The 115028-nt window shown below is 61.9% G+C and carries 105 protein-coding genes and 6 tRNA genes (1 of these 111 running past the window's edge); 66 read left to right on the top strand and 45 right to left on the bottom strand.

All coding sequences use genetic code 11. From position 1 onward, the window contains the following. From QP324_RS03380 to QP324_RS03350, 7 genes are all read left to right on the top strand, one after another. Positions 1-1253: the 3' portion of an OPT family oligopeptide transporter gene (locus QP324_RS03380; RefSeq protein ID WP_284814474.1), read on the top strand. It extends 718 nt beyond the left edge of the window; 1253 of the gene's 1971 nt are visible here — the last part of the coding sequence; the start codon falls outside the window, past its left edge; it ends in the stop codon at positions 1251-1253. A 232-nt stretch (positions 1254-1485) separates the two neighbouring features. Beyond that, positions 1486-3132 (top strand): chaperonin GroEL, encoded by a 1647-nt coding sequence (gene groL / locus QP324_RS03375; protein WP_284814473.1) that lies wholly within the window; start codon positions 1486-1488, stop codon positions 3130-3132. Positions 3133-3806: 674 nt separating this feature from the next. After that, complete coding sequence (locus QP324_RS03370; RefSeq protein WP_225746395.1) at positions 3807-3980, top strand: hypothetical protein; 174 nt, start codon at positions 3807-3809, stop codon at positions 3978-3980. 35 nt (positions 3981-4015) lie between these two features. Then, the gene (locus QP324_RS03365) at positions 4016-4150 is read left to right on the top strand and encodes a hypothetical protein (protein ID WP_255632127.1); all 135 of its coding nucleotides are present in this window, start codon (positions 4016-4018) and stop codon (positions 4148-4150) included. A 154-nt stretch (positions 4151-4304) separates the two neighbouring features. Then, entirely contained in the window at positions 4305-5204 is a 900-nt protein-coding gene (ppk2, locus tag QP324_RS03360) for a polyphosphate kinase 2 (RefSeq protein WP_023019951.1), read from the top strand. Positions 5205-5479: 275 nt separating this feature from the next. Then, complete coding sequence (locus tag QP324_RS03355) at positions 5480-6622, top strand: alpha/beta hydrolase (RefSeq protein WP_269946892.1); 1143 nt, start codon at positions 5480-5482, stop codon at positions 6620-6622. A gap of 115 nt (positions 6623-6737) precedes the next feature. Beyond that, on the top strand, positions 6738-8378 hold the full coding sequence (locus tag QP324_RS03350; RefSeq protein WP_284814472.1) for a metallophosphoesterase: 1641 nt from the start codon (positions 6738-6740) through the stop codon (positions 8376-8378). A 22-nt stretch (positions 8379-8400) separates the two neighbouring features. Here QP324_RS03350 and QP324_RS03345 read toward each other — a convergent pair whose 3' ends face one another. From QP324_RS03345 to QP324_RS03325, 5 genes are all read right to left on the bottom strand, one after another. Then, the gene (locus QP324_RS03345; RefSeq protein ID WP_284814471.1) at positions 8401-12324 is read right to left on the bottom strand and encodes a Pls/PosA family non-ribosomal peptide synthetase; all 3924 of its coding nucleotides are present in this window, start codon (positions 12322-12324) and stop codon (positions 8401-8403) included. Continuing rightward, complete coding sequence (locus tag QP324_RS03340) at positions 12325-12783, bottom strand: MarR family winged helix-turn-helix transcriptional regulator (RefSeq protein WP_284814469.1); 459 nt, start codon at positions 12781-12783, stop codon at positions 12325-12327. It lies immediately after the preceding gene. Positions 12784-12820: 37 nt separating this feature from the next. Continuing rightward, positions 12821-13117 (bottom strand): rhodanese-like domain-containing protein, encoded by a 297-nt coding sequence (locus QP324_RS03335; RefSeq protein ID WP_005325643.1) that lies wholly within the window; start codon positions 13115-13117, stop codon positions 12821-12823. A gap of 53 nt (positions 13118-13170) precedes the next feature. Continuing rightward, on the bottom strand, positions 13171-13992 hold the full coding sequence (locus QP324_RS03330) for an endonuclease domain-containing protein (RefSeq protein WP_284814467.1): 822 nt from the start codon (positions 13990-13992) through the stop codon (positions 13171-13173). A 252-nt stretch (positions 13993-14244) separates the two neighbouring features. After that, on the bottom strand, positions 14245-14718 hold the full coding sequence (locus tag QP324_RS03325) for an inorganic diphosphatase (RefSeq protein ID WP_005329894.1): 474 nt from the start codon (positions 14716-14718) through the stop codon (positions 14245-14247). A gap of 82 nt (positions 14719-14800) precedes the next feature. Between QP324_RS03325 and dacB the strand changes: the two genes are divergently transcribed. From dacB to QP324_RS03260, 13 genes are read left to right on the top strand one after another with little or no spacing between them, the layout of a single operon-like run. Continuing rightward, positions 14801-16087 (top strand): D-alanyl-D-alanine carboxypeptidase/D-alanyl-D-alanine-endopeptidase, encoded by a 1287-nt coding sequence (gene dacB, locus QP324_RS03320; RefSeq protein ID WP_284814465.1) that lies wholly within the window; start codon positions 14801-14803, stop codon positions 16085-16087. Next, complete coding sequence (gene tilS, locus QP324_RS03315) at positions 16077-17027, top strand: tRNA lysidine(34) synthetase TilS (protein WP_284814462.1); 951 nt, start codon at positions 16077-16079, stop codon at positions 17025-17027. Before dacB ends, tilS begins: the two co-directional genes overlap by 11 nt. A gap of 12 nt (positions 17028-17039) precedes the next feature. Continuing rightward, a complete protein-coding gene (hpt, locus tag QP324_RS03310; protein WP_179386998.1) occupies positions 17040-17627 on the top strand; it encodes a hypoxanthine phosphoribosyltransferase in 588 nt (195 codons plus the stop codon). A gap of 12 nt (positions 17628-17639) precedes the next feature. Further along, on the top strand, positions 17640-19988 hold the full coding sequence (ftsH, locus tag QP324_RS03305) for an ATP-dependent zinc metalloprotease FtsH (RefSeq protein WP_284814459.1): 2349 nt from the start codon (positions 17640-17642) through the stop codon (positions 19986-19988). After that, a complete protein-coding gene (gene folE / locus QP324_RS03300; RefSeq protein ID WP_005325658.1) occupies positions 19988-20581 on the top strand; it encodes a GTP cyclohydrolase I FolE in 594 nt (197 codons plus the stop codon). Before ftsH ends, folE begins: the two co-directional genes overlap by 1 nt. 40 nt (positions 20582-20621) lie before the next feature. After that, complete coding sequence (gene folP, locus QP324_RS03295) at positions 20622-21584, top strand: dihydropteroate synthase (protein ID WP_239278246.1); 963 nt, start codon at positions 20622-20624, stop codon at positions 21582-21584. A 3-nt stretch (positions 21585-21587) separates the two neighbouring features. Next, positions 21588-21968 carry a dihydroneopterin aldolase gene (folB, locus tag QP324_RS03290; RefSeq protein WP_198492081.1) on the top strand — a complete coding sequence of 127 codons (381 nt, stop codon included), beginning with the start codon at positions 21588-21590 and terminating at the stop codon, positions 21966-21968. Then, positions 21968-22453, top strand: a complete 486-nt coding sequence (gene folK / locus QP324_RS03285; protein ID WP_239278245.1) for a 2-amino-4-hydroxy-6-hydroxymethyldihydropteridine diphosphokinase — start codon at positions 21968-21970, stop codon at positions 22451-22453. Before folB ends, folK begins: the two co-directional genes overlap by 1 nt. Further along, positions 22450-22923 carry a DUF3180 domain-containing protein gene (locus QP324_RS03280; RefSeq protein ID WP_284814456.1) on the top strand — a complete coding sequence of 158 codons (474 nt, stop codon included), beginning with the start codon at positions 22450-22452 and terminating at the stop codon, positions 22921-22923. The genes folK and QP324_RS03280 overlap by 4 nt, the downstream gene beginning before the upstream one ends. Before the next feature lie 5 nt (positions 22924-22928). Continuing rightward, positions 22929-23969 carry a DUF6779 domain-containing protein gene (locus QP324_RS03275; protein WP_284814455.1) on the top strand — a complete coding sequence of 347 codons (1041 nt, stop codon included), beginning with the start codon at positions 22929-22931 and terminating at the stop codon, positions 23967-23969. Next, a complete protein-coding gene (locus QP324_RS03270; protein ID WP_284814453.1) occupies positions 23970-24644 on the top strand; it encodes a hypothetical protein in 675 nt (224 codons plus the stop codon). After that, positions 24641-25543 (top strand): pantoate--beta-alanine ligase, encoded by a 903-nt coding sequence (locus QP324_RS03265; protein ID WP_284814451.1) that lies wholly within the window; start codon positions 24641-24643, stop codon positions 25541-25543. The genes QP324_RS03270 and QP324_RS03265 overlap by 4 nt, the downstream gene beginning before the upstream one ends. Next, positions 25543-26163, top strand: coding sequence for a GNAT family N-acetyltransferase (locus QP324_RS03260; protein ID WP_284814449.1), 621 nt, complete (start codon positions 25543-25545; stop codon positions 26161-26163). Before QP324_RS03265 ends, QP324_RS03260 begins: the two co-directional genes overlap by 1 nt. 12 nt (positions 26164-26175) lie before the next feature. Here QP324_RS03260 and QP324_RS03255 read toward each other — a convergent pair whose 3' ends face one another. The 6 genes from QP324_RS03255 to QP324_RS03230 form a co-directional block, all read right to left on the bottom strand. Further along, positions 26176-27477, bottom strand: coding sequence for an aminopeptidase C (locus QP324_RS03255; RefSeq protein WP_284814447.1), 1302 nt, complete (start codon positions 27475-27477; stop codon positions 26176-26178). 13 nt (positions 27478-27490) lie between these two features. Then, positions 27491-28789: an aminopeptidase C gene (locus QP324_RS03250; protein ID WP_284814445.1), complete on the bottom strand. Its 1299-nt coding sequence runs from the start codon at positions 28787-28789 to the stop codon at positions 27491-27493. A gap of 49 nt (positions 28790-28838) precedes the next feature. After that, the gene (locus QP324_RS03245) at positions 28839-29780 is read right to left on the bottom strand and encodes an ArsA family ATPase (RefSeq protein ID WP_225746409.1); all 942 of its coding nucleotides are present in this window, start codon (positions 29778-29780) and stop codon (positions 28839-28841) included. Beyond that, positions 29771-30028, bottom strand: a complete 258-nt coding sequence (locus QP324_RS03240; RefSeq protein WP_198492073.1) for a cory-CC-star protein — start codon at positions 30026-30028, stop codon at positions 29771-29773. The genes QP324_RS03245 and QP324_RS03240 overlap by 10 nt, the downstream gene beginning before the upstream one ends. Further along, complete coding sequence (locus tag QP324_RS03235; protein ID WP_284814443.1) at positions 30012-31724, bottom strand: carbon starvation protein A; 1713 nt, start codon at positions 31722-31724, stop codon at positions 30012-30014. The genes QP324_RS03240 and QP324_RS03235 overlap by 17 nt, the downstream gene beginning before the upstream one ends. 225 nt (positions 31725-31949) lie before the next feature. Next, positions 31950-34052: a PhoX family phosphatase gene (locus tag QP324_RS03230; protein WP_284814442.1), complete on the bottom strand. Its 2103-nt coding sequence runs from the start codon at positions 34050-34052 to the stop codon at positions 31950-31952. Positions 34053-34241: 189 nt separating this feature from the next. Here QP324_RS03230 and lysS point away from each other — a divergent pair, with 189 nt between their 5' ends. Further along, entirely contained in the window at positions 34242-35819 is a 1578-nt protein-coding gene (gene lysS / locus QP324_RS03225; RefSeq protein WP_225746412.1) for a lysine--tRNA ligase, read from the top strand. A gap of 62 nt (positions 35820-35881) precedes the next feature. Here the strand turns inward: lysS and crtI are convergent, their stop codons facing one another. The 3 genes from crtI to QP324_RS03210 form a co-directional block, all read right to left on the bottom strand. Continuing rightward, the gene (crtI, locus tag QP324_RS03220; RefSeq protein ID WP_284814440.1) at positions 35882-37411 is read right to left on the bottom strand and encodes a phytoene desaturase family protein; all 1530 of its coding nucleotides are present in this window, start codon (positions 37409-37411) and stop codon (positions 35882-35884) included. Positions 37412-37421: 10 nt separating this feature from the next. Then, positions 37422-38297, bottom strand: a complete 876-nt coding sequence (locus QP324_RS03215; protein WP_284814438.1) for a squalene/phytoene synthase family protein — start codon at positions 38295-38297, stop codon at positions 37422-37424. A gap of 389 nt (positions 38298-38686) precedes the next feature. Further along, positions 38687-40123 (bottom strand): GuaB1 family IMP dehydrogenase-related protein, encoded by a 1437-nt coding sequence (locus QP324_RS03210; protein WP_284814436.1) that lies wholly within the window; start codon positions 40121-40123, stop codon positions 38687-38689. A gap of 112 nt (positions 40124-40235) precedes the next feature. On the opposite strand from QP324_RS03210, the gene QP324_RS03205 reads away from it, so the two are divergent. Beyond that, on the top strand, positions 40236-41657 hold the full coding sequence (locus QP324_RS03205) for an MDR family MFS transporter (RefSeq protein WP_284814435.1): 1422 nt from the start codon (positions 40236-40238) through the stop codon (positions 41655-41657). A gap of 55 nt (positions 41658-41712) precedes the next feature. On the opposite strand, the gene QP324_RS03200 is transcribed toward QP324_RS03205, so the two are convergent. Beyond that, positions 41713-42912, bottom strand: coding sequence for a serine/threonine protein kinase (locus QP324_RS03200; RefSeq protein ID WP_284814433.1), 1200 nt, complete (start codon positions 42910-42912; stop codon positions 41713-41715). A gap of 216 nt (positions 42913-43128) precedes the next feature. Between QP324_RS03200 and QP324_RS03195 the strand changes: the two genes are divergently transcribed. Next, positions 43129-45897 carry an ATP-dependent Clp protease ATP-binding subunit gene (locus tag QP324_RS03195; protein WP_284814431.1) on the top strand — a complete coding sequence of 923 codons (2769 nt, stop codon included), beginning with the start codon at positions 43129-43131 and terminating at the stop codon, positions 45895-45897. Between the two features lie 89 nt (positions 45898-45986). On the opposite strand, the gene QP324_RS03190 is transcribed toward QP324_RS03195, so the two are convergent. Continuing rightward, positions 45987-47183, bottom strand: coding sequence for a lipase family protein (locus tag QP324_RS03190; protein WP_284814429.1), 1197 nt, complete (start codon positions 47181-47183; stop codon positions 45987-45989). Positions 47184-47256: 73 nt separating this feature from the next. Between QP324_RS03190 and QP324_RS03185 the strand changes: the two genes are divergently transcribed. Continuing rightward, positions 47257-47427: a DUF4236 domain-containing protein gene (locus QP324_RS03185; protein WP_080970400.1), complete on the top strand. Its 171-nt coding sequence runs from the start codon at positions 47257-47259 to the stop codon at positions 47425-47427. A gap of 56 nt (positions 47428-47483) precedes the next feature. Here QP324_RS03185 and QP324_RS03180 read toward each other — a convergent pair whose 3' ends face one another. Continuing rightward, complete coding sequence (locus QP324_RS03180; protein WP_284814428.1) at positions 47484-48344, bottom strand: A/G-specific adenine glycosylase; 861 nt, start codon at positions 48342-48344, stop codon at positions 47484-47486. 35 nt (positions 48345-48379) lie between these two features. On the opposite strand from QP324_RS03180, the gene QP324_RS03175 reads away from it, so the two are divergent. Next, positions 48380-48994 (top strand): carbonic anhydrase, encoded by a 615-nt coding sequence (locus QP324_RS03175; protein WP_284814426.1) that lies wholly within the window; start codon positions 48380-48382, stop codon positions 48992-48994. Positions 48995-49058: 64 nt separating this feature from the next. Next, positions 49059-49763 (top strand): hypothetical protein, encoded by a 705-nt coding sequence (locus QP324_RS03170; protein WP_284767002.1) that lies wholly within the window; start codon positions 49059-49061, stop codon positions 49761-49763. Between the two features lie 3 nt (positions 49764-49766). Here the strand turns inward: QP324_RS03170 and radA are convergent, their stop codons facing one another. Beyond that, a complete protein-coding gene (gene radA, locus QP324_RS03165) occupies positions 49767-51137 on the bottom strand; it encodes a DNA repair protein RadA (protein WP_284787331.1) in 1371 nt (456 codons plus the stop codon). Between the two features lie 73 nt (positions 51138-51210). Beyond that, positions 51211-51798, bottom strand: a complete 588-nt coding sequence (locus QP324_RS03160; RefSeq protein WP_284814424.1) for a hypothetical protein — start codon at positions 51796-51798, stop codon at positions 51211-51213. 192 nt (positions 51799-51990) lie between these two features. On the opposite strand from QP324_RS03160, the gene QP324_RS03155 reads away from it, so the two are divergent. The 5 genes from QP324_RS03155 to rlmB are packed head-to-tail and all read left to right on the top strand — an operon-like array spanning position 51991 to position 56174. Further along, a complete protein-coding gene (locus QP324_RS03155) occupies positions 51991-52575 on the top strand; it encodes a CarD family transcriptional regulator (protein WP_005325718.1) in 585 nt (194 codons plus the stop codon). Continuing rightward, the gene (ispD, locus tag QP324_RS03150) at positions 52547-53296 is read left to right on the top strand and encodes a 2-C-methyl-D-erythritol 4-phosphate cytidylyltransferase (protein ID WP_284814423.1); all 750 of its coding nucleotides are present in this window, start codon (positions 52547-52549) and stop codon (positions 53294-53296) included. Before QP324_RS03155 ends, ispD begins: the two co-directional genes overlap by 29 nt. Beyond that, entirely contained in the window at positions 53289-53771 is a 483-nt protein-coding gene (ispF, locus tag QP324_RS03145; protein ID WP_284814421.1) for a 2-C-methyl-D-erythritol 2,4-cyclodiphosphate synthase, read from the top strand. Before ispD ends, ispF begins: the two co-directional genes overlap by 8 nt. A 44-nt stretch (positions 53772-53815) precedes the next feature. Then, the gene (cysS, locus tag QP324_RS03140) at positions 53816-55204 is read left to right on the top strand and encodes a cysteine--tRNA ligase (RefSeq protein WP_284814418.1); all 1389 of its coding nucleotides are present in this window, start codon (positions 53816-53818) and stop codon (positions 55202-55204) included. Positions 55205-55226: 22 nt separating this feature from the next. Continuing rightward, entirely contained in the window at positions 55227-56174 is a 948-nt protein-coding gene (gene rlmB, locus QP324_RS03135) for a 23S rRNA (guanosine(2251)-2'-O)-methyltransferase RlmB (protein WP_049377351.1), read from the top strand. Between the two features lie 15 nt (positions 56175-56189). On the opposite strand, the gene QP324_RS03130 is transcribed toward rlmB, so the two are convergent. The 5 genes from QP324_RS03130 to QP324_RS03110 form a co-directional block, all read right to left on the bottom strand. Next, entirely contained in the window at positions 56190-57200 is a 1011-nt protein-coding gene (locus tag QP324_RS03130; RefSeq protein ID WP_284814416.1) for an HNH endonuclease signature motif containing protein, read from the bottom strand. A gap of 63 nt (positions 57201-57263) precedes the next feature. Continuing rightward, the gene (locus QP324_RS03125) at positions 57264-58100 is read right to left on the bottom strand and encodes a PHB depolymerase family esterase (RefSeq protein ID WP_284814415.1); all 837 of its coding nucleotides are present in this window, start codon (positions 58098-58100) and stop codon (positions 57264-57266) included. 11 nt (positions 58101-58111) lie between these two features. Further along, complete coding sequence (locus QP324_RS03120) at positions 58112-59026, bottom strand: metal ABC transporter permease (RefSeq protein ID WP_284814413.1); 915 nt, start codon at positions 59024-59026, stop codon at positions 58112-58114. Further along, entirely contained in the window at positions 59004-59705 is a 702-nt protein-coding gene (locus tag QP324_RS03115) for a metal ABC transporter ATP-binding protein (protein WP_284766994.1), read from the bottom strand. Before QP324_RS03115 ends, QP324_RS03120 begins: the two co-directional genes overlap by 23 nt. Next, the gene (locus QP324_RS03110; RefSeq protein ID WP_239278215.1) at positions 59705-60670 is read right to left on the bottom strand and encodes a metal ABC transporter solute-binding protein, Zn/Mn family; all 966 of its coding nucleotides are present in this window, start codon (positions 60668-60670) and stop codon (positions 59705-59707) included. The genes QP324_RS03115 and QP324_RS03110 overlap by 1 nt, the downstream gene beginning before the upstream one ends. A gap of 80 nt (positions 60671-60750) precedes the next feature. On the opposite strand from QP324_RS03110, the gene QP324_RS03105 reads away from it, so the two are divergent. Further along, positions 60751-61848: a LacI family DNA-binding transcriptional regulator gene (locus QP324_RS03105; RefSeq protein ID WP_284814410.1), complete on the top strand. Its 1098-nt coding sequence runs from the start codon at positions 60751-60753 to the stop codon at positions 61846-61848. Here the strand turns inward: QP324_RS03105 and otsB are convergent. The 5 genes from otsB to QP324_RS03080 form a co-directional block, all read right to left on the bottom strand. Continuing rightward, entirely contained in the window at positions 61845-62627 is a 783-nt protein-coding gene (otsB, locus tag QP324_RS03100; protein ID WP_284814408.1) for a trehalose-phosphatase, read from the bottom strand. The two genes, QP324_RS03105 and otsB, sit on opposite strands and share 4 nt — an antisense overlap. 18 nt (positions 62628-62645) lie before the next feature. Then, entirely contained in the window at positions 62646-63167 is a 522-nt protein-coding gene (locus QP324_RS03095; protein ID WP_284814406.1) for an META domain-containing protein, read from the bottom strand. Beyond that, entirely contained in the window at positions 63164-64606 is a 1443-nt protein-coding gene (locus QP324_RS03090; protein WP_284814404.1) for a trehalose-6-phosphate synthase, read from the bottom strand. Before QP324_RS03090 ends, QP324_RS03095 begins: the two co-directional genes overlap by 4 nt. Positions 64607-64620: 14 nt before the next feature. Further along, positions 64621-64992, bottom strand: coding sequence for a hypothetical protein (locus QP324_RS03085; protein WP_005325749.1), 372 nt, complete (start codon positions 64990-64992; stop codon positions 64621-64623). Between the two features lie 86 nt (positions 64993-65078). Then, the gene (locus tag QP324_RS03080) at positions 65079-66815 is read right to left on the bottom strand and encodes a threonine/serine exporter ThrE family protein (protein ID WP_284814401.1); all 1737 of its coding nucleotides are present in this window, start codon (positions 66813-66815) and stop codon (positions 65079-65081) included. Positions 66816-66965: 150 nt separating this feature from the next. Here QP324_RS03080 and QP324_RS03075 point away from each other — a divergent pair. Next, positions 66966-67038: transfer RNA gene (locus tag QP324_RS03075), tRNA-Thr, on the top strand. Between the two features lie 28 nt (positions 67039-67066). On the opposite strand, the gene QP324_RS03070 is transcribed toward QP324_RS03075, so the two are convergent. Further along, on the bottom strand, positions 67067-67621 hold the full coding sequence (locus QP324_RS03070) for a TetR/AcrR family transcriptional regulator (RefSeq protein ID WP_225746437.1): 555 nt from the start codon (positions 67619-67621) through the stop codon (positions 67067-67069). Continuing rightward, entirely contained in the window at positions 67587-69098 is a 1512-nt protein-coding gene (locus QP324_RS03065; protein ID WP_284814398.1) for an MFS transporter, read from the bottom strand. The genes QP324_RS03070 and QP324_RS03065 overlap by 35 nt, the downstream gene beginning before the upstream one ends. 172 nt (positions 69099-69270) lie before the next feature. On the opposite strand from QP324_RS03065, the gene QP324_RS03060 reads away from it, so the two are divergent. The 3 genes from QP324_RS03060 to QP324_RS03050 all read left to right on the top strand — a co-directional run bounded on the left by QP324_RS03060 (position 69271) and on the right by QP324_RS03050 (position 73425). Further along, on the top strand, positions 69271-71016 hold the full coding sequence (locus tag QP324_RS03060) for a pyruvate dehydrogenase (protein ID WP_284814396.1): 1746 nt from the start codon (positions 69271-69273) through the stop codon (positions 71014-71016). A gap of 186 nt (positions 71017-71202) precedes the next feature. Then, complete coding sequence (locus QP324_RS03055; RefSeq protein WP_005325775.1) at positions 71203-71907, top strand: response regulator transcription factor; 705 nt, start codon at positions 71203-71205, stop codon at positions 71905-71907. Positions 71908-71919: 12 nt separating this feature from the next. Then, positions 71920-73425 carry a cell wall metabolism sensor histidine kinase WalK gene (locus tag QP324_RS03050; RefSeq protein ID WP_284814498.1) on the top strand — a complete coding sequence of 502 codons (1506 nt, stop codon included), beginning with the start codon at positions 71920-71922 and terminating at the stop codon, positions 73423-73425. Here QP324_RS03050 and QP324_RS03045 read toward each other — a convergent pair. Next, complete coding sequence (locus QP324_RS03045; protein WP_005325778.1) at positions 73422-73850, bottom strand: HIT family protein; 429 nt, start codon at positions 73848-73850, stop codon at positions 73422-73424. The genes QP324_RS03050 and QP324_RS03045 overlap by 4 nt on opposite strands. Before the next feature lie 35 nt (positions 73851-73885). Between QP324_RS03045 and purD the strand changes: the two genes are divergently transcribed. The 5 genes from purD to QP324_RS03020 all read left to right on the top strand — a co-directional run bounded on the left by purD (position 73886) and on the right by QP324_RS03020 (position 80571). Beyond that, positions 73886-75160 carry a phosphoribosylamine--glycine ligase gene (gene purD, locus QP324_RS03040; RefSeq protein ID WP_284814393.1) on the top strand — a complete coding sequence of 425 codons (1275 nt, stop codon included), beginning with the start codon at positions 73886-73888 and terminating at the stop codon, positions 75158-75160. 41 nt (positions 75161-75201) lie between these two features. Then, positions 75202-76632 carry an adenylosuccinate lyase gene (purB, locus tag QP324_RS03035; protein ID WP_284814391.1) on the top strand — a complete coding sequence of 477 codons (1431 nt, stop codon included), beginning with the start codon at positions 75202-75204 and terminating at the stop codon, positions 76630-76632. A 142-nt stretch (positions 76633-76774) separates the two neighbouring features. Continuing rightward, complete coding sequence (locus tag QP324_RS03030; RefSeq protein WP_284814389.1) at positions 76775-77668, top strand: phosphoribosylaminoimidazolesuccinocarboxamide synthase; 894 nt, start codon at positions 76775-76777, stop codon at positions 77666-77668. Between the two features lie 39 nt (positions 77669-77707). Continuing rightward, positions 77708-79831 carry a S9 family peptidase gene (locus QP324_RS03025; RefSeq protein WP_284814385.1) on the top strand — a complete coding sequence of 708 codons (2124 nt, stop codon included), beginning with the start codon at positions 77708-77710 and terminating at the stop codon, positions 79829-79831. A gap of 56 nt (positions 79832-79887) precedes the next feature. Then, the gene (locus QP324_RS03020) at positions 79888-80571 is read left to right on the top strand and encodes a DUF2334 domain-containing protein (protein WP_284787377.1); all 684 of its coding nucleotides are present in this window, start codon (positions 79888-79890) and stop codon (positions 80569-80571) included. A gap of 177 nt (positions 80572-80748) precedes the next feature. Here QP324_RS03020 and QP324_RS03015 read toward each other — a convergent pair whose 3' ends face one another. Further along, complete coding sequence (locus tag QP324_RS03015) at positions 80749-81324, bottom strand: TetR/AcrR family transcriptional regulator (RefSeq protein WP_284814384.1); 576 nt, start codon at positions 81322-81324, stop codon at positions 80749-80751. Between the two features lie 295 nt (positions 81325-81619). Here QP324_RS03015 and QP324_RS03010 point away from each other — a divergent pair, with 295 nt between their 5' ends. Further along, complete coding sequence (locus QP324_RS03010) at positions 81620-82402, top strand: ABC transporter permease (RefSeq protein ID WP_284814382.1); 783 nt, start codon at positions 81620-81622, stop codon at positions 82400-82402. Positions 82403-82536: 134 nt separating this feature from the next. Here the strand turns inward: QP324_RS03010 and QP324_RS03005 are convergent, their stop codons facing one another. Continuing rightward, positions 82537-85302 (bottom strand): ExeM/NucH family extracellular endonuclease, encoded by a 2766-nt coding sequence (locus QP324_RS03005; protein WP_284814381.1) that lies wholly within the window; start codon positions 85300-85302, stop codon positions 82537-82539. 232 nt (positions 85303-85534) lie between these two features. Here QP324_RS03005 and purS point away from each other — a divergent pair, with 232 nt between their 5' ends. The 4 genes from purS (at position 85535) to QP324_RS02985 (ending at position 89718) form a co-directional block, all read left to right on the top strand. Then, on the top strand, positions 85535-85777 hold the full coding sequence (purS, locus tag QP324_RS03000; RefSeq protein ID WP_150850979.1) for a phosphoribosylformylglycinamidine synthase subunit PurS: 243 nt from the start codon (positions 85535-85537) through the stop codon (positions 85775-85777). Beyond that, complete coding sequence (purQ, locus tag QP324_RS02995; protein WP_005325791.1) at positions 85778-86461, top strand: phosphoribosylformylglycinamidine synthase subunit PurQ; 684 nt, start codon at positions 85778-85780, stop codon at positions 86459-86461. Between the two features lie 13 nt (positions 86462-86474). Beyond that, positions 86475-88784, top strand: coding sequence for a phosphoribosylformylglycinamidine synthase subunit PurL (gene purL / locus QP324_RS02990; RefSeq protein WP_284814379.1), 2310 nt, complete (start codon positions 86475-86477; stop codon positions 88782-88784). 271 nt (positions 88785-89055) lie between these two features. Further along, positions 89056-89718: a hemolysin III family protein gene (locus tag QP324_RS02985; RefSeq protein WP_284814497.1), complete on the top strand. Its 663-nt coding sequence runs from the start codon at positions 89056-89058 to the stop codon at positions 89716-89718. On the opposite strand, the gene QP324_RS02980 is transcribed toward QP324_RS02985, so the two are convergent. Then, the gene (locus tag QP324_RS02980) at positions 89715-90869 is read right to left on the bottom strand and encodes an asparaginase (RefSeq protein ID WP_284814378.1); all 1155 of its coding nucleotides are present in this window, start codon (positions 90867-90869) and stop codon (positions 89715-89717) included. The two genes, QP324_RS02985 and QP324_RS02980, sit on opposite strands and share 4 nt — an antisense overlap. Positions 90870-91005: 136 nt before the next feature. Further along, complete coding sequence (locus QP324_RS02975) at positions 91006-92016, bottom strand: acyl-CoA thioesterase (RefSeq protein ID WP_284814376.1); 1011 nt, start codon at positions 92014-92016, stop codon at positions 91006-91008. 33 nt (positions 92017-92049) lie between these two features. Here QP324_RS02975 and QP324_RS02970 point away from each other — a divergent pair, with 33 nt between their 5' ends. The 3 genes from QP324_RS02970 to purM are packed head-to-tail and all read left to right on the top strand — an operon-like array spanning position 92050 to position 95032. Then, the gene (locus QP324_RS02970; RefSeq protein ID WP_284814374.1) at positions 92050-92454 is read left to right on the top strand and encodes a sterol carrier family protein; all 405 of its coding nucleotides are present in this window, start codon (positions 92050-92052) and stop codon (positions 92452-92454) included. 10 nt (positions 92455-92464) lie between these two features. Next, positions 92465-93961 carry an amidophosphoribosyltransferase gene (gene purF / locus QP324_RS02965; RefSeq protein ID WP_049360063.1) on the top strand — a complete coding sequence of 499 codons (1497 nt, stop codon included), beginning with the start codon at positions 92465-92467 and terminating at the stop codon, positions 93959-93961. 18 nt (positions 93962-93979) lie between these two features. Next, positions 93980-95032 (top strand): phosphoribosylformylglycinamidine cyclo-ligase, encoded by a 1053-nt coding sequence (gene purM, locus QP324_RS02960; RefSeq protein WP_284814371.1) that lies wholly within the window; start codon positions 93980-93982, stop codon positions 95030-95032. Between the two features lie 90 nt (positions 95033-95122). On the opposite strand, the gene QP324_RS02955 is transcribed toward purM, so the two are convergent. Next, positions 95123-95320 (bottom strand): DUF3073 domain-containing protein, encoded by a 198-nt coding sequence (locus QP324_RS02955; protein WP_193387586.1) that lies wholly within the window; start codon positions 95318-95320, stop codon positions 95123-95125. Between the two features lie 140 nt (positions 95321-95460). Continuing rightward, positions 95461-96525, bottom strand: a complete 1065-nt coding sequence (locus tag QP324_RS02950) for a folate-binding protein YgfZ (protein ID WP_284814370.1) — start codon at positions 96523-96525, stop codon at positions 95461-95463. 30 nt (positions 96526-96555) lie between these two features. Here QP324_RS02950 and QP324_RS02945 point away from each other — a divergent pair, with 30 nt between their 5' ends. After that, a complete protein-coding gene (locus tag QP324_RS02945; RefSeq protein ID WP_284814368.1) occupies positions 96556-97419 on the top strand; it encodes an aminodeoxychorismate lyase in 864 nt (287 codons plus the stop codon). Here QP324_RS02945 and QP324_RS02940 read toward each other — a convergent pair. Beyond that, the gene (locus QP324_RS02940) at positions 97416-98111 is read right to left on the bottom strand and encodes an FABP family protein (protein WP_284814367.1); all 696 of its coding nucleotides are present in this window, start codon (positions 98109-98111) and stop codon (positions 97416-97418) included. The two genes, QP324_RS02945 and QP324_RS02940, sit on opposite strands and share 4 nt — an antisense overlap. Positions 98112-98164: 53 nt before the next feature. Between QP324_RS02940 and QP324_RS02935 the strand changes: the two genes are divergently transcribed. After that, entirely contained in the window at positions 98165-99202 is a 1038-nt protein-coding gene (locus QP324_RS02935; protein ID WP_284769291.1) for a diacylglycerol kinase family protein, read from the top strand. On the opposite strand, the gene QP324_RS02930 is transcribed toward QP324_RS02935, so the two are convergent. Then, positions 99186-100013 carry a DUF2993 domain-containing protein gene (locus QP324_RS02930; RefSeq protein ID WP_284767172.1) on the bottom strand — a complete coding sequence of 276 codons (828 nt, stop codon included), beginning with the start codon at positions 100011-100013 and terminating at the stop codon, positions 99186-99188. The genes QP324_RS02935 and QP324_RS02930 overlap by 17 nt on opposite strands. Before the next feature lie 33 nt (positions 100014-100046). Here QP324_RS02930 and mshD point away from each other — a divergent pair, with 33 nt between their 5' ends. From mshD to pstB, 5 genes are all read left to right on the top strand, one after another. Further along, positions 100047-100964: a mycothiol synthase gene (gene mshD / locus QP324_RS02925; RefSeq protein ID WP_284814365.1), complete on the top strand. Its 918-nt coding sequence runs from the start codon at positions 100047-100049 to the stop codon at positions 100962-100964. A gap of 214 nt (positions 100965-101178) precedes the next feature. Beyond that, positions 101179-102282, top strand: a complete 1104-nt coding sequence (gene pstS / locus QP324_RS02920; protein WP_284814364.1) for a phosphate ABC transporter substrate-binding protein PstS — start codon at positions 101179-101181, stop codon at positions 102280-102282. 122 nt (positions 102283-102404) lie between these two features. Further along, the gene (gene pstC, locus QP324_RS02915) at positions 102405-103451 is read left to right on the top strand and encodes a phosphate ABC transporter permease subunit PstC (protein WP_284814362.1); all 1047 of its coding nucleotides are present in this window, start codon (positions 102405-102407) and stop codon (positions 103449-103451) included. A 14-nt stretch (positions 103452-103465) separates the two neighbouring features. Next, the gene (gene pstA, locus QP324_RS02910) at positions 103466-104380 is read left to right on the top strand and encodes a phosphate ABC transporter permease PstA (protein WP_239273290.1); all 915 of its coding nucleotides are present in this window, start codon (positions 103466-103468) and stop codon (positions 104378-104380) included. A 51-nt stretch (positions 104381-104431) separates the two neighbouring features. Continuing rightward, entirely contained in the window at positions 104432-105205 is a 774-nt protein-coding gene (gene pstB / locus QP324_RS02905) for a phosphate ABC transporter ATP-binding protein PstB (RefSeq protein ID WP_023019857.1), read from the top strand. 72 nt (positions 105206-105277) lie between these two features. Here pstB and phoU read toward each other — a convergent pair whose 3' ends face one another. Both phoU and dusB read right to left on the bottom strand, forming a co-directional pair. Continuing rightward, entirely contained in the window at positions 105278-106006 is a 729-nt protein-coding gene (gene phoU, locus QP324_RS02900) for a phosphate signaling complex protein PhoU (protein ID WP_239278187.1), read from the bottom strand. Between the two features lie 101 nt (positions 106007-106107). Next, a complete protein-coding gene (dusB, locus tag QP324_RS02895) occupies positions 106108-107253 on the bottom strand; it encodes a tRNA dihydrouridine synthase DusB (RefSeq protein WP_284814360.1) in 1146 nt (381 codons plus the stop codon). A 191-nt stretch (positions 107254-107444) separates the two neighbouring features. Here dusB and QP324_RS02890 point away from each other — a divergent pair, with 191 nt between their 5' ends. Both QP324_RS02890 and QP324_RS02885 read left to right on the top strand, forming a co-directional pair. Beyond that, entirely contained in the window at positions 107445-108947 is a 1503-nt protein-coding gene (locus QP324_RS02890) for an acetyl-CoA hydrolase/transferase family protein (protein ID WP_239278185.1), read from the top strand. 109 nt (positions 108948-109056) lie between these two features. Next, positions 109057-109129 (top strand) — tRNA-Lys (locus QP324_RS02885). A gap of 31 nt (positions 109130-109160) precedes the next feature. Here the strand turns inward: QP324_RS02885 and QP324_RS02880 are convergent. Further along, complete coding sequence (locus QP324_RS02880; RefSeq protein ID WP_005325826.1) at positions 109161-109493, bottom strand: metal-sensitive transcriptional regulator; 333 nt, start codon at positions 109491-109493, stop codon at positions 109161-109163. 82 nt (positions 109494-109575) lie between these two features. Here QP324_RS02880 and QP324_RS02875 point away from each other — a divergent pair. The 6 genes from QP324_RS02875 to QP324_RS02850 all read left to right on the top strand — a co-directional run bounded on the left by QP324_RS02875 (position 109576) and on the right by QP324_RS02850 (position 110724). Then, positions 109576-109651: transfer RNA gene (locus QP324_RS02875), tRNA-Glu, on the top strand. Positions 109652-109686: 35 nt separating this feature from the next. Then, positions 109687-109760: transfer RNA gene (locus QP324_RS02870), tRNA-Asp, on the top strand. A 58-nt stretch (positions 109761-109818) separates the two neighbouring features. Beyond that, positions 109819-110133 (top strand): DUF4288 domain-containing protein, encoded by a 315-nt coding sequence (locus QP324_RS02865; RefSeq protein WP_284814356.1) that lies wholly within the window; start codon positions 109819-109821, stop codon positions 110131-110133. 85 nt (positions 110134-110218) lie between these two features. Next, positions 110219-110292 (top strand) — tRNA-Asp (locus QP324_RS02860). Between the two features lie 19 nt (positions 110293-110311). Next, positions 110312-110384: transfer RNA gene (locus tag QP324_RS02855), tRNA-Phe, on the top strand. Between the two features lie 49 nt (positions 110385-110433). Then, positions 110434-110724 carry a GNAT family N-acetyltransferase gene (locus QP324_RS02850; RefSeq protein WP_284814354.1) on the top strand — a complete coding sequence of 97 codons (291 nt, stop codon included), beginning with the start codon at positions 110434-110436 and terminating at the stop codon, positions 110722-110724. A 40-nt stretch (positions 110725-110764) separates the two neighbouring features. On the opposite strand, the gene epsC is transcribed toward QP324_RS02850, so the two are convergent. Continuing rightward, a complete protein-coding gene (gene epsC, locus QP324_RS02845) occupies positions 110765-111328 on the bottom strand; it encodes a serine O-acetyltransferase EpsC (protein WP_034668818.1) in 564 nt (187 codons plus the stop codon). A gap of 70 nt (positions 111329-111398) precedes the next feature. Beyond that, positions 111399-112334 carry a cysteine synthase A gene (gene cysK / locus QP324_RS02840; protein ID WP_239193344.1) on the bottom strand — a complete coding sequence of 312 codons (936 nt, stop codon included), beginning with the start codon at positions 112332-112334 and terminating at the stop codon, positions 111399-111401. Positions 112335-112598: 264 nt separating this feature from the next. Between cysK and ramA the strand changes: the two genes are divergently transcribed. After that, the gene (gene ramA / locus QP324_RS02835; protein ID WP_005325834.1) at positions 112599-113438 is read left to right on the top strand and encodes an acetate metabolism transcriptional regulator RamA; all 840 of its coding nucleotides are present in this window, start codon (positions 112599-112601) and stop codon (positions 113436-113438) included. A 21-nt stretch (positions 113439-113459) separates the two neighbouring features. Further along, positions 113460-114728, top strand: coding sequence for a UDP-N-acetylglucosamine 1-carboxyvinyltransferase (gene murA / locus QP324_RS02830; protein WP_239278180.1), 1269 nt, complete (start codon positions 113460-113462; stop codon positions 114726-114728). Positions 114729-115028 lie beyond the last annotated feature (300 nt).

The following is a 115028-nucleotide window of genomic DNA, read 5'->3' as shown; positions in this document are numbered from 1 at the left end:
TTTTGCTGCCCATTTTCACCACCGGCGATATTACGGGCGCCACCGCGCTTGCCGACGTCGTCGATACCACCTTCTCCGATGACATCCGCTTCATCGGCGTAGGCACCATGGCCATTGCCGCCATGTGGACCCTGCTGAAGATTGCCGCTCCCATTGCAGTGGGCATCCGTCAGTCTCTAGCCTCCTCGCGCGCCCGCAAGTCCGGCTCCGTCGTCGATGTCACCGAGCGCGATATTCCTTTCCCTTATGTCGCCACCACCATCGTGGCGTTCATGGTGCCTATCGCGTTGCTGTTGTGGGACTTTGTGCGCGGTACTGATATTCACGACCACATGGCCGTGCTCATTACCGTCTCCGTCCTCTTTACTCTGCTGGTGGGCCTGATTATCGCCTCCGTGTGTGGCTACATGGCCGGCCTGATTGGTGCGTCTAACTCGCCAATTTCCTCCATTGGCATCATCGCCGTGCTCGCTGCCTCGCTGCTCATCGCGGCCGTCACCCGCGGCACCACTGCGGATCCTTTGTCTTTGGTGGCCTACACGCTCTTCACCGCGGCCATCGTTTTTGGCATTGCCACCATTTCTAATGACAACCTGCAGGACCTCAAGACCGGTCAGCTCGTTGGCGCCACCCCGTGGAAGCAGCAGGTCGCCCTCATTATCGGCGTGGTCTTTGGTTCCTTGGTCATCCCGCCGATTCTGCAGGTTATGCTCAATGGCTTCGGCTTCCAAGGGATGGAAGGCGCGGGCGAAGACGCCCTGGCAGCCCCGCAGGCCGCCCTGATGTCTTCCGTTGCCTCCGGCATCTTCGATAGCTCGCTGGACTGGAACCTCATCTTTATCGGCATGGCCATCGGCGCTGTCTTAATTATTGTTGACGAATTGCTGCGCAAATTTACCGATAAATACTCGCTCTCGCCGCTGGCGGTAGGCATGGGAATGTACCTGCCAGCCGCGCTGACCATCGTCATTCCAATTGGCGCCATCTTGGGCACTTTCTATGACAAGTGGGCCGCTAAGCAGTCCCGCCCGGAATTTGCTAAGCGCATGGGCACCCTCTTGGCCACCGGCCTTATCGTGGGCGAGTCCCTCTTTGGTGTGGTCAATGCCGGCATCATTGCCGCTGCCGGCGGCGATAGCCCGCTAGAGATCTTCGAGGGCGGCACGTCTGCCACCATTGTCGGCGTGCTTCTCTTTATCGTCGCGCTGACGTTCATCTACCGCTGGACCAAGCGCACGGTGAAAAGCGCTTAGTTCCTGATCCATTCCTTAATATAATGGCGTCCCTTCGCGGGGCGCCATTTTTTCTTGCAGTCACGGTGGGAGAGTGTCAGAATGGTCGTTAGCACTCGCGCAGTATGAGTGCTAGATAAATCTACATCGTTGTGGTTGAGGTTGGTTCACACTCACCAGCCATGCCGTCGCGGGCGTCCGCAGCGAGAAAGACGTGAGTGTCGTCCTCAATAAACCAAGGAGCACAAACACAATGGCAAAGATTATCGCTTTTGATGAAGAGGCCCGCCGCGGCCTTGAGCGCGGCCTGAACACGCTTGCCGACGCCGTCAAGGTCACCCTCGGCCCCAAGGGCCGCAACGTCGTCCTAGAAAAGTCCTGGGGCGCTCCGACCATTACCAATGACGGTGTTTCCATCGCTCGCGAAATTGAGCTCGAGGATGCTTACGAGAAGATCGGCGCCGAGCTGGTCAAGGAAGTTGCCAAGAAGACCGATGACGTCGCTGGCGACGGCACCACCACCGCAACCGTGCTGGCACAGGCACTGGTACGCGAAGGCCTGCGCAATGTGGCCGCAGGTTCCAACCCAATGGGCATCAAGCGCGGCATCGAGACCGCTACCAAGAAGGTCGTCGACTCCCTGCTGTCTTCCGCTAAGGAAGTGGAAACCCAGGAGCAGATTGCCACCACCGCTGGCATCTCCGCTGCTGACCCGGCCATCGGCGAGAAGATCGCTGAGGCTATGTACACCGTGGGCAACGGCTCCGTAAACAAGGACTCCGTTATCACCGTGGAAGAGTCCAATACCTTCGGTGTTGACCTCGAGGTAACTGAGGGTATGCGCTTTGATAAGGGCTATATCTCCGGCTACTTCGCTACCGATATGGAGCGTCAGGAGGCAGTCCTGGAGGATCCGTACATCCTGCTGGTTTCCTCCAAGATCTCCAACATCAAGGACCTGGTTCCGCTGCTGGAGAAGGTTATGCAGTCCGGCAAGCCGCTGCTCATCATCGCTGAGGACGTTGAGGGCGAGGCCCTGTCCACCCTCGTTGTGAACAAGATCCGCGGCACCTTCAAGTCCGTTGCGGTTAAGGCCCCGGGCTTCGGCGACCGCCGCAAGGCCACCCTGCAGGACATGGCCATCCTCACCGGCGGCCAGGTCATCTCCGAGGAGGTCGGCCTCTCCCTCGAGACCGCCGAGCTCGAGTACCTGGGCCAGGCACGCAAGGTTGTCGTCACCAAGGACGAGACCACCATCGTTCAGGGTGCTGGTTCCCAGGAGCAGATCGACGGCCGCATCAAGCAGATCCGTGCCGAGATCGAAAGCTCTGACTCCGATTACGACCGCGAGAAGCTGCAGGAGCGCTTGGCTAAGCTCTCCGGCGGCGTTGCCGTCCTCAAGGTCGGTGCCGCTACCGAGGTTGAGCTCAAGGAGCGCAAGCACCGCATCGAGGATGCAGTCCGCAATGCAAAGGCGGCCGTGGAAGAAGGAATCGTTGCCGGCGGCGGCGTAGCCCTCCTGCAGGCCGCTTCCGTCCTGGATTCCCTGGATGACCTCAAGGGCGATGAGGCTACCGGCGTCAAGATTGTCCGCGAGGCCCTGTCCGCACCGCTGAAGCAGATCGCGCACAACGCTGGTCTGGAGCCGGGCGTTGTGGCAGACAAGGTTGCCTCCCTGCCAGCAGGCGAAGGCCTGAACGCTGCTACCGGCGAGTACGTCAACCTCATGGAGGCTGGCATCAATGACCCGGTCAAGGTCACCCGCTCCGCACTGCAGAACGCTGCATCCATCGCAGCTCTGTTCCTGACCACCGAGGCTGTCGTTGCCGACAAGCCTGAGCCGGCCGGCGCCAATAACAGCATGCCGGACGCTGACGCCATGGGCGGCATGGGCTTCTAAACACCCCAAAACGCCCATAGGCCGCCCACAACAACGGGCCTAGCGAAAATAAGCTTGAGCGCCCCGTTTCTGTGCTTTAGAGCGCATGAAACGGGGCGCTTCGGCGTGTCTGCAGCACTTTGCTTAACCAATGCGATATGCGGGCGCTGCGTCTTCACGGATAGAATTTCCGAAATCGCTCGTCATAGACGGTTTCGATTTGGACCGTAGCGCAAAGAAAACTCAGGCAATCCGCTGTGGAAAATGGCGTGCCAATCGCCGCCCCAGCTTTTAACACGCGAACCATGCGCCCCATTGACCCCGTATAGGGGTAACTGAAGGGGCGCAATCTAAAAAAGTTTTTCGCTCTCAGAGAGCGGGTTTTGCGCCTACCTATCGTTCGTTACACCGGAAAGCGTTACAGTGTTAAGTCTTATTTAGTCCAACTATTTAAAGCGTGACATAAAAGCCCATTTCAGCAGGCTTTCAATTAAGATAAAAAGTTTCTAATGACTGCTATAAGTCATAAACTTATCCTTATCAAGTTGCCTGCGTGTAGGGACATCTATGCAAATTTGACTTGATTTCGTTCAAACTTGTGCCAAAATATCTCTTGTGACGCCCACTGAGGGTGTCTGCAAACTGCAAACCCCTCCGGGGCAAGATAGCTTCGGATCTATTTTAGGAGTTCAAACATGGATCTCTCCACCATCCAGATGCACCTGGACAACTTCGTTAACACCTGGGAAGGCTGGCACAAGGTTGTCGAGGGTCTGTCCAACTGGGTTGGCATTGCTAATGCTTTCGACTCTTTCAAGACCTCCCTTGAGGTAGTCGACGCAGCCCTTCCGGCACTCAGCTCCAACTAATTCAACCAGCTCTAATTTTCTAAGGAGACACTAAAATGGAGAACCTTTCCTCTACCCTGAACTTTGCTTTCGACATCTTCGGTGGCCTGTTCAATGCTGCTTACACCCTCATTGAGCCGCTGACCGAGGTTGCTAAGGGTGCTTCCCAGCTGATCGGCATGTTCGCATAAGAACATCCTTCAGTTCTGAGCTTTAAAGCTTACTGAAGTAAGAAGGCCTACCGTTTCGGTAGGCCTTCTTTTTGTTTTGTTTGCTGTTTCGAGAGAAGGGGTAACTGCGAAAGTTTAGCGCGCTTGCCGTCTACATTCGGGTTACACTAAATGCATGGCTGATATTAAAGACGACGACCTTCCCGAGATTGACCTGGCAAAAACTGACGGCTACGTCGTCGACGGAACCGACGAGGATGATCCTTCGCTGATCATGCCGGATGGTTCCCCGGTTCAGACTTGGCGTGAAAATTACCCCTACGATGAGCGTATGACTCGCGATGAGTACGAGTCCGTTAAGCGCGCGCTGCAGATTGAATTGCTGAAGTGGCAGAACTGGACCAAGGAAACTGGCCAGCGCCACATTATTATCTTTGAAGGGCGCGACGCAGCCGGTAAGGGTGGCACTATTAAGCGCTTTAACGAGCATCTGAACCCGCGCGGTGCCCGCACCGTGGCACTGGAAAAGCCGTCGCCGCGTGAGTCCACCTCGTGGTACTTCCAGCGCTATATCGAGCATTTCCCGGCCGGTGGCGAAATCGTCTTCTTTGACCGCTCTTGGTACAACCGCTCCGGCGTGGAGCGAGTTATGGGCTTTTGTACCGAAAGCCAGCACGCGGAGTTCCTTCGCGAGGTTCCGATGCTGGAGAATATGATTCTCGGCTCGGGTATCTCTTTGACCAAGCTGTGGTTCTCGGTTACCCGTAAGGAGCAGCGCACCCGCTTCGCTATTCGCCAGATTGACCCAGTGCGCCAGTGGAAGTTGTCCCCGATGGACTTGGCCTCGCTGGATAAGTGGGATGACTACACCCGTGCGAAGGAAGAGCAGTTCCGTTACACCGATACGGAAGAATCGCCGTGGATTACCATTAAGTCCAATGACAAGAAGCGTGCCCGTATTAATGCGATGCGCTATGTCCTGTCCAAGTTCGAGTACACGAACAAGGACCACGAGCTGGTAGGCGAGGTTGACGAGAACATTGTTAAGCGTGGTCGCGACCAGATTGGTGACTAGGCTTGAGCTGAATTAGTTAACCCGTAGGCGGGAAACTCGGAAACTCCGAGTTTCCCGCTTTTTGTATTAGGAGGAATAGTGGGGGTGGATTTGGGAAATAGTTTCGGCAGGATTTGTTCTTTCTAAAAGTCTGTTTCCGTGCGGTTATGTTACGGAACCGTAGGTGACATTATTGAAAGTTATTTGTGCTCTATGCCGTCGCGTATTTAGCATCACTGTTATCTCAATCTCATCTGGGAAAACAATATGAGCTACAACACCAAGAGGAGACGGTGATGATAAAGAAGCATATAACCGCTTGCTTGACGGCGGCTGCTGTCATGGCGGCACCAGTGGCGGTATCCGGAACGCTTACAGTAAGCGCGGGCGCCCAGGAGGCGCCGGCGCCAGCGGCAGACCAGAAACCAGATGTATTGGGACGCCCGACCGTCTCTGACAAGCAGGTTTCTGATGAGGACGGCTACTTCGATAGTCAGCGCGGTCAGGGTGTAAAGATCTACTATCGGAAGCAGAAGGTGGCAAACCCCCGCGGCGCAGTGGTTTTGGCGCACGGTGTATCGGAGCACTCGGGGCGTTACGATTACGTCGCCAAGCGCTTGCTCGATGCAGGCTACAACGTCTACCGCGTTGACCACCGCGGCCACGGAAAATCCGCCGGCGGCAGCGTACCAATGGGGCATATCGATAATTTCCAGTACATCCTCGATGATTTCGACCGTGTTGTAGACATGGCGAAGGAAGAAAATCAGGGAGTAAAGACCTTCCTGCTGGGCCACTCGATGGGTGCACTGACCGTGGAAGCCTATGGGATTCGCGAGCCGGGCAAGGCAGATGGCATCATCACCAATGGTGGTGGCGCACCGCTGAACCTTTCGGGCAAGAACGTGGCCGGAAAGAATATCACTCCGGATGATATTTCTGAGACCCAGAAGAAGCTGGATCCCACCATCTTTGAGCGCCTACCGCTCGCTCAGCTGACTAGCTTCAATGCGCGCTACGCGCAAAACCTAATTCCGCACCGCACTGAGATCGGTGCACAGTCGCCGGAGTGGAGCAAGGGCATTCAGCTGTCTAATCCATTTACGGATGGTATCTCCACCAGCCAAGCGGTGAAGGACGAGTATGCCTCTAGCCCGCTCATCGCGCAGAAGACCAGCGCTGGAACCGCCCTGCAGCTGGCGGCGATTGCGAACTATGACGCCGTCAATGCGGACCTCTTTAGCGCACCGACGCTTATCATGCACGGCACCAAGGATGGCATCGTTCCGCCATACTTTTCGCAGGATTGGTATAACTCCATCTCTTCCAAGGACGTGGAGTACGTGACCTGGGAGGGGCAGAAGCACGAGGTCTTTAATGAGCCGGCTGCCGACCAGGCCCTCGATACGGTGGTTGATTGGCTGGACCGCCACGCCTAACCGGAAGGTTCGCTAGAGCGAACAGCTACTAAAACTCTTGGCGGGCTCGTGGTGCTTGCCAAGAGTTTACGTATATGTAACCCCCTCGTTGCCCAGGTCAGATAGAAATAAAGTTATGAAAAATAAACTTTGTGCTTTCTCATCTGTCCTGGCCCTTACCGGAGTCCTGGGTGCGCCCATGGCGGCGGCTCAGTCTTCGCTTCCTGGATCCTCCTTCGGCTCATCTTTGGGGTCGTCGCTTGGCTCTTCTTATGGCTCTTCCCTGGGATCCTCTGAAGGGGAGGCCGCGCAACCGAAAGAAGGCGAAGGCGTCGGCTCGCGAGTGCTGTGGAAAGAAAGCTTCGATGAGGTAGATACCCCGGCATGGTTTACCCACCGCGCGCCGGAGGGGTGGAAGACCGACGTGCAGGGCGTGGACTCGGGCGAGGCCCGTTGGAAGGGGTGGACCTTTGGCGATATACGCCACTGGACCTGGGCGGCCGGTACCGACATGCGCCACTACTTCACCCAGGCGCATGACACCTTCGCCATCATTGACAATAATCAGCAGCGTTTGGCCGAGGGCGATTCTATGACCGCCGGACTGAAGAGCCCGGCCATCTCGGTGGCGGGGCAGGACCGAGTGAATGTGGAATTCGATCAGCATTACCGCCAGGGCAAGGAAGGACAGAACGCGACGGTGAAGGTCGCCTTCGATGGTGGGGAAGCCCAGGAAATCGCCGCCTTTGAAAAGGATGTCTTCTCCAAGCACGAGTCCATCGGCGTGGACGTGCCGGCTGGCGCGAAAAATATGCAGGTTAGCTTCAGCTACAACAACGGCAATGATGACTGGTGGTGGGCGGTGGACAACGTGGGCGTCGTCAAGCCGCTGGGTGAGCTCAAAGGTTCGCCGCAGGCTATCGTGGACGTGCTTTCCGACGTCCAAGGCGACCCCCAAGACTACAAAGACGCGGTCCGCCAGTTGAATGGCATGGAGGACAAGGCCGGGGCGCTGGTGCTTAACGGCGACCTCGTGGACGATGGCTCGCAGGAGCAGTGGGACGATTTCCTGGCCGCGCACAGCGAGGAGCCGCACGATTCGGGCAAGGAATTGTGGACCATCGGCAACCACGAAATGTACGGCAAGGAAGGATCTGAGACCTACCTGGAGCGCTTCCTCAAATACTCCGGCCAGGATAAGCCGTGGAAGGAAGAGGTAGTTGACGGGGTGCCACTGATTTCGGTGAATACCGAGTTCTATTCCGATATCCTGCGCCACGGCAAGGAGCCGTTCCAGCGCATCAGCAAAGAGCAGCTCGATTGGCTAGATGAGCGTCTGGCCTATTGGGATGCTAAGGGCACGCCGGCGCTGGTCTTTAGCCATCCGCTGCTACCGCAGACGGTATCGATGTCCCATTCGGCGTGGTACCAGAATGATTTCGAGGACCTTGAAGCGCTATCCAACGTGGTCAATAAGTACAACAACATCGTGTGGTTTAGTAGCCACAGCCACTCCTCGCTGCGCCAGAATAACTGGTGGGGAACCCGCCGCTACGACGGCACGGGCGAGGCCGGCCGCACCGGCTTCCCGGTAGTCAATACCGGTGCCATCCTCAATGAGTACCTGCCAGATGGCGATAATGACGAGAAAATCGTCAAAGAAAAGGAAGAGGCCTCCACCGGACTGCGGGTCAAGGTCTTTGCTGACCGCGTCCGAGTGGAGGCCTGGGACTTCAAATCCGGCGAAATGATTAAGTATCAGGACTTCGCCCGGTAGGGCGAAGGTGCCTGCCGGTGGCCTATCGCTTCCACGGCTCGATGGGGTTGCCCTGCCACACGGCGTTGGTGGGAACGCGGTCGCCGCGCATGACCAGCGAGCCGGGGCCTACGGTGGAGGCCTTACCAATCAGCGAGGCCGGCAGCGCCACCGAATGGGAAGCCAGCGTAGATCCGGCCTCGACGGTGACGGTATCCAGGCTCATCACGCGGTCCTGGAAAAGGTGGGTTTGCACCACCGTGCCAGGGCCCACGGTCGCGGCCTCACCGATGCGGATGAGGTCCGTTTCCGGGAACCAGTAGGAATCGATCCACGCACCACGGCCGATTTCCACGCCGAGGGCGCGCAGGCCCAGGTTGATCTCGCCGGAACCATAGGTGTGCTGGAAGAACCATGGCGCGGCAACGACCTCCACGAAGGTATCCTGCAGCTCGTTGAGCCAGACAAAGGCGGACCACAGCGGGTGATCGGCCGCGCGGTGTTTGCCCACGCAAATCCACTTCACGGCAACGGTAACGGCCATGGCTACGGCACCCATGCCCATGAGCACGAGGCCGGAGAGGAGCCAGGTGAGGGGGAAGCCGAGGGCGTCGAGAAGCGAGTAGTACACGCTAAGGGTCGCGGCGAGCAGCATGGCAGAAAACATCGGTGCCAAAAGGCGCATGGTTTCCACCACGCCGCGGCCGGCCTTAACGGCAAAGCCCGGGTTATAGGTCAGCGCCTCGCCCGAGTTGGCGGGGGAGTCCACCTCCACGGTCACGCGGCGCATGCGCTCTGGCGGCGCACCCCACCAGTTGGCGCCGGCCTTCGTCTTCTTCGGGGTAGAAGAAAGCACGGCAACCAGCGAGTTCTTGGAAAGCTTGCGGCCGGGCGCGGTGATGCCGGAGTTGCCCACGAAGGAGCGCTTGCCCACCTTGGTCTCGCCGGTGCGCATCCAGCCGCCGCCGAGCTCGTAGCCGCCGATCATGGTGTCATCGGCCAAGAAGGCGCCCTCTTTGACCTCGGTGAGCTTGGGGATCATCACCGCGGTGGAGATTTCCACATTCGCGCCAATGTCCGCGCCAAGCGAGCGCAGCCACGCCGGGGTTAGCTGCGAGGCATACACCGGGAAGAGCTTGGTGCGCGCCTCGTCCATGAGGCGCTCGATGGCCCACAGGCGCCAGCCCTTGGCCGAGCGCACGGGTGCGACGCCCGGGCTAATACCCAGCGAGAGAATGCGCACGCCCAGCCAGGTCTGCAGCATATAGGTGCCAAAGGCCGCCAGCGCGCCGACGGGCGCGAAGAAGATCGCACCGACGAAGCTATCGCCGCCCGTGGAATGCACGAGGGCCAAGACGATGGCCGCGCCTACCGCCAGCGCTACAACCGGCTGGATGGCCAGCAGGACGGAGGTGGCGTCATAAATAGCCACCCACCACGGCCGGCGCTTGGGCGTATGGGACGGGAAGCGGTGCTTGGAACGACCCACCTTTTGGGCAGGCGAGCCGGACCAACGCTGTCCGTCCTTGATCTTCTTGCGGCCGGTGACGGTGGAGCCGGCCTCCACGTGGGCATACTTGCCCACCACGGTGCCAGGCAGCAGCGTGGAGCGTGCGCCCACGCGGGCGCCTTCCTTGACGTCGATGGCACCGACATGCAGGATATCGCCGTCCAGCCAGTAACCGGAGAGGTCCACTTCGGGCTCGATGGCGGCGTGCTTGCCCAAGGTGAGCAGGCCGGTCACCGGCGGCAGGGAGTGCAGGTCCACGCCGCGCTTGACCTTGACGCCGAGCGCGCGGGCGTAGTTATTCACGCGCGTGGCACCGGCCAGGGAGCTCGCGCCGGAGGCATTAGCCCAGCGCTCGGCCGCCCAGATGCGCAGGTGCGTCGAACCGCCGCGCGGGTAATCGCCCGGCTTAATGCCGGCCGTAATAAGACGCGCGCCGTAGCCGCCGAGGGGGATGCGTCCGACTGGGGTGACAAAGACGATGAGCATGGCGATGACCAGCCACCACGGATAGGCCGCGGCCCACTCGAAGCCCAGCGATGCCGCCACGGTGGAACCCAGCATGAGCCAGGCCAGCCAGCTGGATGCTGCCAGCGTCATGATGGGGATCTGAATCAGGGTCTGGGCGAGGCGGGTGCCGAAGCCGACCTTGGTGACCTCGCGCATGGGGACATCGGCAGCCGCGGGGCGCGGTTCGGCTCCCGCAATGAGCTCGGCCAGCGAGCCCAAGCGCGGGTGGTCGTAGAGGTCGCGCACGGCCACGGTGGGGTAGCGCTCCCTGATATGGCCCACGAGGGTCGCGGCCGCCAGCGAGGTGCCGCCGAGCGAGAAAAAGTCGGCGTTCTCGTCTTCCACGGACACGCCGAGGGTTTCTACCCACAGCTCCGCGAGCCACTTCTCGGTCTCGGTCAGCGTGGTCGATTCCACGCCCACTCCGGGCAGCGGCCACGGCAGGGCCTTCTTATCTACCTTGCCGGAGGTGCGCACCGGCAGTTCTTCCATCACGCAGATGCGCGGGACGAGTGCGGCCGGCATGGTATCGGCCAGGCGGGCGTGCGCGGCCTCGTGATCGAAGCCCTTGGCCTCATCCTCGAGGGAGACATAGCCCACCAGGACGGACTCGCCGCCGGGGGTCTTTTGCACGGCCACGGCCGAGTTATAGACGTTATCCAGGGCCGCAACGTTGGCTTCGACTTCGCCGAGCTCGATGCGGCGCCCGCCAATTTTCACCTGGTCATCCACGCGGCCGACGAAGTACAGCCCGTCCTCCTCCAGGCGCACGTGGTCACCGGTGCGATACGCACGCTGCCAGCCCATCGACTCCAGCGGGGCGTACTTCTCCGCGTCCTTGGCCGGATCCAGGTAGGACGCCAGTCCCACGCCGCCGATCACCAGCTCGCCGACGCCGCCTAATTCCACAGGGATGCCCTGCTTATCGACGACCACCAGGTCCCACCCATTCAACGGCAAGCCAATGGACACCGGCCGTCCGGGCAGCATTTGCTGCGCACAGGCGACAACGGTGGCCTCAGTAGGGCCGTAGGTATTCCACATCTCGCGGTCCTCGGTGGCCAGGCGGTCCACCAGCTCCTGCGAGCAGGCTTCGCCGCCGACGATGAGCAGGCGGATATTATCCAGCGCCTCGGCTGGCCACAGGCCTGCCAAGGTAGGCACGGTGGACACAACGGTGATATCGCGGCGGATGAGCCACGGGCCCAAGTCCATGCCGGAGCGCACCAGAGATCGCGGCGCCGGGACCAAACAGCCGCCGTGGCCCCAGGCCAGCCACATTTCCTCACAGGAGGCATCGAAGGCGACGGACAGCCCGGCGAGCACACGATCCTCCGGGCCGAGCGGCCCGTGCGGGTGATTGACCAAAAAGAGGCTGGCCTCGGCGTCCACGAAGGCGGCCGCGGAGCGGTGGCTCACGGCCACGCCCTTCGGCTTGCCGGTGGAACCGGAGGTGAAGATGATCCACGCGGTGTCTTCTGGGCGCGGGGCATTGGGGTTCTCGGCCGGCTCCTCGGCGGACCTGTCGGGGGCGTATGGGCGCGCGGAATCGCGCAGGAAGCGGAAGCCTTCATCTGTAAAGACGCCATCGATATCGGCCTCGCCGAAGACCATCTCGGCGCGCTCGTCTGGGTCGTCGGCGTCGACAGGCACGTAGGCCGCGCCCGCCGCCAGGGTCGCCAAAATGGCGAGGTAGAGCTCGCGCTTGCCGGAGGTCATCCGGATGCCGATGCGATCGCCCCGGCGCACGCCATTGGCGTGCAGCTCGGTGGCCCACAGCTCGACCTCGTGGATGAGCTCGGAGTAGGTGATGATTTCGCCGTCGTCCAGCGCGGCGGCATCTGGGTGCATCTCCGCGGTGGTGGTGATGATGTCCCACAGCGTGCGCGGCCGCGGTGCCGCGCTACCTAGAAGGTACTGCTGCGGGACGAGCGATTCGGGGCCCGCCATTTATGCCTCTTCTTCGTCCGCGGCGATGATGGACTTGGCCAACTTTCTCAGGTGCTTGAGCTGCTTATTGGTGGACTCATCCAAGGCCTCGTCCTCGGCGGTGGCAACAAGCTCCGCCAGGTCCTTGTGGACCTTCGTGCCCTTCTTGGTGGACGCGACAATCTGGCGGCGGCGATCCTTCGGATCGCGCTCGCGCTTGGCCCAGCCGCGGTCCTCGAGGGCATCGATAAGACGCACCATGTCAGAAGCATCAATGGCCAGGGTCTCGGAGAGGTAGGACTGCGACGCGGCATCCGCGTCCACCAGGCAGGTAAGGACCCAGTACTCGCGCAGCGTCGTCTGCTTGGTCTGCAGGGCGGCCTCGACGCCATCGCGGGTGCGGCGGCGGAGGCGCTCCAGCTGGAACGACGGGGATTCGAGCAGGGCAGTTGGGATTACAGAATTATTCGTGGAAGCCATACCATCATAATAATCCCAAAAGATTGGTTAAGGCCAATTAATCCGTTTCAATGGGAAGCCCGGCAGCCTTCCACTTATCCGTGCCGCCATCGACGTTAATGGTGTCCCAGCCCAGCGCATGCTCCAGATACTGGCAGACCTGCATGCTGCGGCCGCCTGCGTGGCAGATGACGTAGATATCCTTGTCCGGATCGATTTCCTGGATGCGACCCGTAATCTCGCTCATTGGGATATGGGTCGCGCCCTTCGCGCGCTCCACCGCCCACTCGTCATTCTCGCGGACATCAATGAGCTGTGCGCCTTCTGGTACTTCAGTTGGTTGAACGTTTTTCATGCCTCATACCCTAGTCACGCATAGGACCTTGTGCTGCTCCGCGTGCCGCAGTGCTAGCGCTGGAACCGCCAGTAGTGGTGCCACTGCCACGGTGGCTGCACAATGTTGTCTTTACCGTGGACTATTGCGAGGACTTGGCCAACAGCTATGTCGAGGTGGTGCTCGATTGTGGCGGCGGTGAAGTGGAGGGGTTTGTAGCCTCTTTGGACGGCGTCGTTCAGCTTTTGGCGGTCAATTTCGAACCGCTGCCGGTTCTCGCCCTGATGGTAGGCGTAGCCGTCGACTTCGATGGCTAGCTTGTGTTCCTCCAAGAGTAAGTCCCAGCGGTAAGGTCCAATGTATCTGTTGTTGTGCACGGTGACATGGGGCCGAAGCGCGCGGGTGAGGTTGCGCTCGGGGACGCTATCAGCGCCGAGGATGGTGTTTTCCAGGATGCGTCGGGTGTGCTGCGGGAAGCGCTGAAAATCAAGCATGTGGCCCTCCATCTGCGAGGCGCCGTACTGGCCGGCAAAGCAGGCCTCGAGGAAGGCGACGGCGTCTTCCTCCGCCATGATTTCTGTGGCCTGCAGCGGATTGCACACGTTAATGCCATTGAGCTGGCCCAGCGCCTTCGGACGGGCGCGGCGGCTGCGGAAGTATGGGCTGGAGGCCATCGTTCCCGCGCGCAGGAAATGGAGTGGGAAACTTAAAGCGTGGCCGAGGTAGTGGTGGGCGCACGAGTAGCCGTCGAGCGCCGAATCGGGCCAGCGGCGGGAGACGATTTCCGCGAGTTCGCGCGGCGAGGGCTTGCCTTCGGTATAGAGTCCGTGGCAGATTTTCACGGCTTGGTTGTCGATAGCGCGGCGCGCGGCCGTGCGCGTGGTGAAGATTCTCATGCGCCCACCCCTAGGCGTTCATTTCGATCATTTAGGTCCCCCGAGGCCGGTGGTTTCGGCCTGCTATGTGATCGAATTGTACTTCGGGGACGGGAAGGTGTCGCGGGGAGGGCCTTGCGGATGCGAAGAAGGGCAAAAAGAGGCGAAAAAGGGACAAAAAGGGGCGTTTCGATCAAATACGGCCTTTGAAACCGCCGCTTTCGCGGTGCTATTTGATCGAAACGCCCTAAGGGCAGCCCGGAGCAGAAGCGCTTACTTGAAGCGAGCCTTAGCCTCGTCGAGGATCTTCTCTGCCTCGGCCTTGTCGCCCCAGCCGGAGCCGGTGACTTCCTTGTTCGGCTCCAGGTCCTTGTAGTGGACGAAGAAGTGCTCGATTTCGTCCTTGATGTGCTGCTCCACATCGTTGATGTCCTGGTAGCGCTCCCAGCGTGGGTCGTCGATGACGGCGAGCAGCTTGTCGTCGCCGCCGGCCTCGTCGGTCATCTTGAAGACGCCGACGATGCGGGCCTCAACGACTACGCCCGGGAAGACCGGCTCCGGCAGGATGACCAGGGCGTCGAGCGGGTCGCCGTCCTCGCCCAGGGTGTGGTCGATGAAGCCGTAGTCAGCCGGGTAAGCCATCGGGGTGAACAGGTAACGGTCGAGGTAGACCTTGCCGGACTCGTGGTCAACCTCGTACTTGTTGCGGGAGCCCTTCGGGATTTCAATGGTTACTTCAACGCTCACAGCGATGTCCTCCATGGGGGATTGGGTATCAATTACTGCCCATAGTCTAGCGCGTTGCGGATTCGCGCTAGGGTTAAAGGCAATGAAAGCAAAGCATGTTTGGTGGTCAGCGACCGCGCTCGTGGTAGCAGCAGCGGTCGGAGGTACGGCTGCGCTGGGCGTTACCCTCCAGCGCGAGTACGGCGATCTTTCGCACGGGGAGGCGCAGGCGGTTGAGGCTCCTGAGGAGCCGTTGAGCGCAGCACAGCCGGGCGAGGCGAACCTGGATGCGCTGAGCGCGAAGCTGGATGAGCTCGCGAAGAATAAGGACCTTGCCACTTTCGGCGGCGAGGTGATCGATACCGAAACCGGTGACGTGGTGTGGCAGCGAGACGCGGATAAGCGGCTTACCCCGGCCTCGTCCACGAAGGTCCTCACCACTGCGGCGGCGACGCTGGCGCTGGATGAGAATGAGAAAATCACCACCAAGGTCTACCGTGGGTCGAACGAAAAGAACGTGGTCATTAAAGCCGCGGGCGATGTGTGGATGACGCACGAACAGCTCGATGATTTAGCCGAGCAGATTTCGAAAAACGTCGAGCAGGTCGATGGCGTCTACATCGATACCTCCGTGTGGTCCGGCGAGGCGCAGGCCCCGGGCTGGGATCCGGAGAACGTGGACGGCGGCTTCGTAGCGCCAATGGAACCGGCCATGCTCTACGGTGGTCGCCTGGGCGCGACGACGGGGGACGTGCCGAGGAGTCATGAGCCGGCTTTGGACGTCGCTAAGCAGCTAGGCGATCGCCTCGGCGCGGGCAAGGTAGGCATGGGCTCTGTGGCGGAGAACGCGCAGGAAGTGGCGAGCGTGGATTCGCCGCCGCTCGCGGACCGCGCCCGAGAAATGGTGCGCCATTCCGATAACGTCATGGCCGAGGCCATTGCGCGTGAGCTGGCGGTTTCCCGTGGCAAGGAAGCCAGCTTTGAAGGCGATACGCAGGCCACGCTGGATGTCCTGCGGGAAGAGGGCTTCGACGTCGAGGGTGTCGACATAAAGGATAATTCCGGGCTCTCGGTGGACAATCGCCTCACGGCCGGTCTGCTGACGCAGCTCATTAATGGCGCGGTCAAGGATCCGCGCTTGCGCCCGCTGGTGTCCTACCTGCCGGTGGCCGGCGGCGATGGCACGCTGTACGAGCGCTACGGCGATTCCGCGGCCAAGGGCTATGTGCGCGCTAAAACGGGCACGCTGACTGGGGTCTCGGCTTTGGCCGGCACCGCGCAGGGCAATTCCGGGCGCGTATATGCCTTTGCGTTCATTGTTAATGACGGCGATATTTTGTCCGCCCGCAAGGCTCAAGACGCATTGGCTTCTGCACTGCATGAGTTCTAATAAGCCCTTTTGGCCGCGGGTTTCGCCGCACTTTCTAGCGTGTCGACGCGGCGTGCGCGCTGCTGGCCTTGACCATGCAGTGGCGGTGGGGCTGTCCGGAGGAGCGGATTCGCTGGCTCTCATGGCGGCGCTCGTGGCGGAAGGGCACGAGGTGCTCGCGCTGTGCGTGGACCACGGGTTGCAGGGCGGATCGCGGGCGCAGGCCGAGCGCGCGGCCGAACAGGCCCGAACGCTGGGCGCGCGGGCGCGGGTGCTCAGCGTTGAGGCGGGCGCTGCGCCGGGGGCAGAGTCGATGGAGGCGGCCGCGCGTGCGGCGCGGTATCGGGCACTGGCCGCCGCGAGCGCGGGCGAAGGTTTAGAGGTGTCCGTGGCGCATACGGCCGATGACCAAGCGGAAACACTGCTGCTCGGCGCGCTGCGCGGGCGAGTGACCGGCATGAGCGAGCGCAGCGAGGTCGAAGGCGCACGCGTGGTGCGGCCGCTGCTGAACGTGCGCCGGGCCGATACCGAGGGCGCTTGCGCGGAGTTGGGCCTTTCGGCGTGGCGGGATCCGCAGAACGCGGACACGAATTTCCGCCGCGTGGCGCTGCGCCGCGAGGTCATTCCGCAGTTGAACCGCATCATCGGCGGGGATGCAGTGCCGGCGCTGGCGCAAGCAGCGGGCGATGCGGCGCTTGACGACGCCACCCTGCGCACCCCACCCACCACCGACTGCGCCGAGCTGGCGGCGATGGCGGAACCGCGGCGCCGGCGGGCGATCGCGGCGTGGCTGGTCAGCGAGGGGGTAGAGGTAACAAGGAGGGGAGTGGGGGACGTCGGCAAGCTGTGCACCCACTGGCACGGGCAAGGCCCGGTGGCCGTGCGATCGGCGCGGCAGGTGGGGCAGAGGTTGGAAGTAGCCCGTATAGGTGGCAAACTGGCACTATTGTCTGGTCATTAAAGGAGCGCACACGTGCACGACAAGAAAGACTTCGCCGTTCCCGCAAACCGCTACGGTGACGATGTAGAAGCAATCCTCATTGGAGAAGAGGAACTGCAAAGCCGCGTCCAAGAACTCGCGGATATGGTCTCAGAAAAGTATGCCGACTCTGAGCAAGACCTCCTGTTGGTCTGCGTGCTCAAGGGCGCCGCATTCTTCCTCACGGACTTTGCGCGCAAGCTATCCATCCCCTCCGAGCTGGAGTTTATGGCCGTATCCTCCTACGGCGCCTCCACCTCCTCTTCCGGCGTGGTGCGCATTTTGAAGGATTTGGACCGCGATATTGCCGGGCGCAACGTGCTCATCGTGGAAGACATCATCGATTCCGGCCTCACCCTGTCGTGGCTCATCCGCAACCTGGAAGGCCGCAACCCTGCCTCGCTGAATGTGGTCACCCTGCTGCGCAAGCCCGAAGTAGTCAAGGCTGATATTGATCTGCTGGATGTGGGATTTGATATCCCGAATGAATTCGTCATCGGCTATGGCTTGGACTATGCGGAACGCTACCGCGATCTCCCCTACGTGGGCACCCTCCACCCCGATGTCTATACCACCAACTAAAATCGCGCAGTAATGAAAAACAACAAGATTCTTCGCTACGGCGGGATAGCGGCGCTTATCCTTATCGCGCTGTACGCCTTTACCTTCTTTAGCAACGATGCCCGCGGCTACGTGCAAGCGGATACCTCGGTTGCGCTGACCCAGCTCAAAGACAAAAACGTCGATGAGGTGGAAATTGATGACCGCGAGCAGCGCCTGCGCATCAAGCTCAAGGATGAAATCACGGTAGACGAGCGCGACGGTGTGCAGGAAATCGTGGCCAAGTACCCGGCCCGCGCCTCTGAGCAGGTCTTTAACGCCGTCAAGGATTCCGGCGCCGAGAAGTACCAGACCAATGTCACGCAGGAATCCTTCTTGGGCTCCATGCTCAGCATGCTGCTGCCGATGATCATCCTCTTCGGCGTGCTCTTCTGGCTCATGTCTCGCATGCAGCAGGGTGCTGGCGGAATGTTTGGCATCGGCGGTTCCAAGGCCAAGGAACTGACCAAGGATATGCCGACCAATACCTTTGCGGACGTGGCCGGTGCGGACGAGGCCGTAGACGAGCTGCAGGAGATCAAGGACTTCCTGGAAGACCCCACCCGCTACCACGACCTAGGCGCCAAGATCCCGCGCGGCGTGCTGCTCTACGGCCCTCCGGGTACCGGTAAAACCTTGCTGGCCCGCGCCGTGGCTGGCGAGGCCGGCGTGCCGTTCTATTCCATCTCCGGTTCTGACTTTGTGGAGATGTTCGTCGGCGTGGGTGCCTCCCGCGTGCGCGACCTGTTCAAGCAGGCGAAGGAAAATAGCCCCTGCATCATCTTCGTGGACGAGATTGACGCCGTGGGCCGCCAGCGCGGTTCCGGCACCGGCGGCGGCCACGATGAGCGCGAGCAGACCCTCAACCAGCTCCTGGTAGAAATGGACGGCTTTGGTGACCGCGAAGGCGTAATCCTCATCGCCGCCACGAACCGCCCGGACATCCTGGATCCGGCGCTGCTGCGCCCAGGCCGCTTCGACCGCCAGATTCCGGTCACCAACCCGGACTTGGCCGGCCGCGAGCAGATCCTGCGCGTGCACGCGAAGAATAAGCCGCTGGCAGAAGAGGTCGACGTAGCGCAGCTGGCCAAGCGCACCGCCGGCATGTCCGGCGCGGACCTGGCCAATGTGCTCAACGAGGCCGCATTGCTTACCGCCCGCATCGGCGGCAACGTCATTACCTATGACGCCTTGGAAGAGGCTACCGACCGCGTCGTGGGCGGCCCGCGCCGCCAGGGCAAGATCATCTCCGAGCACGAGAAGAAGGTCACCGCTTACCACGAGGGCGGACACACGCTTTCTGCGTGGGCGCTCAAGGACATCGAGCGGGTCTACAAGGTCACCATTCTGGCCCGCGGCCGCACCGGCGGCCACGCCATGACCTCCCAGGAAGACGACAAGGGCATGTACACCCGCGACGAGCTCTTCTCCCGTTTGGTCTTTGCCATGGGTGGCCGCGCGGCCGAAGAGCTGGTCTTCGGTGCGCCGACCACCGGTGCGTCTTCCGATATTGAAAACGCCACCAAGATTGCTCGTTCCATGCTCACCGAGTACGGTTTCTCGCCGGACCTGGGCACCGTAAAGTACGGCAAGGAACAGGGCGATCCCTTCAGCCAGATGGGTGGCGGCGGCTCCATCGATTACTCCGATGAAGTTGCCTCCAAGATTGATGAGCAGATGCGCTACCTGCTCGAGCGCGCGCACGAGCAGGCCTATGACATCTTGCGCAATAACCGTCATTACCTGGACAAACTGGCCGAGGCCCTGTTGGAGAAGGAAACCCTGCGCCGCCCTGACCTGGAGCGCATCTTCGACGGCATCGAGCCGCGCGAGGCCTTCGACGTCTTCCCAGGCGAGGACGATCGCTTCCCGCGCCAGATTGGCTACGCCCCAGTGAAGACCCCGGTCGAGCTGGCGAAGGAGCGCGGCGAGGAGCTGCCTAAGCGCATGACGCTTCTCGATGCCTCCCGTGCCGCCCGCGAGCGCCGCCTCGCCGGCGAAGAGCCGAAGGGCGAGGTGGGCTTCAACTTTGGCCAGCACGCCGGCGATTACGTCGACCCGGACACCGCCCGCGAGCTGGGCAGCGGCCCCGCTAAGGAATCTGCGGACGCCACGCCGGCCCAGCCGACCCAGCAGTCCCGCGACGGCCAGTCTGCTGAGTCTTCCGAGCCTGCGGCCCGTCCGGCCGCACGCCCCGCTACCGGTGGCGGAAAGCACCACAAGCCGGATGCCGGCGCGGATGCTGATGCCGAGACCAGCCAGTGGTTTACCCCCGGCTGGGACGAAAAGGATCGCCGCAAGAACCCCTATGCGCGCGAGGACGACAAGCAAGAAGATAACTAATGCCTGATAATCACATTCCCGCTCGCGCCGCCTTTGACCAAGACCGAGCGGAGGCAGCGGTGCGTGAGCTGCTCCTTGCGGTAGGGGAGGACCCTGACCGCGAGGGCTTGCGCGAAACCCCTGCCCGCGTGGCCCGCGCCTACCGCGAGGTCTTCGCCGGCCTGCACGAGGACCCAACCGAGGTTCTGCACAAGACCTTCGCTGAGGACCACCAAGAATTGGTTCTGGTGCGCGATATCCCCATTTATTCCACCTGCGAGCACCACCTAGTGCCGTTCTACGGGGTGGCGCATATTGGCTACATCCCGGGCAAAGACGGCCACGTCACCGGTTTGAGCAAGCTCGCCCGCCTGGCGGATATGTATGCTAAGCGCCCCCAGGTCCAAGAGCGCCTCACCCAGCAGGTAGCGGACGCCTTGGTGGAGGTCCTCGGTGCGCAGTCCGTCATCGTGGTCATTGAGTGCGAGCACCTGTGCATGGCCATGCGCGGCATCCGCAAGCCGGGTGCGACGACGACCACCTCCGCGGTGCGCGGCGGCTTCAAAAACAATGCCGCCTCCCGCGCCGAGGTGCTCAGCCTGATTCGCAGCTAAGTCCACCCCGGTTCACCACGAAAGCGAGAAGGAGCACGCCATGCAGCAGGCAACCTCGGTCTCAGATCTGACCATCGCCAACCGCACGCTGGTGATGGGCATCGTCAACGTCACGGAGGATTCCTTCTCCGATGGCGGTAAGTGGTTGGACGTCGATGCCGCCATCAACCACGCCCGCGAACTCGTGGCGCAGGGCGCGGACATGATTGACGTCGGTGGTGAGTCCACCCGGCCGGGCGCGGTGCGGGTAGAAGCGGACGTCGAAAAGCGCCGCGTGGTTCCCGTCATTAAGGCGCTGAGCGAGCTGGGCATCCGCACCTCCGTGGATACGATGCGCGCCTCGGTGGCCCGTGCGGCCGCAGCGGCCGGCGTGGACATGATTAATGACGTCTCCGGTGGCCTAGCTGATCCGGAGATGTATCGCGCGATGGCCGAGGCCGGTGTGCCCGTCTGTTTGATGCACTGGCGCACGCTGCAGGAAGGCGCCTTTGGATCCGCAGCCGGTAGCGCCGACCACGGCGGCGATGTGGTGCGCGATGTGCATGAGACCCTCGAGCGCCTGGCAAATAACGCGCTGGAGGCCGGCGTGCGCCGCGATAATATCGTGCTCGATCCGGGCTTAGGCTTCGCCAAAACCCCGCAGGATAATTGGGCGCTGCTCAAGGCCCTGCCGGAGTTCCTCGACGCCGAATTCCCCATGCTGGTGGGCGCTTCCCGCAAGCGCTTCCTCGCCGCCATCCGGGAGGACCGTGGCGTGGAGTCCAGCCCACTGCTGGCCGATCCCGCGACTGCGGCCGTGACCGCCATTTCCGCCCAGATGGGCGCGTGGGGTGTGCGCGTGCACGAGGTCGCCGTCTCGCGCGACGCCGTCGATGTTGCGGCTGCGTGGAATGCCGGCAACGGCTACGCGGGCGGGGCCAATGCTAGCGGCAGCTATAGCAATGGCGCCGATGGCAACGGCACCATGAAATCCACCGCCCTACCGCGCAACCCAAAGGAGTAAAACATGGCAGACCGCATCGAGCTCACCGGCCTAGAATGCTTTGGCTACCACGGCGTTTTTGAGGAAGAAAAGCGCACCGGCCAGCCCTTCATCGTGGATATCACCTGCTGGTCCGAGTTCGCCGAGGCCGCCGCCACCGATGATCTGACCAAGACCATCAATTACGCCGAGCTTGCCGACGTCGCCGCCAAAATCATCGAAGGCCCCGCCCGCGACCTCATCGAGACCGTCGCCAGTGAGGTGGCCGATACCATCATGGAGACCTTCGAGGGCCTGCATGCCGTGGAGGTCACCCTGCACAAGCCGAAGGCGCCGATTCCGCGCACTTTTGCCGACGTCGCCGTGGTCGCCCGTCGCTCCCGCAAGCACGCGAGGACCCTCTAATGCGTGCGGTGCTGTCTATCGGCTCCAATATGGATGACCGCGTGGAGCTTTTGCGCACGGTATTCGACGAGTTCGCCGACGAGATCGTCGCCGCCTCGCCCGTCTATGCCACCCCGCCGTGGGGCGTGACTGACCAAGACGAATTCCTCAACGCGGTGCTCATCGTGGACGTCGAGGAGACTCCGAAGGAACTGCTGCGCCGCGGGCAGAAGCTCGAAGAGGCCGCCGAGCGCGTCCGCGTGCGCCACTGGGGACCGCGCACGCTGGACGTGGATATCGTCGATATTGAAGGTTTTACTTCCGATGACCCGGAGCTTATCGTCCCGCATCCTTATGCCCACGAGCGCGCCTTCGTGCTGATTCCGTGGTTGGCGGCCGATGCTGGTGCTAGGTTGAGTGGGGAGGGCGTCGCCAAGCGGGTAGCAGCACTCGACCCGAAAGAGCGCGCCGAGATTCGCCGGCTGGGCATGATGGAGGAGCTATGACACAGACCTCGCTGGGTGCCCTCATCGGCACCGGGGTCTTTTTCGCCGCCGCAGCGGCCATCCTCACCACGCGCTTTTATGGCTCCATGCTGCAAATCCCGGTAACGGTCTCGGCCACCCTGTGGCTCATGGCCGTCATCTGTGTGGCGCTGACCTGGAAGGTGGACCAAGCCACCGAGGACGAGCATGGCATTGGCCTGGATAATTCGCAGCTCAACCCCATGACCATCACGCAGTTCATGCTGGTAGGAAAGGCCTCGGCATGGACGGGTGCCATCGTGGGTGGCATTTATGCCGGCATTGCCGTCTACGTCATCCCCAACGCCGGTACGCTCACCGCGGCGTCCGATGACCTCGTGGGTGTCATTGCCTCCGCGCTTGGGGGCCTCGCGATGGCCGCCGCTGGCCTGCGGCTAGAGCGACACTGCGAGACCCCGCCCCCACCAGATGGAGTACAAGCGGTACATTAGTGAGCATGACTGAGCCGCGCTCTTCTTCAAGCAAAACTCCCGCCAAGACGACCAAGCCGGACTTGGGCCAGATCGGGCTCATTGTTCTCGTGGTGCTGGCCGTTGTAGCCAGCATCGTCATGCTGATTTCCGGCTCTGCCGCCGCGCTCAAGATCGCCCTCATTGCAGCACTGTGGGCCGCCGTGCTCGGCTTCTTCCTGGTCATGCGCTACCGCCGCCAGGCCGAGGAGTCCGTGACCAAGCTGGAGCTGCAGGAGCGCGCTCACCGCGCCGAGCTTAAGCAGGTCCGCGCAGCCGATGGCCAGCCGCTGCCAGACCAGGAGCTGCTGGATGAGATCCGCACCGAGCTGGCTGCCATCCGCAAGCAGATTGAGGATCTTTCCGGCCAGGACTTCACCTATGAACCGGCCGCCCTGCACGCCGAGGCGCGCCGCATCATGCAGCTCGAGGCCCAGACCGCGGCCGCTGCTCGCCCTGGCTCTGAGGAAGGCAATGTGGACTTCACCCAGTCCTCCTCCGGCGCCCCGTCCGCCGATGCCATCGCCGGCCGATTGGGCAATCAGCCGTCCGCGGCGCACACCGAGGCCAACCCGCTCAATGACATCATCAGCGAAAAGACCCGTGCGCAGCGCACCTCCGGTAAGACTTCTGGTGCCTCCACCTTCAACACTGGTGGCTTCCAAGCCGTGCGCTGGGATACCGGCGGCGATGATTCCCTGAAGAACGCCCGCACGTCCGCGGCCAGCGAGCACCACGGCAGCCACCGCAAGCCAGAGGCTGCCATCAAGGCCGATGATGAGACCCAGGACATTCCGCAGCAGGCGGCGCCGCAGCGCGACGAGCGCGCGGAGTATCCAGGCTCGGGTCAACATGTGGCTCCGGAATCGGCCGAACCAGTACGCCAGAAGGCAGCCCGCCCGCATCACCGTGCGGCTGAACCTCAGCCAGAGGAGCAGACACGCGGACGCCGTCGCAGCGACGATAAGCGCGAAGGCGCGGTATCCGTGGCCGAGCTGCTGGCCCAAGCGAAGAAGAAGGATAAATAAATGCGCCCGCCACGCATGCGGGTAGCCCTCTTCGGCCGGAGCCTGGCCGGCTTTACCTTGGCCAATGCCATGGAACGCGCCGGCCATGAGGTGCAGATGCTCTCGGACCCGGCCGAACTTGCCTCTTTTGAGGCCCTCATCATCGCCGTGGGCGATGCCCGCTTAGAAGCTACCGTGGAACTTCTTGAACCCCACGTCCACCACGGGCTTATCGTGTTCCACACCTGCCTCTCGCGCGGTGTCCAAGTGCTAGATCCGCTAGAAACCCGCGGGTGTGTCGTTGCGGCACTCGCCCCATTTGCACATATGCGCTGGGCCGTGACCACCCTAGACGAGCTGGGCGAGACTGTAGTGGAGCTCAATATCACCGAGTTCCGCGGCGAAGCCGTCGCGCTTTCCGATGCCGAACGTCCTTCCTTTGCCGCCCGTGCCTACTACGCCGAGATGCTGCGTCGCTTGCACATCTCTGCGGCGGTCGATGCTCGTTTCTTCCCCTCTGCAGAGGAAAAGCCCATGGTGGGTGAGGACATGGACACCGAAGAAATCATCGCCGCCTACCGCGGTGCCACCGACCCCGGCCTGCGCCGCAGCTACGTGGAGGTTGCCCGCCGCCTAGGTGAGGTAGACGGCCGCGAGGAGCTGGAAATGTGGGCCCTACAAGAGGAGAGCCGATGAGCCTAGAGCTGGGAAATGCCACCGTCATCAGTGAGATTGAGCGCATCCGCATGGTTGGCAGCGCCTTTCATAAGACTGGCCGTCCGGTGGCCTTCGTACCGCTGACCAACGGCGTGCACGCCGGCCATATCGCGCTGGTGCGCGCGGCCAAGCACATTCGCGGCGCGGTTACCGTCGTGGCCCTGCAGTCCCCGCACGAGGAGGATCTTGAGCTCCTGCGTGCCGAGGGCGTGGACATCGTGTGGGATTACTCGCCAGAGACCTTATGGCCGCATGGCCGCCGCATCGCCGTAGCTCCGGCCGACGCCGCGAGCGCCCTCGAGCCGGACCTCAGCGAAGATCTCTCGCTGTACCTTGCGCTCATTCTGGCGCTTTCGCCTACCGACGTCCTCCTCGGCGAAAAGGACTACGAGCTCCTCCTCGCCATCCACCACGCGGTTCAGGACTTCCACCTGGGTGTCCGCGTGCAGGGCGTGCCCGCCGTACGCATGCCCGATGGCGTGGTGATGAGCCTGCGCAATACTAATGTCCCGGCCGGATCCCGTGACCAAGCTGCGGCCCTTTCCGCCGCGCTGACCGCCGGCGCACATGCCGCCGAAGCCGGTGCGGAGAAGGTCCGCGAGGTTGCCACGGAAGTCCTGCGCGCAGCAGGCGTTGAACCCGATTACCTTGAGGTGTGCGGTCGCGACCTCGGCATGCCTCCCGAGGAGGGGGATGCCCGCTTGCTCGTTGCCGCGACAATCGGCGGCGTCCGCCTCATCGATAATGTGGGCCTGCCGCTGGGCATCGGCTTTAATAATATTGAAGAACACGAAGCCAAGGCCGAGCTCGAGCGCGAGCAACAACGCGCGCTACAGCGCGCGCAGGGTACCGCTTCTCAGCAGCCTTCGGAGGACTAATGACCGATATTCAGATCCGCGACCTCGACCCGCGCGATGAGCCCCAAGCGATTTCCTTCGCTATCGAGGGCATGCACCTGCACTGGTTTGTAAAGAACCCGCGCTTTGAGCGCGCCTATGGCCGCTACTTTTGGGATTTAGAGCGCGCCAAGGCCACCGATATCCTGGCCGCCTACGATGGCGACCGCTTCCTCGGCGTGCTTTTAGCCTCCATGAAAGGCAAGCCCGCCTTGCCGTATCCGTGGTGGCGCAAGGCCTATGTCCGCGCGGTGGAAATCTTTAATAACCTGCGCCCGGGCGGGCACCGCGATGATTACGATGCCGCCAATCAGGACATGCTGCTCAAGTACTTGGGTAAGCACCCCATTGATGGCGAAATCGGCTTCCTCGTCGCGGATCCCAATTCCGGCGTGAGCGGCGTAGGAACGGCGCTGCTCGAGGCCTTCGAAGCCCGTCATGAGGGAAAGAACGTCTACTTGTTTACCGATGACGGCTGCACTTATCAGTTCTATGACAGCCGCGGTTTCACTAAGGTGGGCGAGCGCACCATCGCGGTCAACGAGGACCGCGACTTGGTGTGCATGTTTTATGTGCGGCGCCTTGGCACGCCGCAGGCTTAGCGTGCCGCAGGCTTAACGCGCCAACGCGCCCATCGGATCCCAGGCCGGCAGGGTAGTGACGGACTCGGACTGCAACGCCGCTTGGTATTGTTCTGGCAGGCGGGAGGGGTGCACGGCGATTTCGAAGACGAACTCGTCGAACCAGTCATCGGCCATGGTCCAAAAGCCCTTATCGGCCTTCTTCGGGCCCCAGGAATTCTCCACACGCCAGCGATTGACGGTGCCGTCGTCTGCGATATCGGCGCCGGTAAAGACCATCGCGTGGGTCATGAGGGACTCGTGCAAGCGCAAACGCTGCGCCTTGTCCAGATCCATCTCCACGCCGTAGAAGGCCTCATAATCGTGCAGGTGCTTGGCCCATACGCCGTGCTCATCATCGGATTGCTGGTCGGTATCGCAGCCGAACCAGACCGGCTGGCCGTCTTCGATGGAGGCACGCGCGGCATCGCGCAGCACCTCCACAGGCGCGTTCAAATAGGTCACGCGCTTTCCAGCCACGTTGCCCAGATACTCCACGGTGTAGAGCTCGCCGTAGGCGTTGCGCGGGTCGTTGACCACGCACACGTACTCGCTTAGATCCGCCGGCAGGTATTCCCGGGCAAACTCCTGTGGGGTATAGGTACCAGCGCGGTGGAACTCATCGTCCTTATCGCGGTACTGCCACACAAAGTCCTCGGGTGGCAGGCCAAGGTTGGCGGTGAGGATACGGTAGACGTCGGCAAGCGCCTGCTCATGCGCGCCCTCTTCGCCGCGGCGGATGCGGTGGGCGGCGCGGCGCAGCACGGTTTGCAGATTGTGGTTAAGCATCGCCGTGGCCTCGGAAGACGCGGTCTCCGGCATGGCGTATTGCGGCACCACGCCGTACTTTTCCACTAGGGCGACGAACATGGACCATTGGCCGCCGTCATCGATGGGATCATCCATGAGCTTGGTCACCGTGCGGTCCGTAATCTCGCGGTCCTTGAGCTCAGCCATGGCGGTGAGGAACCAATTGGCCTTTTCCAGCTTGTCAAAGAAGTAAATATAGGTCTGGGAGAGCTCAAAGTCCTTGAGCTTGGCCTTGTCCATGAGCCCGCCGCGCAGGGAGTTGAGGCCGGCAAAAATCCAGCAGCGGCCCGATGCCTTCTGGTCGGCCACGCCCCAGGAATCTAGCTTATGGCTGGTTACCGGGGTAAGGGTGCGCAATTGCTCACGGTCGAGGCTGAGCTTGTCGACGCCCTCCTGGGCCACCCCATTGCGTACCAGGCGCAGCGTGGCATCGCTGGTGAGCTCGGCAGTGGCGGCATGAACCTCGTTCGGTTTAATCTCTGTCATTTCTCGATTCTCCTTAGTTCATCCGGTCCCAGAGGGGAAGCTCAATCGGTTCGGTGGCAAGAGCCTGGGCCAGCTCGTCGCTCAGGTGCTCCTTGCGGACGGCGATGTGGAAGACGTTCTGGTCAAACCAGGCATCGGCCATCGTGGCAAAGCCCTTACCGGGCACATCCTCGCCGTCGTCCTTGCGCGGCGGCTTAGAACCCCAGGAATTTTCCACGCGCCAGGCGCGGTCACCATCGACGCCGGTGAGCACCATCGCGTGGGTGGGCGCGGTCTCGCCGGAGGTAAAACGCTCCTCCTTGTTCATGGAGGAATCGATGCCGTAAAGGCCATCAGTATTCACCAATCCCTCGTCCCATACGCCGTTGAGGAAGGAGAACTGGCGGTTGACATCGCAGCTAAACCACACCGGCTCGCCGGCCGCCAGGCTGCGCTTGGCAGTTTCCTTCAGCTCGGCCGCGCTGACGTTGAGGTACTCCTGCGGAACGCCGCCCAACACATTGGTCTCCTCGGCGCTGCTGAACACGCGATGCTTGGGGTTGGTGGAGCGGGGGTCATCGGCCAGCACCACGTACTCGTCCAAGTTCGGCAGGTATTTATCGGCAAACTCGCGCGGGGTGGAGTGCAGGCGCACGAATTGCTCGTCCTTGGTGCGATACGCCCAAGTAAATTCCTCCGGTGGGGTGCCCAGGTGGATGGCCAGGATGCGGTGGATATCCTTGCGCGCCTGGGCGAGGATGTCTTCGCGCGGGCCGTCCTGTGCGGCGGCGCGGCGCACCACGGTGGCCAGGTCGCGGTTCATCTCCGCGGTATTTCCAGACGAGCGCACCTCCGGCATGGCCTCGGCAGGGACGGCGCCGTACTTGGCTACGAGGTTGCTAAAGAAGCACCACCAGCCGCCATCGGCCCCTGCGTGGTCGAGCACCGCGGCGACGGTGCGCTCGTCCCAGCCGGCGTCTTTTTTATCCAGCAATTGGTTGAGCACCAGATTGGCGCGTTCCAGCTTGTCAAAGTACTGCAGGTAGGTGAAGGAGAATTCGAAGTTATCTACATTGAGTTCCTTGGCCGCGCGGTGACGGAAGACGTTCAGCGCCGCGAACATCCAGCAGCGGCCCGAGCGCTTCTGGTCCGATACGCCCAAGCTATCCAGCTTGATCTCGGTGGTGGGGTAGAGCGCCGTAATACGGTCGCGGTCTAGGGCCGCCTTGGCTGCCCCGACGTTGGTAATGGCGTTGCGCGCGATGCGCAGCCGGGAATCGGCCGCGGCCTCCTCGCGCAAGTGGGATAGGTATTCGTTGGTGAGCAAAGTCATAGTTTCGGTTTTAGCAGACCCGAGCCCACAGCGGCGCGGGCGGGTGGAGCTAGAGATGGGCCGCCAGCTTGCCGACGGCCCCCGGAGTCCCCACTTCCTCCGGCAACCACGGAACCTCGCGCACCGGGGTATCGGGCAGCTGGGCGCGTAGGAGTGCGAGTGCCTCATCCTCGGCGGCGCGCCGGGCGGCTAAGAACTCGCCTTGGTCGGCCGGGGTGCGCCGGTTAACCAGCATGGATCCCACCCGCACACCGTTGCTCGTGAGGTCCGCATGAAACTCGGCAGATTCCAGCACGGGCAGGCGCTCGGCGGTGAGCACGATGTGGAACACGGTGCGTGGGGAGGTAAGAGCGGTGCGCAGCTGGGCAAAGCGCTCGCGGCGCTGGAAAAGCGTGGCGCGAATCTCCTGATTGCGCCGGTCCACCGGGTCATTATCCGCGCCGCTGACGTTAGACATCCCGCGCACCAGCGAGCCGAATTTATCGGATTTCTCGCGCCGGGAGAGCAATCCATCGGTATAGGCGGCCATGATCTCCGGCAAGGCCATCAGCCGCGAGGTATGCCCTGAGGGTGCGGTATCGAAGATGAGGTAGTCGAAGTCCGACTCCTCCACGACCAGCGCCGCTATGCGCTCCAATAGCGCCGCCTCCTGCGTGCCGGGCGATTGCCGGGCTAGGTCGAGGTGCTTTTTCACCTCGCCATGGAGGTGTTCGGGCATAAAGCGGCGCATCGAGTTCCCTACTTGCGCTAGGTGTTGCTCGGTCGCGCGCGCAGGGTCGATCTCGATGGCAGACAGGGTAGGGGTGAGGTCTACGGGGGCGTCGCCAAGCGAGGCGCCAAAAATATGCCCCAGGTTATGCGCCGGGTCCGTGGACACCAGGCAGACGCGGTGATTGCGGGACAGGCGCAGCGCGGTGGCGGTGGCCAGGGTGGTTTTACCCACCCCGCCCTTGCCTCCAAAGAACATGATGGGTGCGGTCTCTAACAACATTGAATATTCTCCAGCGGGGATTTATCCATTCCCATGCGGGTATGCCAGGCGTGGAAATCCTCATAGACCAACGGCAAAAGCTCCAGGGTGTAGTAGCTGGCGGGGTTGGGGATGCCGAGCGCCTCCGAGGCGACCAGCATCAGGAAGAGATCATCTTCTTGCTGCTGGGCCTTGGCAAAGCTGGCACGATACGGGGCCTGGTAGTACTCATTGAGCCCGGCCGCAAGTGCCTTAAGCTTGTCGAGCATGCTCGGGCAGTGGGGCGTCAAGGTCATCATCGGTCCACTCCAGCGGGGTCTCCTTGCGGGCGCGGGAGATGGCGCCGACGGCTTCCACAATGACCCAGATGGCGGCGACCACGATGATGACGTCCATGCAGAATAGCAGCCAGTTCTGGCTGGTAAAGAGGGACTTCAGCTGGAGCAGTGCGGCCCACAGTGACATGGCGGTAACGAAGATGAGCGGTATGACCACCGGCCACGTCGGCCGGCGCAGGTGGGTCAGGATGACCACCACGATGGCCAAGGAAAGGCCCGCCATGAGCTGGTTGGTGGTGCCGAATAGCGGCCAGATGGTCATGCCGCCGGATCCATCTGCGCCGGCGGAGAAGGTCAGGCCGAAGGCCAAGCCCACCGCGATCACGGTGGCGGCCAATGCCTTGATGCGCACACCCATGATCTCGCCAATTTCTTGCACCACTAGGCGCTGCAGGCGCACGCCCGAGTCCATGGTGGTGGCGGCGAAGAGGACGGCCATGGTGGCCAAGATGGTGCCGGAGAGGGACGTGGGAATCCCCATGCCCTCATTCATGAGTGCGCCGCCGCCTTGCACGAAGGCCTCCACGCCGCCGGCATTCCACTCGGAGTAGATTTCTTCCCACTGCTGCACGGACTTAAAGCCCGCGGTGGTGGCGATGATGGTGCCCAGCGCGAGCAAGCCCTCGCCCACGGCGCCGAAGTACCCCACAAAGCGCACGTCAGTTTCCTTATCCACCTGCTTGGACGAGGTGCCGGAGGCCACCACGCCGTGGAAGCCGGAAATAGCGCCGCAGGCGATGGTGACAAAGAGCAGCGGGAAGATGCCCGGGGTGCCGTCCGGCACGTTATCGCGCAGCGCCGGTGCGGCCAGCGAAGGGCGGGTAATGAGGAAGGATCCGTACAAGATGGCCAGGCCCACAAAGAGCTGGAGGCCGTTGATGTAGTCGCGCGGCTGCAGCAACACCCACACCGGCAGCAGCGAAGCGATGAAGGCGTAGATGAATAACAAGATGATCCACACGCCGTTGGCGGGGATGCCCAGGACAGTATCTGGTAGGACCACAGGCACACGGTCACCGATGATCATCAACGCGTAGAGCGCGACAACGCCCACGATGGAGACCAGCGGCAGGTTCCAATTCAGGCGGTAGATGGCCTGGCCGATAAGCAGCGCGACGACGATGGCACCCCACGTGGGGATAACGGCCGTAGGGGTGGAGACCAGCAGGTTCGAAATGACCACGGCGAAGGCCGCATTCACCATCAACAGCAGCAGGAAGATGACGATGAGGAAGAGGTTGCGCCCGCGCTTGCCAATGTAGCGACCAGACAAAGTGCCGATGGACTGGCCCTTGTGGCGCTGCGACGCCCACAGCGCACCTAAATCGTGCATGCCGGCAAAGAAGATGGTGCCGAGGGTGACCCAGAGAAACGCCGGAACCCAGCCCCAGATGACGGCTACGGCCGGACCAATGATGGGCGCGGCGCCCGCCACGGACGTGAAGTGGTGGCCCCACAGGACGTATTTATTGGTGGGCACAAAGTCCACGCCGTCTTCCATGGTGTGGGCCGGGGTGGAGTAGTTCGGGGATAGCCGGAAAATGCTCTTTCCTAGGACCTTGGAATAGAGCAGATAGCCGGCGCCCATCATCGCAATGCCGATGATGGCGAGGACAAGAGAGTTCATGGTGTGCGTCTCCTCATGGGCGGTCAGGTGGCGTGTCTCACACGTGCGGTTAGTATGCCATAACTCACATAGGTATTAGCCCGTGGGGGAGACCGGCGGGTGGATTTATATTTGGAAGGCGCAGGCGGCGCAGTACCTCATGCTGCCGGCAGGAAAACAACAGCGCGGCCCCAGTTCCAGTGGAGGAACGAGGGCCGCGCGGTGGGTGCTTAAACCAGGTGGTGCTTACTTCTTATCGACGCCGATGTTGCCGTCCTTCTTCCACACCACAACCACTGCAGGGCGAGGGGTGGACTTGCCGCCCTCTGGCCAGTGGGAGGTCTGCTTTTCGAAGGTAGCGTCATCGGTCTCGCCTGGGTGCTGGACGTTGACCATCACCCGCTCATCGGTGACGATGGGGCCGCAGGTCTCGGCGCCCGCCGGAACCGTCAGGAAGCACTTGAGCTCACCTCGGGTATCGCCCTCAGTGGTCACGGCGTAGAGGCCATCGTTGGACTCAAGGGCGTTGCCGTCGGTGGAGATCCACAGGTTGCCGTGGCTATCGAAGGCCAGGTTATCCGGGCAGGAAATTGGGGAGACCTTCTCCTTATCAAAGCCACCAAAGTAGGTATTTGCTTCCTTCGGGTCACCACAGACTAGGAAGAGGTTCCAGGTGAACTTCTCGCCAGCGTGGTCATCTTCAATCTCCATGACCAGGCCGTTCTTGTTCTCCTTGATAGGAGCCCACTCCATCGGCTCTTCCTTGTTCTTCTTGGCATTCTCGCCGGTAGCGCCGCGGTACTTATTGTTGGTCAGGGCCACGTAGACCTTCTCGGAGTCCGGGTGAACCTGCATATCCTCCGGGCGGTCCATCTTGGTGGCGCCCACCTTATCGGCAGCCTCACGGGTGTAGACGGCAACCTCTTCGGCAGACATGCCATCAACGTGAGACTCGAACTTGTTGTTCTCCGTATCGGAGGTCAGCAGCTTGATCCATTCGCCCTTGCCATCAAAGGCGCCATCCTCTGGCAGCACGCCGGAGCCGTCAATCTCGTCCTCTGGGGAGTTGCCCTCTACCTTGGCCACGTACAGGGTGCCGTGGTCCAAGATGGTGAGGTTGTGCTCGATGTCGCCTTCTTTGTACTTCTTGGTGGAGATGAACTTGTAGATGTACTCGAAGCGGGAGTCATCGCCGGAGTAGCACACGACGGTGCCGTCGGATGCGATGTGGATGTTGCCGGCCTCGTGCTTGAAGCGACCCAGCGCGGTGTGCTTGACCGGAGTGGACTTCGGGTCCAGCGGGTTGATTTCTACGATCCAGCCAAAGCGGTTCGGCTCGTTCGGCTCCTTGGAGACGTCGAAGCGCTTATCAAAGCGTTCCCACTTGCGCTGGGATTCGCCGTCTTCCATGCCGAAGCGCTCCAGGGACTCCTGCGCCTTCTTGTCATCCAGCTTGGCGTGGGCGAAGTACTGGTCAAAGTTCTCTTCGCCAGAAAGCATGGTATTCCACGGAGTGATGCCGCCGGAGCAGTTATTCAGGGTGCCCTTGACCTTCTTGCCGGTCTTATCGGCGGAGGTCTTGACGTAGTCGGAGCCGGCAGCTGGGCCCACCAGGGTGAATTCGGTGGTGGCGGTGATGCGGCGGTTGAGCGGGCCGAACTCGCGCTTGAGTTCACCGGTATCGCCTACCTTGGACACCTCCACGATGGAGTGGCCGTGGCCAGCCCAGCCGATCTTGGCCTGCTCCTCGGTGGGGTTATCCGCATCGTAGTTGGGGAACATCTGCGGCTCGGTGGTGTACTCGTGGGAGCAGACGTAGATAAGGCGGTTGTCATCGTTCGGGTGCTCGATAAGGCCCGCAAAGTCATTGTTGAAGCCGAACTGCTTTTCTGCTGCCTCGGCGGTCTGGTTCTTGTCATCGAATTCCGGCGCGTCCTCAAACAGCGGGTCGCCCCAGGCAATGAGGACGGACTGCTCGTAGCCATCCGGGATGACCACTTCGTCCTTCTCGTTTGGCTGTACTGGGTCGAACTTCATGCCCTCTGCGGAGGTGAGCTCAACGTTCGCCTCAGAGGTTTTGCCGCCCTTGCCCTCGGAGGAAGAAGCCTCATTAGACGCATCATCCGGGTTGGAGCAGGCCGCCAAAGCAGCGCCGCCGCCAACGGTTACGACGGACAGGCTACCCGCACGCAGCGCGGTACGGCGGGAGAATTGGTCAGCAAAGTACGGGTTATTGGACTTGTTCTCGCACTCGCCAAAGCAAGCATTACCGCACTTGTAGGTGCAGGTCAGGCTGGAACGAGAGGAGGCAAAGAGACTAGAGAGAAGGTTGCGGCCTTTAAGCGCCATTATTACTGCTCCAAATGGGTTGAAAATATTGTTTAGACACGGGGACAGCCATATATATAAGGGGATCTCAGTAACTGTGCGTTGGCGCGGAGGTGACGGTTAAGTGAATTATGCGTAAATCTTTTCCGGGGTGAGGGTGGCGTGGGCTAAATCGCGTGCTGCGGTGGGGATCGACTACCCTAGGCTAACGTGAGCGAGCAGAAGAATAATGAAGTAAACGATGTCCCTGAGCAGCTGCGCATCCGCCGCGAGAAGCGCGATCGCCTGCTGGAATCCGGCGTAGAGGCCTACCCGGTAACCGTTGAGCGCACCATCTCTTTGAAGGATTTGCGCCACGATTTCCGCGTTGTACCCGAGGGCGAAGAGCCGGGCGCCGAAGAAGGCGTGACCTACCTGGCCCCAGGCGAGGAAACCGAGGTAACCCACGCCATTGCCGGACGCCTTATCTTTATGCGCAATACCGGCAAGCTGTGCTTTGCCACCCTGCAAGATGGTGACGGCACCCAGGTGCAGGCCATGCTTTCCCTAGCGGAGGTGGGCAAAGAGCGCCTCGACGCTTGGAAGTCCGATGTTGACTTGGGCGATTTCATCTCCGTGCGCGGCCGCGTAATTTCCTCCCGCCGCGGCGAGCTGTCCATCATGGTCTCCGAGTGGACCATGGCCGCTAAGTCCCTGCGCCCGTTGCCGGTGTCCTTTGCCGATATGGCAGAAGATACCCGTGTGCGCCAGCGCTATAACGACCTCATTATCCGCGAAGAGGCCCGCAAGAACGCCATGATCCGCGTGAAGGTCATGCGCGCGCTGCGCAACTACCTGGAAAGCCAGGACTTCGTTGAAATCGAGACCCCGATGCTGCAGACCCTGCACGGTGGCGCGGCCGCTCGCCCGTTTATCACCCACTCCAATGCGCTGGATATTGACCTCTACCTGCGCATTGCGCCGGAGCTGTACTTGAAGCGTGCCGTCGTCGGCGGCATTGACCGCGTCTTCGAAATCAACCGCAACTTCCGCAACGAGGGCGTGGACCGTTCTCACTCGCCGGAGTTCGCCATGCTCGAGACCTACGCTGCATGGGGCGACTACGACGATTGTGCCCGCATGACGCGCGAGTCCATCCAGGCCGTAGCGCGCGACGTCTTTGGCTCCACCACCGTCACCCTGGCGGATGGCACCGAGTTCGACTTCGGCGGCGAAGAGTGGCCCGAAATCGAGATGTACCCCTCCCTCAATGAAGCCCTGCAGCGCAAGTTCCCGGGCCAGCCGGAGGTCACCATCGATACCGACGTCGAGACGCTCAAGGGCATTGCAGACGTCATCGGCCTTGACGTCCCCAAGGATGGCGGCTGGGGCCACGGCAAGCTAGTGGAGGAAATCTGGGAGGTCCTGTGCGAGGACCAGCTGGAAGGCCCCATCTTTGTCAAGAACTTCCCGGTTGAGACCTCCCCACTGACCCGTCAGCACCGTTCCAAGCCGGGCGTGACCGAGAAGTGGGATCTCTACGTCCGCGGCTTCGAGCTGGCAACCGGCTACTCCGAGCTGGTGGACCCGGTTATCCAGCGCGAGCGCTTTGAGGATCAGGCTCGCCTGGCCGCCGGTGGCGATGACGAGGCCATGGTGCTGGACGAGGACTTCCTTGCTGCAATGGAGCAGGGCATGCCTCCTACGGCCGGCACCGGCATGGGCATGGACCGCCTGCTGATGGCCCTGACCGGCCTGGGCATCCGTGAAACCGTGCTCTTCCCACTGGTTAAACCAGAGCAGAAGTAGCAGCCCAGCGGCCAATCTCTAGCCGTCAGCCCACGTGGCTGGCGGCTTTTGCCGTGCCTGGGCTAGTGCGAAAGTGGCCCTGCGGATTTATCGCCGCGCAGGCGCTTAATAATGTTTTCGGCCGAAATCAGACACATCGGCACGCCCACGCCCGGCACGGTGGTGGCTCCTGCGTAATAGAGTCCATCGACCTTGCGCGAGGCATTGCGCCCGCGCAAAAACGCCGATTGCCGCAGCGTGTGCGCGGGCCCAATAGAACCGGCCGACCAAGCATGGTAGCGCTCGGCAAAATCGGCAGGGCCGAGCGTGCGCTTGACGACGACCCTGTCTACCAAATCCGGCACCCCAGCCGTGGCTGCAATGTGGTTAAGGGCGGCGTCGGCAATCGCGGCAACGCGCTCGGATTCCTCTGCGTGGTAGGCATTGCCGAACCCGGGCGCCTCCGCGGCCGGCACCGGCACCAGAATGAAGAGGTTTTCGTGGCCTGCGGGCGCTACGTTCGGGTCGGTGGCTGAGGTCTTGGACACGTAGATGGACTTCGAGGCGCCCAACGGCCGGGAAGGCTCCGGACCGGAATAGACGGCGCGGAAATCCGGATCCCAATCCTGGCTAAAAAGCAGCGTATGGTGCGCTAATTCGGGCAGATCGCCCTTCACCCCGGCCAAAATGAGCACGGTGCCCAGACCTGGATTGCGCCGGCCCCAGTAGGGCTCCGGGTAGGTGCGCAGCTGTGGAGGCAATAACTGGGTCTCGGTATGGTGCACGTCCGCCGCCGACACCACGATATCGGCGTGGATGGCGCCCTTATTCGTGCGCACGCCCGTGACCTGCCGGTTGGCAACCTTAATGGAGGTCACCTCCTCGCCCAAGCGGAAGGTGGCGCCAAACTTCCGTGCCTGCCGGTAGATGGCCTGGACCACGGCCGCGAAGCCACCCTGCGGGTAGCGCACGCCCTCCACCAGGTCGGTGTGGCTCATTAAGGAATACAGTGCCGGTGCGGCGGCCGGCTCGGAGGACAAAAAGACCGCCGGGTAACTTAAGATTTGGCGCAGGCGGGCATCAGAAAACGTTCGGCCCACGTACTGCTTTAGGTTTACCGTCAGCAGAGCCATGAGGCGCGAAATCCGGGTGCGGATATCGCGGTGCACCAGGTTCAGCGGCGCGGAGAAGGTGGTGTAAAGGAAGTGCTTAAGCGCCATCTCATAGGTATCGCTGGCCTGCGCCAAGTACGCGCGGACTTTCTCCCCCGCGCCGGGCTCGAGTGACTCGAAAAGCGCGGTGACTTCCTCGATGCCGGAGCGCACATCCACCGGCGCATCGCCATGAAAGACGCGGTAGGCGGGGGAGAGGTCGACCAAGTCCAGCTCCGCCTCGGTGGAGGTGCCGCACAGCGCAAAGAAGTGATCGAATGCCTCGGGCATGAGGTACCAGGACGGTCCGGTATCCCAGCGGAAGCCGGCCTCCGCAAAGCTGCCGGCGCGCCCTCCTACCTCATCCAGCGAGTCCACGACGGTGACCTCGTAGCCCTCGCGGCCGAGCAAAGCGGCGGTGGCGAGTCCGGCGATGCCGGCTCCAATGACGACGGCGTGCATGATGTTCTCCTTAGTTTTCGCCCGTAGCCGAGGTCTGGCTGCTGCAACCGCGACGGCGCACCGCGCGGGCCGCGAGCCAAGCCTTGGTGTGGTTCGGAACGGATACTCGCGTGGTGGCAAGTGCCGTAGCCGGAGTGGCGGCAAGGCGATTGGTGAGCTCAGCAAAGATATCCGCCGCCGTGCTCACACCGACCCGCGCGGAAGCCGGGAGCACGTCGATGGTGAGCGCGGCGGTGGCGAGCTCCTGGCGGATCTCTGCGATGAGCGCGGACTTGGTGGCCTCATCAATCCGTCCCGATGGGGCCTGCTGAAAATAGGTGCGGCCCAAAGTGGAGCTATCCTCACCCAGGTCACGCAGGAAATTAATCTTTTGAAAGGCTGACCCTAGAGCGCGGGCACCGCGCTCCATCGCGGCGCGGTCGGCGGGGGAGACGTCCTCTTCGGCCAAGAAAATTTGCAGGCACAATAACCCAATGACTTCCGCTGAGCCGTAGATATAGTCTTGCAGTTCCGATGGGGAGTACTCGCGCTGGGTGAGATCCGCACGCATGGAGTTAAAGAAGGCAGCAAGGTACTCGCGGTGGAAGCCGCAGCGGCGAGCGGTGATGGCATAAGCGTGCACTATCGGGTCAGTGTGCAGTCGCCGTTGCGGTGCGGCCAGGATGGTCTTTTCGTAGGCATCCAGCGCGGCGGCGGGGTCGGTGTGGGCTTGTGCTGCGGCGCCGTCGACAAGCTCGTCTGCAATGCGCACCACCGCATACAGGTGGCGGATATCGGCGCGCACCCGTCCGCGCAGAAGCCGCGTGGCCAGGGAGAAGCTGGTGGAGTACTGCCCCATAACCTGCGCGGCCGCGCGGGAGGCCGCTTGGTCATAGCGAGTCAACATATCTGTCAACGTAGCACGTGCTGAGCGGAGGGCTTCTAGGGACGCTGGCTTCTTAGCACTCGAACTCTAGACTGTTCGAGTATCCAGGAGGCCGCTTCCGGGGAGATCCAGGAACAAACTTTGTGAAGTGTTGTGTCTATGTGGTTCCTCAGAAGTACCTCAGCGTGCTGAATATCTTCTAGGAATGCCTTCGAGACGCGGGTATTCCATAGATAAAGAGCCGCCGGGTCAGGATGATCGAGAAACCTTTTCATTCTGGGAGCTGAAAACCATTCAATAAGCTGGCGTTGGGTAGCTGATTGAGGCGTCATGGCTCCCATGGTAGTGTCGCATTTGAAAGCCCCAGAGCGATCCCTGCAGGCCATCTGCACATCACTGGGGTTATTGTTTTAGCGGTTCGTGGCCCGTGGCTGCCCCTCGGCAAAGCCGGCGGCGGATTGCACGCCCACGGTCGCGCGTTCGTGGAAGGCGGCCAGCGAATCGGCGCCGGCGTAGGTGCACGAGGAACGCACGCCAGAGACAATCCGGTCCACCAGGTGCTCCACGCCACCGTGCTCGGGGTCGAGGTAGATGCGGGAGGTAGAAATGCCCTCTTCGAACATCTCGCGGCGGGCGCGCTCAAAGGCCTCGGTATCGGAATTGCGGCCGCGCACCGCCCGGCGCGAGGCCATACCGAAGGATTCTTTGTAGAAGGCGCCGTCGGCATCCTTGTGCAGGTCACCTGGGGACTCGAAGGTGCCGGCGAACCAGGAGCCGATCATGACATTGGAGGCACCCGCGGCCAGTGCGAGGGCGACATCGCGCGGGTCGCGCACGCCGCCATCGGCCCAAACATGGGCGCCTACCTCGCGGGCGGCCGCAGCACACTCTAGGACGGCCGAGAACTGCGGGCGGCCCACGCCGGTTTGCATGCGGGTGGTGCACATCGCGCCCGGGCCCACACCGACCTTGATAATGTCCGCGCCGGCCGCGGCCAGCTCGCGCACGCCCTCGGCCGTGACGATATTGCCGGCGGCAATGGGAAGTCCCAGATCCAGCGCCTTAACCTTGCGCAGTGCGGTGAGCATGCTTTCCTGGTGGCCGTGTGCGGTATCGATGACGAGGACGTCAGCACCGGCCTCCGCCAAGGCACGGGCGCGACCTTCCACGTCACCGTTAATGCCCACCGCAGCACCGATGTGCAGGCGGCCTTGCTTGTCGACGCCCGGCCTATACATCTTCGCCCTTACCGCACCCTTCCTAGTGAGGATTCCAGCCAAGGTGCCATCCGGGTTGACCACCGGGGCTAGCTTGCGGGAGGTTTTGCGCAGCTTGGTAAAGGCCTCCTGTGGGTCAATGCCCACCGGCAGCGTGACCAAGTCGGTGGTCATCAGCTGGCCGACGGCGGTGAAGTTATCCTGTCCGCGCAGGTCCTTCGGCGTGATGATGCCGATAGGCATGTCCCCCTCGACCACGATCGCGGCACCATGGGCGCGCTTGTGCAAAAGGTTGCTGGTATAGCCCACGGTGTGGTGCGGCTTGACGGTAATTGGGGTGTCATAGACCAAGTCCGCCGCCTTCACAGAGGCGATGGTTTCTGCGGCCGCTTCCAAGGAGAGGTCCTGTGGCAGGATGGTCAGGCCGCCGCGCCGGGCGATGGTCTCGGCCATGCGGCGCCCAGCCACGGCGGTCATATTGGCCACGATGAGCGGGATGGTATTTCCGGTGCCGTCCTCAGTGGTGAGGTCTACCGACTGGCGCGAGCCCACCTCGGAGTGGCTCGGGACCATAAATACGTCGGAGTAGGTCAATTCGTACGGCGGATGGGCATCGTTGAGAAAACGCACTGGGGTGTACCTCGCTTTAGGCTCGGGTGGCGCGGTCTCACCGCGCGGATGAAGACACTAAAATTATACTCCTCGACTTTCCCCGCACCCGCGGCCTCAGTATCCTGTCTGGGTGTCTCAGAAACCAGATCCCCACATTTCCGCAGAGGTAAAAATCAACCTCACCATTCTCGTCCTCGGCGCGATGGTGATGATCCTGAACGAGACCGCCCTGTCGGTGGCGCTGCCCACCATCATGGCGGACTTTGGCATCCCCGCGACCTCCGCCCAGTGGCTGCTTACCGGTTTCCTCCTCACCATGGGCGTGGTTATCCCAACCACCGGCTTTCTGATGGATAAGTTCACCACCCGGCAGATCTTCTTGGCCTCGTCGGGCGTTTTTCTTGCCGGTACGGTGTTGGCGGCGCTCGCCCCGGCCTTCGGCGTGCTGCTGGTGGGCCGCGTATTCCAGGCGGCCGGCACCGCCTTGATGATCCCCACCCTGATGACGGTGGCGATGACCCTCGTCCCGCCGCAGCGCCGCGGCAGTGTCATGGGCATTATCTCCGTGGTCATTTCCGTGGCCCCAGCACTCGGACCCACGGTAGGTGGCTTCGTGTTGGGCATGTCTAGCTGGCACGTCATCTTCTGGACCATGGTGCCGCTGCTTGGCCTCATCTGCGCCGCCGGCTATTTCCGACTGGTCAACGTGGGAGATAAGCGCGATACCCCGCTGGACTTCCCGTCTGTCGTCCTGTCCGTCATCGCCTTTGGCGGATTGGTCTACGCCGTATCGTCCCTGGAAAACATGCTGGAGGGCGATGGCCTCGTAGACATCGTCGTTCTCATCGTCGGCCTCGTGGCCCTGGCGCTTTTCACCCGCCGCCAGCTGCGCCTGGCCAAGGACAATCGCGCTCTTTTGGACATGCGCCCGTTTACGGTTCCCAACTTCACCGTGGCGGTACTAGGCATGCTGCTCATGTTTGGGCTATTGCTCGGCGTGGTCAATATCCTGCCCATCTACCTGCAGACCTCTCTGGCGGTAAGCTCCCTGGTCACCGGGCTCGTCGTCATGCCTGGCGGTTTGCTGCAAGGCGGCATCTCGCCGATGGTCGGCCGCCTCTATGACATCCACGGGCCCCGCCCGCTTATGATCCCGGGCGCCCTCCTCCTCGCCGCGGGCACGTGGCTGATGACCTTGCTCAACGAGGACAGTGCGGTATGGATGGTCATTGGCATGCACGTCCTTTTTGCGCTGGGCATCGCGCTTATGATGACGCCGCTGATGACGACGTCCCTGGCCTCCCTGCCAGACGAGCTCTACTCGCACGGCTCCGCCATTCTCAATACCCTGCAGCAGCTGGCGGGCGCGGCCGGCACTGCTTTCCTGATGACCTTCCTGACCCGTGGCACCAAGTCCGGTGCGGCCCAAGGCATGAACGAGGCAGCCGCGACGGCTCACGGGGCGCACTGGGCCTTCCTTTTTGCCGGCGTGCTTTCGCTGGTGGTCGTTGTGCTCGCTCCGTTCCTCAAGCGCGTGCCCTCCGCGGAATAAGCACAAGGACAAAATAAAGGCCCGCACCAGCGGGCCTTTAACTTTCGGGCGCGAGTTAAGAGGCGCACAGCGGCAGGTTCAGCCGCTCCTCTTCAGCCTTATCGCCCCACACCAGGAATGCGGACTGGGTGCCTTCCACGGCCATTACGTAGGTCGGAACATCCGCGGTGGTCTCAAAGCTTTGGATGGTGCACTGGTCATTGGAAAGCTCGACCGGTTCGGCGTCGGGAAGCATGGCATCGCGCTCCTCCACGCTGGGGTAGTAGGTCACGATGTAGTTGAACCCATCGCCCACGCAGGAAATCTTGGCCTCTTGGCCAGGCTCCGGGTCGCGCGAGGAGCACTTAGCCCCATCGAAGCCGTCCTGACCGCTGCGGGAGCCCACCAGGTCCGGATACGCATCCGCGAGGTTTTGCTCCTTGTCATTCCAGCTGGGGTAGGACAGGAAGAACCACAGCGCGGCTGCAGCAGCAATCGCGGCCACCGCCAGCACCGTGATGAGCGCAATGAGCCCGCCCTTGCCCTTCTTCTTCGGCGCGGGTGCCATCGGTTGCTGCGGCTGCGCCATGGGTTGGGCCATCGGTTGCGGCTGTTGCGGCGGAGCGAACTGCTGCTGGGGGCGCGGTTCTGGCTCCTGCACGCGCGGAATCTGCGCGGTATCGAAATCGCGCTCCGGGCGCAGGTGCTCCACCACATCCTTGGCGCTCTCTGCCGTGTTAGTGGGCTTGTACTCCGGGCACTTGTGGGCGACGAGCTCTTCAAACGCCGCTACCGCATCGCCGTGCTCTTCGCCGGACGGACCGGCCGCAGCCAGCACCGAAACCTGGCGTTGCTTATCGACGCCCACCCGGGCCTCCCTTAGCCCATGCACCGCAAAATCTGCCCGATTACGTGACACCAAGAAGTCCACCGCACCCGCCAGCGGACCAAAGACGTCGGCGGCCTCTTCGCGGCTGAGATTATTGGGCAGCTCAGAAAGCTGGGTTCCGGAAGTCCCTTCGCGCACGATGAATTCCTGCCCGTCCGCGGTGGTGCCCGTGCCCACCAGCGGCGCGATGGCTGGGTGGCGCAACCCATGCAGTGCCGTGGACTTGTCCACCACTCCGGTAATTTCCGGCGCGAAGATTTCCACGCTCAGCTGCTGGTGCGTGCTTCCATCTTCGACCACAAAGAGGGTAGACGATGGCGCCTCATCCAACACGGCCAATTCGTGCAGGTTGTGCTGGGTGGCAAAGAACTCAGGAAGCTGGGGCACGGTCGCGACGTCCTTAAATAGTGGGGAGGGGAGGGAACAAAAACGATTCTAGATTACATGCCCATGCCCCTGTTCGCTACCGGCGTACACCCGTGTGAGCTGCGAATATGGTGGATTCTGGCGGTATTGCGGGCATCTGGGAACAAAACCGGAAATTATCGGCGGATTGCCGCGTTAGAGTGGGTATCACATTAGAAGCGAAAGTATAGGGGAATCATGTTCGAGAGGTTTACCGATCGTGCTCGCCGCGTCATCGTTTTGGCGCAGGAAGAAGCACGCATGCTTAACCACAATTACATCGGCACCGAGCACATCCTGCTCGGCCTTATCCATGAGGGCGAAGGCGTAGCCGCCAAGGCGCTGGAATCCATGGGTATCTCCCTGGAGGATGTCCGCCGCGAGGTTGAGGAAATCATCGGCCAGGGCAGCCAGCCGCACACCGGCCACATCCCCTTTACCCCACGCGCCAAGAAGGTCCTGGAGCTTTCCCTGCGCGAAGGCCTGCAGATGGGACACAAGTACATCGGTACTGAGTTCTTGCTATTGGGCCTCATCCGCGAGGGCGACGGCGTCGCCGCCCAGGTGCTGACCAAGCTCGGCGCCGACCTGCCGCGCGTGCGCCAGCAGGTTATCCAACTGCTGTCCGGTTATGAGGGCGGCCAGCAGGAGGGTGGTTCCTCCAACGGCCAGGGCTCCGGTCCGGTCGGCGCGGGTGCTGGTGCAGGTGCCGGCGCGGGCGGCCGTGGTGGCTCCGGCGGTTCCGGCGAGCGTTCCAATTCCCTGGTGCTCGACCAGTTTGGCCGCAACCTCACCCAGGCCGCGAAGGACGGCAAGCTCGATCCGGTCGTTGGCCGTGAGTCCGAGGTAGAGCGCATCATGCAGGTGCTGTCTCGCCGTACGAAGAATAACCCGGTGCTCATCGGTGAGCCGGGCGTTGGTAAGACCGCCGTCGTTGAGGGCTTGGCGCTCGACATCGTCAACGGCAAGGTTCCGGAGACCCTCAAGGATAAGCAGCTCTACTCGCTGGACCTGGGTTCCCTAGTAGCTGGCTCCCGTTACCGCGGTGACTTTGAGGAACGCCTGAAGAAGGTGCTCAAGGAGATTAACCAGCGCGGCGACATCATCTTGTTCATCGATGAGATCCACACCCTGGTTGGTGCTGGTGCTGCTGAAGGCGCTATCGATGCTGCCTCGCTGCTCAAGCCGAAGCTGGCTCGTGGCGAGCTGCAGACCATCGGTGCTACGACCCTTGAGGAATACCGCAAGCACATCGAGAAGGATGCCGCCCTGGAGCGCCGCTTCCAGCCAGTCAAGGTGGAGGAGCCTTCCCTGGATGACACCTTCTTGATCCTGAAGGGCCTGCGCGATAAGTACGAGGCACACCACCGCGTGTCCTACACCGATGAGGCGCTGCATGCTGCAGCTTCCCTCTCGGATCGCTACATCAATGATCGTTTCTTGCCGGATAAGGCCGTTGACCTCCTCGATGAGGCTGGCGCCCGCATGCGTATCAAGCGCATGACCGCGCCGAAGGGCCTGCGCGAGGTCGATGACCGCATCGCTGAGGTCCGCAAGGAAAAGGAAGCGGCCATTGATGCCCAGGACTTTGAGAAGGCAGCCGGCCTGCGCGATAAGGAGCGCAAGCTGGGCGAGGAGCGCGCGGAGAAGGAAAAGCAGTGGCGCTCCGGTGACCTAGAGGAAATCGCCGAGGTAGGCGAGGACCAGATCGCCGAGGTTCTGGCGCACTGGACCGGCATCCCTGTGCTGAAGCTGACGGAGAAGGAATCCAACCGCCTGCTCAACATGGAAGAGGAGCTGCACAAGCGCATCATTGGCCAGGACGAGGCGGTCAAGTCCGTCTCCCGCGCCATCCGCCGCACCCGTGCAGGCCTCAAGGATCCGCGCCGCCCGTCCGGTTCCTTCATCTTCGCCGGCCCGTCCGGTGTGGGTAAGACCGAGCTGTCGAAGTCCCTGGCTAACTTCCTCTTCGGTTCGGATGATGACCTCATCCAGATCGACATGGGTGAGTTCCACGATCGCTTCACCGCCTCCCGTCTCTTCGGTGCGCCTCCGGGATACGTTGGCTACGAAGAGGGCGGCCAGCTGACCGAGAAGGTTCGCCGCAAGCCGTTCTCCGTCGTGCTTTTCGATGAGATCGAGAAGGCCCACAAGGAGATTTACAACACCCTCCTGCAGGTGCTGGAAGATGGCCGCCTTACTGACGGCCAGGGTCGCGTCGTCGACTTCAAGAACACCGTTCTCATCTTCACCTCGAACCTGGGCACCCAGGACATCTCGAAGCCGGTGGGCTTGGGCTTTACCGGCTCCTCCGAGAACGATGCGGATGCTCAGTACGACCGGATGAAGCAGAAGGTCAACGACGAGCTGAAGAAACACTTCCGCCCAGAGTTCTTGAACCGTATCGATGACATCGTCGTCTTCCACCAGCTCACCCAGGAGCAGATTGTGGAGATGGTCGAGCTGCTCATTGGCCGCGTGGCCAAGCAGCTGGATGAGCGCGATATGGGCATTGAGCTCACGCAGAAGGCCAAGGACCTGCTGGCTAAGCGCGGCTTCGACCCAGTATTGGGTGCTCGTCCGCTGCGCCGCACCATTCAGCGCGAGATTGAGGACCAGCTCTCTGAGAAGATCCTCTTCGGCGAAATCGGCGCCGGCGAAATCATCACCGTCGACGTCGAGGGCTGGGACGGCGAGTCCAAGGACAACACGGGTGCGAAGTTCACCTTCAGCCCGCGCCCGAAGCCTCTGCCGGAGGATACCGAGGAGCCGCAGCTTGACGACGCCGAGGTGCGCGAGAATGACGCCGACTCCACCGATGCCGGCGAGCCCGACACCATCACTCCGGACGTTCCGGGCGATGGCGGCTCCACCGCCGCCGGAACCGACCTAGAGTCCGGCTCTGGTTCCGACTCCGATGACGACGGCCACAACCCGCCGCCAGCAGGCGCCGGCCAGCCGATGTAATTCGGTCCAACGGTTAAAGCCACCCAACACTTCGCTTTCTGCGAGATTGGGTGGCTTTTTGTGTGCCGTTCCGAGGGGTCGGATGCCATTTAGCCAGCACAATTAGATGGTGCCGGTTTTCCGTTGAAGCGGTCAAAGAGGTACTTCAAACCCACCGGGATATTGACGTAGAGCGGCAGCGCGTGGTCGGCGCCAGCGCCCGGGATGGTCGCGGTGCCGGGTGCGGCCATGAATTCTACGGTTCCGCCCATCTGGCAATAGGCTCCTGCGACGGCGCGGACCTGCTCGTGCGGGATGAGATCATCGTGCGGCGAGCTGGCGATCATTGCCGGGCCCTTGAGCGGGTGCTTGCCCTGATTCTGCCGTAGCAAGGTTTCCTTGATGACGGGCTTGCGCTCTACGAGCTCGGATAGCGATTCCCCGGTGCGGGTGAGTTGGCGGGTGTTGGTAAAGCCCCACATGAGGATGGAGTCACCCGCGCAGCTGGTGGCCGCGGAGTGCAGAAAGTCGATGCCGCGGGGATTTAATTCTTCAAGGACCGCTTCGCGGAATTTGGGGTCACGCTCCGCAAAGCCGTTGATGGCGTAGCCCAGCACGTGGACGATGGAAGAGCCGTCGATGGCCTTCATGACCTTGGGCAGGTCAGCCGGCGGGGCGCCGGAGTAGGTTCCGGCCACGTTCAATTCGGGTGCATAAGAGTCGGCGAATTCCGCAGCGGCCAGCGAAGCACCGCCGCCTTGCGAGTAGCCCGCAAACCCAATAGGGGAGTCCTGCGGAGCGCGCGCCAGCTCCAGGCCGGAGCGGGCGGCATCAAGCATGGCGTGTGCTTCTTCAATGTGATTGACGTAGGTGTGGTGCCCTGGCATACCGAGTCCGATAAGGTCCGCGACGATGACGCGAGCGCCATGCTGGAGTGCGCCCATATAGAAGCCGTATTCGTGGTTCGCATTGATGGTAGGGGAGCCGACCTTGCTTAGTTCCACGGAGCCTAGGCCCATGCCGGCGCGCGATGGTGCACACTGGTCTCCTGCGCCGCGAGTGCCGGGCGCAAAGATGATGGTGGGCCGCTCGCCCTTGCCACGCCACGGTGCGGTGGGCTCGTACAAGGTGGCCGAGGCCTGAACTGGCTTGCCGCCATCCGTGGTGGTGTCGTAGGTGAACACCTGGCCGCGGCCGACGCCATCGAGTACGTGCGGCGAAGGCCGAGTCGAGGTTACCGCCGCATTTGCGGCCGGCGGCAGCAGGAGGGAGCCGAGGATTAGTGAACAAACTGTGAGGAGTCTCATACAAATCTTTTCCATGGCCACAACCTACTGCGCAGTAAGAACGGTGGAAGTGGAATTGCTAAAATATATGCTTATGGGACTTCAGTATCGTTCAAGAAAAAAGACCGGCAAGAATAGCTGGATCAACGTCTCCGGATCCGGCGCGTCGATGTCTACCAAGGTAGGACCGGTCACCTTCAATTCCCGCGGCGGCATGTGGGTGAACCTGCCGGGCGGATTCAATTTCCGCGGCCGCTGGCGTTAAACAGATCACACTCTCCGGATCGCGACCTGCGATTATAGCCGGCCATTATTAACCCCCTAAATAGGGAGGTGGAACAGGCCAGCGTCGTTTTGCTCGGCGAGGCCGTCGGCAAGCAGCGAAGCCAACGCCCGGGAGCGCTGCGCCGCATCGGGCCAGACCACGTCGATCTCGGACTGCGGCACGGGCCGCTCCGCCGCGCGCAGCACGTCCAGAATCTTGCCGCGCACCTGTCGGTCCGTGCCGACGAATTTTTGCACGCGCTTTTTCGCCCGTGCCTGCTCCTCCGCACTCGGCTGCGGCCGGCCCGCCAACTGCCACGCACAGCTCGCGCGCAGCGGGCACTGCTCGCAGGAGGGGTTCTTCGCCGTGCACACCAGCGCTCCCAATTCCATGAGCGCGGCCGAAAAACGCGGCCCATTCTCGGCCGGCAGCAGCTCCGCCACGGCCGCCAACTCCCGCTTCGACGGTTGCGGCGCCAAGAACCTACCGTCCTCCGCGCGCGCATACACCCGGCGCACATTGGTATCGACCACCGGCACATTTATCCCATAGTGGAAGCAGGCCACGGCGCGTGCGGTGTAGTCACCGATGCCCGGCAGGCGCAGCAGCTTATCGACGTCCGCCGGCACCTCGCCCTCGCCAATGGCCGCCGCGCACTCCCACAGGCGCAGCGCGCGCCGCGGATAGCCCAGCTTGCCCCAGGCGCGCAGGACCTCCGCTCGGGAGGCCTGGGCAAAGTCCGCCGGGGTGGGCCAGCGCCGCATCCATTCCTCCCACACCGGAGCCACGCGCGCGACCGGGGTTTGCTGGCTCATGACCTCGCTGAGCAGCACGCCCCACGCGCTCGTGCCAGGCCGGCGCCATGGCAGGTCGCGTTCATTGGCATCGAACCAGGAAAGAAGAGCTTGCGAATCCATCGTGGGAGATAGTCTAGGGCATTAGAATGTGGCCTATGCCTTTACGTAATGTTGCCCACGAACCGCAGGCCGTATGGGAGGCCCTTAAGGCGGGAAATCAACGCGTGCTGGACGGCGAGACCGTCGACGTCCGCGAGATTTATAACCGCGAGGGCCTAACTCACGGCCAGGATCCCCGCGTGGTGGTCATTTCCTGTTCCGATTCCCGCGCCCCTATCGAGCACGTCTTCAATATCGGCTTCGGCGATGCCTTTGTCATCCGCACCGCGGGCCACATTCTTGACGACGCCGTCGTAGCCTCCCTCGACTACGCCCTCGCCGCCCTCAAGCCCAACCTGCTGGTGGTCCTCGGCCATCAATCTTGTGGTGCGGTGGGCGCGGCTACCGGTTTCGTGGCCGGCGGCGAACTGCCCACCGGCCTGCAGCGCCCCATTATTGAAAAGGTTGCCGCCTCCGCCCTGGTGGCGGGTCCGAATGCCACGACTGACGACGTCGAGCGGGAACACACCCGCCAGACCGTCGCCCAGCTGGTGGCCAGCGTGCCCAACGTGCGTCGCCTATTAGACGAGCGCGTTTTGGGCGTTATCGGCGCGCGCTACCTGCTGGAGGACTCCAGCGTGGAAACCCTGCAGACCTTCGGGGTGGAATAACCCAACCTGACACGCGGCGCGGGCTTAGCGCACCGGCCCGCACCCACCGCTTAAAATTGACAGCGTGACGCAGAAAAAGCCCCTACCTGAAGAGATCTACAAGCGCCGCCGCGTGGCGGCGCTCATCATCGTGCTCGTGCTGGCCGTGGTGCTGATCTGGGCGGCCGTGGCCGCCTTCGGGGGTAGCAGCGATGAGCCGGCCGATACCGCCGCCCCTGCGCCCACGCCGGAGCAGACCTCGTCTTCTGCCGCCCCGGAGACCTCTGAAGCTGCCTCGGAGACGGCTGCGGAGGCTTCGGCCGAGGGGGCGTCGGAAAGCAAGGCGGCCGAAAGCGAGCCGTCGAGCGCGGCGCCTGCAAGCTCTGAGGCAGCCAAGAAGACCTGCGACCTCGCGGACCTCCAGGTGCGCACCTCCATGCTGAACTACTCCGTGCCGGAGGGCGAGCTGCCGAAGTTCTTCATGACGGTCACCAACCCCACGGCCGCGGACTGCAAGATCGACCTGGACAAGAACCTGCTGCGCTTCGAGGTCTACAAGATGGCCGATAACCAGCGCGTGTGGTCCGATACGGATTGCTACGCCTCCGTGCAGACCGGCTCGCAAACCTTCCCGGCCGGCAAGGACGTGAAATTCGAGGCCGAATGGTCCCGCCAGGCCTCCAAGCCGGGCGAGTGCACCGACCGCCCCGCGGCCGAACCTGGGGCCTACTTCGCCCACACCGTCATCGGCGATAACTCCTCCCCGCCGCAGGACTTCACGCTGCGCTAGGCGCTATCCCGACACTGCGGCGATGGCCTGCCCCAGCGTCCCGGCCTGGTGCACGCGCATGCCCTCTACCGGCTCGATATCTCCGCGCGGGACAATCGCGTGCTTGTAGCCCAGCCGTGCGGCCTCCATCAAGCGCCGCTCCACATTGGGCACCGGCCGCAACTCGCCGGCCAGGCCCACCTCGCCGATGACCACCGTCTTGGCCGGCAGCGGCTGCTCGTGCAGCGAGGACCACGTTGCCAGCGCCACCGCTAAATCCGTGGCGGTTTCTGTAATCCGCATGCCACCCACCGTGGCGACATAAGCATCCTTATCGTTGGTGCGTTGGCCCGCTCGCGCCTGTAGCACCGCAAGCACCATCGGCACGCGGTTGGAATCTAGCCCGGTCACTACGCGCCGCGGGTTCTTCGCTACTGGGTCCACCGTCAGCGCCTGCACCTCCGCGAGGATCGGCCGCACGCCGTCCATCGCGACCGTTACGGCCGAGCCATCCGGCGTCGTGCCGCGGTGCGAGAGAAACAGCCCGGAAGGGTCTGCGACTTCCCGAATGCCGCCGGCCGTCTGCTCGAAACAGCCCACCTCGTCGGTGGCGCCAAAGCGATTCTTGATGCCGCGCAGCATACGCAGGCTGGATTGGCGGTCGCCCTCGAAGTTTAAGACGACGTCGACAAGATGCTCCAGCACGCGCGGGCCGGCCACGTTGCCGTCTTTGGTCACGTGGCCGACCAGCAGCACCGGAATGCCGGTGGACTTCGCCAGCGAAGTCAGCGCGGCCGTCACCGCGCGCGATTGCGCCACGCCGCCCGATACGCCCTCCACGCCCACGGCGTGCATGGTCTGCACCGAATCGACGATAATGAGGCTCGGCTTAAGCTTATCCACGTGCCCAAAGACCGCATCCAAGTTGGACTCGGCCGCCAAGTACAGCGATTCCTGCAGCGCCCCGGTGCGTTCGGCGCGGGAGCGGACCTGGCCGGCGGATTCCTCGGCCGTCGCATAGAGCACGGTGCGGCCGAGCTGGGCCCACCGCGAGGCTACTTCCAGCAGCAGCGTGGATTTGCCCACGCCGGGCTCGCCGGCCATAAGCACCACCGAACCCGGCACGATGCCGGTTCCAAGCACGCGGTCGAGCTCACCGATGCCGGTGCGCACCGTCTTTGTCGCCTGCGCCCCAATCTTGGTAATCGGCTGCGCCGGGCTGGACGGCGCTACGCCCTTGCTTGCCGACGCCCCCGCAGCCCCCGGCCCGGCCACCACCGGCGCCCGTTCCTCCAATGTGCCCCAGGACCCGCAGTCGGGGCAGCGCCCGAGCCACTTCGGCGAGACGTAGCCGCATTCGGAACATGTGTGGATAGGGCGAGATTTCTTGGCCATGGCTTCTAGCCTAAAACACATAAACGCCCCCGGCCCGAAACGGGCTGGAGGCGAGACTTTTGGGCGGTGGGGCTTAGTTCTTTGGAGCCTCGGAGGAGTAGCCCTCGGGGGACTCGACGTCGCGGTCGAACTCGCCGGACTGCATCTGGGTGGCGGCGATAGTGGCGTCCACGTCGATGGAACCGTTGGAGAACTCGAAGGTGACTGGGCGGCTGCCGGCGTAGCCGAAGTCATCGTTCTTCAGCGTAGTGGCGATGTACTGGACGGTCTCGGAATCCTGCTGGGTGGTGGCGTCCAGGTTCTTCTGGGAATCCGCGATGATGGACTGGTCGCGGTGCAGCGGCTGAGCCTTGTCCATCTCTACGCGCTGGCCATCGACCTTGACGGACTCCAGGGAGATGACATCGGTATCGTAGCCCTGGTTTACGGCGGTGAACTTCAGAGCAGCGGTGCCGTCCGGTTCTACCAAGATGGTGACATCGCGAACCGCAACCTTGTTGTCTTCCGTGCTTGCAGAAGCGCCATCGACCGCAGCCACCTTGTCGGCGGTCTGGGTGACCTGGCCCGCCGAGCAAGAAGCCAGCGCCAGAGCGGAGACGGCGGTAACGGAAATAATGGCACCGCGGCGGGCGGCGGACTTCAGGGACTGCACGTTGAGCATCCTCCATCAATTGCGATCACAGGGCTTATCAACGCTTTAGCCTAGTCCCTTTCGCATTAAAGTACACAGTTTGTCCCAAACCGGGCGGGTAGACCGTGGGGGTATACGGGGGTATCCGCAGGCGGGGCGGCCGTGCGTGATAAAATGGCGGCCTTAGTCAACCGGGATAAATCGGGAACACAAGGAGTGGCAATGGAGTATAAGGTCGGCGAGGTCGTCGTCTACCCGCACCACGGTGCGGCCGTCATCGAGGATATCGAGACCCGCGAGATGGGCGGCGAGACGCTGGAATACCTGGTGCTGCACATCAACCAGTCCGACCTAGTTGTCCGCGTGCCCATCAAGAATGCCGATAACGTCGGCGTGCGCGACGTTGTGGGCAAGGAAGGCCTGGAAAAGGTCTTTTCCGTGCTGCGTGACGAGGACGTTGAAGAGGCCGGCAACTGGTCCCGCCGTTATAAGGCTAACCAGGAGCGCTTGGCCTCCGGCGATATCAATAAGGTCGCCGAGGTCGTTCGCGACCTGTGGCGTCGCGACCAGGACCGCGGCCTTTCGGCCGGCGAGAAGCGCATGCTGGGCAAGGCCCGCACCATCCTGGTGGGCGAGCTCGCGCTGGCCAAGCCGGTCGATGAGAAGAAGGCCGACACCATGATGGAAGAGATCGATGCCACCATCGAGCGCCACCGCGCGGCCGGATTGGTAGACGATAAGTCCATCACCACCGATATCGACAACGACATCGATCTCGATGACCTCTCCTTCGACGACGAAGACTAAACCGCGCGTCATCGCGCTCATCGCGGCCGCCGGCCGGGGCACCCGCCTCGGTGCTGAGGTGCCGAAGGCTTATGTCGAGCTGCGCGGGCGCACCCTCCTGGAGCGCTCCGTGCGCGCGCTGCTGGCCTCCGGCGTGGTGGACGAGGTCATTGTGCTGGTCAGCCCAGATATGGAGCCCGAAGCAGCCCGGATTATCGGCCGCATCGACACCGCAGGCGCTCAAGACACCACCAACGCCGCGCCCATCCGCCTCGTGCACGGCGGCAGCGAGCGCGCCGATTCCGTGTGGGCCGGCCTGCAAGCAATTCCCGACGACGACGCCGTGGTACTCATCCACGATGCGGCCCGGGCGCTGACTCCGCCGGCGATGGTGCGGGGCGTCGCTAAGCGTGTGCTCGAAGGCGCCCCCGCGGCCGTGCCCGTGGTTCCCGTGGCCGATACCATCAAGGAAGTCGCGGCCGACGCCGTGGTGAGCACTCCCGACCGCTCCCGCCTGCGCGCCGTGCAAACTCCGCAGGCCTTCCGCCTGCCTGCGCTGCGCCAGGCCAACCTCGATTATTGGGCCGAGCAGCCCGAATTCACCGCCACGGATGACGCCAGCCTCATGGAATGGCACGGCGAGCGCGTGGCGACCGCGCCGGGCGACACCCTGGCGTTCAAAATCACCACGCCCATCGATCTCACCCTGGCCCACGCCCTGACCGAGGAGACCCATGACTAACCCGATTATCCCGCGCGTTGGCATCGCCACCGACGCCCACCAGATCGAGGCCGGCAAGGACTGCTGGATCGCCGGCCTGCTCTTCGAGGGCGTGGATGGCTGCGAGGGCCACTCCGACGGGGACGTGGTAGCGCACGCGCTTGTCGACGCCCTCTTATCCGCCTCCCACCTCGGCGACCTCGGCTCCTTCGTGGGCGTCGGCAGGCCCGAATACGACGGCGTATCCGGAGCGAAACTGCTGCGCGAATGCCGCGAACTCCTCGAATCCGAAGGATTTATCATCGGCAATGCCGCCGCCCAGCTCATCGGCCAGACCCCCAAGATGGGCCCGCGCCGCGAAGAGGCCGAAGCGGTACTGAGCGAAATACTTGGTGCCCCCGTGTCCGTCTCTGCCACCACGACGGACCATATGGGCTTTACCGGCCGGAAGGAGGGACGCGCGGCGGTTGCCACGGCCGTCGTCTGGCGCGCCTAGCCCACCACACTAACCCCGCGCACGCGTCAATTAGACTGGGTGGCGTGAGTACTTTGCGCATTTATGACACAGCCACCCGCAGCCAACGCGATTTCGAGCCGATTCGCCCCGGCCACGCCTCGATTTATCTGTGCGGCGCCACCCCGCAGGCGCAGCCGCACATTGGGCACTTGCGCTCCGGCGTCGCCTTCGACATCCTGCGCCGCTGGCTGCTCGCCCAAGGCTATGACGTAGCCCTGGTGCGCAACGTCACCGATATTGATGACAAGATCCTCACCAAGGCGGCCGAGAATAATCGCCCCTGGTGGGAGTGGGTGTCCACCTATGAGCGCGAGTTCACTAAGGCCTATAACACCTTGGGCGTCATCCCGCCTTCGGTAGAGCCGCGCGCGACCGGCTTTGTCACCCAGATGGTCGACTATATGCAGCGGCTTATCGACGCCGGCTTTGCCTACCCCGCCGACGGCTCCGTCTACTTCGACGTCGCCGCCTGGACCAAGGCCGAAGGCTCCGATTACGGTTCGCTGTCCGGCAACAAGGTAGAGGAAATGGAGCAGGGCGAAGGCGAGGATTCCGCCAAGCGCGGCGCACAGGACTTTGCCCTGTGGAAGGCCGCGAAGCCGGGCGAGCCCAGCTGGCCTACCCCGTGGGGCGACGGCCGCCCTGGCTGGCACCTAGAGTGCTCGGCCATGTCCACCTATTACCTGGGCTCTAATTTCGATATCCACTGCGGTGGCCTAGACCTGCAGTTCCCGCACCACGAGAATGAAATAGCGCAGTCGCATGCGGCCGGCGATAAGTTCGCCAACTACTGGATGCACAACCACTGGGTCACGATGTCGGGCGAGAAGATGTCGAAGTCGCTGGGCAACGTGCTGTCCATCCCGAATATGCTGGAGCTGGTGCGCCCGGTGGAGCTGCGCTACTACTTGGGCTCGGCACACTACCGTTCCGTGCTGGAGTATTCCGAGGCCGCGCTGACCGAGGCCGCCGCTGGCTACCGCCGCATTGAGGACTTCCTCGGCCACTTCGACGATCTGGAGCTTGGCGAGTGGACGCAGGGCTTTGAAGACGCGATGAATGATGACATCGCGGTGCCCAAGGCTTTGGCGGAAATCCACACCACCGTCCGCGCTGGCAATAAGGCGCTCGCGGCCGGCGATGAGGCCGAGGCGCGCAGGCTGGCTGGCCAGGTCCGCGCGATGGCGCACGTACTTGGCTTTGACCCGCTGGAGTGGGAAGATGGAGCGCAAGCTAGCGGGGCGGATGCCGCGCTGGATGCGCTGGTACAAGCTGAGCTGGAGCGGCGCACCCAGGCGCGTGCGGACAAGGACTTCGCTACTGCCGACGCCGTCCGTGACCGCCTTGCGGCCGCCGGCATCACCATCACCGATACCCCAGACGGCCCGACCTGGTCGCTGGCGCAGCGTTAAGCACTCCGAAAGGACATAAATTATGGCACGTACCCACGGCCGAGGTGGCGCGGGAATCCGCAAGACCAATAAGAAGGGCGCAACCAAAGGCTCCGGCGGCCAGCGCCGCAAGGGCTTGGCTGGTAAGGGGCCGACGCCCAAGGCAGAGGACCGCATCTACCACGCCAAGCACAAGGCCAAGCTGGAGCGCGAGCGCCGCAACTCGGGTCGCCACCAGAAGGAGACCGCCGAGATGGTCGTGGGCCGCAACCCGGTCATCGAGTGCCTGCACGCCAAGGTGCCGGCCACCACGCTCTACATCGTGGCCGGTACCCGCAACGACAAGCGACTGTCCGAGGCCGTGGCCATGTGCAATACCCGCAATATCCCCATCATCGAGGTGCAACGCCACGAGATGGACCGCATGACCGGTAACGGCATGCACCAAGGCATCGGGCTGCAGATTCCGCCGTATAAGTACGCCGACGTCGACGAGCTCATCGCTCGTGCGGCCGAGAACGCACGCCCAGGTATGTTCGTCATCCTGGATAACATCACCGACCCGCGCAACCTCGGCGCGGTCATCCGCTCCGTGGCGGCTTTCGGCGGCGACGGCGTCATCATTCCTGAGCGCCGTTCTGCGTCCGTAACCGCCGTGGCGTGGCGTACCTCGGCCGGCACGGCGGCGCGCCTGCCGGTTGCCCGCGCGACGAATATCACCCGCACCGTGCAGCAATTCCAAAAGAGCGGTTACCAGGTCGTCGGCCTGGATGCCGGCGGCGAACACACGCTGGATACCTATAACGGCGCGACAGATCCCGTAGTCATCGTCATCGGCTCCGAGGGCAAGGGTATTTCCCGCTTGGTGCGCGAAAACTGCGACGTCATCATGTCCATCCCGATGACGGACTGGGTCGAGTCCCTCAATGCTTCCGTCGCGGCCGGTTCCGTGCTCTCCGAATTCGCACGCCAGCGCCGCGCGGCCCAGTAACCTCCAGCGAGGTTTCTAGCCGCTTTCTGCCCAGGGTGGAAGCCACTTAATGGTTCCATTCACCCTGGCCAGACGGCCGCGCAGCGGCGGGGCGTTGGGATCATCGTCGTTGACGCCGTTGTGATACGGGCAGACGATGGTGAGATTTTCGGGGTTCGTTTCACCGCCGTGGCGCCACGCGGTGAGGTGGTGGACTTGGCATTCATCGGCGGGGTAATTGCACTGCGGCCACGGGCAGGTGGGGTTTTCCGCAGCGGCCATGGTCCGCTGCTTGGGGGAGGCGAGCCGCTCGGTGCGGTAGAGATTTACCGGGCCTTTAACGGGGTGGATCAGAGTCACATAGCCGTGCGCGGTAAATGCGCGGCGCACTAGGTCCGCGCCGGTCATCCGGGCACCATTGGTGAGCTGCAGGGTGATGTCATCGCCCGCGGTGTCGACGACGCGGTCGAGTTCGTCCAAGCGCAGCACCACAGTGGTGGTCACGGTCGCGGGGGAGGCCGCGGCGGAGCCTTGAAAAATCTTGCGCACCGAATCGAGTGGGGCGTCCTTATCGAGCGCGGCGTGCATATCCGCGATGTCCGCAGACTTGCCGGTAATCGTCATGGTCCACGGCCCATCGGCGCGGCGGTAGAGCTTGACACCGGGCTTGCGCTGCGGCGGGCCTTTAATCTCGCGCACGCGCTTGCGCCCCTGCTTATCGACGTCCGACGCATCCCCCTTCATCCCACACAGCTCCCGCCGCAGCGCCCAGGCCTGGCGCTTATTCTTCAGCTTGGTGGCGTGGCGCTCGATGGCCAACAGCGCGGTGAGGCTGTGCTCGTTGGTGCGCGCCGCTGCGATGGATTCGCGCTGGAGCCGGCTAAACGCGGTGGGGCCGAAATAGGTATCGGCGAGGGTGAGAAGGCGGGCGGCGGTGGTGTCGGGGCAGCCGGCGTCGATAAGCGCGCGCTTAGTAAGGCCATCGCAGTCGGCGATGATGTCCATGCCGGCGGCCAGGCCTGTCAAGAATTTTTGTAGCGCGTTCACGGCTCCACACGTTAAGTGCGGGTGCAAGTCGGCGCGCGGTGAGTTGGGTGTGGGTGTGGATAACTAGGCCTGGGCGTCGTCGAGGCCGAAGAACTCGCGGACCTTATCCACAGCGCGGAAGGAATCCGTATTTGGGCCTATGCGTGGGTCGGTTTTCATGCTAGAGGGAATCACGTGGCCGAGGCCTTTCATGGTCCACAGCTCGACGGGGAAATCGCCGTCGTATGCGGTGGCGGTGACATCCGTGGTGGGGTGGTAGTCGCGGGGTGGCTGACAGCCATTGGCCAGCGCGAAGTGCTCGGCGGTGGCCGGCGCGGAAAGCACACGGCCGCGGGTGCGCTCGGCATCCAGTCCGGCGACCCCGCCCTCATAAGGCGCGTACGGGTCGGCGGTGCCGTGGAAAAACAGCAGTGGCGTAGGCCTGTAATCGGCCGGGTTGCTGGGCGCGTGGTTGTCGCCCTCGCCCAGGGTGGAAGCGAAAATGCAGGCGCGGGTGAGGCTAAAGGGGGCGTCGAAAAGCAGGCGGAGCACCATCTGCCCGCCGTTGGAGTAGCCGCAGGCAAAGGTGCGGTCGGTGCCGAATTCGCGCCGCATCTCTTCGACGAGGAAGGCAGTAAAGGCAACGTCGTCCACGTTCTCCGCGCGGGCGGTGACGGGTAGGATGCTGCGGCAATCGTTGAAATGGCGGTCGACGCCGTCGGGGTAGACGAGGACGGTATTGGTGGCGTCGACAAGCTCGTCGAAGGTGCCGTTAGTAAAGCGGCGCATCACGCTGCCGGACTGCAGCGAGCCGTGGAAGAAGAGCAAGAGGTCCGGGCGCGGGCCGGGGTTATCCGGCGCGATGACGAGGAAACGGCGGGTGCGGCCATCCACATCCGCGGTGCGGCGGTGTACGTGCATAGCCGTCCAGTCTAGTCGGCGTGGTGCTCCTCGGCGGTGCTGTGGCAGTCGGCGTGGAAGCGGTGAGCGGCGACCTCGTCGCGCACCGCTTTTTTATTGCGTTGCCAGCCAATGAGGCGACACACCAGGTAAATGACAAAAGAAATGGTGGTAACGAAAACCGAGACCGGAAGGCCGGGCGCGAGCGACAGTACAAAGCCGCCCACGGCCGAGACCTCGGCGAAGATGGTGGCCCACATGACCGCGCGCAGGGGCGAGGAAGTAATCTGCACGGCCGCCGCACCCGGGGTAATGAGTAGCGCCATGACGAGCAGCGAGCCGACAATTTGTACCGACTGCGCGGCCGCCAAGCCTACGAGTACGGCGAAGGCGACGGAAATGAAGCGGGTGGGTACGCCGGCTGCCTGGGCCATGACCGGGTCGGCCGAGGCGAAGAGCATCGGCCGCCACAGGATGGCTACGGCGGCGAGGATGACCACGGTGGTCGCGGCCAAGAGCCATACCGAGGCCGAAGACACACCGACGATCTGGCCGGTCAGCAACGTCATCGCGGTATTCGCGTTGCCGGGGTAGAGGTGTAAAAACAGCACCGAGAGGCCGAGGCCAAAGCTCATGACCACGCCAATGGCGCTGTCTTGTTGGCCTTTGAAGCCCAGCACGGCGAGGATGATGGCGGCCACGATGGCGCCGGCCACCGCGCCGAAGCCGAGGTTGAGGCCGAAGAGCAGCGCGGCCGAGGCACCCATGAGCGCAAGCTCGGAGGTGGCGTGGACGGAAAAGGACATCTGGCGCAGCACGATGAGCGAGGTCATCACGCCGGACAGGATGCCCAGCAGCGCGGAGGCGATGAGCGAGGACTGCACAAAGTCCACGCTGAGCAGGTACTGGGTGTCCTCTACAAAGCTAGACAACGATAAGCCTCCCATCGACGTTTAAGACGTTGACCTTGGAACCGTAGAGCTCGGAAAGGACATCGGAGCGCATGACCTCATCCACGGTGCCGAAAGTATGGCCGCCAGGGGCGAGGTAGAGCACCTTATCGGTCACGCCGAGCACCGGGTTGATGCCATGGGTGACAAACATGATGGAGGTACCGCGCTCGCGGCGCAGCGCATCCAGTTTGTCCACGGTGGCCTGCTGGCGCGCCGGGTCGAGTGAGAGCAGCGGCTCGTCGGCGAGGATGAGCTCGGGGTCATTGGCCAGCGCTTGGGCTTGGCGGATGAGCTGCTGCTGGCCGCCGGAAAGCTGGCCGACGCGGCGGTCGCGCAGGCCGGTGGCACCGACCTCGGCGAGGAGCTCGTCGACGCGATGGCGGGGTGGGCGGCGGCGTCGGAAAGCGCCGTGGGCGAGCGAGAGCGAGACTAAATCGCGGGCGCGCAGTGGCAGGTCGGCCGGGAACATGCGTTGCTGCGGGATGAAGCCGACGCGGCAGTTAACGTCGACGGTGCCGGCCGTGAGCTTGCGGGTTCCCAAGATGGTGCCGAGCAGGGTGGATTTGCCCACGCCATTGGGGCCCAAAACGGCGATAAACTCGCCGCGGTCAACGGCGAGGTTAAGGCTGGACCACAGCGGGGCAACCGCTGCGTCATGAAACTGGATGAGCACTAGAGCTGCCCCAGGGAATCGGTGACCTCGTCATAGTAGGTCCAGAATTCTTTGCCATCCGGTGGGGTCTCGCCGATTTCGACGATAGAGACGTCCGCATCCTCCGCGGCGGACTTGATGCGGCCGGCGGTATCGGTTTCGGTCTGTGGGTTAAAGATAAGCAGGTCTACCTTGTCCTCCTTGATCGCCTTGGTGAAGGCAGCGAGGTCGGCCGCGGTGGGCTCGCCCTCAGAAATAGTGGCCTTGCGGTAGCCCTCTGGGGTGACATCCTTGCCGGAGGTGTACTTCATGATGTAGTCCGCAATCGGCTCGGTCTGCGCGTAGGAGAGATCGCCCGGCAGTTCCTTGAGCTTGTCGCGCAGGCGGTCGACGTGGGAATCCACGCGCTCGGTGCTGGCGTTGGCATCGGTATTGAGTTCGTTGATCTGGTCAGCGATATTTCCTGCGACCTCGTCGAGCGCGGCCGGGTCGTACCAAATGTGCTCGTTGCCCTCGATATTGGTGACCTTCTTCGGGTGCTTCTTGGCGGTGGCCTTGGCGGCGTCGATGGTCATGACATTGGGTTCATCGGCCAGTTTGCCGTGATCGGTGAGCGGCAGGGCGGAGATGATGTTGTCCTGGTCGGAGACGGCCTGGTAAATCCAGGAATCGTAGCCGCCGCCGTTGACCACGAGCAGGTCCGCGTCCTCGGCCTTGGCGATATCGGCCGCGGAAGGCTCGAAGTGGTGCGGGTCAACGCCGTTGCCCTCGACGATGGGCTTGACCTCGATGTCCACGCCGGAGGCGGTATCGGCCACGGCTTGGGCGACGTCGGCCCAGATGGAGGTGGACGCGACGATGGAAATCTTCTTCTGGGCGCCCGGCTCGGCGGCCGAGTCCTCGGTGTCGGAGGAGCAGGCGGTGGCGGTCAGCAGGAGGCCACCGGCCGCGAGGAGGGCTGCGGATGCGCGAAGTGAGGTATGCATAGCTTCCAGTGTGCGTTTGATGGGAACCATTGTCAATTGAATATGTATTGAAAACACGGCCGCGGGGTATGCTTGCGGCCATGGTGAAACGCAGCCCCACCCGCAAGACACTAGCCTCGCTGGCCGCCGAACTGGGTGTTTCGCGCACGACGGTATCCAATGCTTATAGTCGGCCGGACCAGCTTTCGGCCGCAACGCGCGAGCGCATCCTGGCGGCGGCGAAGGCGCGGGGGTATCCCGGTCCGGACCCTACAGCCCGCAGCCTGCGCACTCGCCGCGCGGGCTCGGTGGGCGTGCTGCTGACCGAGCACTTGTCCTATGCCTTCGAGGACATGGCCTCGGTGGATTTCCTGGCCGGCATGGCAGAAGCCTCGGCCGGCGCGCAGACTACGCTCACCCTCATCCCGGCCGGCCCGGAGGGCGAGGCGGAGGCCGCCAGCTTGGTGGGCGCGGCCGCGGTGGATGGCTTTGTGGTCTACTCCGTGGCGGCCGGGGATGCCTACCTCGAGGCGGCGCGCGGCCGTGGGCTGCCGGTGGTGGTCTGCGATCAGCCGACGGATTCGGGCCTGCCGTTCGTGGGCATCGATGATCGCGCGGCGATTGCTCCGGCCGCCCGCGCGCTGGTGGAAGCCGGCCACCGCAAGATCGGCGTGCTGGCGATTCGCCTCAAGCGCGAGCGCCACGATGGCCCCATTTCGTGGGGTGAGCTGCAGGGCGCCGATATGCACGTGCAGCGCGCCCGGGTCATGGGTGCCATGGACGTCTTTGCGCAGGCGGGCATCGCGCCCGAGACCGTGCCCGTGGTTACTCAACACATCAACGATGCGCACACCACGCGGGCGGCCGCGCAGTTGCTTCTCGACGCCCACCCTGACCTCACCGCCGTCCTGTGCACCACCGACTCCATGGCGCTGGGCGTGATGACCTATGCGCGCGAGCGGGGCATCGACGTCCCCGGTGAGTTATCCGTTACCGGCTTCGACGGCATTGATGCGGCGCAGCGCCTTGGCTTGACGACGATCGTCCAACCCAATAAGGCCAAGGGCGCGGCCGCCGGCCACATGCTCGCCAAACTCATCGCGGGCGCAGAGGAATCGGGCGCGGGCGAAACTGCGGTGCTACGGCGCGTGCTGCAGACCAGCTTCGCGGCCGGGCGGACGGTGGCGCCGCCGCGCTAGGCAGCGCCGCCGTTGTTGGGGCGGCTGACATGGGCCGCGCGGGCGGCGGCGAGTTCGGTGAGGAAGTGGGCGACGGCGTCGACGTCGGCAAGCTGCACTACGGCCGCGGTCTCGCCCTCGCCGACCTTGACGCCAACGTCTGGCGGCTGGTGCAGGGCGCGGAAACCGTCCTCATCGGTGACGTCATCGCCCAAGAAGACCACGGCGGTGGCTCCGGTGCGCTCGCGCAGGTTTTCAATCCACGTGCCCTTCGTGGCCTGGGTGGCGGAGAACTCCACCACGGACTTGCCGGCCGTGCGCGGGAAGCCGCCCGGATCGAGTGCGAGGGCGGCTTCGTAGGCTTGGGCGGCAGCTTCTGGGTCGGAATCCTCGAGCGCGCGCAGGTGCAGAACGCGCTGGAAGGGCTTGACCTCGATATCCGCGCCGGGGAAGCGCTCCATGATCGCGCGGATCTCAGCTTCCTTGGTGGCGAGGTGCTCGCGCATCGCGGGGGTCAGTTTCGTTTCCTCCCATGAGGACTCGGCGCCGTGGGAGCCGCCGAAGAGCACGGGCTCGCGCAGCGGGCATACGCGCTGGAGGCCTTCGAGGTGGCGGCCGGAGAGCACGGCCGCGGTGGTGTGTGGCAGGTGGGCCAGTTTATCCAGGGCGCGCAGTGATTCCTGGTTCATTTCGACCTCATAGATGGCCGTGGCGAAGGGGGAGAGTGTGCCGTCGAAATCCGAGACCACCGCGAGGTGCTCGGCGGCGGCAAGGGCCTTGATGGCAGTTGAAAGCGTCATGGCCTCCAGCCTACGCAACTAACCGCCGAGGGAAACCAATTTGATAGACGGCGAGTCCACCTCATCGGTGACCATTTCCAAGACCAGTTGATTATTGGAATTGACGGTGTAGTGGAAATCGTGGTCCGCGGAAATCAGGTTGCGCAGCAGGTTATCGGCCCACACGGACGCGCCGTGGCAATCCTCGGCGGTCTCGTCAAACTCCACCTCATCAAAGTGAAGACGGTTGCCTTCGCGGATGTTTTGGCGCTCATCATCGGCGGAATAGGTCACCTTGCCCACCATTTGGGCGCACCCGGTGGTGCCCACCATTGTGGACTGGCCAAAGCTCAACGTGGGTGCCTGCGGGATGGATTCCGGGATGGTGGAGGCGGCATCCGGGGTGGTGTTGATGGAGACTACCTGCCACTGCTTATCCAGGATCTGCTCATCGCCGGGGGCTTGGGGCTCCTCGTCGCCGGAGCTACAGCCGGCCAGTAATGCGGCGGCACAGGTCGCGGCAATAGGCGCTGCGGCCAGGCGGGTAAGGCGAGACATCATGCGCCCGCCTCCTGTTCTTCGACCTGGCGCAGGCAGCCCAGGAAGGACTGGGACCATAGCTGCACGTCGTGCTCAGTGACCTGCTGGTGCATGGTGAGCATGCGCTGGGTCATTGCCGAGGGGGCGTCGTCAAGCGCCTTGAGCGCATTGAGCAAGGCGGCCTTGACGGACTCGATATCGAAAGGATTGCACAGGTAGGCCTGGCTGAGCTCATCGGCCGCGCCGGCGAACTCGGAGAGTACCAGCGCGCCCGAGCCATCGTCGTGGCAGGCGACGTATTCCTTGGCCACCAGGTTCATGCCGTCCTTGAAGGGGGTGACCAGCATGACATCGGCCATGCGGTAGTAGCAGCGCAGGAGGCTCTTGGCCACGCCTCGGTGCTGGTAGTGCACCACCGGGTGGCCCACGCGGGCAAAGCGGCCGTTAATGCGGCCGACGGCTTCTTCCACCTTGGAGCGAGTGGTCTTGTAATGGTCGAGACGCTCGCGCGACGGCGTGGCTAGCTGCACCAGCGTTACCTCTTCCGGATCGAGTACGCCGGTGTCCAGCAGCTCCTCGAAGGCGGTCAGCCGCTGCAGGATGCCTTTGGTGTAATCGAGCCGGTCCACGCCCAAAATAATGCGCTGGGGTGAGCCCAGCTCTTCGCGCAGCTTGGCGACGTCCCCCTTCTCCTCCCCAGTGAATGAGGCAAAGTCCTTCGCGGCGATGGAAATGGGGAAGGCGCCCACGCCAATGGTGCGCCCCTGTGGCAGGCGAATATGTGCGGTGACCTCGCGGGTACTAGCCTCGCCTTCCACGTCGAGGCCCTGGCGGCGGGCAAGCTCCAAGAAGTTTCGGGCATTGGCCTCCAAGTGGAAGCCGATGAGATCCGCGCCAAGTAGCCCGCGCACGAGCTCCTCGCGCCAGGGCAGCTGGCGGAAGAGATCGGCAGAAGGGAAAGGGATGTGCAGGAAGAATCCGATGGTGAGATCCGGGCGCTTCTGGCGCAGGATGCCAGGCAAAAGCTGCAGCTGGTAGTCCTGTACCCATACGGTGGCGCCCTCGGCGGCGACCTCGTCTACCTCATCTGCAAAACGCAGGTTGACCTCGCGATAGGCGTGCCACCAATCGCGGTCATAGGTAGGGGTGACGATGAGATCGTGGTAGAGCGGCCACAGGGTGGCATTAGAAAAACCCTCATAAAAGCCCTCGAAATCGGACTCGGTGAGCTTGACTGGGTGCAGCAGCACGCCGGTATCGGTGCGGAAGGGCTCCGGTGCGGCATCGGCCACACCGGGCCAGCCCACCCAGCAGCCCTGGTGCGATTCGAGGACTGGAGACAAAGCGGTGACCAGACCGCCCGGCGAGGGCGTCCAGGCATGGCTGCCATCAGGCTGGGTTTCCAGATCTACCGGCAGGCGGTTGGCCACCACCACGAAGTCATTGCCATGCTCACTCATGGTGCAAGAATAACTTAAGACTTCTTCGTGGACTTCTTCGTTGCCTTCTTGGAGGCCTTCTTCGTCGCCTTTTTGGTGGCCTTCTTTGTAGCCTTCTTGGTCGACTTCTTCGTCGATTTCTTGGTGGACTTCTTAGTCGACTTCTTCGTGGACTTCTTGCTGGATTTCTTGGTCGACTTCTTTGGAGCGGCATCGGCCTGCTCCGCCAGCACCTTCTTGTGTACCAGGCCCTTTGGCTCCACGCCCAGCATGGACATCAGGGTCACGCCGTCGAGGAAGTCCTGCGCATAGGTGGCCACGATGCGGCGGGCTGCGCGGGAGGTCTCCTCCTCAAGGGCGTGATTCTGGTCAGCCTGTGGGTGGGTGTCTTGGACCTTGGGTGGCACGACGTGTCCTCCTGAACGTTGTGGAAACTACTTAAGCGCTTGCAAGAAAAGCTATCAGAGCAAATATTGTACGCTACCGGCGGCGTTTAAGGCCTCTCGGGTCCGGATTTGGTGCCTGGCTGCTCCGGTTTCTGGGATTGAAACGTTTCGGTTCCGGGCACGGTATAGGTGGTCTTCTCGCGCTGCTGCGGCTGCGCCGGCCACTGGGAATCCTCCGGCCACAGGTCTGCGGCTGAGCGGGTGTGCGGCGCATGGCTTTGGGCCTCGTGGCGCGGGTGCTGCTGCGGTGGTTTCGGCCCGAGCTTTGGTGGTAGCTCCGGGCGATTGACGCGCGGGGCAAACGGGGACATCGGCACGCGCGGGATGCGCGGGGCCTTGCGGGCCAAGTGCGTGGCCTTATGGAAGGAGAAGCGGCCGATGCGCTTAAAGGCGGAGTAAGGGCGGAAATACTGCGGGCGACGCAGGCGGCGGGCCACGCGTTCACCCAATACCACGCCGGCGGCCAGTGCACCGGAGATGGCCAGCGCCGTTGCGATATTGGTAAAGCCGGTAATCATCTGCTCATTGAGCGAGGCGTACATGCCGCGGTAGAGCATGAGGCCGGGCAGCATCGGCGTATAGCCCACGATCATGGTGATAAGCGGCGGGATTCCCCAGCGGCGCGACATCAAACCGCCGGCCAGGCCGACGACCACGGCGGAAAGACCAGAGGCAATCACCGGGCCGACGCCGAAGGGCACCACCACGAAGTAATAGAAAATCATGCCGGCCGCGGCCGTAAGGCCAGACATGGTGACCTCAATCCAGGCCGCACCGCAGGCCAGCGCAAAGGCGGCAGAACCCGTGCCGCCAAGCAGCACTAGCAGTGGAATTTCGTGGTAGACCGGTGGGGCCAGCGTGGCCAGCGGCGGCAGGTTAAATCCCAGGGAATCGGCCAGCTGGATGCCCACACCGACGCCAGCGATGATGGCGCCGGTAGACAGCAGGGCCTCGAAGAATCTGGCGGAAGAGGTGACGGGGGCGCGCGTGATGCCGTCGACAAGCGATTGCACCAACGTCAGCCCCGCCACCAGCACGATGATGCCGGAGGCAATGATCTGCGCGGGCGAGAAATTAATGCCGAAGGAGGCCGCGACATTGTACAAAATGGCGGCCGGGAAGACGGCGAAAAAGCCGCCGACCACATTCTGATAGAAGGGCGGCAGGCGGTATTTAGCCAACCAGGCGTTCAGGCCCATGATGAACGCGGAGACCACAAACGCCACCACGCCGACGAGCAGGTCGCCACCAAGCATCATGGAAATCAGGCCACCCATCGCGCCCCAGCCGAGCATGACCGTGGACGGCTTATAGGGCGCTGGCATGCGGTCGATCTCGTCTAGGCGCTGCTCCGCCATGGCCGGCGGCATCTGGCCGGAATGGATGGAGCGAATGAGCTTATCGACGGCCGCGAGCTTGGAAAAATCCACGCCAATGCTCGGCACTACGCGGAAGACGTGCAGGTTCTTGCGCTGCTCGCCGGTGCCAATGGTGGTGTGGATGGTGATGGTATTCATCAAGATGTCCACGTGGCAGTAATGCAAACCATACGACGACGCTGCCAGGTGCACCTGGGCGCGCGCATCCGAGTTGGCGGTGCCGGCTCCGATCAGGATTTCACCAATGCGGGCGGCGATCTCCATGACACCGGTGACTTGGGCGGCATCATGGAGATTGACCGGGGCGAGTGGTGATGGCGGCGGTGCGGCTTTAGCCGCGTCGATGATGGCTACCTGGCCTGAGGAAGCGCGCAGGCGCTCCCGCATAGCGGACAAAAATGACACGGAAATAACCCTCGAAAAAGCGCTGGGAATGTGGGAAAGATTCTGCCTGAACTTTAGTCCCTGCACCCTGTCAATGCATAGATGGGGGACCGCTTTCCCCTCGGCGCTGGTGCTCGGGTACTATGCAACGAGCGGGATTTCTCCCGCGGTGCTGGAGTGGCGCAATTGGTAGCGCAACGCACTTGTAATGCGTAGGTTGCGAGTTCAAGTCTCGTCTCCAGCTCAAAAGGAGGCTGGGCCCCGGTGCGGGCCTAGCCTTCGGTGGTTTTTGAGGGGGCGTCGATAAGCCGAAAAAGCCGGTCGACCATGCGCTGGCGATTGGCGGGGGAGAGCTTGCGCTGGTTGAGGTGATCGTGCACCCACAGGCCGGTACTCAGGAGCATGACCAGCAGATCATCCTCGTCTGTCTCGGCGGCGGAAGGATCGACCATCCAGCGCGCATCCACCTCGGCCCACTGGGCGGAAAAATCCGGATGGGTCTGGGAATGTACGCACATCAAAAGTTGGATGAGCGGGTCGTTCTTGCCCATCGACAATACGAGCGCTCGGGAGCGCTCGGCCCAGCTGAGCTCGCTTGCCGGGTGGCCGCCGGCCAGGCGCTCGAGTTCTGTTTCCCAGCGTGCGGCGCAAAACCGATGGCAGTCTACGAGCAAGTCGTGGCGGGTAGGGAAGTGATAAATGAGTCCAGACTTGGACATGCCGGTCGCTTGCGCCAGGGAGTCGTAGGTAAGACCAGAGACGTCCTCGGCGGCGATGATATCGAGCGCAGCTTCAAGGGCTGTGGTCTTTTTGTTGAGTCGCGGCATAGGGAACTCCTGATTTGGGGTTATCGCGGAAACACCAGGCGGTTATCGCGGCTAGGAGCAAGGCGAAGCAAGCTAGGCCGCCGATGGTGGAAAGATATCCGGCATTGTAGGCGCTAGCGGCGGCCGCGTGGGAAGCAGGGTGATGCAGTGCGTCGGTTCCCAGTTCTGCGAGGTGTGGCGGCAGTTCACGGGCCATGAGCAGCGGCACAAGGGTGCCGGTTAGTGCAATGGAGATCAGGGTGCCGAATTCATAGGAGACCGCTTCTACACCCGAGGCCATGCCCGTGCGATGAAGGGGCGCGGCATTGATGATGGCGGTGGAGGACACGGACATGGCCAGGCCCGCGCCTAGGCCGGTGAGTACTAAGGCGGAGACGAGTAGGGGAAGCGTCTCACCCCGGCTCACCACCACCAGGGCCATGCCGGCGGCCATGAGCAAGAATCCGCCGCTAATGAGTGGGAGGAACCCCACGCGATGCAAGGTGGCACCACCCAGGATGGAGGTAGGGATGGCAGACAGTGCCATGGCGGAGATGATGAGGCCGGCGTGAAGGGGTGAGAGGGCGTCGACAAGCTGCAGCTTTTGGGTACTCAGCAGCTCCAGGCCGGCGAGGCCGAACATGGCACCCCCGGCCGTTAGGGCCCCGCCGCTGAAGATACGGGAGCCAAAGATGTCGAAGGTCAGCAGGGGATCTGACAAGCGAGCCTGGCGGCGGCCAAAGGCGAGCGCGCCGCAGATGAAGACGATGCCTGCGGCGGCGCTTAGCGGCCAGTTGTGTGCCAGGGATTTAATGGCCAGCACCAGGCTGGCGAGAGTGATAAGGGAGTACAGGGACGAAGGGAAGTCCCAGTGTTTTAGGGGGTTCGGAGCGTTTGGTGGGGCAAGGAACAAGGTCAGCACAATGGTCACGACCACAACCGGGACATTGAGCAAAAAGACCGAGCCCCACCAGAAATGCTCCAAAAAGAAGCCGCCCACGGTGGGGCCAGCCGCCGCGCCGATGACGGCGACAGAACCCCAGATGCCAATGGCCGTGTTGCGCTCCACCTCATCGGGAAAGGTCAGACGGATGAGCGCCAGGCTCGACGGCATCATAATGGCGGCGCCGCAGCCCAAGAAGGCGCGGCCTAAAACCAGCGTCCAAGCGCTGGGGGAATAAGCGGCGAGCAGGGAAGCGCCGCCGAAGACGGCCAAGCCGATGAGGAACATCCGCCGGTGGCCGGTGCGATCGCCCAGTGTGCCGGCGCCAAGAAGGAGGCCGGAGAGCACCAACGCGTAGGCGTTGATAATCCAGAGCTGCTGGGTATCGGTCGTGTGCAATTGCTGTGACAGCTGCGGCAATGCGGTGTAGAGGATGGAATTATCCAGCCCAACCATGAGTAACCCCAGAGAGATGACGGCGCAGAAAGACCACCGCTGGGCGGCCGTGGAGGCCGCAGCGGTGTGGTCTTGTGCGCGGGGCGGGTGGATACTCATAGCGCAGTAAACAGTACCGAACGGTCGTTACAGTTTGCAGCCGAAGATAGGTTAGTATTGCCTTCCTCACAGCTGGGCGCAGTGTGTGAGTGTATAGGAGATGAGTGGACTTTCCTGCGGTCTAAGTAGCACAGTGGTATTAACACCAATTAAGAGTTAAGGATGATTTTTAATGGCACGTAACTATGCAGAACAGCTAGTTGACACCCTGGAAAAGCAGGGTGTCGAGCGCATTTATGGCCTCGTCGGTGACTCCCTGAACCCGATCGTGGATGCCGTTCGTCGCTCCTCCATCGAGTGGATTCACGTCCGCAACGAGGAAGCAGCAGCCTTCGCTGCCGAGGCAGATTCCCTGACCACCGGCAAGTTGGCTGTATGTGCCGCATCCTGCGGCCCGGGCAATACCCACCTGATCCAGGGCCTGTACGATGCCCACCGCAACGGCGCTAAAGTGCTGGCACTGGCTTCCCACATCCCATCCCGCCAGATCGGCTCCAAGTTCTTCCAGGAGACCCACCCAGAGGCAATCTTCCAGGAGTGCTCTGGCTACTGCGAGATGGTCAACTCCGCTGAGCAGGGCGGCGTTGTCCTGCACCACGCCATCCAGTCCACCATGGCCGGCAATGGCGTTTCCGTCCTGGTTATCCCGGGTGACGTTTCCATGCAGGACGCTGAGGATGACTCCTTCGTCGAGTCCAAGATCTCCGCTGGCCGCCCGGTCGTCTTCCCGGATCCGGCCGAGGCCGCTGCCCTGACCCAGGCCATCAATGAGGCTAAGTCCGTCACCCTCTTCGTTGGTGCCGGCGTCAAGGACGCCCGTGAGCAGGTGCTCAAGCTGGCGGAGAAGATCAAGGCTCCCATCGGCCACGCCCTGGGCGGCAAGATGTACATCCAGTACGAGAACCCGTTTGACGTAGGCATGAACGGCCTGCTGGGCTACGGTGCGGCACACGAGGCCACCCACGAGGCTGACCTGCTCATCCTGTTGGGTACCGACTTCCCGTACAACGACTTCCTGCCGGATGCCAATGTGGCGCAGGTAGACATCAACGGCTCCCACATCGGCCGCCGCACCAAGATTTCCTACCCGGTCACCGGTGACGTAGCCGCCACCATCGAGAACATCTTGCCGCACGTGGATGAGAAGAAGGACCGCTCCTTCCTGGACAAGATGCTCAAGAAGCACTACGGCAAGCTGGAGCACGTCGTTGAGGCTTATACCTCCAACGTGGACAAGCACACCCCGATCCACCCGGAGTACGTTGCTGACCTCATTGACAAGAACGCCGATGAGGATGCCATCTTCACCGTTGATACCGGCATGTGCAACGTGTGGGGCGCTCGCTACATCACCGCTAACGGCAAGCGCGAGCAGATCGGCTCCTTCCGCCACGGCACCATGGCCAACGCCCTGCCACAGGCACTGGGTGCACAGGCCGCTAACCCGGGCCGCCAGGTCATCACCTTCTCCGGTGATGGCGGACTGTCCATGCTGATGGGTGAGCTGCTCACCGTGAAGCTGCACAACCTGCCTATCAAGATGTTCGTGTTCAACAACTCTTCTTTGGGCATGGTCAAGCTGGAGATGCTGGTGCAGGGTCTGCCGGAGCACGAGACCGACCACGAGTCCGTCAACTTTGCCAAGATTGCAGAAGCTTCCGGCATCAAGCACTTCCGCATCGAGGATCCGAAGGATGCACCGGAGCAGATCAAGAAGGCGCTGGCTTATAACGGCCCGGCTCTTATCGACGTCGTTACTGACCCCAACGCCCTCTCCCTGCCACCAACGCTGACCATCGAGCAGCTCATGGGCTTCTCCAAGGCTGCCACCCGCACCGTTCTGGACGGTGGCGTTGGCCAGATGATCACCATGGCAAAGTCCAACCTGCGCAACATCCCGCGCCCGCAGGACTTCTAAATAGCGCGCTGCGCTAGCTACCACGCCCTTCCTCACCTAAGGAGGGGCGTGGTTTTCTTTTACCCCGACCAGGCCGAGTACTCACGTTCACAGGATTCAGGCAGAAACTCTTCAGTAGGCTGGAAAGCAAGCGTGCCATGATGACGTGTTAGAAAATCACAACCTTTAAGGGGATCTGAGGAGAACATGGAAGACACTAAACTCGCCAAGGTTCTTGTCGTCGATGACGAACCCAATATTGTGGAGCTACTCACCGTATCGCTGAAGTTCCAGAACTTCGAGGTGTACAGCGCCAATTCCGGCAACGAGGCGCTGCGCATTGCCCGCGAAGTAAACCCTGATGCCTACATCCTGGACGTCATGATGCCGGGCATGGATGGCTTCGAGCTGCTGGGCAAGCTGCGCCAAGAAGGCCTGGACGGCCCGGTGCTCTACCTCACCGCTAAGGACGGTGTGGACCAGCGCATCCACGGCTTGACCATCGGTGCGGATGATTACGTGACGAAGCCATTTAGCCTGGAAGAAGTTATCACCCGTCTGCGCGTTATCATGCGCCGCGGTGGCGCGGCGGAAGAATCCACCAACGATGCCACCATGAGCTACGCGGATCTAACGCTCAATGATGACACCCATGAGGTCACCAAGGCCGGCGAGCTCATTGAGCTTTCGCCCACCGAGTTCAACCTCCTGCGCTACCTCATGCAGAACAAGGAAGTGGTGCTGTCCAAGTCCAAGATTTTGGACAATGTGTGGCACTACGATTTCGGCGGCGATGGCAACGTGGTCGAGTCCTATATCTCTTACCTGCGCCGCAAGATTGATACCGGCGAGACGCAGCTGATCCACACCGTGCGCGGCGTGGGTTATGTACTGCGCACCCCGCGCTCCTAAAGTGCTTAAATGATGGAAGATTCACAGGAGACCCAGGGCCAGGCGCCTGCACCGGCGGCGGCGCGCCCGCAGTCCATGTGGCTTGAGGGCCTGGGGCAAGGCGAAGGGGAGGAAAAGTCCTCCAAGCGGCGAATGTTTTCCCAGATTCCGCAGGCAATGCCGCTGCGGACGTGGCTGGTCATCCTCCTCGTCGTGGTCTCCGGGCTCGGCATTACGGGCTCGTCCTTTGCGGTGAATTCCATCATGCGCAACGTCCTGTTCAATAACGTCGATGATGAGCTGCGCGCCGCGTCGACCACATGGGCGCGCGATATCAGCAATGACTTTTTCATCGGCGATCACACCAAGCGCCCGCCTACCGAATACGTGGTGCTGAACTACCTGCCCGATGGCACCATCCGCTATTCGGGACCATCGTCAACCACCCCGAATGCGGAGAATATCCCGCTCGGCGGCTACCCCACCACCGTGGGTTCCATCGAAAACAACACCAAGTGGCGCGCGCTCGCCTTCGCGGATTCCAATGGCGTCATCACGGTCATTGCTAAGGACATGACCCATGAAAAAGAAATCCTGCACGGCCTAGCCATGGTGCAGGTGACCATTGCTGCCATTGCTTTGGCTGCCATTGCGGCCGTAGGTTTCTGGTTTATCCGCAGGGCGTTGCGGCCGCTGCGGGTGGTGGAAAAGACGGCGTCGCAAATCGCGGCAGGCGACCTAGACAAACGCGTGCCCAAGTGGCCGCTGCACACGGAGGTGGGCCAGCTGGCTGCCGCGCTCAATATCATGTTGGGTCAGCTGCAGCGCTCCGTCGTGCGCGCGCAGGAGAAAGAGGAACAGATGCGTCGCTTCGTCGGCGATGCTTCGCATGAGCTGCGCACGCCGCTGACCAGCCTGCGCGGCTATACCGAGCTTTATCGCTCCGGCGCCACCAAGGACGTGGACCTAGTCTTTTCCAAGATCGATGATGAGTCCAAGCGCATGTCCTTGCTGGTGGAGGACCTGCTGGCCCTCACCCGCGCTGAAGGCACGCGCCTAGACCTGCGCCCGGTGGACCTACTGGAACTGGCCCTGTCCGTGGGCTCTTCCGCGCGCGCGGCCTTCCCCGGCCGCGAGATTGAGGTGGCCAACGACGCCAAATCCATCCCGGTGGTCAATGGCGATGCCAGCCGCCTGCACCAGGTGCTGCTCAACCTAGTGACCAACGGCATCCGCCACGGCGGCGAGGATGCGACCGTGACGCTGCGCCTGCGCCGCGAGGCCAATGATGTGCTGGTCGATGTCAGCGATGACGGCAAGGGTATGTCCCAGGAAGATGCGGCGCACATCTTCGAGCGCTTTTACCGCGCGGATACCTCGCGCACCCGCGATACCGGCGGCTCCGGCCTGGGCTTAGCCATCGTCCACTCCCTGGTAGAGCAGCACGGTGGCAGCATTAGCGTCGACTCTGAGCTCGGCCGCGGCACCACCTTTACGGTGCGCCTGCCCGCGCTTGCCGACGCCCCCTCTGAGCCCTAGTCCTCCCGAATGCCTTCCTCGTTGCAGCCGAGGTGCTGGCGAATGCGGGCGGCCGCCTCATCCATAGCGGCGTCGTCGGTGTTCTCGGCGTCGAAGGCCTTGGCAAAGTCATACTCTTCCATCTTCTCGGTGGGGAAGAGGTGGATATGGGTGTGTGGGACATCGAATCCGGCGATGATGTAGCCGGTGCGCGGGGTATCAAACGCGGTCTTGATAGCGCCGCCGATTTCCAGGGCGACCTCGTTGAGGTGGGCCCAGGTCTGTGGATCCAGGTCGGTCCACTTATCTACTTCCTCGATGGGCACGACCAGGGTATGGCCGTAGCGCAGCGGCTCGATGGAGAGGAAAGCTACGCAGGTCTCATCGCGGTAGACAAAGCGAGCGGGTAGTTCACCATTAATGATCTTTGTAAATACAGAAGCCATGTGTGCCAGGCTACCCGCTGGTTATGATGGTGGGCATGCGCATTCTCGTAATTGGTTCGGGCGGCCGTGAACACGCCCTTGTCAAGGGCCTGTCCGCCGACCCTAAGAACACCGAAATCCACGCCGCGCCGGGCAGCGCGGCCATGTCCGCCCTCGCTACCGTCCACCCGGATTACTCCCAGGTAGATGACGCTGATCGCATGGTGGAGCTCGCCCAGAGCATCGCCGCGGACCTCGTTGTCATCGGCCCTGAGGTTCCCCTCGTCGCCGGCGTGGCCGATGCCCTGCGCGCGGCCGGCATCGCTGTCTTCGGCCCCAGCAAAGACGCAGCCCAGATCGAGGGATCCAAGGCATTTGCCAAGGACGTCATGGAGTCCGCCGGCGTCAAGACCGCCCGCGCGGAACAGCTGCGTCCGGGCTCCACCGAGGACGACATTGAAGCTGCCCTCGACCGCTTTGGCCCGCAGTTCGTGGTCAAAGACGATGGCCTGGCCGGCGGCAAGGGTGTCGTGGTCACCCCAGACCGCGCCGCCGCCCGCGCCCACGTCGATGCCGTCCTCGCGGCCGGCAACCCGGTGCTGCTGGAATCCTTCCTCGACGGCCCCGAAGTCTCGCTCTTCTGCTTAGTCGATGGCGAGACCGTTGTCCCACTGCTGCCGGCCCAGGATCACAAGCGTGCCTATGACAACGACAAGGGCCCCAATACCGGTGGCATGGGTGCCTACACCCCGCTGCCGTGGCTGCCGGAGGACGGCGTGCAGCGCATCGTGGACGAGGTCTGCACCCCTGTGGCCAAGGAGATGGCGCGCCGCGGCACCCCTTATTCGGGACTGCTTTACGCCGGCCTGGCCTGGGGCGAAGAAGGCCCGGCCGTCGTCGAGTTCAACTGCCGCTTCGGCGACCCGGAGACCCAGGCAGTGCTCTCCCTGCTCAAGTCCCCGCTGGCTGAGGCCCTTAACGCCACGGCCACCGGCACCCTCTCCGAGCTCCCGCCACTGGAGTGGGAGGATGGCTTCGCCGTCATCATCGTCATGGCGGCCGAGGGCTACCCGGCCTCCCCACGCAAGGGCGATGCCATCACCGGCGCCGCCCTGGACGATCCGCAGCGCGTCCTCCACGCCGGCACCGTGCATACCGATGGCGCCTACCGCACCGCGGGCGGCCGTGTGCTCAGCGTGCTGGGCAAGGGTTCCACGCTTGCCGACGCCCGCGCAGACGCCTACGCCACCGTCGACGGCATCGAGTTTGCGGGTGGCTTTGTGCGTCGGGACATCGGCAAGCGAGCAGAAGACGGTGAGATTTCTCTCTAACCCTTCACCCCGCGGCGGGGCAGGCATGGAATAATAGCCACGTGGCTGAAAAGAAGAAGATTTCCAACGTCCTGTCCTCCCGCTATGCCTCCGAGGAGCTGTCCAATATCTGGAGCCCGGAGCATAAAATCATCTTGGAGCGCAAGCTCTGGATCGCGGTCATGCGCGCCCAGAAGGATCTAGGCGTAGACATCCCCGCCAAGGCCATCGATGCCTACGAGGCTGTGGTAGAGGACGTGAACCTCGAGTCCATCGCGGAGCGCGAGCGCGTCACCCGCCACGATGTGAAGGCCCGCATCGAAGAATTCAATGCGCTGGCCGGCTACGAGCACATTCACAAGGGCATGACCAGCCGCGATCTCACCGAGAACGTGGAGCAGCTGCAGATCCACACCTCGCTGGAGATCATCCGCGATAAGGCCATCGCAGTGGTCTCCCGCATCGGCCGCCATGCCGCCGAGTACCAGTCCCTGGTCATGGCGGGCCGCTCCCACAACGTGGCCGCGCAGGCCACCACCCTGGGCAAGCGCTTCGCAACGGCCGGCGATGAGATGCTGCTGGCCATCGAGCGCCTCGAAGATCTCCTCGGCCGCTACCCGCTGCGCGGCATCAAGGGCCCGATGGGCACCTCCCAAGACATGCTCGATCTCATGGGCGGCTCCGAGGACAAGCTCGCCTCCTTGGAGACGGCCATCGCGGATTACCTGGGCTTCCACCGCATCTTCAATTCCGTGGGCCAGGTCTACCCGCGCTCCCTCGACTTCGACGCCATCTCCGCCCTAGTGGAGCTCGGCGCCGCCCCGTCCTCCCTGGCCACCACCATCCGCTTGATGGCCGGCAACGAGACCGTCACCGAAGGCTTCAAGGAGGGCCAAGTTGGCTCCTCTGCCATGCCGCATAAGATGAACGCCCGCTCCTGCGAGCGCGTTGGCGGCCTGCAGGTTATCCTCCGCGGCTACCTCACCATGGCTGCGGACCTCGCTGGCCAGCAGTGGAACGAGGGCGATGTCTTCTGCTCCGTCGTCCGCCGCGTCGCGCTTCCCGATGCCTTCTTTGCCCTCGACGGCCAATTCGAAACCTTCCTCACCGTTCTCGACGAGTTCGGTGCCTTCCCGGCCATGATCGACCGCGAACTGGAGCGCTACCTGCCCTTCCTGGCCACTACCCGCATCCTCATGGCGGCCGTGCGCGCCGGTGTGGGCCGCGAGACCGCCCACGAGGTCATCAAGGAAAACGCCGTGGCCGTCGCGCTCAATATGCGCGAAAACGGCGGCGAGCAGGACCTAGTCCAACGCCTCGCCGCCGATGATCGCCTGCCCATGGATGAGTCCGACCTCGAGGCCGCCCTAGCCGATAAGCACGCCTTCATCGGCGCCGCCGAGTCCCAGGTCAGCCAGGTGCTCAACCGCATCAACGCGCTAGTAGGTGAGCACCCCAAGGCTGCGGCCTATACCCCGGGCGAGATCCTTTAAAACGAGCCGCGCAGGGCGTCTTCCTGTCGCGGTGCGCCTTCCTTTTTCGCATTTCGATCAAATAGCCCCCGAATCCCGCGCGGATTTCGGAGCTTATTTGATCGAAACGTGCTCGCTACCCCTGAGCGCTAGAATGAAGGTCATGCGACCTGAGCTTTCTTCTTATACCCATCTTGCCTCCGGCAAGGTCCGCGATATCTACGATGTAGACGAGAACACTCTTCTGATGGTGGTCTCGGACCGCATCTCGGCCTACGACCACGCCCTCGAGCCGGCCATCCCGGACAAGGGCCGCGTGCTGACCGCAACCTCGAAGTTCTTCTTCGACTCCATCGATTTCCCCAACCACCTGGCCGGCCCGCTCGATGATGAGCGCATCCCCGCCGAGTACCTTGGCCGCGCGATGGTGGTCAAGAAGCTGGATATGTTGCCCTTTGAGTGCGTGGCCCGCGGCTTCCTCACCGGTTCCGGCCTGAAGGAGTACAAGGTCAACGGCACCGTGTGCGGTATCGAGCTGCCGGAGGGCCTGGCTGAGGCTTCCCGCCTGCCCGAGCCCATCTTCACTCCGGCCACCAAGGCGGAACAGGGCGAGCACGATGAGAACGTCTCCTTCGACTTCGTGGTGGACAAGCTGGGCGCCGAGCGCGCCGAGGAGCTGCGCGCGGCCACCCTCCGCATCTACTCCGAGGCCGCCACGCTCGCGGAGGAGAAAGGCATTATCCTCGCCGATACCAAGTTCGAGTTCGGCCTAGACAAAGACGGCACCCTCGTGCTGGCCGATGAGGTCCTTACCCCAGATTCCTCCCGCTACTGGCCGGCCGATTCTTACGTGGAGGGCGAGGTCCAGCCGTCCTTCGACAAGCAATACGTGCGCAATTGGCTGACTTCTGACGCCTCCGGGTGGGACCAAGCCGCCGACGGCACCCCACCCCAGCTTCCCGATGACGTCGTTTCCGCCACCCGCCTGCGCTATATCGAGGCCTATGAGCGGCTTTCCGGCGAGCGCTTCGCGGACTTCCTCTCGCCCGAGGCCTAGCTCTCGCTCTACGGGGCGCCACGCGTACAGTGGGGCGGCATGAGCAATGAGAATCTTTCCGCCCCGGTGGCTGCCGTCCACCCCGTGACCCGTTCCTTCCACGGACGCGAGTTCGTGGATAACTACGAGTGGCTGCGCGATAAGGAATCCCAGGAAACCCTGGATTACCTCAACGCAGAAAATGATTACACCAAGGCGAAGACCGCGCACTTGGATGAGATGACGGAGAATATCTTCCAGGAGATTAAGTCCCGCATCAAGCAAACCGATATGTCCGTGCCTTCTCGTCGCGGCGATTACTGGTACTACGGCCGCACCGAGGAGGGCAAGAGCTACGGCTACTCCTGCCGCCTCCCGGTAGAGGAGGGGGCCGATCCATGGACTGCCCCGGTTATCCCAGAGGAAGGCACCCCGGAAGGCGAGGAGATTATCCTTGACGCCAACGCGCTGGCGGAAGGCAAGGACTTCTTTGCCCTCGGCGCCGCCTCCATCTCTGATTCCGGCCGCTACCTGGCCTATTCCGTGGACTTCGCCGGCGACGAGCGCTTCGAGCTCTACATCAAGGACTTGGAAAGCGGCGCGCTTCTCGACGACCACCTCAAGGGCATCTTCTACGGCGCCACCTGGGCCGGCGACGGCTATATCTTTTACACGACCGTCGACGAGGCATGGCGCCCTGACGCCATCTGGCGCCACAAGGTCGGTACCGCGCAGTCCGAAGACGTGCAGGTGTTCAAGGAAGACGACGAGCACTTCAACGTCGGCATCGGCAGCGCTCGCTCCGATAAGTACCTCTTCCTTGGTGTGAGCTCCAAGGTGACTTCTGAGGTATGGGTCCTCGAAGAAGACAACCCCGAGGGTGAATTCCGCCTGCTGTGGGAGCGCGAATCCGGCGTGGACTACGACGTCGACCACGCCGTCGTTAAGGGCGAGGATTACTGGATCGTCACCCACAACGCCACCGGCCCCAACTTCGAGGTCGGCTATACCAAGGCCGAAGGCGACCTGCCCGCTCTTCGGGATCTGCCCGCGCTCCTGCCTCATAAGGAAACCACCCGCATCGAGGGCGTGGATACCTACCGCGACCAAATCGTGGTGGGTTACCGTCGCGGTGGCATCGGCCGCGCCGCCATCATGCGCATTAGCGACGGCTTTGGCGAGTTCGAAGAGCTCAACTTCAATGAGGAGCTCTTCACCGTTTCCGTATCCGGTAACCCGGAGTGGGACGCGCCGGTGCTTCGCGTGAGCTACGTGTCTTTCACCCAGCCCTCCCAGCTCTTTGATTACCGCGTGGACACCGGCGAATTTACGCTGCTCAAGGAGCAGGAGGTTCCCGGCGGTTATAACCCGGATGACTACGTGGCCTACCGCATGTGGACCACGGCTGCCGACGGCACCGACATCCCCGTATCCATTGTTCACCGCGCCGACCTCGACCGCACCCAGCCGAACCCGACCCTGCTCTACGGATACGGCTCTTACGAGGTCAGTGTCGATCCGGCCTTCTCCGTTACCCGCCTGTCTCTTATGGACCGCGGCATGATTTTTGCGGTTGCCCATGTGCGCGGCGGCGGCGAGATGGGTCGCACCTGGTACGACGACGGCAAAATGCTCAAGAAGAAAAACACCTTTACCGACTTCATCGATGTCGCTGATGATCTCATCGCCCGCGGCGTGACCACCGCAGACCAAATGGTGGCCGAGGGCGGTTCGGCTGGCGGAATGCTCATGGGTGCTATCGCCAATATGGCCCCGGATCGCTTCACCGCCATCCAGGCCGTTGTTCCGTTCGTGGATCCGCTGACCTCTATCCTCATGCCGGAACTGCCGCTTACCGTGCCTGAATGGGAGGAGTGGGGCGACCCGTACCACGACCCTGAGGTTTATGACTACATGAAGTCCTACTCGCCGTACGAAAACATCGAGGCTAAGGACTACCCGGACATCCTGGCCATTACCTCGCTCAATGACACCCGCGTGCTCTATGTCGAGCCGGCCAAGTGGATCGCCCAGCTGCGAACGACGGCCACCGGCGGCGAGTTCTTGCTCAAAACCGAAATGGCCGCAGGCCATGGCGGCGTGTCCGGTCGCTATGAAAAGTGGCGCCAAAACGCCTTCGAGTATGCGTGGACGATCAATAAGGCAACTGGTCTGGAGAAGTAAAACCCGGATAGGGGGCCAGCGCGCGAATCCTGAATTCCTGTGCGATAATTTTTCTTATGAATGGCCACCTTCTGGTATCGATCTCCAGCATCTTTGATGACACACGGAAGCAGGCTAGCCGGCTCCTTTCGATCCTTGATCGAGAGGAGATTCCTGTTTCCCTGCTTATTGCCCCGCATATCGATGGCAATTGGCACCTTGCGAAAGATAAAGACACCAAAAGCTGGCTCCGAGACCAAGCCGATGCCGGCCGCATTCTCATCCTCAACGGTTTCGACCGCTCGGTACAGGGACGTCGAGCGGAGTTCGCGAATCTCGACTCCCACGAGGCAAAGCTCCGACTCGCGGGTGCTACCCGCCAGATGGCCAAGATCGGCTTCGAGCCCACAATTTTCGCGCCACCGCGCTGGCGCATGTCTCCCGGCACCTTGCAGGTCTTGCCACAGTTTAAGTTTGAGGTGGCAGCCTCTACCCGCGGTGTTTTGCAGATCAATTCCGGCAAATTCCACCAGGCCCGTAACTTGTCCTTTGGCGAGGGCTTTGGTTCCGCTAAGTGGTGGCGCAAGAACATCATCCGCGCGGCAGAACGTTCCGCGCAGCGCGGCAATACCGTCCGCCTGTCCGTGTCCGGCCGAAACCTAGATGACCGCAAGGTGATCCATGACTTCGTCAAAGCTGCCGACCGGGCTATTAACGCTGGTGCGACCCCTGCCGATTATGGCACCTTCTTGCCAAAGTAGGCGGCGAACCTTCTGCTTCCGGTAGCGTCGCAGGTCTCGATGACCTGGGACGAGAGTTGAGAAGCACCTGACGACAAAAGCCGGAAAACCGGATAAGTTGGCCGCAGGTGTTTGCGCCCAACCGTCACTCGGATATGAAGGATGCGCGGCGAAGTGGAGCGGGAACGCTAAAAGTCTTTAAACCTCATCAGCGTCCCATCGCCTTAGTCCAGCGATGAAAATCTCCACTATGTCGTTCAATTCTGCACCGAACCTTTCATCAGCTGGGCGGGGGAGAGGCCGAGAAAGCATGATAATGCCCAGGTGAAACGTGAATGGCTGCAGATGAGGTGAGCAGAGACCATGCTCGGCGGCTGCTTTGAGAAAAGGACGATATACATCCTCCAACTCGCTGGCCGAATGGTTCATATCTTCTTCGGTGAAGATCTTTGCTAATTCGGGTATTACTTCCTGCGTGATAGCTGGAAGCCGCAGGTTTATCAGTCCATGGATGGTGGTTTGCCAAGTATCGACGGGGGCAGCAGGAAACTGGGCGAGTTGGGTATCAATTAGTTCGCGGATTTGTTCCAGCGCGTCATAGGCGAGGGCAGTAAAGATATCTGTTTTTTGGGGGTAGTGCCGGGTAACTGTAGCTACTCCCACTTGGGCTTCTCGAGCAATGGCTCGCATCGAGACCTTTATGCCTTCGCGCGAAATAAGAGTTCTTGCCGCCTTGATTATTGCTTGCCGGTTGTCCGATGCATCTTTCCTCATTGTTGTGAGTCTACCTTGACAGGAGAGTAAATGAAACAGTATGCTCCATTTAGTCAAGTGAAACACAGTGTTCCAATTAGGGAGAAAGCTCATGTCTACTTCTACAGCCGGAACGGACACCGCCAAGACCACGAGGCGTCCCCTTCCGCAAATGCTTGCAATTACCTTCGGAGTGCCAGTTGTAATTTTTCTGTTGCTCTGGGCCTTTCTGGCGCCATCATTTGGGTCGGGTCCATCCGGAGTACCCATTGCTATCGCTGGGCCCGAACCAGTTCAAGCAAAGATCACATCTGAGATGGAACAACATGAAGAGCATCCGGATCTCATTTCCGTGGATTCTTCGGATAGAGCCAAAGAGATGGTGCAGAACCGAGAGGCTGTGGGTGCGGTAGTCATTGGCAAGGGTGAAGCTACTGTTTATGAGGCTTCCGGCAATGGCAGTCCGTATGTGCAGATGCTCGACGGCATGGCAAAGAAGCTAGAAGCCACCGGCGCCCAGGTAAAAACTGAAGATCTTGCCCCCTTGACCGAGGATGATCCGCAGGCAAGTGGCATTTCAATGCTTGGGCTGCCCCTTGCCATTGGTGGCATTATCTCCGCTGTACTGTCTGCCTTCCTGCTGCGCGGGCACAAGTGGATGAAGCTTTTTGCTCTTGCCGGAATTGCTGCCCTCGGTGCTGGGCTTGTGGTGTGGATGTTGCACGGAGTCTATGGGACCCTGGATGGAAATATTTTTCAGGAGTGGTTAGGAATTGCTCTGGGCATATTGGCGACATCAACAATTACAGCGGGCCTTGATGCGCTAATCGGGACACCGGGCATTGGAATCGGTGTAGTTCTTACCATCTTCGTGAGTAATCCTCTGTCCGGTCTCGCTACTGGACCGTGGCTGCTTCCTGCGGGATGGTCCACGCTAGGACAACTGATGCCCATCGGCTCCACGGGTTTCTTGATCCGCTCGATTTCCTACTTTGACGGCGCTGGGGCAACTCGCGCGTGGAGTGTCCTCGCTGCGTGGGTCATCATCGGTTTGCTCTTGCTAGCGTTTGACCGCTCTAAGCCAAAGCTTGAGGCCTAAATCCTCTGTCTAATGCTGGAAAGAAACACGCATCTGTAGGCAGAAAACGCGGTTAGGCGTTGAAATCACAAAAATTAAGACCCCGCTCGCCTGGGATTTATCCAAAAGCGAGCGGGGTCTTCGTTTGCGGGCGGTTAGCGCTGCAGGCCGGTGATGAAGTTCTTTACCTCCTGCGGCAGCATGCCCCAGATGGGGGCCGGGATGGTCTTCTGGAGGTTGCCGGTCACCGCGAGGAAGCCGGGGATGGCGATAAGGCCGGCGATGGCCGCGATGGCAGCGGCGATACCGGCACCGACGGAGCTAGTGCTGGAGGTGGAACCGAAGCCAGGCTTACCGGGCTTTTCTGAGGGCTTGTCCTCTGGCTTATCGGAAGGTTCATCGGAAGGCTTATCCGCCGGATCATCCGCAGGATCGTCTGGCTGGCCGGCGGAGTCGTCCGCGCCGAGGGTGAATCCGACCTTGACCGGATCGTGGTCGGAGGCGCGGAATGGGGAGTCATCGTAGAAGTCCACGATGTTGTAGTTGCGGCGGGAGTATTCGAAGGCGACGGGTTCGTCGGCGTTGATGTTCCACACTTGGGCGTCGTCAAGCGTGCCGGTGGCAACCTTATTGGCCAGCACGTGGTCGAGGGTGCCAAGCAGGCCGGAGAACTGGTAGGAAGGGTCAGCCTCGTACTTTTCGGCGGGGACGGTGAAGCCGTCGTTACGGAAGACATCGAGCGCGGTCTCGTGGGTGTAGGTATTGAAATCACCCAGGGCGAATAGCGGCTTGTCCTTCCAGTCTTCCTGCTTGTGCAGCGCATCGAGGACGGCCTGGGCCTGTGCGTTGCGGACGTTCGGGTTATTGCCCTGGCCGTCGCCGGAGTCGGCGTCGCCCTTGGCTACGGAGCCCTTGGACTTGAAGTGGTTGGCCACGGCAACGAAGGATTCCTCGCCCTCCTTTAACGGCTGGAACTCCTGGGCGAGTGGCTCGCGGGCGGTGCCGGTGAAGCGATCATCCTGGAAGATGCGGGATTCGCCGACGGGCTTGACCACATCCTTGTGGTAGATAAACGCGGTGCGGATGACATCCGGGGAGTCCGGTACGGCGTCCTCGGAAGGAGAGGGGACGAAGGCCCACTTCTCGGAACCGGCGGCCTCGTTGAGCTTTTCCGTCAGGTGCTTGAGGGCCTTATCGCGCTGGGTAAAGTCACCGGTGACGGCGTAGCCATCTTCGATTTCGGAAAGGCCGATGACGTCGGCATCGAGGCCGTTGATGGCCGCGACAATCTTGCGCTCCTGGTCTTCTAGTGCTGATTGGGTATAGGCGCCGCGGGTCTTACCGCGATTGACGGTGACCTTATTGCCCTCGCGATCGGTGTAGGCGCTGCCGCCGAATTCCTCGCCCAAGGAGGTGAAGTAGTTCAGCACATTGAAGGCGCCGATGGTGTATTCGCCCTTGACGTCATCGATGGCGTGCAGCTCGGCCGCGCGGGAATCCTCCCAAGAGATGGGCAGGTCTGCGCCCTTGGTGTTGCCGGTGACCGGGGTGGTGGGCTGGAAGCGCCACTGGTCGTGGGAGAAGCCCACGATGACCGGGTGCTGGAAGGACACGGTATCGGTGGTGCGCAGGGACTTGATGGTCTGGCCATCATCCTGGGCGATGTACGGCAGCGGGGTATCCTGGTCGGTCTTGAGATAGTCGCGGGTGCGGCCATCGTCCAGGGTGACCAGCTTTTCGGCGTTGTCCTTGGTGAGCTTCTGGATATCGGAGTTGGGATCCGTGGAGGGGGAGAAGATATCGGAAGGCTGGCGGAAGGCTTCCTTGCCTGGGGCGAGGCCGACCTCGCCGTACTGGTTGAGCGAATAGTTATTGGTCACGGTGTGCTCGCCTGGCTGGATGAGCATGTGCTCGAAGGGCTCGCGGGCCTCGGTGCCATCGGGAAGTTGGTCTACCTTGAGCGGGGTGACCTTCTCCAGCGGGGTATCGAGCTGCGTGACCGCGGAGGCGGTGAGCTGGGTGGAGCCATAGAATTCGGAGACCTTGCCGGTTACCTCGACGGAATCCTCAAGGGCAGGGTACTGATCGGCTGGTTTGTTACCCATGTAGACGAAGATGGCCTGGGAGGCATCGGTGGCCTCGTTGCCAGTACCACCGGTCTGAATGGTGAAGCCATTGAGTCCACCTTCGGACCACACGCCGGTGACGACGCCCTCGGTGGCCACGGTCTGGTCCTTGAATGGGGATTCGGCGCCGGTGCCTTGGATATCGGCGATGGCGGTGACCCCCTCGGGAGCCGGCTGCTCGGGCTCGACCAGCTCCTCGGGCTGCGGGGTGGGGGCCTCGTTACCGGAGTTGGTCGGGGTAGGTGCTCCGGTGGTGAAGTCGGCGGCGTTGTCATCGGTATCGGTGCCCTCGGCGTCGCGGGAGGCGGATTTGGTATTGGACAGGCCCGCGGCGGCGGTGCTTTCCTTGAGGGAAGCGGCGCCGTAGCCGATGGTATCGATGGGGGTACCGGTGGCGTCGGCAAGCTGCACGGAGCCCTTGGAGCCGGACATGTTGAGGTTGCCCTCGGCGTCTGGGGCAGGCAGGGCCTCGCCCGCGCCATTGCCGGCCGCGCCCTGCACCAGGAAGTAGCCGTGCGGCGCGATGGTGTCGGAAAGCTCCACCTTGCCACCGGTATTGCCGGAGGCGGAGAAGTACTCCACGGTGTATCCGGTCAGGTCAATCGGGGCATCGGTGGGGTTATAGAGCTCGATGAAGTCATGGGTGAAGGCAGCGCCCTTATTGCCGCCGCCCCCGAAGACCTCGGAGATGACTGCGGCGGAGCCATCGGTGGCGGCCGTGGCGGTAGGAACGGCAAGGGCGGCAGAGGACAAGGCGGTGGCAAGTGCCAGCGCGCCGAGGCGGCGAGAAGACATAGATTCAACCTTAAACAGAGAGCGACAGTGTGCGTCGTCGATTAGTAGAGCACCGCGCCGGGCCAGGCTGGAGCGCACGCCGAAGTTTGCCAGAGCGTCGTTTGGGGTTCACGTAGAGTTTGCTCGACCGGGGTGAAACCCACACTGCGGGGGTGAGTCTAGGTAAAAGGCGGGGGTGCCAACTAAACTAAGCCGCGCAGACCAAAGCCCCATACAGTAAGGCAAATATTTCATGGCTCGTGTAGTTGTCAATGTCATGCCCAAGGCGGAGATTCTGGATCCGCAGGGCCAAGCCGTCGTCCGCGCGCTGGGTCGCATCGGTGTATCCGGTGTCAGCGATGTGCGCCAGGGAAAGCGCTTCGAGCTCGAGGTCGATGACTCCGTCACCGCAGAGGACTTGGAGAAGGTAGCCGCCACGCTGCTGGCCAATACCGTCATCGAGGACTACGAGGTTGTTGGGCTGGAGGTCAAGTAAGTGACCGCCACAATCGGAGTAATCACTTTCCCCGGAACCCTGGATGATGTAGATGCCGCTCGCGCTGCCCGCACCGCCGGCGCAGAGGTGAAAAGCCTCTGGCACGCAGATACCGATCTGCACGGCGTGGATGCGGTAGTAGTGCCGGGCGGTTTTTCTTATGGTGACTACCTGCGTTCGGGCGCTATTTCCGCGCTCGCGCCGGTGATGCAGTCCGTTATTGATCGTGCGAAGCAGGGCATGCCGGTGCTCGGCATCTGCAATGGCTTCCAGATCCTTACTGAGGCGGGCCTGCTGCCAGGCGCGCTGACCCGCAATAAGGGCCTGCACTTCCACTGCACCGATACCTACCTTGAGGTGGCCAATTCCACCACCGCGTGGACCAGCGAGTTTGAGCAGGGCCAGAAGATCCTGGTGCCGGCCAAGCACGGCGAAGGCCGCTTCCAGGCCGGCGATGATGATATCGCCCGCATCGAGGGCGAGGGCCGCGTGGTCTTCCGCTATACCGATAATTACAACGGTTCCGTCAACGGCATTGCCGGTGTGAGCGATGAGTCCGGCCGCATTGTGGGCCTCATGCCGCACCCCGAGCACGCCATTGACACGCTAACCGGCCCATCCACCGACGGACTGGGACTTTTCGTATCCGCCATCAAGGCCGTCGCCCAGGCGCCGGCGGTTTAAGGAGGCCATTTTCATGACCGTTCATAATGACACCGTAGAAAAGGCGCAGTCCACCCCGGACGAGCAGCAGCCCTACGCGGAACTCGGCCTGAAGGACGACGAGTACCAGCGCATCCATGACATCCTGGGCCGCCGCCCCACCGACGCGGAGCTGACCATGTACTCCGTCATGTGGTCCGAACACTGCTCCTATAAGTCTTCCAAGACGCACCTGCGTTATTTTGGCGAGACCATGACCGAGGAGATGGGGGAGAAGATCCTCGCCGGCATTGGTGAGAACGCCGGCGTGGTGGATATTGGAGACGGCAACGCGGTGACCTTCCGCGTGGAGTCCCACAACCACCCCTCCTACGTGGAGCCTTACCAGGGTGCGGCCACCGGCGTGGGCGGCATCGTCCGCGACATCATGGCTATGGGCGCTCGTCCGATTGCCGTAATGGATCAGCTGCGCTTTGGGCCTGCCGACGCCCCCGATACCAAGCGCGTCCTTCCCGGCGTGGTCTCCGGCGTGGGTGGCTACGGCAACTCCCTGGGCCTGCCCAATATTGGCGGCGAAACCGTCTTTGATGAGACCTATGCCGGTAACCCGCTGGTCAACGCCCTGTGCGTGGGCACCCTCAAGGTCGATGACCTGAAGCTGGCCTTCGCTTCCGGCAAGGGTAATAAAGTCATGCTCTTTGGCTCCCGCACCGGCCTGGATGGCATCGGCGGCGTGTCCGTGCTGGCCTCCGATACCTTCGAGGACGGCGCCGAGCGCAAGCTGCCGGCCGTGCAGGTGGGCGACCCCTTCGCAGAGAAGGTCCTCATCGAGTGCTGCCTGGACCTCTACCACGCCGGCGTGGTCGTAGGCATTCAGGACTTGGGCGGCGCGGGTCTGGCCTGCGCCACCTCGGAGCTGGCGGCCTCCGGCGATGGCGGCATGGAGGTCAACCTCGATAACGTGCCGCTGCGCGCGCAGAATATGACCGCGGCCGAGATCCTCGCCTCCGAGTCCCAGGAGCGCATGTGCGCCGTTGTGGCTCCGGAGAACGTGGCGAAGTTCCGCGAAATCTGCGAGCACTGGGACGTCACCTGTGCCGAGATTGGTGAGGTCACCGAGGGTAACCACCTGGTCATCCGTCACCAGGGCGAGGTTGTCGTGGATGCCCCGGCCGGCACCATTGCGGATGAGGCTCCGGAATATGACCGCCCGTATGCCCGCCCGGAGTGGCAGGACGAGCTGCAGAAGTACCAGGGCACCGACAAGCGCGGCCTGGTTGAGTCCCTGCAGAAGCTCGTGTCCTCCCCGGCGCTGTGCTCGCGCGATTTCATCATGAACCAGTATGACCGCTACGTGCGCGGCAATACCGTCCAGTCCCACCATGCGGACGCCGGCGTCCTGCGCATCGATGAGGAGACCGGCCGCGGCGTGGCCGTTTCTGCCGATGCGTCCGGCCGCTACACCAAGCTGGATCCGAATATGGGCGCCCGCCTCGCGCTGGCGGAGGCCTACCGCAACGTCGCCGTCACCGGCGCCAAGCCCGTCGCGATCACCAACTGCTTGAACTACGGCTCCCCAGAGAACCCCGACGTGATGTGGCAGTTCCGCGAGTCTGTGCATGGGCTTGCCGACGCCGCCGTGGAGCTTTCCATCCCCGTCTCCGGCGGCAACGTTTCCTTCTACAACCAGACCGGCGAAGAGCCGATCCTGCCTACCCCAGTGGTGGGCGTGTTGGGCGTTATCGATGACGTGCACAAGGCCATCGGCAACGAGCTGGGCACCGTGGGCGAGAAGGAAGTGCTCATCGCCCTGGGTGAGACCAAGGACGAGTTCGGCGGCTCCATCTGGCAGCAGGTCAGCGCCGATACCTCCGATGCTTCCTCTCTCAATGGTCTGCCGCCGCAGGTGGATATGGCCAACGAGAAGCGCCTGGCCGAGTTCTTCCACGGCAATGAGCTGCTCACCGCGGCACACGATATCTCCGAGGGTGGCCTTGCCGTCACCGCCTTTGAAATGGCTAAGCGCGCCGGTGCGACTGCCGACGGCGCCGGCCTCGGCCTCAACCTGGACCTCACCGCGGTCCACGAGGACGAGTTTGTCGCCGCCTTCTCCGAGTCCGCTTCCCGCGTTCTCGTGGCCACCACCGCCGACCGCGCCGATCAGGTCTTGGCCCGCGCCGGCGAGCTGGGCATCCCAGCCGCCACCGTGGGTGAGACCACCGAAACCGGCGCCCTCACCCTCGGCGGCGAGTCCGTTGCTATCTCCCAGCTGATCGCCGCTTGGTCCGCCACCCTGCCGGACCTCTTCGACCACGCTGTGGGCGCTAACTCTGTAGTGGAGTAAAAACTCCCGGCGTTGGACAAACGCAACTAAGCGACAATGCGGAAAGCCCGGCCTCGGCTGGGTTTTTCTTGTTTTGTTCCATTAATCCACTGCTGCAACCGCAGCGTTCGTCGAGCGTTACGTAACGAGGTCCTTGAAGGCCTCTGCCTATGCCCGTACACTTACGGTATCGTAAGTTATCCGTTGCGGGTCAGTGGAAGGGACGTACCTCGTGGCACAGATTCATGCGAATAGCGCGCCGGGGCCGGGCCTTGTCCAGCGCACGTACTGGATGGCCGACCGCGGGCCCAGGCCGCTAAGTCGTGGCTGGGGGCATGCAATAGCGGCGTTACTGTCGGTGATTTCCTCCACCGTGCTCATTACCTATGCGTGGATGACGCTGCAGTGGTGGCAGGGGCTTGGCGTAACTGTTTACGGCGTGGGCCTGGTCGGGCTTTTTGGCGTCTCGGCGCTCTACCACCGCTACCCGTGGGCGAGTGCGCGTGCCGTGCAATGGTGGCGGCGGGCGGACCACGCGACCATCTCGGTATTTATCGCCGCGACCTACACGCCGCTGTGTCTCATCGTGTTATCGCCGGTGCAGGCGGCATGGATGCTAGGCGTTGCCTGGGCAGGGGCGATTCTCGGCGCGATTTTGAACCTGGTGTGGATTAGCCACCCGCGTTGGTTAGACGTGGTGGTCTACCTAGCACTGGGGTGGCTAGTGCTGCCGCTCTTGCCCACGCTGTGGACGCAGGCAGGGGCCGCTGTGGTCTGGCTGCTCTTTGTCGGCGGCGTGGTCTACTCGCTCGGTGCGCTGGTCTATGGCTTTAAGTGGCCAGGGCGCAATGCGCGCTACTACGGCTACCACGAGCACTTCCACACCGCGACCATCGCAGCAGCGGTGGTGCACCTTGTCGCGGTGTGGATGGTCGTGGTTCAGGGGGCTGCTTAGTCGGCGTCGGGGAAGAGCTCCGCGGGATCGGTGTCAGTGCTGATCGCAGCGGCTAGCAGTATGCGGGCTTGGGGAGCGCGCAGGGTGCCGGAGGAGATAACGCCGGCGTCGGCAAGCGTGGCACCGCCACCGGCACCGCCGTAGATGCCCTCCACTGGACCGTGATCCACGCGGGTGGTGAGCACAACCGGAACCTTCTTGGCCGCGGCCTTAGCGGCTTGGGCTAGCTCATCGCCGATATTGCCGGCGCCCATTCCCTCGATAACGATGCCTTCGGCGCCGCTGTCCAAGGAGCGCTGGATAAGGTCGGCCGGCGCGCCGGGATAGGCGGCGATGATATCGACGCGGGTATTGCCCAGCGGCTGATGCTTCAGAGCCTTTGGGCGCTTAGGCTGCTTCTTGCCATTGTTATTGGCAAAGCCATCGGCCTTGGTTGTATCGGACTTAAAAGCGCCGCGGGCGGGGATGACGTGGTCCGCAAAGGCAATGAAGGTACCGCGGCCCTTGTTGGAAGGGTCAGTTACGGTCTTGACCGCGAGCGCCAAGTTGTCCGGACCATCCGGATCCGGGTCATCCAAGGGGCGCATCGCGCCGGTAAGGGCTACCGGCTTATCGCTGTCTTGGAAGGTATCGACGGCGATGGCGGTCTCTTCCATGGAATCGGTGCCGTGGGTGACCACTACGCCATCGACATCATCACGCTGTAGTTCCTTGTTTACGGCTTCGATGATGGTATCGGTATCGTCCAAGGTCATCGCAGAAGAATCCAACTTAGCAATGTCTTTGACCTCTAGCGTGAGCTTGTCCTTGTCAAAGGTGCCGGAAAGGGGCTCCACCAGCTTGGAGCCGGTGACGGTGGGAACCACCGCACCAGTCCTATCGTGCGTGCTGGCAATGGTGCCGCCGGTGGAAAGGACCACCACGTGGCCCTCGGCAGTGGCGTGTGGGCCCTCGTTTTCCGCTGCGGAGGCCTCGGTGGTCTCTGCGGATGCGGCGCTGGTCGCGCTGTGTGGCGCGGAGGACTCGGGTGTCGCGGCCGAGGTTTGCTCCTCGGGGTGGCTGTCCGGATTCTGGCAGGAAGCCAAAAGGCAAGCGGAAGCGACTAGAGCAAGGCCGGCGCGGGCCGAGCGACGCATTGTGGAGGTGTGCATAGTCCCTCGTTTCTGTGTGTGGGAGGCGAAAGCGGGCGGCGGGAATCGTCGGCCGCATATACGTCCATCTAACGCAGAAAGGCGTGGAGCCCGCTGTCACTATGGACTTGCTAACACCGAAACGAGGGGAGAGCGGCTAGTCGATGTGCTGATTCGACGGCGCCACCACTAGCGGCTTCGGCGAGTACTTGGCGCGCAGTCCGCGCAGGAGGGTGGCGTGCTCGGCCAGGCGCTTGTCTTCCTCGGTATGCGGGTGGAAGGGGCGGGCTACCTGCGGCTGGCCATCGTGGTCCAGGGCGATATAGGCCACGGTGGCATGAATGGCGGTCTGCAGGTTATCGCGGCCACCGCGGGGATTGCCGGAGCGGACGTGGATGGACATCTGCATGGAGCGGGTATCGGTGCGCATCATGCGAGCGTCGACCTCGATGAGATCACCGATGGAAATAGGCCTGTAGAAGCGGATGCCGCCGGCGTAGACAGCAACGGTGCGCTCGGCGGACCACTCCATGGTGCAAGCTGCACCGGCCTCATCGATCCACTGCATGGCGGTGCCGCCGTGGACCTTGCCACCCCAGTTGACGTCGGTGGGCTTGGCCAGGAAGCGGTTGACCATGCGCGGGGCATCGGAAGGCCCGTTGTAGGTTTGCTTTTCCATCTCTTCCTCGATGGCCTTGCGCAGCTCAATGCGGGACTTGGCGGCCTCTTCCACGCGGCACTGCTCATCGGTCTCCGGGACGAAGGGCGGCACCGGGGTGGACTTGCCGGTGGCAGGGTCCTTGGCTACGAAGATGACCAGGCAATCGCAGGCGCGGGTAAAAATGCCTTCGCGCGGGTCGGCAGAGAGCACCTCGTTGACGATGTGCATGGAGGAACGCCCGGTCATAGCGATGCGCGAGCGGACCTCCACGATGTGTCCGGAAGGGATCGGCCGGGTGAAGTGGATATGGCCCACGTATGCGGTCACGCAGTATTGGCCGGACCACTGCACGGCGCAGGCATAGGCGGCCTTATCAATCCATTCCAAGACGCGTCCGCCGCTGATGCCGGGGGCGCCGGCCATGGTGACGTCGGTTGGCGATGCCATAAAGCGCAGCGTCAGCGCCGGCGATTTCTGATTTTCCGCAACGGAAGGCGTAGGTGACATAAACAACAAGATAACAGTAGCTATGATGTAGCTATGAAAAAGCCCGTCGATCCCGCAGCCACCCGCGCGGCCATCATGGCCATCAAAGACTGGATTGCCGCCCCGGCGGAGCACGATAAGCCTGGTAGGGCCCTGCTTGCCGACGCCGTCCGCCGCACCGCTCGTACCCTCGAGGCCGACGCGCCGGGCCATTCCGTGGAGCTGCGCGTACCCCCATTTGTTGCGGTGCAATGCGTTGAAGGACCCCGCCATACTCGCGGCACCCCACCCAATGTGGTGGAGACCGACCCGGAAACCTGGCTGCGCCTCGCCACCGGATTGGCGGACTGGGAAGAGGTCGTAAGCACTGGTCGCGTCGATGCTTCCGGCTCCCGCGCGGGCGAAATTGCGCAGTGGTTGCCGCTTATTCCGTTAGTTTCCGGCGGCGCGACAGGCTAATATAAACGCCGTGGTAGAAGTACATACTCCTAGTATCACCAATCTTGACGATCATAATGAGCAGGAGCCCCGCGAAGAGTGCGGCGTCTATGGCGTGTGGGCTCCCGGGGAGGAAGTCTCCAAGCTGACCTACTTTGGTCTCTTCGCCCTGCAGCACCGTGGCCAGGAGGCTGCCGGCATTGCGGTGGGCGATGATGACCGCATCGTCGTCTTCAAGGACATGGGCCTCGTGGCCAATATCTTTGATGAGTCCACCCTGTCCGCCCTCCAAGGAAACGTGGCGGTGGGCCACACGCGCTATTCCACCGCCGGCGGCAAGGAATGGTCCAATGTCCAGCCGATGTTTTCTACCTCCTCCACCGGGGTAGACATCGCCCTTGGACACAACGGCAACCTGGTCAACTACCTAGAGCTGCGCGAGGAGGCCGTGCAGCGCGGCTTGATTAAGCCCCATGAGGAGTCCGTATCTGACTCCATGTGCTTGTCTATGCTGCTTGCCGACGGCGTGGATGAAGACACCTCCGTCTTCGACTCCGCCCGTGACTTGCTCCCGCGCGTGAAGGGCGCATTCTGCCTGACCTTTACCGATGGTCACACCATGTACGCTGCGCGCGACCCGCACGGCGTCCGCCCGCTAGTCCTCGGCCGCTTGGCCAAGGGCTGGGTGGTGGCCTCCGAGACCTGTGCGCTTGATATCTGCGGCGCTCAGTTCATCCGCGAAATTGAACCCGGCGAGCTCGTCGCCATCGATGAGGCCGGCATCCGTTCCGTTAACTTCGCGCCGGCAAAGCGCCACGGCTGTGTCTTCGAGTACGTCTACTTGGCCCGCCCGGATAGCGATATCAAGGGCCGCTCCGTCAACGCCTCCCGCGTGGACATTGGCCGCCGCTTGGCCCGCGAATACCCGGCCGAGGGCGCGGACCTGGTCATCCCGGTTCCTGAATCCGGCAACCCGGCCGCCGTGGGCTATGCCCGCGAATCCGGCATCACCTTCGCCCACGGCTTGGTCAAAAACGCTTATGTGGGCCGCACCTTCATCCAGCCCACCCAGACCCTGCGCCAGCTGGGCATCCGCTTGAAGCTCAACCCGCTGCGTGAAGTCATTAACGGCAAGAAGCTCGTCGTGGTGGATGATTCCATCGTCCGCGGCAATACCCAGCGCGCACTCATCCGCATGCTGCGCGAGGCCGGCGCCGCCGAGGTGCACGTGCGCATCGCCTCCCCGCCAGTGAAGTGGCCATGTTTCTACGGCATCGACTTCGCCTCCCCGGGGGAGCTGATCGCCAACGCCAGCCCCTCCGATGATCCGGAAACCGTCTGCGCCACTATCTGTGACACCATCGGCGCCGATTCCTTGGGCTTTGTCTCCATTGAGGAGATGGTGGCCGCCACCGAACAGCCGCGTTCCGAGCTGTGTACCGCCTGCTTCTCGGGTGAGTACCCACTTGGCCTGCCCGCCGGAAACTCCAATGCAGACGCCGTGCGCACCCTGCTCGGCACCGAATAACAAAGGACACCTGAAACCATGAGTGACAATACTTACGCAGCAGCCGGCGTCAGCATCGAAGAGGGTGACCGCGCCGTAGAACTTTTCGCCCCGCACGCTAAGCGTGCCACCCGCCCTGAGGTTCTGGGCGGTCTTGGCGGCTTTGCTGGCCTGTTCAAGCTCGGCGATTACAAGGAACCCATCCTCGCCGCCGGTTCCGACGGCGTCGGCACCAAGCTGGCCGTGGCCCAGGCCATGGACAAGCACGACACCATCGGTATCGACCTCGTTGCGATGTGTGTGGACGATCTCGTTGTCTGCGGCGCGGAGCCGCTTTTCCTGCAGGACTATATTGCCGTGGGCAAGGTCGTGCCGGAAAAGGTGGCCGAGGTAGTCAAGGGCATCGCCGAGGGCTGTGTACAGGCCGGTGCCGCGCTGCTGGGTGGTGAGACCGCCGAGCACCCCGGCATGATGGAAGCAAACGAATACGATGTCTCCGCCACTGCGGTAGGCGTCGTTGAGGCCGATGGCGTACTTGGCCCAGACAAGGTCCGTGATGGCGACGTACTCATCGCCATGGGCTCTTCCGGCCTACACTCCAATGGCTACTCCCTGGCCCGCCACGTCCTGCTGGAGCAGGCTGGCATGCCACTCGACGGCCACGTGGAAGAGCTTGGCCGCCCCCTCGGCGAGGAGCTGCTGGAGCCCACCCGCATTTACGCCAAGGACTGCCTGGCTTTGGCTAGCGAGTGCTCCGTATCCACCTTCTGCCATGTCACCGGTGGTGGACTGGCTGGCAACCTCGAGCGCGTCATTCCAGAAGGCCTAGCGGCCGATATTAACCGCGCCACCTGGACCCCGGGCCAGATCTTCAAGCTCATCTCCTCGGTGGGCAAGGTGGAGCTGGCGGAAATGGAGAAGACCTTCAACATGGGGGTTGGCATGATTGCCGTAGTCAATCCTGAAGACCGCGACCGTGCCCTGGCAATGCTTACCGCACGCCACATCGATGCGTGGGAGCTGGGCACCGTCCGCTCCGCCTCCGGCGAGGAGCCGCGCGTGGTCATGCACGGCGAGCACCCCAACTTCTAGCAGGGCCTGCCGCCCTGTCAGGGGAGGGTATGAGGAAGGGCCCTAGGAGATTTCCTAGGGCCCTTGAGCTATCCGGCGGCGAGCGGAAGATTAGCGTTCGTCGCGGTCGGCATCATCCCATTCGTCGACGTAGTCGGCGTATGGGTCATCCTCTTCATAATCGCGGGAGTCACCCTCTTGCTGTGCGGCGAGTTCCCGTTGCAGGGACTCGATATCCATCTCGGGTGAGTTGTACTTGAGCTGGCGTGCAACTTTGGTCTGCTTTGCCTTTGCGCGTCCGCGTCCCATGTGCATGACCCCCTTGGGTTAGTAGGGCGCGCCAGGGATTCTTGGGCGCCCCATCGACTTGTCTATTGAGTATCTTCCTGTAAGACACAATAGCCTGTGTGACGAAAAAATTCCGCACCGCCCCCTAGCTAGTGGGAGATTTAGCGCCCGCGCAGCCGGTTTACTGCCTCGCGCCCAGCCTTGGGGCCCTCATCCTCGGGGATGGAGGAAGGATCGATAGACGCCGCGGTATCGCCCACTTCTAGGGCGCCGACGTCCAGCGCAGAGCGCTTCACTAGGCCTAGGGCGATGGGGCCGAAATCGCAGTCATCCACAATCGTGCCGATGCGGCCTACCTTACGTCCATTGAAAGTAATGTCATCGCCCACATTTGGACGTTGCGGCGCGGAGCCGTCGAGGTGCAGCTGCACCAATAGGCGAGGAGAGCGGCCCAGATTTTCTACGCGCGCCACCGTTTCCTGGCCGCGGTAGCAGCCCTTATTGAGGTGAACGTGGGCCGGATTGGCGGGGCTGCGGCTGATCCACTGCGGCACCTCGTGGGGGATGGACTTATTATCCAGATCCGCCGCCAGCTCCGGCTCGCGGGCGCGGACGCGCTCGGCGGTAAACGCCATGAGCCCCGCTAGCCGTGCACCGGATTCCTCCAAGTGCTTCGCTGCCTCGACCAAGGATTCGCGCGGAATGCCAAGGTCAACGCGCTTGATTCCCGGCCACTGGACCTGGCGGGAAAACTCCACCATGGGTGGAAGCGAAACATCGGCCTCACCCAGAAGAGTGAGTATGGCGATATCGGCTTCCTCTACGGTTACCTCGGACCAAAAGACCATCATGGTGAGGAACTTAAAGAGGGAGTCGAATTGCGCCGCAGGGACGTCGATAAGAAAGGCATTGTCGGTCCGCACGATATCCATGTGATGGAGGATATGGCCTTGGATGTCCAGGTCGAGGGCGCCGGCGGTGAAACCCACGGGGGCGTCGTCAAGCTTCTGTGAAAGCAGATTATTTAGAAACTCGGCGGCGTCCTTGCCGCTCACGCGAATGACGCGGCGCTGGGAGCGGTCAATGACGATGGTGCCGCCATCGGCGGCCCTTTGCTCGCCCAGCGGATTGCCATAGTGCCAGGCCACGCCCTGGGCATCGAGTACGGTCGCGTCCTGGTGCTCCGCGGCACCGGCGCGCTGCAGAAGAGGCGAAGAATAACTCACAACTACCGATGGTAGGGCATAATCAAAAGTATGAAGTTTTCGCCGCGAAAAGAGCCGGTCATCTACGTTGTGGAGCCCTTTGGAGGGTCGGTACGCAGGCACATGCCCGCGCTGCCTCTTGTCTACGCAGATGATGCCGCGGTCACCCGCGGCGATGGCATCTTTGAATCCCTGCTCGTGCGCGGAGGCAAAGCCGCTAACCTGCAGCGCCACGCGCAGCGCTTCTGCGATTCAGCCCGCACGATGAACCTGCCGGAGCCGCCCATGGACAAGTGGGAAGAAGCCACCCGGCTCGCCATCGCGGACTTCTGCGGGGACGAGCAAGGCGATGCTAAATGCACGTGGACCTATACCCGCGGGCGCGCCTCTACGGGGCGGCCGAGCGCGTGGGTTGTTGTGCAGCCGATTGAGGACAAGGTGCTAGAGCAGCGCGCCCACGGCGTCTCCGTCATGACAAGCCCCCGCCTGTGGCACGTTGCGGAGGAATTGCCCGCCAAGACGCTCAATTACGCGGCCACCATGGCGATGCTGCGCATGGCGCGGGAGAAGGGCTTTGAGGATCTCATCCTCACCGACCCGGACACCGGAGAAATTCTTGAAGGCGCCACCTCTACCGTGGTGGCCGTCAAGGGCGAGAAACTGCGCACCGCCGCCGGCCGCGGCATCCTGCCCGGCACCACGCAAGCGGCGCTCTTCGCGCACGCCAAAGAGAAAGGCTATCGCTGCAAGGCCAAGCCGTTGACCGTGGAGTATCTGGAAAAAGCGGACTCGGTGTGGTTGGTGTCCTCGGTGCGCGTTGCCGCGCGCGTTACAAGGCTCAATGACAAAAAATTAAAGGCCCCGGACAACGTGGACGTCATCCGAGACCTTATTGATGCAGCTCTTGGGGCTTAGCCGGCGATGCGGGTGAGCTCCGCCGACATGTAGGGGCGCATCTCGCCATCCACCATGCGCTCGTCTACCCAGCCCAGATTGTTATTGGGCATGAGGCCGTACATGCGCTTGCCTGGACCCAAGTTCTTCGGGCCGGTTTCCGTGACCATGGTGGAGGCGGATTCCAGCTGCCATGCGCGGTCATTGAAGGGTTCGCCGTAGAAGATTTCCACGATGCCGGTAGAAGAGGTGTAGGTGACCTCGATTTCATCCTTTTCCGAGATACGCCAGAAGCCGTTCTCGCGCACAGACGGGCCTTCCGGCTTGCCTTCGGTATCGATCTTCCAAGTACGAGAGCTAAAGGTCAGGTAGTTTTCGCCATCGTGAGCGATGACCAGCTGCTGGCCAAAGGTGTACTCCTGACCCTTCGTATCGTGGGCCTGGCCCTCGCCCTGCCAGACGCCAACAAGGGGGAGAAGTCCCAGCAGGCCGTCGTGCAGCGACGGGCCCTGGCGCAGGTTCGCGGTATCGTCCGGTACCGGGGTATCGCCCAGCTCGAGAGCGGGGATATTGCGGCTAGCGGCGTCCTTCCACTGCTCGGCAGCCTGGTTCACGGCATCGTTGCCATTGAGTTTTCCAGGATCATTCTCCGGGTGGGAAGCCGCGGTGGTTTCGATGTTTTCAGGGGTGGTTTCATTATTATTTTCGCTCATGGGCGTCCAGCCTAGTCGTGCATCCGCCTTTTTAACTACTAGACTTGGGCCTCGTGCATGCATTGATGATCTCGAATCCCAACTCGACCTCACAAACCAACGCCCTCTTCCGCCAAATCGTTCCCTGCCTACAAGCGGTAGAGGGCCTGCACCTCAAAGTGAAATTTACGCATTACCCTGGCCACGCCGAAGAGATGGTCAGGGGAATGACGAGGGATGACTATGACGTCATCATTGCCGTGGGCGGGGACGGAACCGTCAACGAGGTAGTCAACGGGCTTCTCGGACCGGCTGATGAGCAGCGACCCGATCCTCAGTCCATCCCGGCGCTGGCCGTAATTCCTACCGGTTCCGCCAATGTCTTTGTGCGCGCCCTAGGATTTCCCAACACCCCGGTGGAGGCTACCCATGTGCTGGCGCGCATGCTCGACCGGGATCTGCGCCGCACCATCTACCTAGGAACGTGGAACGAGCGGTGGTTTGCCGTCAATGCTGGCTTCGGTTTGGACGCAGACGTGTTGGCGCGAGTGGATCGTGCCCGCGAGCAAGGTTTTGCCGCCACCCCGCTGCGCTACCTCAACGTCGCCATTCGGGCCTGGAGTCGTGCGCGGAAGAACCCACCGCATATTGCGGTGACAGCCGAGTCCAGTGATGGTGAGCGGCTGCACAAGAATGATGTGCCGCTGATGTTTACCTCAAATACCAACCCGTGGACATTCTTGGGCCCGCTGCCGGTGGTGACAAATCCGCGCAACTCCTTTGATGAGGGATTGGCTCTGTTTGGACTGGAGGAGTTTAGCGGGCTCGGCGGCGTCGTCGGCCTGCTGCACCTCTTCGGTGCCGATAAGCGCGGATGGCTCAATAAGCTCACCAAAGAAAAGACGGTGGCCTTCGACGATGCCATGCGGGTAGAGCTAGTCTGCCGCGAACCGCAGCGCTTCCAAGCCGATGGAGAATCGGAGGGGCGCTTTGACGCTGTTACCTTGGCCTCCGTGAAGGATGCCATCGAGGTATTCGCCCCGCAGGATAGGCGGGAGGCCCATCAGCGCACGATGAAGGAAGTTCTCCGGGACTTTATTCGCCTGCGCTAGTCTGCGGCGCGGGGCCGACCCGGTGCTTGGTATCGGCGGCCTTCTTTTCCGCCTCTTCCACGGCCTTTTGCTCCGAGCCTTCAATCTCTAGCGGGGAGAGCTGGGCCAGCTGCACCTTAATATTGCGGCGCTGTACCTCGAAGGAAATGGTGCCGCCCTGCATCTTTACCGCGGTCGCTTGGGCCGGAAGCGGTAGCTGCCGGGTATCGAAGTTGAGGGAAAAGGCCTTTTGCAGGCGCTCATCGTCCGTGTCATAGACCTGCATTCGAAACTCCGGACCAACCAGGCGGAGGGTGACCTTGGCGGTGGACTTGTGGGCGTCGCCAGGCAGGGTGCCCGTTAGCTCTGCTTCAGCAGACGTGCCACCGGAGGGGGAAATATCGTCTGGGTTAGCAATCGAGAGATCGGTAATCCCCAACAGGCGGCCCAGCGCCACACCATCCAAAGAAATGCCGCGCGAGTAGGTGGAAACGGGCGCGCCCTCAATATCTCCATTCATTACCTGTTCTGGGGTGACGGTGATATCGCGCAGCACGGTGGAAGCATTGACCATGCCCAGCTTGGGCACCTCCACATCCAGCGCCTTGACCTCGAGATAAGGGATTTCCTTCGAAGCCGCTGCCCACACGTAGGGGGTGCCGCCGATGAAAACATCCGGCGTATTATCCAGCCGCGAATTGGCTTTCACGGCTTGCGCCACCTTGTGTTCCGTGTGCATAGCCACGCAGGCATCCGCCACCCAGGCCGCAAGGAGCACGCACACCACGAGGAGGACGTGCACGATGCGCCGGTCAATCTTTAGAACACTCACCCTTTCATTCTTACCCTACGTATTCTGGGCCCTATGACTAGCAATGCCTTTAAGATTACGGAAGAAAACCTGCCGGACGACCCGGAGCTGGCTCGCCGCGTAGAAGCACTGGCTGAGCAGGCTGAACGCCAGGATGGGATGGCGCCGCTGTCGGAGCAATTCCTCAACGGTCTTAGCGATTCCCGCCTGGAGCACCGCCACCTGGTGGCCTGGGTAGGGGAAGAGCCGTGCGGCGTAGCCGGTCTGGAGGGCTCTACCGCCGAGCTATTCATTGCCCCCGATTACCGCGGGCAGGGCTATGGTGCCGCGCTTTACGACGCCGCCGCTAAGACCCCCAACCTCCACGCCTGGGCCCACGGAAACCTGCCGGCGGCACAGGCGCTGGCGCACTCCCGTGACCTGCAGGTCACCCGCAAGCTGGTGGTCATGGGGATCGGGGGAGAAGAGCTCGCAGCGGTCGCCCGCCCCGAAGGCTTGCCACTGACCGTCCTGAATTACACCGAGGCGGTGGATAAGTGGGGCAAGGACTTTGTGGAAGAGCAGTGGCTCAAGGTCAATAACGAGGCCTTTTCCTGGCATCCCGAGCAAGGTGGCTGGGATCTCGTTCGCCTGCATCGCGGCATGGAGGCGGACTGGTTCGACCCCGCAGACCTGCTTTTCCTGTGGGATACGGCAGATGAGCCGGCACTGGCCGGCTTCCACTGGACCAAGTGGCATGCGGAGGAAACTCCGGGCTTCGGTGAGGTCTACGTGGTGGGCTTGGCGGAAGGTTACCGCGGCAAGAAGTTGGGCGGTCCGCTGCTGCAGGTTGGCCTGCGCCGCATGGTGGAAAAGGGAGCTAAGCGGGTAATTCTTTATGTAGAAGCGGATAATGATCCGGCGCTGAAGGCGTACGAGCGCCTAGGCTTTGAGGTTGATGAAGAACACGTCGTATGGGGCGTGTGTGACTAACGTCATGGGGCGCAGGACATTTGTTCACCCAGTGTTTACCTCTTGGCACCCTTTTGGTCAGATCCTGCGGATAGCTTTACACCCTGTGAGTTAACCGCACCTGTGCGCCTGCATCTCGCCCCAGAAGGCGGAGCGGAATGCAGGAAATATCTCTCTAGGAGATGCGGTTTCCTCGGACAATCAATCTCTGATCTGCACCGGAAAGGGTTTTCCCGTGATTCGCAACTTCAAGCGCACTGCCGCAATCTTCGGCATCGTAGCCGCAACCTCCACCGCTCTCGTAGCTTGCTCTGAGGAGTCTGGCTCCTCCTCCGACTCCGCTGGCGGCGAGGACGTCTCCGGCGAGCTCGTCGGCGACGGCGCATCCTCCCAGCAGAACGCAATGTCCTACTTCCAGACTGCGTTCTCCGAGGATCACCCAGACGCTTCCCTGTCCTACAACGCTTCCGGTTCCGGCGCCGGCGTTGAGGCCTTCACCAACGGCCAGGCTGACTTCGCTGGTTCTGACTCCGCTCTGAAGGAAGACGAGGGCGAGGTTGAGGCTGCCGCTGAGCGTTGCGACGGCAACGAGGCATGGCACCTGCCAACCACCATTGGTCCGGTTGCCATCGCCTACAACCTGGGGGACACCGAGATTAACCTCTCCACCGAAACCCTGGGCAAGATCTTCAAGGGTGACATCAAGAAGTGGAACGACGAGGCTATCGCCGCTGACAACGAGGGCACTGACCTGCCGGACAAGGACATCACCGTCATCTTCCGTTCTGACGAGTCCGGTACCTCCGCAAACTTCCAGAAGTTCCTCAAGGCCGCTACCGGTGACTGGGACTCCGAGGGCAAGCAGTTCCCAGACGCTGTTGGTGAGGGTGCTAACGGCTCCTCCGGCGTTGCTGACCAGGTTGCAAGCATCGATGGTGCTATCACTTACGTCGAGGCTGGCTTCGCAGACCAGAAGGAAGGCGAGGGCGTCAAGAAGGCCAAGATCGACTTCGGCCACGGCCCGGTTGAGCTGTCCACCGAGTCCGTCAACAAGGCTCTGGAGAACCTGGAGTTCAAGAAGACCGACTCCGAGCACAACATGGTTGTTGACTCCGAGGCACTGTTCTCCTCCGACAACGAGGGTGCATACCCGCTCATCCTGACCACCTACAACATCGTTTGCTCCAAGGGCTACGATGAGGAGACCTCCAAGCTGGTCAAGTCCTTCTTCACCACCGTCCTGGACCACCAGGATGACCAGCTGGCTGAGCAGGGCTTCATCCCAGTTGAGGGCGCACACCTGGACAAGCTGAAGGCTGCTGTTGACGCTCTGCAGTAAGCGCTAAAGCTGCAATAGCTTAATACCTCCCCGCCCCCACTGCCGCACACGATTCGCGCTTTGGGGGCACAGGTATGTAACGATATTTTCCATTTTTAACGCTGAAAAGGATTAACAGTCTCATGGCAGACAATAATCTCACCACGGCTCCAGAGCAGGTGGACCCGAACGTCACCTCTGCCGAGCGAGTCTCCAACAGCGGACACGGCGAGGTAGTTGCCACCAGCTCCAATAGCGGCGTTAAGCGCCCGGGTGACCGTATCTTCGAGTTCCTGTCCACTGCTTCGGCAACCCTTATCACCGTCATGATTGCCGCCATTGCCGCCTTCCTGCTCTGGCGTGCGGTTCCCGCACTGGGAGTCAACGACGGCGGCCTCATGGGCTTTTTCACTTACGGTGGCCGCTGGGAGACCTCCGATACCTCCGCGATGAAGTTCGGTATCCCAACCATGTTCGGTACCACCGTTCTCATCTCCGTCTTCGCCCTCCTGCTGGCTATGCCGGTGGCCCTAGCCATCGCCATCTTCCTGTCCAACTACGCGCCTGCCCGCTTGGTTAAGCCGCTCGGCTTCCTCGTGGACATGCTCGCTGCAGTTCCGTCCATCGTCTACGGCCTGTGGGGTTGGCAGGTTCTTGGCCCGGCACTGTCCGGCTTCTACTCCTGGCTGGAATCCTGGGCCGGTGGCTTCTTCCTATTCCACGTCTTCGATAACTCGCCGTCGTTTGCAACCGGCCGCAACCTGTTTACCGGTGGCATCGTGCTTGCCGTGATGATTCTGCCGATCATCGCCGCTACCGCCCGCGAGGTCTTCGTACAGACCCCTCCGGGCCAGGTGGAATCTGCCCTGGCTCTGGGCGCTACCCGCTGGGAAGTTATCCGCATGACCGTTCTTCCATTCGGCATGTCCGGCTACATCGCCGGCTCTATGCTCGGCCTGGGCCGTGCACTGGGTGAGACCATGGCGCTGTACATGGTTGTATCCCCGCTGATTGACTTCCGCTTCTCGCTTTTCGACGGCGGCACGACCTTCGCCACGGCCATCGCCCTGGCATCTGCCGAGTTCGGTAACGAGATGCGTGCTGGTGCCTACATCGCCGCCGGCCTCATGCTGTTCTTGCTGACCTTCGTGGTCAACGCAATTGCCCGCGCCATCGTGAAGAGTAAGTAAGGAGGGGAGGATCAATGACTACGACTACTAATGCCAAGCCTGCCTCCCAAGGCGGCGCGACCTTCCTGGACATCTCCGGCTCCCGCAAGATGACCAATAACATCGCCACCGCGGTGGTCTGGGGCGCAATGATTCTGGCCATGGTTCCGCTGGTATGGGTTCTGTGGGAACTCATCGCCCGCGGCAGTGGCGTCATCCTCAACCCTGAGTGGTGGACCGCTTCCCAGCGCGGCATCATGAATAGCTCTTCTGGTGGCGGTGCCGCTCACGCCATCGTGGGTACCTTTGTCCAGACCATTCTGGCCTCCATTATCTCTATCCCGATCGGCATCTTTACCGCCATCTACTTGGTGGAGTACTCCAAGGGCGGCTGGCTCGGCCGCATCACCACCTTCATGGTGGACATCCTGTCCGGTGTGCCTTCCATCGTTGCGGCCCTGTTCATCTTCGCCATGTGGATCACCCTGTTCGGCTTCGGCCGCTCCGGCTTCGCCGTGGCGCTGTCCCTGGTGCTGCTGATGATTCCGATTGTGGTGCGCAATACCGAAGAGATGCTACGCGTGGTCCCCATGGATCTGCGTGAGGCGTCCTACGCACTCGGCGTTCCGAAGTGGAAGACCATCGCCCGCATCGTTCTGCCTACCGCACTGTCCGGCATCGTCACCGGCATCATGCTGGCGATTGCTCGCGTGATGGGTGAGTCCTCGCCGGTGCTGGTCTTGGTTGGTTCCTCCTCCGTCATCAACTGGGATGCCTTCAAGGGCTCTCAGTCCTCGCTCCCGCTGATGATGCTGGATATGTATAAGGCCGGCGCACAGCCCGCCGTACTGGACAAGCTCTGGGGAGCAGCGTTGACGCTGGTTATCCTCATCGCCGTCCTCAACATTGCGGCCCGCATCGTTTCCGCGAAGTTCTCGGTTAAGAAGTAAACGCCGTACCACTCGATTCCGCCATACACTTGCTAGAGGAGAAACTCCCAAATGTCTAAGCTCGCGCTCAATGACGTGAACATTTTTTACGGCGACTTCCACGCTGTGCAGAACGTGAACATGCAGATCCCGGCCCAGGCCGTGACCGCATTCATCGGCCCTTCCGGCTGTGGTAAGTCCACCGTGCTGCGCACCATCAACCGTATGCACGAGGTTATCCCTGGCGCCTCCGTGAAGGGTGAAATCCTGCTGGATGGCACCAATATCTACGGACCGAAGGTTGACCCGGTATCCGTACGCAACACCATCGGCATGGTCTTCCAGAAGGCAAACCCATTTCCCACGATGTCCATCGAGGACAATGTGGTGGCAGGCCTGAAGCTGTCCGGTGAAAAGAACAAGAAGAAGCTCAAGGAAGTTGCGGAGAAGTCCCTGCGCGGCGCCAACCTGTGGGATGAGGTTAAGGATCGCTTGGACAAGCCAGGCGGTGGCCTCTCCGGTGGTCAGCAGCAGCGTCTGTGCATCGCCCGCGCTATCGCCGTGGAGCCAGAGGTATTGCTCATGGACGAGCCTTGTTCCGCACTGGATCCGATTTCCACCCTCGCCGTGGAGGACCTCATCCATGAGCTGAAGGAAAACTTCACCATCGTTATCGTGACCCACAACATGCAGCAGGCAGCCCGCGTGTCCGATAAGACCGGCTTCTTCTCCCTAGAAGCAACCGGTAAGCCGGGCCACCTGGTGGAGTTCGACGACACCACCAAGATCTTCGAGAATCCTTCTCAGAAGGAGACCGAGGATTACATCTCTGGCCGCTTTGGCTAAAGAGTAAGAGAGATTGTCCGAGAAGAAGGGGGCCGGTTTGCACCGGCCCCCTTCTTTGGCGCTTAAATCCGTCTAACGGCGAAACTGACGCTCGAGTTCTGCCATCCGTGCTTCAAATTCGGCGTCCTTTTTGTCCTCCTCTAGCTTCTTGGCGTAGACATTGGGCAAAAGACCCGTGGTCAGATAGATGATGTGGCCGGCCACGGAGACGCAGTGGTCCGCATAGCGCTCGTAGTAGCGCGTAATTTGTGAGGTCTCAACGGCTTCGCGCACGCTGCCTTCCCATTCGCGCTGCGTCAGGATGCGCAGAATATGGGAGTTGATATCATCCACTGCATCATCGTCGGCACGGAGGTTGACGGACAAATCCGCATCAGGGGTGACGAGGATATCGTGCAGCACCGACCCCATTTCTTCAGTGAGGCGGTACATCTCCTCGAAGTAGCCGATGTAATTCGCCGGTACCACGGCGTCAGGGTGGCGGCGGCGCGCGGAGTCCGCGATGTGCTGGGAAAGCCGGCCCATGCGGTAGAGATCCTCCACGATATAAATCGAGGAGACCACCTGACGGAGGTCCTGCGCCATGGGGTTTTCCAGCGCCAAAAGTGTTACAGCACGCTCAGAGCACCTAACGCGGATCTCATCTAGCTCCTCAGTCATGGTGAGGGCATCTTCCGCGGAGTCCAAGGCGCCTTGCAGTAGTGCCTGCGAAGCCTTATCCAAGATGGTGCGCACGGTATCGCACATCACGATGAGGTCATGGGAGAAGTTATCTAAGTGTTCCCTGTAGGCGGCACGCATGCCAAAGATAATAGCGAAAACTTTTCGCTTTTGCGCAACTTAAGAAGGGGTTAAATGCACGATTCCTGTATGTATTTAGCTGCTCTTCTATCGCTGTCAGGCTATCCGCCGGAATTCATAATGTCCGCAGCAACGGGAACGCAATCATCCTCGGGGTCGTCGAGCCAACCATCCGGCAAAGCCACCTTGGATGGCGAGCCCTTGCGGCCGCGGGCCCCGTCGGCGTCGGCAGCCAGGGCATCGGACTCTGCCCAAGGTGCAAGTAGCTCACGCAAGGCATCGAGGGAATTGACCTTGGCTAAGCCCGCGCGGACCTGGCCGCCAACTGGGAAACCACGCAGGTACCAACCGATGTGTTTGCGGATATCGCGGGAAGCATTGTCCTCGCCATCGTGCTCCGCCAATAGCTCCGCGTGGCGGAGGATTACCTGGGTGACCTCGCCCAGTGTGGGCTCTGCCGGAATGGACTCGCCGCGCAGTGCGGCGCCGAGCTCGGCAAAAAGCCACGGGCGGCCAAGGCAGCCGCGGCCTACCTGCACGCCGTCGCAGCCGGTTTGTTCCATCATGCGGCGGGCATCCTCGGCACGGAAGATATCGCCATTGCCCAGCACTGGCACCCCAGTATCCGCCAAGTGCTCCTTGAGGCGCGCGATTTCGTCCCATCGTGCTTCGCCAGAGTAGCGCTGAGCGGCGGTGCGGCCGTGCAGGGTAACGGCGGCGGCGCCGGACTCGACGGCGATGCGCCCGGCGTCGAGATGCGTATGGTGCTCGTCGTCAATGCCCACGCGCATTTTTACCGTGACCGGGATATTGGTGCCCTCTGTGGCCTTGACCGCGGCGGAGACGATATTGCCAAAGAGGCGTCGCTTATAAGGCAGCGCGGAACCGCCACCGCGGCGGGTCACCTTCGGAACCGGGCAACCAAAGTTCATATCGATGTGGTCCGCTAGGTTTTCGTCGACGATCATCTTCGCGGCTTTATAGGTATATTCCGGATCCACCGTATAGATCTGTAAGGAACGAGGATCTTCCTGCGGCGCAAAGGTGGTCATGTGCAGCGTCTTTTCATTGCGCTCTACCAGTGCACGGGCGGTGACCATCTCGCAGACGTAAAGGCCCGACACCGTGCCGGTGCGCGCCAACTCCTGCTCGCGACACAACGTGCGGAAGGCAACGTTGGTTACCCCCGCCATCGGGGCGAGGATGACGGGGGAGGAGAGATCGTAGTGTCCAATGCGCAAATTCACGCCCCAATTGTGCTAGTTAACGGGGGAAAATAGCAACCGGGTCCACAGTGGCGCCGTTCCCTATTTCTGTTTTATGGGGTAGGGGTCACACAAAAGTGGTGGAAATCTTGCAAAGATTCGCTAATGTGGGCTGTGTAACTAATTAGAACGGCCGTTATTTTGGCTGGCCCCTTAATGAAGGAGGATTACCCTTGTCCGAGAGAATCGCGTACGCCCCATTTGAGAAGCTCGTGGTATCTGCAGAAGAGGCTGCTCAGCACGTTAACCACGGTGACCGCGTGGGCATTTCCGGCTTCACCGGTGCTGGCTACCCCAAGGGCCTGCCCACCGCCATTGCAGAGAAGGCCAAGGCTCTACATGAAAAGGGCGAGGAATTTAAGATCGACGTCTTCTCCGGCGCTTCCACCGCCCCGGACTGCGATGGCGTTCTGGCGGAAGCTGAGGCGATTCGCTTCCGCTCTCCTTATAACTCCGATCCCACGCTGCGTAAGCAGTTCAATGATGGCACTGCGCTTTACCAGGATATCCACCTGTCTCACTCGGGCCAGCAGGTAGAAGAGGGCTTCTACGGTGACTTCCAGGTGGCCATTATTGAGGCCGTGCGCATTACCGAAGAAGGCCACGTGGTGCCGTCCTCCGCGGTGGGCAATAACCTCGAGTTCATCGAGGCTGCCGATAAGATCATCATCGAGATCAATGAGTGGCAGTCCATCAACCTCGAGGGCATGCACGATATCTACCGCATTGAAAAGCTGCCTAATCGCCAGCCCATCCCTATCACTAAGCCGGGCGACCGCATCGGTACCACCTACATGGAGGTGCCGGAGGACAAGGTTGTTGCAGTGGTTAAGACCGATGCCCCGGACCGCAACGCACCATTCAAGGAACCGGACGAGGTTTCCGAGAAAATCGCCGCCAACTTCATCGAGTTCCTCGAGGGGGAGGTCGCCGCTGGTCGCCTTGAGTATGACAAGTTCATCATGCAATCCGGCGTGGGCAACGTCCCCAACGCCGTGATGGCCGGCCTTTTGGATTCCAAGTTTGAGAATATTCAGGCCTATACCGAGGTCATTCAGGATGGCATGCTCGATCTCATCGATGCGGGCAAGATGACCATGGCTTCCGCTACCTCCTTCGCGCTGTCCCCGGACTACGCGGAGAAGATGAATGCGGAAGCAGAGCGCTACCGCGAGCACATTATTCTGCGCCCACAGCAGGTCTCTAACCATCCAGAGGTCATCCGTCGCGTCGGCCTGATTTCTTCCAATGGCATGATTGAGGCCGATATCTACGGCAACATCAACTCCACCAACGTATCCGGCTCCCGCATCATGAACGGCACCGGCGGCTCGGGTGACTTCACCCGCAACGCTTATATCTCCACCTTCGTTTCCCCGTCCGTGGCCAAGGACGGCGCAATTTCCGCGCTGGTTCCGTTCGTGTCCCACACGGATCACACCGAGCACGACACCATGGTCATCATTACTGAGTACGGTGTAGCTGACCTGCGCGGGCTGGCTCCAAAGGAGCGCGTGGAGAAGGTCATCTCCGTGGCACACCCGGATTACCGTCCGTTGCTCGAGGACTACTTCAACCGTGCGAAGGAAAACAAGTTCCAGCACACCCCACACGATTTGAAGACTGCCTTTGACTTCCAGGTCCGCTTCATGGAGAAGGGCGATATGCGCGGCTAATGTAGCCACGCTTTGGCAGGCGCTCAGCGGCGAGCTGGGCGCCTTTCGCTTGCCGACGCCCCCCTAATTAGGACTTTACAAATACCACAAGCTAAAATGTAGCGACGTTGGGCCTTTAGCTCAGTTGGTAGAGCTACGGACTTTTAATCCGCAGGTCGTGGGTTCGATCCCCACAGGGCCCACAACTGGAGCCACCTTTTTGGGTGGCTCCTTTTAGTTTTTCACCATCTTCTTAATGGCGCGCATGGCCTCTTCTAGCTTCTCGGTGGCTACCTCACCGTCCTCGGCGGCGGCACCGGCCACACAGTGCTCAATATGGTCTTCTAGGAGCGCTAGCGAGACATTTTCCAACGCCGACTTCACCGCCGAAATCTGGGTAATGATGTCGATGCAGTATTGGTCTTCCTCGACCATGCGGTGGATGCCGCGCGCCTGCCCCTCAATGCGCTTGAGCCTGGCGAGGTAGCGATCCTTGCTCTTCGAATCCGCGTTATATCCGTGTACGTGCGGCTCGTGGCAGGAGCACGTTTGATGCTGGTCAGACATGGTTCCTAATCTTTCTGGGGGAGCGATTTTGTAACTAGGTGAGGTCTCCAGTATATTTCTAGAAGTCGCCTTAGCGCGACGGGCCCCCATCGTCTAGCGGCCTAGGACACTGCCCTTTCACGGCAGCGGCACGGGTTCGAATCCCGTTGGGGGTACCAACACGAAAGTGTTGGTCCGAATTAAATATTCGATTGGCCTTGTGGCGCAGTTGGTTAGCGCGCCGCCCTGTCACGGCGGAGGTCGCGGGTTCAAGTCCCGTCAAGGTCGCAGAATGAGCAGCAATCGCTTCGGCGGTTGCTGCTTTTGGTTTTGTTAAGCTGGCGCCATGGAGCCATACGTGGGAATTGCTGTCTTTGAACTTGCCTCCGAAAGCTCGGAGCATTCTAGCTTCTTCCGAGAGGATTTCTTTCTCGTCTATGCGGACTCGGATGAGGAGGCGTACCGGAAGGTCGAGGCACGGGCCCATGAGCAAGAATATGAGGGCCTGTGGCTGCGCCACATTGTCGACGTCGCGCCCACCCTCTACGGCCATGTGGATCGAGATTGTGACCTCTATTCGCGGCATTTTTCCGCGCTGGAAGACTACGAGCGCTTCGAGATGAACTTGGGCGGAAAGGATCCACTTTCACCGCCTAAATAGCGTTCTGACGTGCAGATTTGGTGAGTCTTGGGAGTCTTCTGTAAAGTATCTATCCGTGCCCAAGAGCACACACATAATTAAAAATGGCCCTGTGGCGCAGTTGGTTAGCGCGCCGCCCTGTCACGGCGGAGGTCGCGGGTTCAAGTCCCGTCAGGGTCGCGGAAACCTTCGGGTTTCTGGCCAGATAGCTCAGTCGGTAGAGCACACGCCTGAAAAGTGTGGGGTCGCCAGTTCGATCCTGGCTCTGGCCACAATAATGGCTCCTCGTAAGAGGGGCCATTTTTGCTTTAGTATGGGCACATGGAACACGCTATTGCACACCAGACCGATAATTCCCGTTACGTCCTTACCGTGGACGGTGTCGAGGCAGGCTCGTGCCACTATGTAGACGCAGACACGACCCGCGAGTTCAACCACACGGTCATCAAGGATGCTTTCCGTGGCCAAGGATTGTCCGCGCCGCTGATTAAGGCCGCGCTTGACGACGCCCGGGGCGTCGGCAAGCAAGTCATTGCTTCCTGCTCCGCAGTGGCGCACTTTATAGAAAAGAATCCCGAATACCGCGACCTACTGCGCCCAGAAGGCATATAAAAAGCGGCCCACAGTTGCCTGTGAGCCGCTGGGAGAGAATTTAGATGTAGTAGTCGGGGTCAACCAGTTTGATGCGCTCATTCGGGTTGCGTGGACGGTTCTTGGCCGGAATGCCCACCGCGATATTTTCGGCGGGAACATCCTTCGTCACCACGGCATTGGCGCCAATGGCCGAACCTTCACCGATCGTAATGGGGCCGAGCACCTTGGCGCCCGCACCGATAGTGACATTGTCTTCGATAGTGGGGTGGCGCTTGGTCTGGGTAAGGACCTGGCCGCCGAGGGTGACGCCATGGTAGAGCATGACGCCATCGCCAATCTCTGCGGTTTCACCAATGACGATGCCCATGCCATGGTCAATAAAGAACCGGCGGCCGATAGTGGCGCCAGGGTGGATCTCCACGCCGGTAAAGAAGCGGTTAATCTGCGCCAAGATGCGCGCGGGCCCGCGCAGCCCGCGCTTCCACATCCAGTGCGAAATGCGGTGAGACCACACCGCGTGGAGACCGGAGTAAACTACTGCATTTTCGACGTCGCCACGTGCGGCCGGATCGTGATCTCTTGCATTTGCTAAGTCTTCACGGATGTAGCTCATAATGTTCATGCCCACATAGTACTGGCATAAAAAAGGCACCCGCCAAGGTTGGCGGGTGCTTTTATTCAAGCGAAGTAATTTAAGCTTCGCGGATGTCCTCGAAGAGGATGGTGGAGACGTAGCGCTCACCGAAGTCCGGCAGGACAACCACGATGGTCTTGCCCTCGAACTCTGGGCGCTCCGCCAGCTTCAGAGCTGCGGAAACGTTGGCGCCGGCGGAGATGCCAACCAGCAGGCCTTCCTGGGTAGCCAGGTCGCGGGATGCCTTGATGGACTCCTCGGTGGTGGCGGTAAAGACTTCGTCGAGAAGCTCGCGGTCAAGTACCTCAGGAACGAAGTTAGCGCCGATGCCCTGAATCTTGTGCGGGCCAGCGTGGCCTTCAGACAGGACAGGGGAATCGGACGGCTCAACCGCAGCCAAGTGCAGGTCCGGGTTCTTGGACTTCAGGAAGCGGCCCACACCGGTAACGGTGCCGCCGGTGCCTACGCCAGCAACGAAGGCGTCAACCTTACCCTCGGCGTCTTCCCAAATCTCTGGGCCGGTGGTTTCCTCGTGAATCTTCGGGTTTGCCTCGTTGGCGAACTGTGCGGCAAGGATGGCGTTATCGGTCTCGGCGACGATTTCATTCGCCTTGTCGACGGCTCCCTGCATGCCAGCCGCACCAGGGGTCAGTACGATTTCTGCGCCGTAAGCGCGCAGCAGCACCTTGCGCTCATTGGACATGGTCTCCGGCATGGTCAGAATGACCTTGTAGCCCAAGGTGGCGCCAGCCAGCGCCAGGGCGATGCCGGTATTGCCGGAGGTGGCCTCCACGATGGTGCCGCCCGGCTTGAGCTGGCCGGACTTTTCAGCGGCCTCAACGATGGCCTTGCCGATACGGTCCTTGACGGAATTTGCCGGGTTAAAAGACTCCACCTTGGCAAGCACGGTAGCGCCCTTGCCCTCGGTAAGGCGGTTCAGGCGGACCAGTGGCGTGCCGCCGATGGTTTCCATGATGTTGTTGTAGACAGCCATTTTGTGGACTCCTTTGGGAATCAGATTTGGGTTCAAATCGCGTACAACGCAAGCGTACACTACACAAGTAGACCAGTCAGTATATAAATTCTAGACCGGGCATTCGGGCATTTCATGTGGGATTGCAGCGCCGGATAAGGCGAGGGCGATTTCGAATTACCCCCACATGCTGTCTATACTTCCACTCAGTTGCCCGCTGGTCCCCAAATTCCCGGGGGAGGACGGGTACACCTGCTTGGTTACCCCCGACGAGGAAAGAGTCTCATGGAGTCGCATCGCCTCAAAGATGATGAAGAATCCGTACGCGCGGCCCTGTCGTCCCTGAAGACCGCTACAGGTATTCCGGTGACGATGTACGCCACGCTGCTGCCCGATAATCGCCTGCAGATTACACAGTGGGTGGGGCTACGCACCCCAGCGCTGCAGAATCTGATCATTGACTCTGGCGTCGGTGTAGGTGGGCGAGTGGTCAGCACTCGCCGCGCGGTAGGTGTATCCGATTACACTCGTGCCACCACCATTTCGCACGAGAACGACCGCGTGATCCAAGACGAAGGCCTGCACTCTATCGTGGCCGTGCCCGTTACGGTGCAGCGCGAAATTCGCGGCGTCCTCTACGTAGGCGTGCACTCCCCAGTTCGTTTGGGCGATAAGGTCATTGAAGAAGTGACGATGACCGCGCGCACCCTCGAGCAAGACCTGGCCGTTAATTCCGCCATGCGACGTGCCGATGGGTCCAAGGGTGGAGCGGCTCGGGGCCACGTCATGAACGGTGCCGAGTGGGAACAGGTCCGCTCCACCCACTCCAAGCTGCGCATGTTGGCCAACCGCGTAGAAGACGAAGAACTGCGCAAGGAGCTAGAGACGCTGTGTGACCAGATGGTCTCGCCGGTGCGCGTGAAGCAATCCACCAAGCTCTCCGCCCGCGAGCTCGACGTGCTCTCTTGTGTGGCCCTAGGCCACACCAACGTAGAAGCAGCTGAGGAAATGGGGATCGGCGCAGAAACCGTGAAGTCTTATTTGCGCTCGGTAATGCGCAAACTCGGTGCGCATACCCGCTACGAGGCGGTTAATGCCGCCCGTCGCATCGGCGCGTTGCCTTAAGAACCGGTAGCGTAGGCAGTTGTGAAAGATCAGTTTATTGTTTCCGGCGGTGCCCGCCTTGAGGGCACCGTTAAAGTAGATGGCGCAAAAAATAGCGTCTTGAAGCTCATGGCCGCATCCTTGCTGGCAGAGGGCACTACGACGCTGACCAACTGCCCAGAAATTCTGGACGTCCCCCTCATGAAGAAGGTTCTTGAGGGGCTCGGCTGCGAGGTAGTCATCGAGGGCTCTGAGGTCCGGATTACTACCCCTGCACAGCCGCAATCCAACGCGGATTTCGACGCGGTCCGCCAATTCCGCGCATCCGTCTGCGTGCTCGGGCCTTTGACGTCACGCTGTGGCCACGCAAAAGTAGCGTTGCCCGGTGGTGACGCGATTGGTTCCCGTCCGCTCGATATGCACCAGACCGGCTTAGAGAAGCTCGGCGCCACCACCCGTATTGAGCATGGTGCCGTCGTGGCAGAGGCTACGCACCTGCGTGGTGCGAATATCCGCCTAGACTTCCCGTCCGTAGGCGCAACCGAAAATATCCTTACCGCTGCGGTTCTCGCCGAAGGCGAAACCGTCCTCCATAATGCAGCTCGCGAGCCGGAAATCGTCGATCTGTGCACCATGCTCAAGTCCATGGGTGCCGACATCGAGGGTGAGGGAAGCTCGGTGGTGACCATCCGCGGCGTCGATAAGCTGCAGCCCGCCCAGCATGAGGTTATTGGTGACCGAATTGTGGCAGGCACGTGGGCGTATGCTGCAGCCATGACCCAGGGTGATATCACCGTGGGTGGAATTTCCCCGCGCCACCTGCACCTGCCGCTAGAAAAGCTGAAGTCCGCCGGCGCGGAACTAGAGACCTATGAGAATGGTTTCCGCGTGCGCATGGACCAGCGACCACAGGCTGTGGACTACCAGACCCTCCCATTTCCGGGATTTCCCACCGACCTGCAGCCGATGGCTATTGGCATCTCTGCTATTGCGGACGGAACGACCGTCATTACGGAGAATGTCTTTGAATCCCGTTTCCGGTTTGTGGATGAAATGCTGCGCTTGGGTGCCGACGCCCAGGTTGACGGCCACCATGTAGTAGTCCGCGGTAAAGAACGACTCTCTTCTACTCACGTGTGGAGTTCCGATATCCGTGCGGGTGCCGGTCTTGTACTTTCTGCACTATGTGCGGATGAGACCACTACGGTCCACGATGTTTTCCACATCGACCGCGGATATCCCAACTTTGTAGAAAATCTGCAGCGCCTCGGTGCCACAATTGAAAGAACTCAAGAAGAAGAGCTCTTTTAACGACATCCCCAGCACACCTTTATCCGTTGTGTGCTGGGGATTTGGCATTGTTGAAGCGGGTGGACTACATTAATCCAAGTCGCCGCGAGGTAGCCGGGAGGTTACTTCTTTGCGAATTTTGTACGGGCTTGGTTCAAGGATTTGACAGGGTTCATTGAGTTGAGTAAGTTTGTACGAGCCGCCAACGAGAGGTTAACTGGAAGTTAATTTTTTGTGGTGTGCGGATGATGTTTGAGAACTCAATAGTGTGCCAATGTACTTTTTATTTTTTGTGTGCATGGTTGTGTGTTGATTGGTTTG

Origin of the sequence: Corynebacterium sp. UMB0012 (genome assembly GCF_030216265.1) — a bacterium.
In the GTDB taxonomy this organism is placed as follows: domain Bacteria; phylum Actinomycetota; class Actinomycetes; order Mycobacteriales; family Mycobacteriaceae; genus Corynebacterium.
This window is presented reverse-complemented; position numbering and strand designations above follow the sequence as displayed.

Bases quoted from the DNA above. Each gene is read 5' to 3' on its own strand.
- QP324_RS03020 (WP_284787377.1), top strand. From the start codon at position 79,888: ATGAATGGCCACCTTCTGGTATCGATCTCCAGCATCTTTGATGACACA.
- QP324_RS02955 (WP_193387586.1), bottom strand. From the start codon at position 95,320: ATGGGACGCGGACGCGCAAAGGCAAAGCAGACCAAAGTTGCACGCCAG.
- QP324_RS03185 (WP_080970400.1), top strand. From the start codon at position 47,257: ATGGGACTTCAGTATCGTTCAAGAAAAAAGACCGGCAAGAATAGCTGG.
- QP324_RS02980 (WP_284814378.1), bottom strand. From the start codon at position 90,869: ATGCACACCTCCACAATGCGTCGCTCGGCCCGCGCCGGCCTTGCTCTA.
- epsC (WP_034668818.1), bottom strand. From the start codon at position 111,328: ATGAACATTATGAGCTACATCCGTGAAGACTTAGCAAATGCAAGAGAT.
- QP324_RS03025 (WP_284814385.1), top strand. From the start codon at position 77,708: ATGAGCAATGAGAATCTTTCCGCCCCGGTGGCTGCCGTCCACCCCGTG.
- QP324_RS02940 (WP_284814367.1), bottom strand. From the start codon at position 98,111: ATGAGCGAAAATAATAATGAAACCACCCCTGAAAACATCGAAACCACC.
- pstA (WP_239273290.1), top strand. From the start codon at position 103,466: ATGACTACGACTACTAATGCCAAGCCTGCCTCCCAAGGCGGCGCGACC.
- tilS (WP_284814462.1), top strand. From the start codon at position 16,077: ATGAGTTCTAATAAGCCCTTTTGGCCGCGGGTTTCGCCGCACTTTCTA.
- QP324_RS03345 (WP_284814471.1), bottom strand. From the start codon at position 12,324: ATGGCGGGCCCCGAATCGCTCGTCCCGCAGCAGTACCTTCTAGGTAGC.
- QP324_RS03280 (WP_284814456.1), top strand. From the start codon at position 22,450: ATGACACAGACCTCGCTGGGTGCCCTCATCGGCACCGGGGTCTTTTTC.
- QP324_RS03265 (WP_284814451.1), top strand. From the start codon at position 24,641: ATGAGCCTAGAGCTGGGAAATGCCACCGTCATCAGTGAGATTGAGCGC.
- QP324_RS03355 (WP_269946892.1), top strand. From the start codon at position 5,480: ATGATAAAGAAGCATATAACCGCTTGCTTGACGGCGGCTGCTGTCATG.
- rlmB (WP_049377351.1), top strand. From the start codon at position 55,227: ATGGCACGTACCCACGGCCGAGGTGGCGCGGGAATCCGCAAGACCAAT.
- QP324_RS03245 (WP_225746409.1), bottom strand. From the start codon at position 29,780: ATGTTGTTAGAGACCGCACCCATCATGTTCTTTGGAGGCAAGGGCGGG.
- QP324_RS03240 (WP_198492073.1), bottom strand. From the start codon at position 30,028: ATGCTCGACAAGCTTAAGGCACTTGCGGCCGGGCTCAATGAGTACTAC.
- ispD (WP_284814423.1), top strand. From the start codon at position 52,547: ATGACCTCTCCTTCGACGACGAAGACTAAACCGCGCGTCATCGCGCTC.
- QP324_RS03015 (WP_284814384.1), bottom strand. From the start codon at position 81,324: ATGAGGAAAGATGCATCGGACAACCGGCAAGCAATAATCAAGGCGGCA.
- QP324_RS02880 (WP_005325826.1), bottom strand. From the start codon at position 109,493: ATGTCTGACCAGCATCAAACGTGCTCCTGCCACGAGCCGCACGTACAC.
- QP324_RS03260 (WP_284814449.1), top strand. From the start codon at position 25,543: ATGACCGATATTCAGATCCGCGACCTCGACCCGCGCGATGAGCCCCAA.
- QP324_RS03065 (WP_284814398.1), bottom strand. From the start codon at position 69,098: ATGAGTATCCACCCGCCCCGCGCACAAGACCACACCGCTGCGGCCTCC.
- QP324_RS02970 (WP_284814374.1), top strand. From the start codon at position 92,050: ATGAAAAAGCCCGTCGATCCCGCAGCCACCCGCGCGGCCATCATGGCC.
- ppk2 (WP_023019951.1), top strand. From the start codon at position 4,305: ATGGCTGATATTAAAGACGACGACCTTCCCGAGATTGACCTGGCAAAA.
- dacB (WP_284814465.1), top strand. From the start codon at position 14,801: ATGAAAGCAAAGCATGTTTGGTGGTCAGCGACCGCGCTCGTGGTAGCA.
- folE (WP_005325658.1), top strand. From the start codon at position 19,988: ATGCCTGATAATCACATTCCCGCTCGCGCCGCCTTTGACCAAGACCGA.
- QP324_RS03045 (WP_005325778.1), bottom strand. From the start codon at position 73,850: ATGGCTTCTGTATTTACAAAGATCATTAATGGTGAACTACCCGCTCGC.
- QP324_RS02850 (WP_284814354.1), top strand. From the start codon at position 110,434: ATGGAACACGCTATTGCACACCAGACCGATAATTCCCGTTACGTCCTT.
- QP324_RS03235 (WP_284814443.1), bottom strand. From the start codon at position 31,724: ATGAACTCTCTTGTCCTCGCCATCATCGGCATTGCGATGATGGGCGCC.
- crtI (WP_284814440.1), bottom strand. From the start codon at position 37,411: ATGCACGCCGTCGTCATTGGAGCCGGCATCGCCGGACTCGCCACCGCC.
- QP324_RS03010 (WP_284814382.1), top strand. From the start codon at position 81,620: ATGGAACAACATGAAGAGCATCCGGATCTCATTTCCGTGGATTCTTCG.
- ftsH (WP_284814459.1), top strand. From the start codon at position 17,640: ATGAAAAACAACAAGATTCTTCGCTACGGCGGGATAGCGGCGCTTATC.
- QP324_RS03275 (WP_284814455.1), top strand. From the start codon at position 22,929: ATGACTGAGCCGCGCTCTTCTTCAAGCAAAACTCCCGCCAAGACGACC.
- folB (WP_198492081.1), top strand. From the start codon at position 21,588: ATGGCAGACCGCATCGAGCTCACCGGCCTAGAATGCTTTGGCTACCAC.
- QP324_RS03055 (WP_005325775.1), top strand. From the start codon at position 71,203: ATGGAAGACACTAAACTCGCCAAGGTTCTTGTCGTCGATGACGAACCC.
- purL (WP_284814379.1), top strand. From the start codon at position 86,475: ATGACCGTTCATAATGACACCGTAGAAAAGGCGCAGTCCACCCCGGAC.
- QP324_RS03270 (WP_284814453.1), top strand. From the start codon at position 23,970: ATGCGCCCGCCACGCATGCGGGTAGCCCTCTTCGGCCGGAGCCTGGCC.
- QP324_RS02985 (WP_284814497.1), top strand. From the start codon at position 89,056: ATGGCCGACCGCGGGCCCAGGCCGCTAAGTCGTGGCTGGGGGCATGCA.
- QP324_RS03230 (WP_284814442.1), bottom strand. From the start codon at position 34,052: ATGGCGCTTAAAGGCCGCAACCTTCTCTCTAGTCTCTTTGCCTCCTCT.
- QP324_RS03175 (WP_284814426.1), top strand. From the start codon at position 48,380: ATGCCTTTACGTAATGTTGCCCACGAACCGCAGGCCGTATGGGAGGCC.
- QP324_RS03215 (WP_284814438.1), bottom strand. From the start codon at position 38,297: ATGTTGACTCGCTATGACCAAGCGGCCTCCCGCGCGGCCGCGCAGGTT.
- folK (WP_239278245.1), top strand. From the start codon at position 21,968: ATGCGTGCGGTGCTGTCTATCGGCTCCAATATGGATGACCGCGTGGAG.
- radA (WP_284787331.1), bottom strand. From the start codon at position 51,137: ATGGCCAAGAAATCTCGCCCTATCCACACATGTTCCGAATGCGGCTAC.
- QP324_RS03350 (WP_284814472.1), top strand. From the start codon at position 6,738: ATGAAAAATAAACTTTGTGCTTTCTCATCTGTCCTGGCCCTTACCGGA.
- QP324_RS03340 (WP_284814469.1), bottom strand. From the start codon at position 12,783: ATGGCTTCCACGAATAATTCTGTAATCCCAACTGCCCTGCTCGAATCC.
- QP324_RS03160 (WP_284814424.1), bottom strand. From the start codon at position 51,798: ATGCTCAACGTGCAGTCCCTGAAGTCCGCCGCCCGCCGCGGTGCCATT.
- QP324_RS03330 (WP_284814467.1), bottom strand. From the start codon at position 13,992: ATGAGAATCTTCACCACGCGCACGGCCGCGCGCCGCGCTATCGACAAC.
- QP324_RS03155 (WP_005325718.1), top strand. From the start codon at position 51,991: ATGGAGTATAAGGTCGGCGAGGTCGTCGTCTACCCGCACCACGGTGCG.
- QP324_RS03370 (WP_225746395.1), top strand. From the start codon at position 3,807: ATGGATCTCTCCACCATCCAGATGCACCTGGACAACTTCGTTAACACC.
- QP324_RS03005 (WP_284814381.1), bottom strand. From the start codon at position 85,302: ATGTCTTCTCGCCGCCTCGGCGCGCTGGCACTTGCCACCGCCTTGTCC.
- groL (WP_284814473.1), top strand. From the start codon at position 1,486: ATGGCAAAGATTATCGCTTTTGATGAAGAGGCCCGCCGCGGCCTTGAG.
- ramA (WP_005325834.1), top strand. From the start codon at position 112,599: ATGGAGTCGCATCGCCTCAAAGATGATGAAGAATCCGTACGCGCGGCC.
- QP324_RS03110 (WP_239278215.1), bottom strand. From the start codon at position 60,670: ATGCATACCTCACTTCGCGCATCCGCAGCCCTCCTCGCGGCCGGTGGC.
- phoU (WP_239278187.1), bottom strand. From the start codon at position 106,006: ATGCGTGCCGCCTACAGGGAACACTTAGATAACTTCTCCCATGACCTC.
- mshD (WP_284814365.1), top strand. From the start codon at position 100,047: ATGACTAGCAATGCCTTTAAGATTACGGAAGAAAACCTGCCGGACGAC.
- QP324_RS02975 (WP_284814376.1), bottom strand. From the start codon at position 92,016: ATGTCACCTACGCCTTCCGTTGCGGAAAATCAGAAATCGCCGGCGCTG.
- folP (WP_239278246.1), top strand. From the start codon at position 20,622: ATGCAGCAGGCAACCTCGGTCTCAGATCTGACCATCGCCAACCGCACG.
- QP324_RS03060 (WP_284814396.1), top strand. From the start codon at position 69,271: ATGGCACGTAACTATGCAGAACAGCTAGTTGACACCCTGGAAAAGCAG.
- QP324_RS02865 (WP_284814356.1), top strand. From the start codon at position 109,819: ATGGAGCCATACGTGGGAATTGCTGTCTTTGAACTTGCCTCCGAAAGC.
- QP324_RS03365 (WP_255632127.1), top strand. From the start codon at position 4,016: ATGGAGAACCTTTCCTCTACCCTGAACTTTGCTTTCGACATCTTCGGT.
- QP324_RS03335 (WP_005325643.1), bottom strand. From the start codon at position 13,117: ATGAAAAACGTTCAACCAACTGAAGTACCAGAAGGCGCACAGCTCATT.
- purM (WP_284814371.1), top strand. From the start codon at position 93,980: ATGAGTGACAATACTTACGCAGCAGCCGGCGTCAGCATCGAAGAGGGT.
- purS (WP_150850979.1), top strand. From the start codon at position 85,535: ATGGCTCGTGTAGTTGTCAATGTCATGCCCAAGGCGGAGATTCTGGAT.
- QP324_RS03050 (WP_284814498.1), top strand. From the start codon at position 71,920: ATGGAAGATTCACAGGAGACCCAGGGCCAGGCGCCTGCACCGGCGGCG.
- QP324_RS03120 (WP_284814413.1), bottom strand. From the start codon at position 59,026: ATGGGAGGCTTATCGTTGTCTAGCTTTGTAGAGGACACCCAGTACCTG.
- QP324_RS03190 (WP_284814429.1), bottom strand. From the start codon at position 47,183: ATGAGACTCCTCACAGTTTGTTCACTAATCCTCGGCTCCCTCCTGCTG.
- QP324_RS03095 (WP_284814406.1), bottom strand. From the start codon at position 63,167: ATGATGTCTCGCCTTACCCGCCTGGCCGCAGCGCCTATTGCCGCGACC.
- QP324_RS03125 (WP_284814415.1), bottom strand. From the start codon at position 58,100: ATGCACGTACACCGCCGCACCGCGGATGTGGATGGCCGCACCCGCCGT.
- QP324_RS03255 (WP_284814447.1), bottom strand. From the start codon at position 27,477: ATGACAGAGATTAAACCGAACGAGGTTCATGCCGCCACTGCCGAGCTC.
- pstC (WP_284814362.1), top strand. From the start codon at position 102,405: ATGGCAGACAATAATCTCACCACGGCTCCAGAGCAGGTGGACCCGAAC.
- purD (WP_284814393.1), top strand. From the start codon at position 73,886: ATGCGCATTCTCGTAATTGGTTCGGGCGGCCGTGAACACGCCCTTGTC.
- QP324_RS02945 (WP_284814368.1), top strand. From the start codon at position 96,556: ATGAAGTTTTCGCCGCGAAAAGAGCCGGTCATCTACGTTGTGGAGCCC.
- QP324_RS03030 (WP_284814389.1), top strand. From the start codon at position 76,775: ATGCGACCTGAGCTTTCTTCTTATACCCATCTTGCCTCCGGCAAGGTC.
- pstB (WP_023019857.1), top strand. From the start codon at position 104,432: ATGTCTAAGCTCGCGCTCAATGACGTGAACATTTTTTACGGCGACTTC.
- QP324_RS03090 (WP_284814404.1), bottom strand. From the start codon at position 64,606: ATGAGTGAGCATGGCAATGACTTCGTGGTGGTGGCCAACCGCCTGCCG.
- QP324_RS03070 (WP_225746437.1), bottom strand. From the start codon at position 67,621: ATGCCGCGACTCAACAAAAAGACCACAGCCCTTGAAGCTGCGCTCGAT.
- QP324_RS03180 (WP_284814428.1), bottom strand. From the start codon at position 48,344: ATGGATTCGCAAGCTCTTCTTTCCTGGTTCGATGCCAATGAACGCGAC.
- otsB (WP_284814408.1), bottom strand. From the start codon at position 62,627: ATGACGCTTTCAACTGCCATCAAGGCCCTTGCCGCCGCCGAGCACCTC.
- QP324_RS03105 (WP_284814410.1), top strand. From the start codon at position 60,751: ATGGTGAAACGCAGCCCCACCCGCAAGACACTAGCCTCGCTGGCCGCC.
- QP324_RS03250 (WP_284814445.1), bottom strand. From the start codon at position 28,789: ATGACTTTGCTCACCAACGAATACCTATCCCACTTGCGCGAGGAGGCC.
- cysK (WP_239193344.1), bottom strand. From the start codon at position 112,334: ATGGCTGTCTACAACAACATCATGGAAACCATCGGCGGCACGCCACTG.
- QP324_RS03195 (WP_284814431.1), top strand. From the start codon at position 43,129: ATGTTCGAGAGGTTTACCGATCGTGCTCGCCGCGTCATCGTTTTGGCG.
- ispF (WP_284814421.1), top strand. From the start codon at position 53,289: ATGACTAACCCGATTATCCCGCGCGTTGGCATCGCCACCGACGCCCAC.